Source organism: Actinokineospora auranticolor, assembly GCF_002934265.1.
In the GTDB taxonomy this organism is placed as follows: Bacteria; Actinomycetota; Actinomycetes; order Mycobacteriales; family Pseudonocardiaceae; genus Actinokineospora; species Actinokineospora auranticolor.
The window spans coordinates 115,343-230,685 of the sequence record NZ_PTIX01000004.1; the positions used below are offsets into that span (position 1 = coordinate 115,343).

Genomic DNA, 115,343 nt, shown 5'->3' on the forward strand with positions numbered 1-115,343 from the left:
ACGCCGCCGGTGTGCGCGCCGTAGAGGCTCGGGTTGTAGGCCGCACCGGTGGCCTCGTTGGAGAAGCCCGTCGCGGTGAGGGTCGCGTCCGGGATCCAGGTGATGGCCTCGAAACCGAGGTTCGAGCCGACCGACGGCAGGCCTGCGGTCAGGTTCCACTCCTGGGTCGCCGTCAGGCTCGTGCCGGACCCGCTCACGTCGTAGCGGAGCACGGACAACCTGCTCGTACCGGACGCGTCACCGTTGCGCTCGCTGGAGATGAACACGCCACCCGTGCCGGGGACCGTGACGCCCTCGCTGTCCGGCGCGCCGGATCCGCCGGTGTAGCGCAGGGTCTTGCCCGACGTCCACCCGTTCGCGGTGTCCGCCTTCCACCCGCCGGTGCCGTTCGGCACCAGCCGCCACAACTTGCCGGAGTTCTGCGCGGCCCACAGCACGCCGCTGCTCTCCTGGTAGAGCCCGCTCACATCGGAGCCGAACGCGTTCGAGGCGTCCGCGTTGCTCACCGAACTCCCGCCGGGCCAGGAGGTGGCGGCGAGGCAGTCGTTCGGGGCGCCGAGGGTGATGGCGGCGTCGGTGAACGAGCCGGTGCCGTTGGGGCAGCGCGACCAGGACGGCGCGGAGTGGGACGTCCAGCCGAAGCTGTCGACCAGGGTGGTGCCGTTGGCGAGGTAGAGCCGCGCGTCGTCGTCGGACCCGAGCCCGAACTTGCCGTGCACGTCGAAGGCCCGCGCGGCACCGGGGTTCAGCGTCGTGCCCGCCGCGATCGTGTAGTTGGAGCTGTTGTTGTCGTCCTTCAGGACCCACCCGGAGATGTCGACGGCGCTCGTGCCCTTGTTGTAGAGCTCGATGGAGTCGTTGACGGTGCCGGTGGTCACCACCTCGTTGATCCGGATGTCGTCGGCGGGCGCCGCCTGCGCGGGAACCGCGGCGAACGCGCCGAGCATGAGCGACGCGCACACGACAACGCGGGCCCGCCGCCAGGGTGATTCGGTCACGGGAGTCCGTCCTCGGGTCGATCCGATGGGCCGACCCCCGACTTTTCCGAGCACGCCCCGAACACGGCACCCTCCGGTGCGTGAGCATCGTGTGAACGGTCGGCGAACTGGCCTACGAGGGTTCGCGGGCGGCGGACCCCAGTCGTCGGACTCGATCTGCGTCAGGGACATCTTGTCCCGCTTGTCGTCGCGCCCCACCCGCCACCCCCTGGTTCGAACGGCGATCCTAGCCGGGCGTTCGCCAGCGCGAGGGCCTCCGCCAGCGGTGTGGCGCCCGAGTGCCGGGCGGCGGCGAGGATCGTCGCGGTGCGGCACTCGATGGCGTTCACCCTGTTCAGGGCCTCCTCGTGCGGCACGCCGTCCACCTCCCGGGCCAGGGTGTGGATGATGCCGCCCGCGCTCGCGATGAAGTCGGGGATCCACGTGACGCCCGCGGCGGCCAGCCGGTCGGCCACCCCGTCGTCGCTCAGCTGGTTGTTGGCCGGGCCGACGACCAGCGGGGCGCGGAGGGCGGGGACGGTGTCCGGGGTGAGCACCCCGCCGGTGGCGGCGGGGATGAGGATGTCGCAGTCGGCGGACAGGGCGCGGTCCGGGTCGATCCAGGTGAACCCCGAGGCCCGCTCCCGGCCGTGGGGGTCCACATCGGACACGGTGACCTGAACGCCCGCCGCCGCGAGGTGCTCGGCCAGGTAGGTGCCCACCGAGCCGAACCCGATGATGACGGCGCTGAGTCCCGCCAGGTCCGGCCGGGCGGCTCGCAGCGCGGCCAGAACCCCCAGTGCGGTGGGGAAGCTGGACGAGCCGGCGCCCGTTGTGGCACAGAAGGCGTTAGGGGACAGCAGGTCCATGTCCTGGGTACCGGTGCCGATATCGGGGCCCGCGAGGTAGGTGCCGCCCAGTTCGGCGACCAGGTCGGCGTGGTCCAGCATGGCCTCGTACCTGCGTTGCGGCGTCAGGGTTTCGGGGGCGGCGATGACGCTCTTGCCGCCCCCGAAAGCCACTTCGGCGGCGGCGCATTTCAAGGTCATGGCGGACGACAGGCGGAGTACGTCCTCGATGGCGGAGTCCAGGCTGGGGTACGGCTTGAGCCTGCAGCCGCCGATGGCCGGTCCGAGGGTGGTCGAGTGGATGGCCACCGCGGTGGTGACGCCGGAGCGCCGCCCGCGGCGGACGATCAGCTGCTCGTGCGCGAACGAAGTGCTGGTCATGGCCACGAAGGTAGTCAGATGGACAGCTCGATAGCCTCGGTGCCGAACAACATTCGGCGCGCAGCGGAGGACCGGGATCGTGGATGAACTTGATTCGGCCATCGTGGCCCTGTTGCAAGCGGATGCCCGGCAATCCAACCGCGACATCGCCGGCAAGGTAGGCATCGCCCCATCAACTTGCCTGGAACGAATCCGCCTCCTCCGCCAACGCGGCGTCATCCGCGGCTACCACGCCGACATCGACCCCACCGCCCTCAACCGATCCGTCGAGGCCTTGGTCTCCGCCCAAGTCCGCCCCCTGAGCCGCGCGGTCATCGACACCTTCCAGCGGTCCCTGCTGGACCTGCCCGAGGTGCTGTCCGTCTACGTCACGGCGGGCAGCGACGACTTCCTCATCCACGTCGCGGTCCCCGACATCGACCGCCTGCACTCGTTCCTCGTCGACCGACTGGCCATCCGCAAGGAGGTGGTGGCCTTCCGCAGCTCGGTCATCTTCCGCCACCACCGCAAAACCGTCCTCGAACCCCTCCCCGCGAGCGAGTAGCGACCGAGGCGGAACGGCGGGCCGCGCTGTTCGACCAGGTCGAGCAGGGGTTGGACAGAAGTGGAGCCGGGCGGGCAGTGCCCGCCCGGCTCCGGTGCGTCAGTGCCCCTCGTGGTGCGCCTGCTGGATCTGCTTGAACGACTTGGGCTCCACGAGCGTCTTCGCCGCCAGCGTCGCGCCGTTCGGGCCGACGGCGGGCTTGCCCGCCGTGTACAGCCACGTCTGGAACAGCGCGTGCAGCGGCTTGCCCGACACCTGCTCGGCCAGCGCGATGAACTCCGTGATCCGGCCCGTGCTGCCCTTCTTCGCCGCCGTCCACCGCTGCAGGATCTGGAAGAACGCCTGGTCCCCCACCGTCTTGCGGAGGGTGTGGAGGGTGAGGGCGCCGCGGTCGTACACCGCGTTGTCGAACTGGCGGTCGGCGCCGGGGTCGCCGGGGAGGACCTGCCAGAACGGGTCGGACGCGGGGATGCGGTCGTAGGTGTACTGCGCCAGCTCGTCGGCCGTGCCCTCGCCGACGTGCTCGGACCACAGGTACTGGGCGTAGGTCGCGAAGCCCTCGTTCAGCCAGATGTCGCTCCACCGGCCGACCGCGACGCTGTCGCCGAACCACTGGTGCGCGTTCTCGTGCGCGATCAGGGACGTGTTGGCGCCGTAGATGAAGTTGCGCGCGCCGTACACCGGGCGCGTCTGGTTCTCCAGCGAGAAGGTCTGACCGTCGGTGACCACCCCGCCCTGGGCCTCGAACGGGTACGGGCCGAACTGGGTGGCCAGGAAGGCGTTGACCTCCGGGGTGCGCTCGATGCTGGCCTTGGCCGCGCCGAGGGACTCGCCGAGGTCGACGTCGTAGGCGGTGATGAACGGCTGGCCGTCCGGGGTCGTCTGGCGCAGGACCTCGAACTTGCCGACCTCCAGCGACGTCAGGTACGTGGCCTGCGGCTGGGTGCTGCGCCAGGACCAGCGGGTCCAGCCCGCGCGGTTCTTCGTCGTGCGCACGAGGGCGCCGTTGGACAGCGCCGACACGTCGTCGGGGACCTCGACCGAGACGTCGAAGGTGGCCTTGTCGGTCGGGTGGTCGTTGCCCGGGTACCACCAGGCCGAGACCTGCGGCTCGTTGACCGCCAGCGCGCCGTCGGGCGTCTTGACCCAGCCGGTCTGGCCGTCGATCTTCACGGTGGACGGCTTGTCCGCGTAGGCGACCGCGACGGTCACCTGCTTGCCCTTCGGCAACGGCCGCGCCGGGGTGACGACGAGCTCGCCGTGGCCGTCGGTGTTGGCCGCGAAGGTCGCGGGGGCGTTGTCCACCAGCACCGAATTGACCTTGAGACCGAAATCAAGGTTGAAACGGGACAATTCCTGCGTGGTCACCGCGGAGATGGTCGTGGTGCCCGAGAGCAGGTCGGTCGCGGGCTGGTACGTGAGTCTGATGTCGTAGTGCGAAACGTCATATCCGCCATTTCCGGCACCGGGGTAGTAGGGGTCGCCCGCACTGGGCGCACCCGGCGTCGGAGCGGCCGATGCCACGCTTGTGAGCAGCACGGACGCCACGCAGGCGAGTGTCAGACCGGAGCTGGCGCGAACTGTTTTTCGCATGTTTTCCCTTCCCTCGTGGGCGCCGCCGAACTTAGCGGTGGAACCGTCGGCGCCATACAGCCAAAGGAGTCCTCCTAGGGATTGGGAATATTTGCGATGACCGTTTTTTCGTGTTGGCGCGCGGCCGCGTGGGCCATTTCACCCAGATGGCTGGGCCGGGTGGGGGTGGCGTGTGCGATGCTGACCGCGTGCCCACGGACGACTTGGTCCGGTTGCGCCGGGCCCGCGACCGGATGGACCGCGACTACGCCCAGCCCCTCGACGTGCCGACCCTGGCCCGGGGCGCGCTGATGTCCACCGGCCACTTCGCCCGCGCCTTCCGGTCCGCGTTCGGCGAGACCCCGCACAGCTACCTGATGACCCGCCGCGTCGAGCGCGCCAAGGCCCTGCTGCGCCGCGGCGACCTCAGCGTCACCGAGGTGTGCTTCGCCGTCGGCTGTTCCTCGCTCGGCTCGTTCAGCTCCCGGTTCACCGAACTCGTCGGCGAGTCACCGAGCGCCTACCGCGCGCGGTCGCACGTGGACATCGCCGACATCCCCGCCTGCTACACCAAGCGGTTCACCCGACCGGTCAGGAACGGAGAAGCCCGCCGCGCGGCGGGCACGTAGCGTTCCCCGCATGACGCTCACGCTCTCGCACACGTTCATCGCCGTCGACGACCACGAGGCGGCCCTCAAGTTCTACCGCGACGCCCTCGGCCTCAAGGTCACCAAGGACATCGCCTACGAGGGCATGCGCTGGGTGTCGCTGAGCAGCGACGACCAGCCCGGGGTCGAGATCGTCCTCGAACCCCCGGCCGCCGACCCCAACACCTCCCCGGCCGACCGCAAGGTCCTCGCCGAGCTGATGGCCAAGGGCCTGCTGCGCGGCGTCGCCTTCGCCACCGACGACGTCGACGGCACCTTCGAGCGCGTCGCGGCCAGCGGCGCCGAGGTCGTCCAGGAGCCGATGGACCAGCACTACGGCACCCGCGACTGCGCCTTCCGTGACCCGTCCGGCAACTTCATCCGGATCAACCAGGCCCACTCCTGACCTGCGCGAACAGCCTCGCCCGGCGGGTGGGGAAGCCGCCGGGCGAGGCCTTGTCGTCCCACGGCCCGTGGGACACGCGTCCACGGGCCGCGGGGTTCATCAGGTGAGGTCGTAGACCGTCGAGCCGCCGACGGTGGTGGCCGTGTAGTTCGCCTGCACCCACTGCGCGATCTCGGACGCCGAGCCCGAGCCGCCCCGGCCGCCGCCACCCTGGCCGCCCGAGAGGTAGTAGTCGATCTCGCCCGCCGCGACGGCCGCCTTGAACTGCGCCAGCGTCGGCGCGTCGTCGGTGCCGCTCCAGCCGCCGATGGCGATGACGGACTTCCCGGTCGCCAGCTCCAGGCTCGCCGCCGTCTGCGACCCGGACACCGCCGCCGCCCACTTCGCGTCGCTCGCCGCCAGCAGCGCGGTCAGCTCCGACGACGCCGAGCCACCGGGCCCGCCGGACCCCATGCGGGTCGTGCTGTCCGAACCGGACCGGGTGCCACCGCCGGGACCCGTGCCGCCGCCCACGGCACTCGACGTCGGCCCCGAGGTCGGGATGGAACCCGTGTGCGCCGCACCGGCCGTGGTGACCGCCCAGGCCGCGCTGCCCAGACCCAGCGCCAGCACCGCGGCGGTGAGCACCACCGCGACGACCTTCCGGGCCCGCGGCACACCAATCACCAGCACCGTGGCCACCACCAGACCCACGGCCACGACCAGGAACCTCAGCCACGGCAGGAAGTCCGCGTCCCGGGCCAGCAGGACGTAGTCCCACGCGGCGGTGACCGCGACCATCCCGGCCAGCACCGCCCGCGGCGCGAAGGCCGCCCGGCCCCGCCACAGCTCCCGCACCCCGATCGCGACCAGCGCCGCGATCGACGGCGCCAGGGCGACCGCGTAGTACGGGTGGGTGGTGCCGCCCATGTAGCTGAAGACCAGCGCCGTCACCACGAGCCAGCCGCCCCACAGCAGCAGCGCGGCGCGGGTACGGTCGGTGCGCGGTGCCCGTCGGGTGAACCACAGGCCGCCGACCAGGGCGATCAGTGCGGCGGGCAGCAACCAGGAGATCTCGCCGCCGAACGACGCGCCGAACATGCGGCCGATGCCGGTCTCCCCGCCGAACCCCGTCGAACCGCCGCCACCGCCGCCGTTGCCCTCGCCACCGAGGACGCGGCCGAGGCCGTTGTAGCCCAGGGCCAGCTCCAGCAGGCTGTTGTCCGTCGAACCGCCGATGTACGGGCGGCTGTCGGCGGGCCACAGGTCGACCAGGACCACGTACCAGCCCGCCGCGGCGACCAGCGCGCCGAGCGCGCCGAGCAGGTGCAGCAGCCGCCGACCGAGCCCGCCCGGGCCCGCGACCACGAACACCAGCGCGAACGCGGGCAGCACCAGGAACGCCTGCATCATCTTGGTCAGGAACGCGAACCCGATCACCGCACCGGCCAGCAGCAGCCACTTCGGCTTCTCCAGCGCCCGCACCACGCAGTACGCGGCGGCCACGAGCAGCAGCACCAGCAGCGCGTCCGGGTTGTTGAAGCGGAACATCAGCACCGCGACGGGAGTCACGGCCAGCGCCGCCGCCGCGCCGAGCGCGGCCACGGGACCGTTGGTGCGCTTGACAGTCGCGTACAGCAAGGCGACCGCGCCCACACCCATCAACGCCTGCGGCGCGAGCACGGTGAAGCTGGAGAAACCGAAGAGCCGCGCGAACGCGGTCGTCACCCACAAAGCGGCGGGCGGCTTGTCGACGGTGATCACGTTGCCCGCGTCCAGCGAGCCGAACAGCCACGCCTTCCAGCTCTGCGTGCCCGCCTGCACGGCGGCGGCGTAGAAACCGTTGCCGTAGCCGGAAGCGGTGAGGTCCCAGAAGTAGAGCACCGCGGTGGCCACGAGCAGGCCGAGGAACGCGGGTCGCACGAACGCGGGCTGGTCCAGCGGTCCCCGCAGGAACCGTCGTCGGGTGGCGGGCGGCTGGTCCGCCGCCGGGGCCGGGGCGTCGAGCAGGGCGGTCATGGTCATCTCTCCAGGCTCAGGCGGGGGTGAGTGCGCGGGCGGCGGCGGTCGCGCGGGACCGGGTGCGCCACATCCGGGCCACACCCCTGAGGTCCGCGATGGCGGTGGCCACGATGTCCACAGTGGAATCTAGGTCGTCGATCCAGTCCACGGGGACCTCGTAGATCCGCATCCCGTTGCGCTGGGCCAGGATCAGCAGCTCGGTGTCGAAGAACCAGCCGGTGTCCTCGACCAGCGGCAGCAAGGCCCGCGCGGTGTCGCGGTGGACGGCTTTGAAGCCGCACTGCGCGTCGGAGAACCTCGCCCGCAGGACCGTGCGGAGAATCCTGTTGTAGCAGCGGGAAATGACCTCTCGTTTCACCCCGCGCACCACACGCGCACCACGGGCCAGCCGTGACCCGATGGCCACATCGGAGTGACCGGAGAGCGGGGGCGCGACCAGCACGCCGAGCGCGGCCAGGTCGGTGGAGAGGTCGACGTCCAGGTAGGCGAGAACGGTGGCGTCGGAAGCCGACCAGACCGCCTTCAGCGCGCGACCGCGCCCCTTCTCCTCCAGCCGGAAGACCTCCACCTCGGCGAACTCGGCGGCCAGCGCCCGCGCCACCCCGGGGGTGGCGTCGGTGCTCGCGTTGTCCGCGATGGTGATCCGGAACCGGTAGGGCACCGAGACCGCCAGGTACGCCCGGAGTGTCCGAACGCACCTCTCGAGGTCGTCTTCCTCGTTGTACACCGGGACGACCACGTCGAGCACGACTGTGCCGCGCCGGTCGTCCAGCCGTCCGCCCGCCCGGGGCTCATCCGCGATCGCCGTCATGCCCACAACGATCGGCACCGGCGCTTTGCCGGGCTTGTGCCCGACCTATGCGGAGCCTGTGCTTCGCGCTGTGCGCCCGACCACAGTGGACCGGACCAGTGGACCGGACCAGCGGATGGGCCTGGTGGCTGGGCCTAGCGGATGGGCGGTTCCCACTGCAGGCCGTAGCTCAGGCCCTGCTGCAGGTCGTGGAACTCCAGGGCGATGTCGCCGACCCGGTCGATGTGCAGCCGGTCCTCACCGGGCGCGAAGTCCTCGAACGCCTTGCTGGGCAGGCCGTTGATCCGCCACACCCGCGACGGCGGGTTGGCCGGGTCGAACCGCACCCGCACCGAGAACCCCTCGCACCGGCGCAGCGGCGTGAACACGTAGTACGGGCGCATCCAGGACCTCGGGTACGAGGTGAACTTGATGCTGTAGTCGTGCCGCTGGCCCAGGCTCAGCGGGCTGGGCAGCCGCACGACGAACCTGGTGTGGCCCGACGACACCCGCTGCTCCTCCACGATCTCGCCGCCGTAGGCGATCTCGGCGCGGATCTCCGGGCCCTCCTCCGGCATCGCCTGGTCGCGCGGCGCGCTCAGCGACAGCACCAGCTCGTCGAGCTCGTCGACCGCGGCCACGATCTGCCGCTGCTCGGTCAGCGTCGGCACGTCCAGGTCCAGCCGCAGCGCCGCGCGCAGCGACTCCACGTACCAGCCGTCGGGGGAGTACGAACCCGACTTGCGGTCGCGCATGCCCACGTCGTAGAGCAGCTCGGCGAGCAGTTGGAACGCGCTGTCCACCCGCCTGCGGGCGGTGCGCGGGTCCCGGTCGAAGCGGGTCGCCAGCCAGTCGATGCGCTGGTCGAGGAACCCGCCGTCGGCCTCCTTGTGCAGGCCGAGCGCCACCGATGCGGCCAGGTCGAGGTCGGACGGCAGCCGCGCGCTCAGGTGGGTCAGCTGGAGCACCAGCTTGCGGCGCACCAGCGCCGGGTCATCGATGCCGGTGATGCCGCACGCCATGCGCAGCGCCCGGCCGACCCGGTTGTGCAGATCGTCGGACCGCACCCCGCGGCCGCGCCGGATCTCCTTCAACTCGGTGACCACGTCGGCGATCTGCACCCCAACCACCTGTTCATCCACCACCCTCGACCGCACGGCTATTCCCCTCCGATTCCCAGCATCGCAGAGCCGTATGTCCCGTTACCAGCGCCCCCGTGGTGAACGAATGCCCACCGTGGGCACATCGGGGCCACTCGAACGGGTGAGTATGGCCGGTGACCCGCGATTCCCGCGGGCCACCGGCTGACCCTCCCCCCGGCCTTTCCCCTCGTCCCCCGCGACGACCCCCCGGTCGTCCGCCCCTGGAGTGGACGGGAGCGGCAGGCCCCCGGCCCGCGCCCCCGCCCGTTGTCCCGCAACGGCTTGCCTCACACCAGCAGGAGTACCCATGCCGTGATTGAGTGGCTTTCCATCTCGTCACCTCCTTTTCCGGGTCCGGGCAGCCTCGAGCCAGGACCCGTGTTCGTGTTAGGCCCCCGATATGGGTGAAAGTCATTCGGATCGCGGTCGGGTCGGCGCTACAGGCCGGACACCAGCAGCATCCCGGCGCCCAGGCCCGCGAGGAACAGCCAGAACCCCAAGCGCGCCATCGAACCCACCGTCGTCAGCATTCTCATCTCGTCCCCTCCAAGAGATTCACCGTCCCGCACAAACAACCTTGCCCCGGGGAGGAGAGGGGCACGATGACACGTGGCGCGTGCCGAACGTGCCATTTGGCATATTCGCCGGTGGAAACCGGTTCACGCGGGGGAGTTGGGGTCGCGGGCGGAAAGGCCCAGCGGTTCGACGGCTCGACGCCTCGACGGCGGAGGGGTCGGGCCGGGAACGGCACGGCGCGACCGGGGTTCGGGGGTGTGCTCCGGGGGCCCGGCACGTGGTCGGTCGAGTCCGACGGACCGCTGGCGCCCGCGCCCCGCGGCGGACGTCACGGCGGATCTCGGGCCCGACCACGTGCGTCCTCAGCGGGGCCTGGTCGGCCGCGCGCGAGGCACGTGGGCCACCCGTCACCGGCGGCGGGGCGCGGCTCCGGCCGGACCGCCGACGGGGACCACCACCAGGGGTGGGGTCAGCGCGGTGAGGGGTGGCGGGGTAGCTCGGTCTCCATGGTGGAACTCCTCTCTGCGCGCCGCGACATCACACCGACGGTAGTCGGCGGCGCGGCGCGCGGGAGACCCGCGGCGCGGGTTGACAAGGTTCTGTCCAGGCTGGTCAGGAACTTTCCCCGAACAGTCCACCTCGGACAGCGCAGAGGGGTATGACCCGATCGGGCCATACCCCTGCGTAGCCGTCACGCACTGCTGATCAAGATCAGCTGACCGGTTGGGCGAACTCGGTGAACCGGGCCACCACCGCACCCGGCGCGGGCATCGCGGAGATCTCCTTGGCGACCGCGGCGGTCGCGTCGGCCGCCGCGTCGTCGGCCAGCAGGTCCAGCGCGGTCGACGTGATGGCGTCGGCGGTGACGTCGTCGCCGAGCAACTGCCTGCTCGCCCCGGCCTCGGTGAAGGTGGTGGCGTTGAGGAACTGGTCGGCGCCCTGCGGGACGAACAGCTGCCGCACCCCGGCCGCCGCCGCGCCGAGCGTGGTGCCCGAGCCGCCGTGGTGGACGACGAGGTCGAGGTGCGGGAGCAGCTCGGCCTGCGGCACCCAGGACTGCACGGTCACGTTGGCGGGCGGGGTGCCCAGCACCGCCGGGTCGACCGTCGGACCGGCCGAGACCAGCACCCGGTGACCGGTCGCGGCCAACCCGTCGATGGCCGCCCGCAGCACCGCCGGGTTGCCGAACGCGGTGCCCAGCGTCAGGTAGATCAGCTTCTCCCGGTGCTCCGGGACCCAGGAGGGCAGCTCGCCCGGCTCGGAGAACGCGACCGGCCGCACCGGCACCCGGTTCGGGGCAGCGGCGACCTCCTCGTCCTGCAAGGAAGTCGGGTAGATGTCGAGGTACCGGTCGCGCCCCTCGTGCCCGGCGTCCAGGTCGATCTCGGTCCCGTTCGCGGCCGCGATCTCCCGCAACCCCTCCAGGAACCCGGGCAGCGTCTGGATGACCCCGCCGCGGCTGACGGCGTGCGACACCGCGGGCAAGCCCTCCGCGCGCGCCGCGATACCGGCACCGACGTTGGCCGCCTCGTACACGACGAGGTCGAACCGCCGCTCGACCATGAGCGGACGGAGGTCCGCGATGAAGTTCTCCGGCATCCGCCTGCCGAACACGGCCGCCGCGGTCCGCCGGATCAGCTGCGGGTCGAGCCCGGCGGGGGAGTCGAACTCCGCGACCCCGAACCCGGCCATCACCTCGCGGAACAGCGCTTGCATGTCGCCGCCCGCCCGGAAGAACTCGAACCCGAGCCGGGCCAGCGGCTCCTCGAAGGACTCCCAGGTGGCGTAGGTGACCCGGTGCCCGGCGTCGCGGGCGGCGATGGCCAGGGGCAGCAGTGGATAGGTGTGCCCGTGGGCAGGAAGACTTGTGAAGAGGATTTCCACAAGGCCCAAGGTAGGCAGTTCGGTAGCGGTGGGTAGCGGGATTTGTCGGTATCCACTGGATTGTCGGAAAAATTGCCACCCGACTGTCGGTCTGCGGACCAGTGGTTTCACCCATGCCTTTACCGGCCGGAGCGCAGATCACGCGATGGCTCGCACCGCCTGCTCGACATCCTCCAGCCTGGCTCGTGCCATCTCCGCGAAGTCGTTCCGGCGTGCGGCGTCCGGGAATGGTTGCCTCATCGGCAACTCCGGCCGGTTCGGGCAGGCGGGTGCAGCGACAGCGCTTCCTACCCGCCACGAACGAGGAGGCCGACTGGGACGTGGTGTCCCAGTCGGCTTCGCGGTGGTCTTGGTGTCAGAGGTCGATGTGCAACCGGTCGGCGAGCTGCTGCACCGGCGCCTGCCGCCGCTTGGCCCGTTCCGCCAGCTCACGCACCGTCTACCTGCCCAGTGTGTGGTAGCGCAGCCACTCGGGCGCGGTGCGTTCCGCGGTCAGCAGCTGATCCACCGCGGCTTCGTCGTGGTCGAGTTCGCTGTGCGCGATGGCCAGGTCGAGCAGGTACCGCGCCCGCCAGGTCGGCGGCACCCACCCGGTTTAGGGCACACGTCCCCAAGGCCACCGCCCGATCGAACTGTTCGGTCTCCACCGCCGCGTTGACCGCCGCGATGCCCGCGTTGGTCGGCCCGAACGGTGTGGCGTAGAGGTTGTAGTCGAGCGCGCTCAACTCGTCGCGGATGGCCAGCACGCCGACCGCTTCCTCATCCACTGTGGCCTGGATGGTGTCCGCCTGCCCGAGCAGCTGCGCGAGTTCGATGTCCAGCGCCCGCGCCCTGCGGGTCAGGGAACTCGTGCTGGAGGTGTGCCGCACCTCCTGCTCCAGCTTGCGCACCGGGTCCACGCTGACTTCGGCTTGCTCGGCCAACTGTTTCCTGGGTGAACAGCCCGCGGTTGCGCGCGCGCCTGACGCGCGCACCGAGGCTGAGGTCGTCGCTGGTTACGGCGGAGTCACCTCCGGTCGCCGTCGGGCCGATGGCCTTGCGGTACGTGCCCCGGCGACTCCAGGGGAGGAGCTACCAGCGCCGCAACGGCCTGGACACGCCGGTGCTCAACGCAGCGCCGGGGGTAGGTGGGTCTCGTCGCCCAGGGGCCAGGTGAGGGGGTCTGGGCCGAGGGTAGTCAGTTCGGTCACCTGCAAGACGCACCAAGGCGACACCTCGCGGCGGTCGGACAGGACCGCGTCGACGAAGTCCAGCCACGGTACCCACTCGGTGGCGTCCACCTCGTCCGGGTTCGGGGCCGCCTCCGCACTCCCCGCGAGCACCACCCGGTACACCGGGCACATCTCGTTCTCCACCGTGCCGTCCGGCATCTCCGCGCGGTACCGGAAGCGCGGGAGGAGCAGTTCCACGGTGTGCGGGCCCGGCAGGCCCAGTTCGTCGACCAGCCTGCGTTCGACCGACGCCGCCGGGGGCTCGCCCGGGGCCGGGTGGCCGCAGCACGAGTTGGTCCAGATCCCCGGCCAGGTCTTCTTGGTGGCGGCCCGCCGGGTGAGCAGGAAGCGGCCCTCCGAGTCGAAGACGTAGCTGGAGAAGGCCAGGTGCAGCGGCGTGTCGCCGTGGTGCACGGTGGCCTTGTCCGCCACCCCCACGGCCGCGCCCGCCTCGTCGAGGAGCACTACCTGTTCGGCGATCTTCACGCCGCACACTGTGCCTGGCCCCACCGAGGCGGGCAAGCCGGCTGTCTTAGAGCTCGTGCGGGGCGGCGATGCCCAGCAGGTCCAGCCCCAGGGTCAGCACGTCCGAGGTGACCTTGGTGAGCACCAGCCGGGACGCGCGGTCGTCGGGGTCGACGTCCGAGCGCAGGATCGGGCAGTTGTCGTAGAACGTGGTGAACGTCGCCGCCAGCTCGTAGAGGTAGCCGGTGAGCTTGTGCGGCGCGTACGCCTCGATCGTCGCCGCCACCGCGGCGGGCAGCTGCAGCAGCTTGAGCACCAGCGCCCGCTCGGCCGGGTCGGTGATCCGGACCCCACCCCCGGGCTCCTGCTCAGCCTTGCGCAGGATCGAGTGGCAGCGGGCGTTGGCGTACTGCAGGTACACCGACGTGTTGCCCTCCTTGGCCAGCATCCGGGCCCAGGTGAAGACGTAGTCCTTCTCCCGGTCGCTGGACAGGTCGGCGTACTTCACCGCGCCGATGCCCACCGCCCGCGCGACCTCCGCCTGGCGCGCGGCGTCCAGCGAGGAGCGCTCGGCGACGGTCTTCTCCGCCTGCTCCACCGCTTCCGCCAGCAGCTCGACCAGTTTCACCGAACCGCCCGCGCGCGTCCGGATGGTCTTGCCGTCCTCGCCGAGGATCGTGCCGAATCCGATGTGGACGGACGTGTGCCCCTCGGTGAGGTACCCCGCCTGCCGGGACGCGGCGAACACCATGGCGAAGTGCTGCGCCTGCGGGTTCCCGACCACGTACAGCAGGTCGGTCATGTCGCGCTCTTCGGCCCAGTAGCGCGCGGTCGCGAGGTCGGTGGCGGCGTAGCCGTAGCCGCCGTCGCTCTTGCGCACGATCAGCGGCAGCGGGTTGCCCTCGCGGTTGCTGAACCCGGGCGGGAACACGCACACCGCGCCGTCGCTGATCTCGGTGAGGCCCTTGGCCTCCAGGTCCGCGGTGACCGCGTCGAGGTACGGGTTGTAGAAGCTCTCGCCGTAGATGTCGGCGTCGGTGAGCCGCACGCCGAGCAGGTCGTAGACCTTCTGGAAGTGCCGGGTCGACTCGGCGACCAGCGCCCGCCACAGCACCAGCGTCTCCTCGTCGCCGCCCTGCAGCGCCACGACGCGCGCGCGGGCCCGGTCGGCGAACGCGGGGTCGGCGTCGAACTTGGTCCGCGCCTGCTGGTAGAAGCGGTTGAGGTCGCTGATGCCGCGCTCGGCCACCTCCACGCCGGCGCCCTCGTCGAGCAGGTGCTCGATGAGCATGCCGAACGGGGTGCCCCAGTCGCCGAGGTGGTTGTGCGGGGTGACCTGGTGGCCCGCGAAGCGCAGCAGCCGCAGGATGGCGTCGCCGATGATCGACGACCGTAGATGCCCGATGTGCATCTCCTTGGCCACGTTCGGGCTGCCGTAGTCCAGCGCGTACCGGCGCGGCTCGTCGGCGGTCGGCACCCCGAGGCGCTCGTCGCCGAGCAGCGCGGCGGCCCGATCCGCCAGCCACCCGTCGCGCAGCCGCAGGTTGATGAACCCCGGGCCCGCCACCTCGGGCTCGTCGACCAGGTCGGCCGAGTCCAGGTGCGCCACGATGGCCTGGGCCACCTCCCGCGGCGGCTTGCCCAGCCGCTTGGCCAGGCTCATGGCCGCGTTGCACTGGTAGTCGACGCCATCGCGGGTGGACGGACGGACGACGGCATCGACCGCGGTGATCTCCACGTCGAGCCCGCGGCGCAGCGCCCCGGCCACCCGCGCACCCAGTTCGAGTCCGACATCTCCGTGCGCCACCCTGGCACCTCCCTAACCTGTTCCACCCAGTATCCCAGCCCCCGCCGAGCGAGTTTCCCCAGCGCCCGGGCGGGCACGGACCCGCAGGTCCAGGGCACCTCGCGGGGCTGCCTACTCGGGAGTCAAGCGATGGCCGAAACGATCAGCGCGGCGGTCGTGCCCACCGGGAACGGCGACGGGGCCGCCGCCCGTGCGGTGGGCGGCGGCCCCACGCCCTTCGGAGCCGTACAGCGGGACAGGCTCCGGCGGGGAGGTCTCCGGGTCGACCTGGCGTGTCTCGGGTCACGGCAGTCGGAACGTGACTGTGGTGGGTGGACCGGTCCGGGAGGGCGCGGCGGTGGCGACTCCTCGCCGACACCGCCGCTGCCACGTGTTCCCCGATCCCCCGGGGAACTCCACCCGCGCCGTCGAGCACCCCTCGCGGGTGCAGGGTCCCGGGACTTCAGCCCTCGATGAAGTTTCCCGGACCGTTGAGCGGTGTTCGCGTCGCGTGGCCGTCGTCGTCATTTTGTTGCTGCCAGTATTTGTTAACCGCCGTGAACCTCGCAAGGTACCGGTCCGGTGGGGTTTTTCCCGGTTCCCATTTCTACGCCGAACGCAGGTCACGCTCGACCGCGGCCAACTCTTCCGCGCTCCCTTGGACTTTCGGCCCGGTGAACCAATGCCGCGCGGACACCACCCACCACAGTGCCGCGCCGCCGAGCACGACCGCGAACGCGACCGGCGTGTAGTTGAAACTCTCCCACGTAACCGGATGCACCTGCGGCAACATGAACAGCACGAAGATGAAGCCGACCCAGATCACCGCAACCGTCCCAAGTGGACGTCCCAAGCGGCCGAGGTGCCACGGTCCGGGTTCGAACGCGGCACCCGCGCGCACCCGCAGGTAGATCGGCGCCACGTAGGCGGTGTAGAGGCCGACCACGGCGATCGAGGTCACGGCCGCGTAGGCCGTGTAGCTCCACAGGTACGGCACGGCGAGCAGGAACGCTCCCACCGCCGCCAGCCACACCGAGTTGGTCGGCGTCCGCGTGCGCTTGTTGATCCGGTGCCACAGCCCCGATCCCGGGATCGCGCCGTCCCGGGCGAACGCGTAGATCATCCGCGAGTTGCCGGTGACCGCGGCCATCCCGCAGAACAACTGCGCGCCGATGCACACGAGCAGCAGGAACTTGCCCGTGGTCGCGCCCGCGGCGTCGAGGAACACCTGCGCGGGCGGCACGCCGGTGGGGGACTCCAGTGCGCCGCGGTAGTCCTGGATGGCGAACGTGAGCCCGATCAGCAGCACCCAGCCCGCCACCAGCGACACCAGGATCGAGTGCACGATCCCGCGCGGCCCGGCCGTGGCCGCGTTCCGCGTCTCCTCGGTCATGTGCGCGGACGCGTCGTAGCCGGTCAACGTGTACTGCGCGAGCAGCAGGCCGATGAGGAACACGTAGACGGGGGAGCCCCAGCCCGTGCCGTTGACGAACTCGCCGAACACGAACGACGCGTCCTGGTGGTGGTCGGGCACCACGACGAGCACGCCGACGATGAGCGAGACCCCGATCAGGTGCCACCACACGCTGACCCCGTTGAGGACCGCCACGACCCGTACACCGAACGTGTTGAGCGCGCCGTGCGCCAGCAGGATGAGCGCCAGCAGCAGGATCGTGTGCGGTGGTGTGGCGGCGAAGCCGAACTGCAGGTCGAGGAAGGCGTTGAGGAACAGCGCCGCGCCGAAGTCGATGCCCGCGGTCACCGCGACCTGCCCGACCAGGTTGAACCAGCCGGTGAACCACGCCCACGCGGGCCCGGACAGCCCGCTGTGCGGCGCCAGCTTGGCCGCCCAGTAGTACAGGCCGCCCGCGGTCGGGTAGCTGGAGCAGATCTCGGCCATGCCCAGCCCGACCAGCACGACGAACACGCCGACCAGCGGCCAGCCCCAGATCATCGCCGCCGGTCCGCCGGTCTTCATGCCGAAGCCGTACAGCGTCAGGCACCCGGACAGCACCGAGATGATCGTGAAGGACACCGCGAAGTTCGTGAACCCGGACATCGACCGGCGCAGTTCCTGCGCGTAGCCCAGCGCGTGCAGCCGGGCCTCGTCCGCGTCCGCCCCCGGTTCCGCCACCGTCGCCTCCCCGTCGGACAACCGCCCGCATTGGATCGCGCACAGACCATTAACAGACCAATTGCTGTGATGTGGATCATAGCAGCGGGTGGCGCTGTCCGGCCACGACGAGTTTCGAGGTGTCACTGTTTGTTCCACGTCCGGCGGTTGCACTTGTGGGTCGGCACTGCCAGCATGCTGTGGGCACCCTCTCCAATGGGGTACGTGCTGAACCTTTGCGGAGGAGGTCGGCCTATGCGCGAGCGCGTGGCGCTGCCGCTCCCCCGACTGCGCGACCTGGTCGCCGACGGCGCGGTCGACACCGTGCTGGTCGCCATGGTCGACATGCAGGGCCGGTTGCAGGGCAAGCGGCTCTCCGCCAGGTACTTCCTCGACGAGGTCGTCGAGTCGGGCACCGAGACGTGCGACTACCTGCTGGCCGTCGACGTCGAGATGAACACCGTCGACGGGTACCGCGCCTCGTCCTGGGACACCGGCTACGGCGACTTCGTGCTCCGCCCCGACCTCGCCACGCTCTGCCCGCTGCCCTGGCACGAGGGCACGGCCCTGGTGCTGGCCGACGTCGAGCAGGTCTCCGGCGGCCCGGTCGCGGTCTCGCCCCGGCAGGTCCTGCGCCGCCAGCTCGACCGGCTCGCCGAACTCGGGCTGACCGCGTTCGTCGGTACGGAACTGGAGTTCCTGCTCTTCACCGACACCTACGAGCAGGCGTGGAACTCCGGCTACCGCGGCTTGACCCCGGCGAACCAGTACAACGTGGACTATTCGCTGCTCGGCACCGGCCGGGTCGAACCCGTGCTGCGGGCGATCCGCAACGGCATGGCGGGCGCGGGCATGTACGTGGAGTCGGCCAAGGGCGAGTGCAACCCCGGCCAGCACGAGATCGCCTTCCGCTACACCGACGCGCTCGCCACCTGCGACAACCACGCCGTCTACAAGACCGGCGCCAAGGAGATCGCGGCCGCGCACGGCACCAGCCTCACCTTCATGGCCAAGTACGACCAGCGCGAGGGCAACTCCTGCCACATCCACCTGAGCCTGCGCGACGCCGACGGCACCCCGGTGTTCGCGGGTGACGGCGAGCACGGCTTCTCCCCGCTGATGCGGCACTTCGTCGCGGGCCAACTCGCCTGCCTGCCCGAGCTGACCTACTTCCTCGCCCCGAACATCAACTCCTACAAGCGCTTCGCGGACGGTTCCTTCGCCCCGACCGCGCTGGCCTGGGGCCTGGACAACCGCACCTGCGCGGTGCGCGTGGTCGGCCACGGCCCGTCGCTGCGGCTGGAGAACCGGGTGCCCGGCGGCGACGTGAACCCCTACCTCGCGGTCGCCGCGATGATCGCCGCCGGCTTGTACGGCGTACAACACGAACTGCCGCTCGACGAGCCGTGCACCGGGAACGCCTACGCGGGCGGGTACCCGCGCGTCCCGGGCACGCTGCGCGACGCCGCCGAGCGGCTGGCGTCGAGCGCGGTGGCCCGGGCGGCGTTCGGCGCCGACGTGGTCGACCACTACCGCAACGCCGCGCGGGTCGAGCAGGTGGCCTTCGACGCGGCCGTCACCGACTGGGAGCGCCTGCGTGGCTTCGAACGTCTCTGACCGACCACCGGTCATCGGGCTCACCACCTACCTGGAGCCCGCCACGTTCGGCATCTGGGAGACCGAGGCCGCCGTGCTGCACCGCGAGTACCTCGACGCGGTCCGCGCGGCGGGCGGCAACCCGGTGCTGCTGCCGCCGATCGGCGACTGGCGCGCGGCCACCGTCGGCTGGCTCGACGGGCTGGTGCTCTCCGGCGGCGCCGACATCGAGCCGCGCCGCTACGGCCAGCGCCCGCACCCGACCACCGGCACCCCGCAGCCGCAGCGCGACGCCGCCGAGTTCGCCCTGCTCGACGCCGCGCTCGCGCTCGACCTGCCGGTGCTCGCGGTGTGCCGCGGCATGCAGGTGCTCAACGTCGCCCTCGGCGGCACCCTGCACCAGCACACCCCCGAGGTCATCGGCACCACCGACCACCAGCCGCAGGTCGCCACCTTCGGCAAGACCGCGCTGAGCCTGGTGCCCGGCTCGGTGCTGGCGGGTGTGCTCGGCGAGTCCGTGTCCACGCTGTGCCACCACCACCAGTCGCTGGACCGGGTCGCCGACGGCCTGCGGGTGGTCGGCACCGCGGAGGACGGCACGGTCGAGGCGGTGGAGCTGGCGGGCCCGGGGTTCTGCGTCGGCCTCCAGTCGCACCCCGAGCAGAACACCGACGACGTGCGGGTCTTCGCCGCCCTGGTGCGCGCGGCCCGCGACCGGAGGGAGACCAGGTGACCGCGCACGCGGTGCTCAACCCGGCCACCGGCCAGACGGTCGTGGAGATCGACCTGGTCGGCGTCGAGGAGACCGACGCGGCCATCGCCCGCGCGCACGCCGCCGGACCGGACTGGCGCGCGGTGGCCCCCGCCGACCGCGCCCGGCTGCTGCGCCGCTTCGCCGACGCCGTCGACGCCGACCTGGAGAACCTGGCCCGGCTGGAGGTCGCCAACGCCGGGCACACCATCGGCAACGCCCGCTGGGAGGCGGGCAACGTGCGCGACGTGCTGCACTACTACTCCGCCGCGCCCGAGCGGCTCTTCGGCAGGCAGATCCCGGTGCCGGGCGGGGTGAACGTCACCTTCGCCGAGCCGCTGGGCGTGGTCGGGGTGATCGTGCCGTGGAACTTCCCGCTGCCCATCGCGGGCTGGGGCCTGGCGCCCGCGCTGGCCACCGGCAACACCGTGGTGCTCAAACCCTCCGAGCTGACCCCGCTCACCGCGCTGCGGCTGGTCGAGCTGGCCCGCGAGGCGGGGATCCCGGAGGACGTCTTCCAGGTGCTGCCCGGCACCGGCCCGGTGGTGGGGGAGCGGTTCGTCACCCACCCGCTGGTCCGCAAGGTCGTGTTCACCGGGTCCACCGAGGTCGGCAAGCGGATCATGGCGGGCTGCGCGGACCAGGTGAAGCGGGTGACCCTGGAGCTGGGCGGCAACAACGCCAACCTCGTCTTCGCCGACGCTGACCTGGCCAAGGCCGCCGCCCAGGCGCCCTACGCGGTGTTCGACAACGCGGGCCAGGACTGCTGCGCGCGGTCCCGGATCCTGGTCGAGCGCTCCGCGTACGACGAGTTCATGGGCCTGTTCGAGCGGGCCGTGGCCGGGGTGGTCGTCGGTGACCCCGGTGCCGAGGACACCGGGATGGGTCCGCTGATCTCCGCCGCGCACCGCGACCGGGTGGCGGGCTACGTCGCGGACGCCCCGGTCGCGTTCCGGGGCGCGGCGCCGAGCGGGCCGGGCTTCTGGTTCCCGCCGACCGTGCTCGCCCCCATCACCCCCGACCACCGCGCGGTGACCGACGAGGTGTTCGGGCCGGTCGTGGCGGTGCTGCCGTTCGACGACGAGGCCGACGCCGTGCGCCTGGCCAACGACACCGAGTACGGTCTGTCCGGCTCCATCTGGACCCGCGACGTCGGCCGTGCCCTGCGCGTGGCGCGCGGGGTGGAGGCGGGCAACCTCTCGGTCAACTCGCACTCGTCGGTCCGCTACTGGACGCCGTTCGGCGGGTTCAAGCAGTCCGGCCTCGGCCGCGAACTCGGGCCGGACGCGGTCGCGGGCTTCACCGAGACCAAGAACGTCTTCATCGATACTCGGGAGTGAGCATGGGTCAGGGCCGCTTGGACGGGCGGGTCGCGGTGATCACCGGCGGGGCAGGCGGCATCGGGCTGGCCTCGGTCCGCAGGCTGGCCGCGGAGGGCGCCCGGGTGGTCGTGGCCGACGTGGACACCGTCGGCGGCCCGGCGGCGGCCGACGAGGTCGACGGGCTGTTCGTGCGGGTCGACGTGACCAGCGAGGCCGAGGTCGAGGCGCTGTTCCAGACCACCGTCGACACCTACGGGTCGGTCGACGTGGCGTTCAACAACGCGGGCATCTCACCGCCGGAGGACGACTCGATCCTGGAGACGGGCATCGAGGCGTGGGAGCGGGTGCAGAAGGTCAACCTCACGTCGGTGTACCTGTGCAGCAAGTACGCGATCGGGCACATGCGCGCGCGGGGGCGCGGGTCGGTCATCAACACGGCGTCGTTCGTCGCGGTCATGGGCGCGGCGACGTCGCAGATCTCCTACACCGCGTCCAAGGGCGGGGTGCTGGCGATGAGCCGCGAGCTGGGCGTCCAGTTCGCCCGCGAGGGCATCCGGGTCAACGCGCTGTGCCCGGGGCCGGTGAACACGCCCCTGCTCCAGGAGCTGTTCGCCAAGGACCCCGAGCGCGCCGCCCGGCGGCTCGTGCACATCCCGCTGGGGCGCTTCGCCGAGCCCGAGGAGATCGCGGGCGCGGTCGCCTTCCTGGCCAGTGACGACTCGTCGTTCATCACCGCGTCGTCGTTCCTGGTCGACGGCGGCATCTCCGGTGCCTACGTGACACCGCTGTAGCAGTGCACCCCGAGCAAGTCCCGCCGGTCCTCGCCGACGCGCTGTTCCGCCCGGTCCGCACGGGCAACGCGTTCGAGGAGACGATGGAGCGGATGTTGCAGGCCATCCGCCTCGGCGCCATCCCGCCGGGCGGTCGCCTGCCACCGGAGCGCGAGCTGTCCGCCCGCCTGGGCATCAGCCGGGTCACCCTGCGGGAGGCGCTGCGGGCGCTGCAGGAGTCCGGCCACGTCGAATCCCGCCGGGGCCGCTACGGCGGCACGTTCGTCCGCCCCGTGCCGACCCACCGCGCGGTCGCCGGGCCACCGCCGTCGCCCGAGGCCGTCGAAGACACCCTGACCTTGCGCTTCGTGCTGGAGACCGGGGCCGCGGAGACCGCCGCGGCCCGGGCGCTGGGCCCCCAGGTCCGCCGCCACCTCAGGGCGTGCCTGCAGGACTGCGCCTCCGCCCCGCCCACCGACTACCGCCGCACGGACTCGCGGCTGCACCTGGCCATCGCCGAGGCCACCGGCGCCCCTTCGCTGACGGGGGCGGTCGCCGACGTCCGCAGCAGGCTCAACGCCCTGCTCGCCGCCATCCCCCGCATCCCGGCCAACATCGAGCACTCGGACGCCCAGCACCGGGACATCGTCAACGCCATCCTGGACGGCGACCCGCCCGCCGCCCGCACCGCCATGGCCGAACACCTGGCGGGCACCGCCTCCCTGCTCCGCGGCTTCCTCGCCTGACCCGGACATGAGGTGACCCCGGCGGCCACGCTCCGTGTCACCAACTGTGGCCTGGACCCGATTCACACCCCTCGAACGCCGCTCTCGCCTAACCTCTTGACATCAGAGCGTCACCAGACCGCACGAGGGGGTGGACAGATGCGCGACCAGGACCGGCCACGCGACCAAGACCGACGCCGTGAGCAGCCCCGCGACCGCCGCCTGCCCCCGCCGCCCGGCACCCCCACCCGCCTGCCCGACCGCGCCGCCCCACCCCGCCCCGCGCGCAACCCCGCGGACGCCAAGACGGAGTTCATCCGCCCGGTCCGCCGCCCCGTCGACGGGCCCACCGAGCGGATCCGGCCGAACCGCGGCTCACTCCACGGCAGCCTCAACGGGTCCCTGAACGGCAGCCTCGACGCCCCGCGCCCCGCCCCGCCGCGGCGCGCCCCCGAACCCCCGACCGAGATCATCAAGCCGGTCGCCCCGCCCGTGGTCGACCCCGTGGACGAGCGCGACGAACCCCGCGACCCGTTCGACGACGAAATCGCGGAATCGCCCGCCAAACCGCCCCGGAAGAAACTCGGCACCGGTGCGAAGATCGTTCTCGGCGCGGGTGAACTGCTCGTCTCCGCCGGTCTCGTCGTCCTGCTATTCGTCGTCTACGAAGTGTGGATCACCGACCTGATCTCCGCGGGCAAACAGGACGACGTGACCGTCGCGCTCGACGACCAATGGAACCAGGGCGATCCCGAGCGGCAGCAGAAGATCGAATTCGCCGACGGCCAGGGGATGGCCAAGCTCTACATCCCCGCGCTCGGCGAGGACTACCACTTCACCGTCGTCGAGGGCACCTCCACGGCCGATCTGGAAATCGGCCCCGGGCACTACAAGAAGTCCGCGCTGCCGGGGGAGCCGGGCAACTTCGCCGTGGCCGGGCACCGGGTCGGCAAGGGCGCGCCGTTCAACGACCTCGACCTGCTCCAGGCCTGCGACGCCATCGTCGTCGAGACCAAGACCGGCTGGTTCGTCTACCGCATGCTGCCGACCACCGACGAGGCCGCGAACTGGGCGAACCGCGGCGCCGACCCGCTCTGCGCGGGCACCCCGGGCTCGGCGAAGGTCGAGCCGCTGACCGGTGACTACGCCGCCGCGGTCGGCCGCCAGATCGTCACCCCCGACCACAGCGAGGTCGTCGCGGCGATCCCGGGAAACCCGGCCGCCCGAATCCCGGTGGACCAGCGGCGGAAACTGATCACCCTCACCACCTGCCACCCGAAGTTCTCGAATAGGCAGCGGATGATCCTGCACGGCGTCCTCGTGCGGGAACAGCCCAAGAACGCCGCCGATCGGGCGGCGGTGCCCGTGGAGTTGCGCGAGACCCGCTGAAAGATCGCCTTCAAACACCCGGTTCCGCATCGTTACCCACCTTTACCCATAACGGTGAACATCGCAGCGCCGGCGGGCGCTGTGGCATGACCCACGGCAGATTCCGATTCGTCGGAAACTGCATGTTGTGGGGAGTGGTCATGTCCAAATCGAGAGCGGCACGCCGTGCGCTGGCCGCCACGTTGGCAGCCTTGGCGGCGGCCGCCGGGGTGGTCGTGGTGAGTACCACTCCCGCGGAAGCCAGTACCGCGCGCCCGTTCATCGCGCAGTACGACGAGGAGATCTACGGGGACTTCGTCCAGGCGGGCAACGGCAACATGCGGTGCCCGGACGTCACCGACCCCATCGATCCCTTCGGTGAGCCGCGCACGACGTGTCCGACGGCGCGATCCCGCGCCACGACCGCCGCCACGGCGAACAACGACTCGTACTACATGCGGTGGGCCGACGTCGACGGCGAGCCCGGCACGATCAACTCCTCGAAGTCCAGCTTCACCTTCCCGCCGGGCGCCAAGGTCGCCTACGCGGGGCTGAGCTGGGCGGGCAACAACGGCCGGGTCCGCCTGCTCGACGGCACCATGGCCACCGCCCCCGGGTGCAGCACCAGCCAGTACCTCGCCGACGCGGGCAACGCGAACGCGCCCGCAGGCGACCCGACGAGCCAGCAGGTGTGGTTCACCGTCGGCGGCTCGACCACCACCTACTTCCCGCAGGTGATCAACGCCGACTCGGACAGCGACCTCGGCGACACCCAGGTGGGCTTCTACAGCGCGCACGTGGACGTCACCAACCAGGTGGCCCAGAACGTCACCACCGGCACGGTGAACACCGGCGTCGGCAACATCTGGACCCCGGAGGGCTTCGGCTGCTTCGCGGGCTGGTCGCTGACCGTCGTGTACGCCTACGACGAGCCGACCGCCACCTACGCGGAGCAGAAGAAGCACGTCACGGTCTTCGACGGCCACGCGCACCAGACCGCGAGCGACTCGCCCACCACCATCACCGCCAACGGCTTCCGCGCCTCCGGCGGCGACACGCGCGTCGGGGTGACCGCCTACGAGGGCGACTTCAACATCAACGGCGACACGTTCAAGGTCAACGGCAGCGCGTTCGACGACCCGCTCGCCCTGGGCACACTGGACAACTTCTTCGTGTCCAACGCGCCGGACGCGGTGGACCCGGACGTGGACAACAACATGAGCGTCGACAGCAAGACGCTCACCACGAGCGAGATAGCGCCCGGTGACACCACCGCCACGTTCGCCGCCGCCACCACCAACGACGCCTTCCTGTTCCAGGGGCTCGCGGTCTCCGTCCCGGTGACCTCGCTGTTCGTGACGAAGAAGTTGAACCCGGGCAACCCCGGTCCGTTCCGCGCGAACGCCGCCATCACCTACGACATCGTGGTGAAGGCGATCGGCGACACCGTGGAGAACGTGACGATCAACGACCCGAACGGCCCGGCGTGCAACAAGACCACGCCGACCAACGTCACAACGGTGGCACCGTGGACTTATTCGTGCACGGACACGACGAAGACGACCAGCTACACGAACACGATCACGGCATCGGGCCTGACCACCAACGGCGACGAGGTCGTCGGTCAGGGCAAGCTCGACGTGGTGGTGATCAACCCGTCGATCGATATCGCCAAGACGACGGACAAGGCCAACTACGCCCTCGGCGAGACGATCACCTTCACCATCGCCGTGCACAACGACGGCAACGCGGCGCTGACCGGCGTCCAGGTGACCGACACGACGGTGCCCGCGTGCAACAACGCCACCATCGGCAACCTCGGCGTCGGGGCGAACACCTCGTACACCTGCACCGCCACGGCGCCGATCACCGGTGACAGCAACACCGCATCGGTGACGGCGACCGACCCGCTCGGCGGCACGGTCACCGACAGCTCCACCGTCTCGGTGCCGACCGTCGGCACGATCTCCGGAAAGGTCTTCGCCGACCGCAACAACAACGGCATCTACGAGCCGGCCAACTCGGAGACCACCATCGCGGGCGTGACCGTCAACCTGAGCGGCACCCCGATCAGCGGCGGGCCGGTCAGCATCGGCGGCACCACGAACTCCCTCGGTGAGTTCGAGTTCCCGAACATGCAGGGCGGCACCTACACGCTGACCGAGACCACTCCGGCCGCCTTCGACGACGGCATCGACACCCCGGGCGCCAACTCCTCGGCGGGCGGCAACGACTCGTTCACGATCGTCATCTCGTCGGGCCAGTCGAGCACGCTCAACTACTTCGCCGAGCAGCCCGCGGCCAGCCTCGCCGGTTACGTCTACACCGACGCGAACAACAACGGCGTCAAGGACATCGGTGAGGCGGGCATCGCCAACGCCGTGGTCCAGCTGACCGGTACGGACAGCGAGAGCCACCCCATCACGTTGCCCACGAGCACCAACGCGGGCGGCGCCTACAGCTTCCCGGCGCTGCGGCAGGGCACCTACACCATCACGGAGACCACCCCGCCGGGCCTGACCGACGGCAAGGACACCGTGGGCGACGCCACCGGCACGCTCCAGGACCCGGACTCGATCATCAACATCGGTCTCGGCGCGCGCGTGGCGGGCACCGGGTACCTGTTCGGCGAGTTCACCCCGGTGTCGATCTCCGGTCGGGTGCACCACGACGGCAACCCGCCGAACAACGGCATCCAGGGCGTGCAGCTGACGCTGGCCCTGCCGGGTGGTGGCACGACCCAGACCAACACGCTGTCCGACGGCTCGTACTCCTTCACCAACCTGGCGCCGGGCACCTACTCGGTGGCCGAGCTGCAGCCCGCGGGCTACGCCGACGGCCCCGAGTCCGCCGGTAGCCCGGCGGGCAACACCTCGGTGAACGACGTCATCAGCGGGATCACCCTGGCTTCCGGCCAGGCCGGTTCCGAGTACGACTTCGCCGAGGACCGCGGTTCGCTGGTCGGTGTGGTCTTCCACGACCGCAACAACAACGGCACCAAGGACTCGGGCGAAGAGGGCCTCTCGACGACGGTCACCCTGACGGGCAACACGCCGGGCGGCCCGGTGAACACCTCGGTGACCTCGGCGTCGCTGACCGGCGCCTTCGAGTTCCAGGGCCTGCTCGGCGGTCTGTACACGCTGACCGAGACCCAGGTGCCGGGCTACAGCAGCGGCATCAACACCGCGGGTACCGCCAACGGCATCGCGGTGGGCGGTGACGCCATCCTCGGCATCACGCTGAACAACGGCCAGGACGCCACCGGCTACACCTTCGGCGAGTTCACCGGCGGCTCCATCACGGGCCGGGTCGTGCACGACGGCGCCGGGCCCAACAACGGCATCTCGGGCGTGTCGATCGCCCTGTCCGGCGCGGCGACCGACAGCACGACCACCGCGTCGGACGGCACGTTCATCTTCGAGAACCTGGCGCCGGGCACCTACACCATCACCGAGACCCAGCCCATCGGCTACGGCGACGGTGAGGACTCCGGGCCGACCGGCACCGGCACCGGATCGGTCGGCAACGACGTCATCACCGGCATCGTGGTGGCCTCCGGGCAGACCCGCTCGGAATACGAGTTCGCCGAGGAGCGCGCGTCGATCTCGTCGGTGGTCTACGAGGACCTGAACGACAACGGCATCAAGGACTCGGGTGAGGACGGCGTTGCCGGTGTCGACGTCAAGCTCACGGGTACCGACGCCAACAGCGCCCCGGTCGACATCACCGTCACCACGAACTCCGACGGTGTCGCCAAGTTCGTCGACCTGATCAGCGGCGAGTACGCGCTTGAGGAGCTGGACCAGCCCGCTCCCTGGCTCGACGGCGACGACACCGCCGGTACCGCGGGCGGCACCCCGGTGCCCAACGGTGACAAGATCAACGGTATCGCGCTGACCCCGGGCCAGATCGCGACCGGCTACCGGTTCGGCGAGATCCCGGGCGCGGCGATCAGCGGTTCCGTGGTGGACGACAACACCACCGGGCCCAAGGGCATCCAGAGCGTGCTGATCACGCTGTCGGGTACCGATGACCGCAACCAGGCGGTCAACGACACGGGCTACACCGACGAGGACGGTGTGTTCGCGTTCACCGACCTCCGCCCGGGCACCTACAAGATCGTCGAGACCCAGCCGACCGAGTACGGCGACGGCCCCGACATCCCGGGCACGATCATCACCAACACGCCGGTGCCGACCAACGACGAGTTCAACACCATCATCCTCGGTGCCGGGGACAAGGCGGTGGACTACAAGTTCACCGAGACCCTCGGCTCGCTCGCCGGTGTCGTGTTCCGCGACAAGAACAACAACAACGTCCAGGACCCGGGTGAGGCCGGTATCCCGGGCGTCACGATCAACCTGACCAGGCTCGGCCTGGGCCGGGCGGCCGCCGCCCCGGAACCCGCGGGCAGCGTGGTGACCGGACCGAACGGCGCGTACGTCTTCGAGAACCTGGTCGGCAACGCCTACGCCATCACCGAGGTCCAGCCCGCCAACTTCGGCAACGGCCAGATCGGCCTCGGCAACCCGGCGGGCACGCTCCAACCGCCGAACACGATCACCGGGATCTTGCTCGAAGGCGGTCAGGACGGCACCGGCTACACCTTCGGTGAACTGGCGCAGACGGTCACCGGCACGGTCTGGCGCGACGACAACGGCAACGGCCAGATCGACGTCGACGAGACGGTCCGCTACGAGGGCGTCACGGTCGAGCTGTTCGACCTCGACGGCAACCTCGTGGACACCGCGGTGACCGCGGCGGTGACCGGCATGTACAGCTTCGGCTACGTGCCCGCGGGCTCCTACACGATCAAGGAGACCCAGCCCGCCGGGGTCGGGTCCACCACACCGGACGCCATCCAGATCAGCGTCACCACGGAGACCGGCGCCTCGCAGAACTTCGGCGAGCAGCTGGGTCTGATCGGTGACTACGTCTGGAACGACAGCAACGCCAACGGTGTGCAGGACGCCGGTGAGCCCGCCGCGGCCAACATCGCGGTGACGCTCTACCAGGCCGACGGCACCACGGTGGTCAAGTCGACCACGACCGGCAGCGACGGCAAGTACTGGTTCCGCAACCTGGCCGTCGGCGACTACAAGGTCGGCATCGAGCTGCCGACCGGCAAGGTGCTGACCAGGCCGCACGCGGGCACCAACGGTGACCTCGACTCCGACATCGACTGGGTCACCGGGCGGACGGCGACGCTGGGCATCGCGGTGGTCGACAACCTGATCCCGCAGCTGACCAACGTCGACGCCGGCCTGGTCAACAAGCTGGTCGACCTCGCGGCGGCGGTCACCACCGCCTCCCCGACCGCGGCCATCGGCGACACCGTGGTGTTCAACTCGACGATCACCAACGCGGGGACCGTGCCTGTCCGGGGTGCGCGGGTCGTGATCACCATCCCGGCCGGTCTGCGGATCGTGTCGGCGGGCGGTGACGCCATCGCCGCCCAGGCCGCGCAGGAGGGCGGCTTCGGGGCCGACGCCTTCGAGGCCACCGCGGCGGTGCCGTGGACCTGCACGATCAGCGGTCAGCAGGTGACCTGCGTGACGGACGCGACGATCCTGCCGGGCCAGACGACCGGGCCGGTGCTGGTGAACACCACCGCGCTGACGACGATCACCGACACCACGGCGACCGCAGCGGTGACGCTGGCCGACGGCACGCCGGACGACAACGCGGCCAACGACAACGCGGTCGCGGCGATCGCGGTGCCCGCGAGCACCACGACCACCTCGCCGAGCACGTCGACCGACGACGGCACGCTGGCTTCCACCGGTGCCAACGTCCGCTGGCTGTTCCTCGGCGGTGTGCTGCTCGTGGCGATCGGCTGCGCGGCGCTGTTCATCGTCCGCAGGCGGCGGGGGAGTGGTACCGAGTAGCGAGTGAGCGGTCCCGATCAGACTGATCGGAGCAGCGGGCCCCGCCAGGACTTCCTGGCGGGGCCCGCTGCCGTTGGTCCTTAACGGACACCTCGTTCGACCACACGGGACAACTGGTCACAAACCGTTAGCCGCATCACTCAACTGTGGGGATGGTTTTGTTATCTAACTTCACCTGATTAGCCCAAATAGGGGTGTCAGGTCTTGTTTCTGTAGCGATTGCGCCGTAAACCAACACCCGATCAGGGCTATTGGGTGGAGGAGAGATGACGCAACCGGTGAACACCAACTGGCAGGGCTTCTGGTCCGACCTGCCGCACGAACGCGGGCTGGCGGTGTGGGACAGCGCGCCCGGTGTCACCGCCACCGCCCACCTGCCGCTCTTCGAGCAGCACTTCGCCATCGACCTGCCGCTGCTCGACGTCGGCTGCGGCAACGGCACCCAGTCCGCAGCGCTGGCCGAGCCGTACCCCCGGGTCATCGGCCTGGACTTCGCCCCCGCCGCCATCGAGCACGCCCGCTCGCTCTACGGCAACGCGGGCGTGGAGTTCCGCGTCTTCGACCTCGCGGACGTCGAGGCGGCCCGCGCGCTGCACGCCGAGATCGGCGACAGCAACATCTACATGCGTGGCGTCCTGCACCAGATGCCGGACGAGCGCCGAGCCGACGCGGCGGCGTCCCTGGCGGCGCTGCTGGGCGCGACGGGCCACCTGTTCGCGGTCGAACTGGCCCCCGCGGCCGGTGGCGTGATCAAGGAGGCCATGGGCCAGTCCGACACCTCGGTCCCCAAGATGCGCCTGGTCTTCAAGCACAACCTCACCCCGGCGGCGTGGGAAGAGGGCAAGCTGGAAGTGGTCCTGCGCGGAGCCGACCTGGACATCGTCGACGCGGGTGCGGTGACCTTGCAGAGCACGGACACCCTGCCGGACGGCAGCAGGCTCGACTTCCCGATGAACTACGTCGTGGCCCGCACGGCGAGGTAGTGGCGGTGGTGGGGCCGGGCAACCGGCCCCACCGACCGGGGTGGATGCCGAAGTGATGTGGAAACGCCGTTACGGCCGCAGAACCCGCAGGTCGGAAAGGGTGCTCCCCGCGCACGCGGGGATGGTCCCTGGCGTGACCTGCTCCGCAGGACCGACTTCCGGTGGTCCCCGCGCACGCGGGGATGGTCCGTAGCAGAGTTCGACAAGACGATGCGGGAGGAGATGGTCCCCGCGCACGCGGGGATGGCCCCGGCGCGAACTCCGTCTGGTCGATCTGCCCCAGGTGGTCCCCGCGCAAGCGGGGATGGTCCCGACGCGATGATCGACCCCGCTCCCGGGGCGCCGTGGTCCCCGCGCACGCGGGGATGGTCCCGCCTACTCCGAAGAGGCGGCTGACCTTGCCCGGTGGTCCCCGCGCAGGCGGGGGTGGTCCTCACACCGACTTGCGGGCCAGGTCCGCGCCTGGGTGGTCCCCGCGTATGCGGGGATGAGTTGGGTTTCGTCTGATCCGCCTTCAGGCAGCCCCCGGCATGATCCAGCCCACGGTGGATGCAATGGCCGTAGTGGGGCCGATAAGGTCGCGGGGGTCCTGGTGTGCTGATGGGGGTGCAGCGTGATCGAGCGGATCCTGCCGTCCGCCGTGGTGGCGGTCGAAGCGTACGACGACCCACCCGAGGCCGTCCTGCTCCCCGACGAAGAGCCCGTCATCGCCAGGGCCGTCGACAAGCGCAGGCGTGAGTTCACCACCGTCCGGTACTGCGCCCGCCAAGCCCTCGCCAAGCTGGGCCGCCCACCCGCCGCGATCATCCCCGGTGAGCGGGGCGCTCCCCAGTGGCCCGACGGCGTCGTCGGCAGCATGACCCACTGCGCGGGCTACCGGGCCGCCGTCCTGGCCGAGGCCACCGAGATCACCACGGTGGGCATCGACGCCGAGCCGCACGTCGAACTCCCCGACGGTGTCCTCGACGCCGTCAGCCTCCCCGACGAGCGGGTCCACCTCGCCGAACTCGCCGCCGCGCACCCCGAGGTGCACTGGGACAAGCTCCTCTTCGCCGCCAAGGAGAGCGTCTACAAGTCCTGGTTCCCGCTGGCCCGCAAGTGGCTCGGCTTCTCCGACGCCCGCCTCCGCTTGGCCCCCGACCACACCTTCACCGCCGAGCTGCTGGTCCCGGGCCCCACGGTCAACGGCGTCGAACTCACCGGCTTCACCGGTCGCTGGACCACCGACAACGGGCTCGTCGTCGCCGCGATCGCGCTGGTCTAGTCGAAGAGCGAAGGCTGGCCGTTCGGTGCCGCGCCCTCGATCCCGAGGATGCGCAGCTTCGTCACGGCCCCCTCACCCGCCGAGAAGCCGCCCACCTTGCCGTTGGCGCCCAGGATCCGGTGGCACGGGATGATGATCGGGTACGGGTTGCGCCCCAGCGCCTGGCCGACCGCCTGCGCCGAACCCGGCAGCCCCAGGCGGTTCGCGACCTCGCCGTAGGTCAGGGTCTCGCCCGGCGGGATGGCGCGGGCCACCTCGTGCACGCGCCGGTCGAACTCGGGAACCTCACTGGGATCCACCGCGATGTCGACCAGGTCGTCGACCGCCCCGCCCAGGTGCGCGACCATCCGCGTGATCGCCGACCGCACCTCCTCCGGCGGTTCGGCCTCCTCGCCGAACCGGCGGAGCCGGGCGACCGTGGCCGCCGGGTTCCGCTCCGGCAGCTGCACCGCCACGATCCCCCGAGGACCCCAGGCCACCCCGCAGCGGCCGATGGCGGTGTCGAACAACGCGTACCCGGATTCCCACACCCCACCAGCATGCCTGAGCCCCGCACCGGGCGGTGCGGGGCTCAGGGGTTCCTCAACTCAGGTGTGCAGGAGCTGGTTGAAGAACGAGCGGTACCGGCGCAGGGCCTGCCGCAGTTCCTCGGTCTGGGCGTCCGAACCGGACTGCCAGGCCTCTTCCAGGCCCCGCTTGTGCTCGGTGAAGGTGGCGGCCAGGGCCTGCATCACCTCGGCCACCAAGTGGTCGGCGTTGCGCACCGCGTCCTGCGGGTCGTCGACGAACGTGGTCTGGATCGACTGCCACTGCTCGCGGAAGCGGCCCACCTCGTCGTCGCCGAACAGCGGGGCGCCGGGCTCCTCGCCCTCGGTGGCGACCGGAACGCCGGACTCGCGCACCTCCTGCTGCTCCGGGATCGCCTCGGTCGGTGCCGCGTCCTGGTACGGCGGCTCGGTGGTGCCGTGCAGACCCGGCTCGGTGTGCCAGTCCGCCGCGCCGGCGGACGGGTCCGTCGCGTCGGTGCCGTAGTCGTCCGCGGCGCGGGTGCCGTGCGCCTGCGTGGCGGACGCGTCAGTGGTGTACGCGCCGTCCGAGTGGGCTGTCGTACCGTCCGGTTCGACGGGGGAGTGACCGGTGTCGGCGGCGTCGGTGTCGGTCCGGCGGTCGTCGGCCAGCAGGTCCTCGGTCTGCAACTGGCGGTCGCTCTCGTGCTGTGGCAAGGGAAGTCCCTTTCCGTGTGGGGGTGCCGGGGGAGCGGGTCAGCGGTGTTCGACGTTGTCCGTGGTGCGGGTGGCGTGCCCGTTGTTCAGCGCGCGCTCGCGGTCGGCCCGGGCCTCGGCGTCGCGCACGTCGGCGCCGCGCACGTCCACGCCGTCGCCGAGCAGGTCCTGGAACAGCGAGCGGTACCGCACGATCGCCTCGCGCAGGTCCTCAGTGGACACTGAGCCGTCCTTGCCCGCCAAGCGGGTGGACACGCCGTGCGCCTGCCGGTAGTGCTCCACAGTGGACGAGTGGCGCACCGACAGGTCGGCGAAGCGCTGCTCGTGGTCGCCGTCGACCGGGTAGCCGCGCTCGGCCATCAGCTCGGTCACCAGCCGGTCGGCCTCGGCGACCGCCTCGGCGGGCCGGTCGACGAACCGCTCCTGCACGCCCGCCCACGCCTTGGTGTAGCGCTCGCGCGCGGCGGGGTCCAGCGGGCGGATGTCCAGCGACGCGTGCCGCTTCTCCCGCGCGGCCAGCTCGCGCTCGACCTCCCGCTTCGGCCGCTCGCGCAGCGCCCGGTCGTACTCGTCGCCGAAGCGCGCGCGCAGGTGACGACTGCGCGACTGCGCCACGACGACGAGCGCGACCAGGGCCACCACGATGACCACCGCGACTATGACGCCGATGATCGCGCCTGTTGACATCGGGGTTTCTCCTTCCGCACCGCGAAGTCCACGGCTAAGATCCGTGACCCGGTTGCGCTGGACGTACCCCTGCCCCCCGGTGGTGAAACGGATTCGGCGCCCGTTGGGCCATTAGGCGCAGCACGGCGCCGAACCCGGTTGTACACAATGGACCAATCCGGCGGGATTCCGCCTCAGCAGGCGCAGCCCGCCCCGACCACGGTGGTCAGCGGGTCGGCCGCGCGCTCCGCGCCGACCAGCGGCAGCCCCTCGCGCGCCCAGTACTCGAACCCGCCGATCATCTCCCGCACCCGGTAGCCCAGGCGCGCGAACTCCAACGCCGCCCGGGTGCCCCCGTTGCAGCCCGGGCCCCAGCAGTAGGTCACCACGTCCGCGTCGGCGGGCACCAGGTCGCGGGCCCGCGCGGCGATCTCCCGGGTGGGCAGGTGCAGCGCGCCCGCGACGTGGCCCTGCGCCCACGACTCGGCGGAGCGGGAGTCGACCAGCACCAGCGGCGTCCCCGCGACCTGCGCGGCCCGCACGTCGGAGGGGTCGGTCTCGAAGGTGAGGCGGGCGGTGAAGTGCGCTACGGCTTCGGTGTTCATGCGGCAATCCTGCGGTCGCGCCGCTCACGGGGACAGTGGCGTGAACGACGCGGTGCGCTAACATCTCGCCATCCGCACAGTCAGCGTCCTCACCTACGACGGCATGTCCGCGTTCGAACTCGGCATCGTGACCGAGGTCTTCGGCCTGCCCCGCCCCGAACTCGACGTCGAGTGGTACCGGCTCACCATCCACGCCCACGGCCCCGTCCGGGTCGTCGGCGGCGCCACCCTCACCGCCGACGCGCCGCTCGACGCCATCGCCGCGGCCCACACCGTGATCGTCCCCGGCGTCTCCGACGTGCGGGCACCCGTCGACCCGGCGGTGGTGGCGGCGCTGCGGGCCGCGCACGCCAACGGCGCCCGCCTGGTCTCCATCTGCTCCGGCGCGTTCGCCATCGCCGCCACCGGGCTGCTCGACGGCAGGCGCGCGGCCACCCACTGGCGCTACGCCGCGCGGCTGGCCGCGCGCCACCCCGAGGTCGAGGTGGACGCGGGTGTCCTCTACGTCGACGACGGCGACGTGCTGACCAGCGCGGGCTCGGCCGCGGGCATCGACCTGTGCCTGCACCTGGTCCGCCGCGACCACGGCGCCACCACCGCCAACGCGGTGGCCCGCCGCCTCGTCGTGCCGCCGCACCGCGACGGCGGGCAGGCCCAGTTCATCGAGACCCCGATGCCCGCCCCCGAGGACGACGCGGTCACCGCCAGCATGGCGTGGGCGCTGGCCAACCTCGCCGCGCCGATCACCGTCGACCTGCTGGCCCGCCGCGCCCACCTGTCCACCCGCACGTACCTGCGCCGGTTCAAGCAGGGCAGCGGGACCAGCCCGATCCGCTGGCTCATCGAGCAGCGGGTGCAGGCCAGCCTGCCGCTGCTGGAGTCCGGCGACCGGTCCATCGACGAGGTCGCCGCCGCGGTCGGGTTCGAGAGCGCGGTGACCTTCCGCCACCACTTCACCCGCGCGCTGCGCACCTCGCCGTCGGCCTACCGGCGCGCGTTCAAGGACCGCTGACTACTTGCCCCGCTCGACCGCGACCAGCGCCGGGTCGGCCAGCTGGTAGCCGACGCCGCGCACCGTGCGGATCAGCTCGGCGCTGGACCCGATCTTGCCGCGCAGCCTGCGGACGTGCACGTCCACCGTGCGCTCGCTGACGTAGACCGTGCGCCACACCTGGCTCATCAGCGCCCGTCTGCGGTGCACCCGGTTGGGGTGCGTGGCCAGGTAGAGCAGCAGGTCGAACTCCAGCCGGGTCAGCTCGACCTCCCGGTCCCGCCACAGCACCCGGCGCGCGTCGGCGTGCAGCACCAGCGGCGCGGGGGCGCGCACCGGCAGCGGGACCACGGTCGGCCGGGGCGCGGGCTCCGGCAGCTCGGTGAGGGTGACGGCGAGGTCGTCACCGAGCGCGGTGATCGCCTCGACCAGCCCGGCGGCGAGCGCGGGCACGCGGTCGGGCGCGGCGGTGAGGTGCACGGTCAGCGTGACGCGCGCGGCGTCACCACCGGCCGTGGTGCGGAGGTCGGCAGCGGCGGAGGTCATGGCGGTCCCCGGGAGGTCGAGTGGTCGGTGGCTGGTGGACCGAGCCGCGACATCGACCGCCGGTGATCGGAGCGGGACGCACCGCACAAGTCGACCAGCCCCCGGAGGGGCCGGTCAACGACGTCCGGAGGGTGGAACCACCCGCCCGGCGGTGTCCCCCGAGCGGTGTTCCCCACCGGACCTACTCGGCGGAATTCTCCAGGTAGGTCTCGATGTAGTGCTCCGAGGACAGGTACGGGTGCAGCACGTCGGTGCCGCGCGGCAGGAACCACTCGTCGAAGTCCAGGCCCGGGGTGCCCAGCAGGTCGATCTCGTCCTCGCCGGACTCGGAGTCCAGGTCGTAGATGCGCTCGTGGTCGGAGTCGGTCAGCACGTGCTCGTCGAAGGCCGCCCAGATCTCCTTGAGCGGCAGCTCGTCGAGCAGGCCCGCGAGGTCGAGCTGCACCCCGGTCTCGGCCTTGAGCACGTGCAGCGCCAGCGCCTCGGCGGTGCACAGCGGCGGGGTCCAGCCCGGCTGCGACAGCCGGTAGCCCAGGATCGCGGTGACCACCAGGAACTGCTTGGCGAACAGCGCGCCGTAGTGCTCGGCGTAGCGCATCGGCAGCTGGTTGAGCACGCTGAGCGCCTCCACCTCGGCCGCCGAGCCCTCCGCGTCCTCCAGCTCCTGCACGTCGGCGAACAGCTCGTCGGTGAGGATCTCCATGGCCTGCACGACCGCGCCCGCGACCAGCCGCGCGGCGTCCTCGGAGACCGGGGAGTCCGGGTCGTCGGCGCGGTGGCCGAACGCCTCGAGGCCGAAGGCGCGCAGCGAGTCGGCGGAGCCGCGCAGCTCGTCGCGCAGCGCGGCGATCTCCTCGTCGGTCAGCTCGCGGTCCTGCTCGTCGTCATCGTCGTCGAGCAGGTCGGTCTCGCCGAGCGCGGCGGCCAGGTCGTCGTCGGAGGCGATGACCTCGCACCGGCCGACGTTCCAGCCCTCCAACAGCTCGGTCTGCGCGAGCAGCTCGGTGAGCACGTGCCGGGCCGACTCCTCGGCGTAGGACAGCGCGGGCGCGTCCAGCAGCCAGGTCACGATCGCGCCCGCCGGGTGCACCGCGATCCGGTGGTCCAGCGGTTCCACCTCGACCCCGTCCGGGCCCTCGATCCCGGCGAGCAGGTCCAGTTGCTCGTCGAGCAGGGCGGCGACACCGTGGCGCTGCAACGGGTCGAGCTCCGGGGTGTCGGCTGGCGGGGCGACCTCGGCGGTGAGCTGGTATTCCACGTTCGGGAGTCTAGGAGCGGTCGCGGAGTTCGGCGCTGGCGGGCACCCCGTGGGGTCAGCGCGGGTGGGCCGCCGTCAGGGGCACGGTCGGCAGCGGTCGCAGCCGCGGACCGTCCGGTCCGGCGTCGGCGCACTCGATGACCAGGTCCGACGCGCGTCCGCGCACCCGCAGCGTGGCCACCGCGTTGCCGAAGAACGGGCCGGACACCTTCCGCCAGTCCACCGGCAGCGGCTCGATCTCCGGCGACCGGTACATCCACCACCGCAGCACCCGGGCCAGCGGCTGCCACCAGCCCAGCCGGAACAGCGGCCGCATGTACCGCTCGACCGCGTTGTGCACGGGTGAGCAGGTCAGCTGGTAGACGCGGGCGTTGACCGGCCGGTCGAAGGTGGCCTCGGCGGCGTACACGTGGTGCACGTCCCCGGACAGCACGCACACCGTGGCCGCCGAGCCCTCGGCGATGCGCCGCACCAGCCGGGTCAGCCGGTCCGACGACTGCCGGAACGACGGCCAGTGCTCCAGGTCGGCGGCCTGCCGCAGCTTCTCCGCCAGCCGCCCGCGCCAGTCGGTCCGCCTGCACGCGACCTCGTTCATCGACTGCACGTGGCTGATCACGTGCGGCATCAGCCACGGCAGCGACGAGCCGATCAGCAGGTGGTCGTAGTGGCCAGCCACTTCGTCATTAGCCGCGTTGGCCTCGATCCACTCGAACTCGCCGTCGCCGACCATCGACCGCTGCCCGTCCTTGAGGATGCGGCCGGAGCGGGTGTCGATGACCAGCAGCCGGACGTTGCCGAAGTCGCGCCGGTAGCTCCACCGCACGCCCTTGCGGCCGTTGTACTCGCGGGTGGCCACGTCGGCGAACGCGCCGAGCACGTCGGCCGCGTCGCCGTCGGCCGAGGTGACCTTGCGGTAGGTCTCGTCCTCGGCCAGCTCGTCCGGCGACAGGTTGCCGATGTGCTGGTAGATCCAGTACGAGACCAGCGCGCCGCGCTCGCGCGCGGCCCACCACGACGTCTGCTCGATGGTGTCGCGCCAGGTCTGGGAGGTGTTCCAGTCGTCGCGCACGTCGTGGTCGTCGAACACCATGGACACCGGGACCGTGGCGAACAGCCAGCGGACCAGGTCGGTCGACCAGGCCTCGTGGTAGAGCCGGACGTACTCGGTGAAGTCGGCGACCTCGGTGCCGGGCGGTTTGTCCGGGTCCCGGCGGTCGGCGATCCACGCCTGCGTGGCCTTGCTGGTCTCGTCGGCGTAGACCTGGTCACCGAGCAGGACCAGCGAGTCCGGCCAGTCGACCTCCTCCTCCGACGCCATCCGCACGGCGTAGGCGGCGAGCGCGTCGGTGCCCCAGAGGCGGTGCTCGGTGGGGTCGTCGCTCTCCGGCTTGCGGCACGAGCCGAACAGCAGCAGGAAGTCATCGTCACCGCCGTCGGGCAGCGTCCGGATGCGGCTGGGCGGGAAGTCGGAGCCCGGCTGCGGCCAGTGGGTCTTGCCGTCGAGGCGCACGTCGTACTCGGTGACCGAGGCGGGCGCGAGCCCGGTGAGCACGACGAGCGCGTAGTGGTGGCCGGTGACCTCGAAGGTGTGGGCGGTGCGGCCCGCGATGGTGACCTCGCAGGCCGCGTCCGTCTCCACCCAGATCGTGGCCGACGTCGAGTCGACGTGGCGCAGGATCGGGCCCAGCAGCAGTTCGGGCATGGCTCCCCTCCTCCGTGGTGACCGGCGGGGCTGAGCCTGCACCGAAGCCCGCTCCGCTAGGTACCACGAATCGGTGAACCGAACCCCTTTCGGGTTGGACGGTCGCTAAACGGACCGCACGCCCTTGATCTCGCCGCCGCGGAAGGCGTCGACGAACAGGGCGTGGTCGCGCCGGGTCTGCTCGGCGTAGCGGCCCGCGAACTCCACGACCCAGGCCACGAAGTCGTCCTCGCGGTCGCCGATGGCCGCCGAGATGGCCTCCTCCACCTGGAAGTCGACCAGGGTCTGCTCGGAGTCGGAGTCCGACACGCAGTGCGCCTTGGCGGTCGCCCGACCCAGGTACTCCAGCACGGGGAGCATGTCCTCGGGCTCGGTCAGGTCCGACCAGTCCAGGTCGGCGACGTACGGGGACAGCTCCGCGACCACGAACCCGACGCCGTCGACCTCGGTGTGGCCCAGCCACGGGTCGGCGTGCGCCTGCAGCGCCCGCTGCGAGACCGCGGTCCGGTGGCCGTGGTGGTGGAAGTAGCCGCGGATCTTCTCGTCGTCCACGATCCGGCTCGGCGCGGCCACGTTCGCCTGCTTCATGGACAGCACGACGTCGTTCTCCAGGGCCTGCGACCGGCCCTCGACCAGCACGTTGTACGCGGGCAGCCCGGCCGAGCCGATGCCGAAGCCGCTGCGGCCGACCACGTCCTTGACCGCGTAGCTCAGGCTGCTGCTGGCCCGCTTGCCGCTGGGGATGGTGTCGAGGTACGCCTCGAACGCGGCCTCCACCTTCGCCCGCTCGTCGGCGTCGAGCGCCCGCACGCCGGGGCCGGGCCGGAACACGCGGTCGAAGTCGCGGATCGAGGTGACCTCGGTCAGCAGCCCCACCCGGGTGGCCAGCCGGGCCTTGAGCAGCACCTCGTTGATCGCGCCCTGGGTGTTGTCGATGCGCAGGCTGAACAGCTCGTCACCGGGCTTGTCCGCGAACTCGCGGACCTGCCGCACGTACGCGCGGGTGTAGGTCTGCACCAGCCGGGTGATCTCGTCGTCCGGCAGCGCCTTGCGCCAGCCCAGCAGCGCCATGCTGGCCGCGAACCGGCGCACGTCCCAGGTGAAGCAGCCCAGGTAGGCCTCGTCGAAGTCGTTGACGTCGAAGACCAGCGTGCCCTCGGCGTCCATGTAGGTGCCGAAGTTCTCCGCGTGCAGGTCGCCCTGGATCCACACCCGGCTGGTGCGCTCGTCGGCCCACTCGTCCGGCTCGTCGACCATGTCGGCGTAGAACAGGCAGGCGCTGCCCCGGTAGAACGCGAACGGCTCGGCGGCCATCTTGCGGAACTTGCTGCGGAAGGCCACCGGGTCGGCGGCCATCAGGTCGGCGAAGGCGGTGTGCAGGACGGACACGATGCGGCGGCGACGGTCGTCGCTCATCAAGGGGCTCCTCGGGGGGACGGCGCGGGTGCCGAGTTCACTCGCGCAGACCCTCCCACCACCCGGTCGGTGGATCAAGGTCGGATAAGCCAGGTCACGCGGCGCCCCGTGCCGCACGCCCGGGTGAACCGGGTCGAACCAGCGATACCGGACGTATAGCACGGTTCCCCGGTCGCGGCCCGGGGGCCGGTGCGGCGCCCATTACCTTCCGATCTCAACCGGACGGTGAACTCACGATGGCAGGTAATCCGATCGAGTAGTTCAGTCACTCTCGACGCGCACCCGGCACCGTCCTTCCGGCACAGTTGCCCCAGCGCGCGGCACGGGGGTGCCGCGCGCCCACCGGGAATTCGCCCGCGGTCGCCGGGAAAGGCATTGGCGCAATGAACATCTACCTGTCCGGTCTCATCTGGGTGCTGGGCGCGGCGCTGGTCACCGCGGCCGTGGCGTACCTGATCCGGCGGATCGGCGAGACCACGGGCACGGTCGAGAACAACGAGGCCGCCGGTCAGGTGTTCACCATCGTCGGCGGCCTGCACGCGGTGCTGCTGGCGTTCGTGCTGATCTCGCTGTTCGACGCGACCAGCGCCGCCGAGGACGACTCCTACCGGGAGACCGAGAACCTGGTCGCGGCCCGCTGGGCCGCCGACTCCCTCGGCGAGCCCACCCGGACCGAGGTCCGCGACCTGGTCGACCAGTACCTCGACGCGGTGATCAACCACGAGTGGCCGGACCTGCGGCAGGGCAATGACGACGTCTCCGGTGAGGGTTGGTCCGCGCTGGAGAAGATGCGCCAGGCCGTCGCGCAGGCGCAGGCGGGCGACGACTGGGAGAACGCGCAGAAGACCGACGCGGCCAACAAGCTGTGGGACGTCTACCAGGCCAGGCAGGACCGGCTCAACGCCGCGGGCAACGGCATCAGCGACGTGCTCTGGTTCGCGCTCGTCGCGGGCAGCGTGATGTCGGTGGCGCTGCCGCTGCTGTTCGGCGGCCCGCGCCCGGTGACCCACATCGTGATCGTCTCCATCCTGGCGGGCACCCTGTCGCTGCTGCTGTTCGCCACCCAGCAGCTGCAGAACCCCTACAGCGGCGGGGCCCAGGTCGAGCCGACCGCCTTCGAGAGCGCCCAGGCGCGGCTGCGGTGAACCGGCGGGCGACCCTGGCGGGCACCGCCGCGCTGGCGGTGGTGCTCGCGGGCGGCGCCGTGCTGACCGGTGTCACCGGCGGCGAGAGCCGGGCCGCGCAGCCGGGCGGGCCGGACTGCGTGTTCTACCGCGTGCACAGCACCGACTACGGGCTCTCCGTGCTCAGCAGCGTCGACCTGGCGGACAACACGATCACCCGGGTGGGGACGCTGGGCTACCGGGTCAACGCGCTCGGCTACTCGGCGCGGCGGAACACGTTGTGGGGCTTGGCGAGCCGGAACGCGGACGGCGTGTTCGCCGACGGCGCGCACGTGGTCGCGATCGGTGGCGACGGGTCGGTCGCCGACCTCGGGCCGGTGCGGCGCCTCAACCCCGGACAGGTCCCGGACCTGTTGCGGGGCGCCACCGCGGGCGCGGTCGTCGGCGACCGCCTGGTGGTGCGCGACGGCGTCGCGCTGTTCCAGATCGACATCGACCCCGACAGCTCGACGTACCTGTCGCTGGTGGGCGTGCGCACGCTCTCGCCCGCGCCGCTGGCCAACGCGGTCGACGACTTCGACGTGCGCGACGGCGAGGCGTATGGGGTGAGCAACGCCGACCCGACCGTCGGGCAGGTGGTGCGCATCGACCTGGACTCGGGTCAGGTGTCGCGTGTGGACGCTCCGGGACTGCCCGGTGGCACGTCCTACGGCATGGTCGTCCTGGGCACCGATGGCGCGCTCTACGCCGCGTCCAACCGCCAGCTGGAGCAGAGCGTGCTCTACCGCGTCGGCCTGGCCCCCGGCGCGCCCGTGACGACGCTGACCGCGTGGCCCGCGGTGTCCTCCTCGGACGCGACGAGCTGCCTGCCCGGCATGGCGCCCGCGACGACCCCGCCGCCGACCCCGCCCCCGTCACCGCAACCACCCGCGCCCGCCCCCACGACCCGCGCGCCCGCGATCTCCACCACCCGGCCCCCGATCAGCCCGACGCCGATCCCGATCGTCCCGCCGCCACCGCCCACTCCGGACGCCCAACTGGCCACCACGGCCGCACCCCAGGCACCGCCGCCGATCCCGCCCGCGCCGTCGGCCCGGCGGTTCCGCGCGGTGGCCACGACCACACCGCCGCACGCCACGCGCCGCGCGCGGACCGCCACGCAGGAGAAACGCCGCTGGGGCGTGACCGTGCTCGTGCTGGTGCTCGGCGGCGCGGCCGCCGCCGGGGCGAGCCGGGCGCGGCGCAGGTAGGGCTAGCCCCACCCCCAACCCGCCTGCCAGCGCCATGGGTCGGCGCTGGTCACGCCCATAACGTCATCCCCGAACACGAACGACGGAGTCGACACTCTTCGGGGAGCAGCGGTGAGCGACGCGGTACGCCTGACCCAGGTGCGCAAGACCTACGGCAAGGGGAGCGGGGCGGTCACCGCCCTGGACGGGGTGAGCATCCGGTTCCAGCGCGGCACTTTCACGGCCGTCATGGGGCCTTCGGGGTCGGGCAAGAGCACCTTCCTGCACTGCGCGGCCGGTCTGGACCGGCCGACCGAGGGCTCGGTCGAACTCGACGGCACCGAGCTGACGCAGCTGGGGGAGAAGAAGCTGACGACGCTGCGCCGCGACCGGATCGGGTTCATCTTCCAGGCGTTCAACCTGCTGCCCGCGCTGACCGTCGCGCAGAACATCACGCTGCCGCTGCGGCTGGCCGGGCGCAGGCCCGACCGGGCGCTGGTGGACCAGGTCGTGCGGGGCGTCGGCCTCGCGCAGCGCCTCGGGCACCGGCCCGCGCAGCTCTCCGGCGGCCAGCAGCAGCGCGTGGCCATCGCCCGCGCCCTGGTCACCCGGCCCGCGGTGATCTTCGCCGACGAGCCGACCGGCGCGCTGGACACCCGCACCGCCCGCGAGGTCCTCGGCCTGCTGCGGCAGTCGGTCACCGAGGCCGGGCAGACGATCGTGATGGTCACCCACGACCCGGTGGCCGCGTCCTTCGCCGACCGTGTGGTGTTCCTGGCGGACGGCCGGTTCGTCGGCGAACTCGCGCAGCCCACGGCGGACACCGTGGCCGAGCGGATGACCAACCTCGGCGCCTGGGCGGGGGTCGCCTGATGTTCGGCCTCGCCATGCGCACCCTGCGCTTCCGCAAGGGCGGCTTCCTCGGCACCTTCATCGCGGTGTTCTTCGGCGCGATGCTCGTCGCCGCGTGCGGCGGCCTCATGGAGACCGGGATCCGCACCGCGCTCCCGCCGGAGCGGATGACCGGCGCGGACCTGCAGGTCATCGCCGCGCACAGCTTCGAGCTGATCCACCGGCCCGCCCGGCCGGAGCACGACGACGGCCCCGACTACGAGACGGCGACCCTGCCCGAGCGGGTCCGCCTCGACCGCGACCTGGCCGACGGGATCCGCGCGGTCCAGGGGGTGCGCGCGGCGACCCCGTCGGTCAACTTCCCCGTTGTGGTGGGGAAGAACAGCACCTCCGGCCACAACTGGGAGTCGACCGGGCTGGGCGACTACCGGCTCGACGGCGCCGCGCCGCGCGCCGGTCAGGTCGTGGTGGCACCGGCCACAGGTGTGGGGATCGGTGACCGGGTCACGGTCCTGGCCCGTGGCACGGCGGTCGACTACACCGTCAGCGGCGTTGCCGACATGGCAGGAGCGCCACCCGCGGTCTTCTTCGCCGACGCGGACGTCCCCCGGCTGGCCGGTCGTTCCACTGTGGACAGCTTTGGCGTGGTGGCGGAACCGGGCACCGACCTGGAAGCGTTGAGCGGGAAACTGGCCGCGCTGCAAGGGGTCGAGGTGCTGTCCGGCGACGAGCGCGGTCTCGCCGAGCACCCGGAGGCCGAGTTCAAGGCGAACGACCTGATCGTGCTCGCCGCGGTCACCGGCGGACTGGCCACGATGGTCGCCATGTTCGTGGTCTCCTCCACGCTGGGCCTGTCCATCCAGCAGCGCGGCAAGGAGTTGGCGCTGCTGCGGGCCGTCGGCACGACACCGCGGCAACTGCGGCGCATGGTGCTGCTGGAGGCGTTCACCGTGGCGCTGCTGGCGACCGCGTTGGGCTGCTGGCCGGGACGATGGGTGGGGCAGTTCCTCTTCGACCGGTTGGCCAGTCGCGGTGTGGTGCCGGACGAGCTGCGGTTCCACCTCGGCTGGATCCCGGTGGTCGTGGCCATCGGCGCGAGCCTGCTCACGACCCTGGTCGGTGCGGCCGTCACCGCGCGCCGCGCCGCCCGCACCCGGCCGACCGAGGCGCTGGCCGAGACCGCGATGGAACGCCGCTGGCTCAGCGTGCCCCGCGCGCTGCTGGCCGCGCTGGCCTTCGGTGGCGGTACGGCCCTGGTGATCGTGACGGTGACGGTCATGAGCGGTCCGGTCGCGGCGAGCACGGCGGGCCCGTCGGTCATGCTGTGGGCGGTGGCCGTCGCGCTGGTCTGCCCTGGGCTGACCAAGCTGGTGCTCGGCGTCATCCGGCTGCCGCTGCGCGCCGTGTCGGGGATCCCCGGGGAACTGGGGCTGCTCAACTCGCGGGCCCGCACGGTCCGCGTGGCCGCCGCGGTCATGCCGATCATGCTGGCCACCGGGGTCACGGTCGCGAACATCTACCTCCAGACCACCCAGACCGCGATCGCCCGCGAGGCCTACGCGCAGACCTTGCGCGCGGACGCCGTGATCGGCTCCGCGACCGGCGGCCTGCCCCGCGACCTGCTGGCCAAGGTGCGCGCCACACCTGGCGTGACAGCCGCTGCGGAACTGGCCGCCACCAGGATGTTCGTCATCGAGCCCTTCGACGACTCGCAGAACGACGACGGCTACGACGTGCAGGCGGTCGGCGGGGACATCGCGGAAACCACTGCGGTGACGGTGAAATCCGGTTCGCTCGACGGCCTGACCGGTGCCACCGTGGCCCTTCCGGAGTCCATGGAGCACAAGGTCGGCGACCGCATGAAGGTCCGCTTGGGCGATGGTGCCTTCGTGGACGTCACGGTGGTGGCGACCTTCACCGGCGTCAAGGGCTTCGAGAACGTGCTGATGCCCGCGGACCTGGTGGTGCCGCACGTGACCGAGGGCCTGCCGGACCAGATCTTGGTGCGCGGGGACGTCAGCGCGGTGGCCGCCGTGGCGGCGGCGGTACCGGGCGCGTACGTCGGCGACCGGGCCATGCTGACCGCGGCTTTCGAGGAGGGGCAGCAGATCGGCGCCTGGGTCAACTACCTGATCGTCGGCATGATCATGGCCTACACGGTGATCTCGGTGGTGAACACGCTGGTGATGGCGACGGTGAAGCGCAAGCGGGAGTTCGGCCTGCAACGCCTGACCGGCTCCAGCCGGGCCCAGGTCATGCGGATGATGGGCGTCGAGGCCACCGCCGTGGCGCTCATCGGGCTCGTCCTCGGCACCCTCGTCGCCGCGCTGACCCTGGTCCCGTACAGCCTGGCCGCCCAGGATTCCCTGCTCCCCAGCGGATCCCCGTGGGTCTACCTGACGGTCCTGATCGGCATGGCGGTCCTGGTCCTGGCGGCCACCCTGTTCCCGGCCTGGACCGCGACCCGCGCCCGACCGGTCGACGCCGCCGCGCTCCCGGACTGACCGAACTGATCGGACTGGCAGGCGAGACCACCTGAATACGGCTCGGGCCGTGGCGGATCGAGGGGTTCCGCCACGGCCCGAGCCGCGGGTCAGTTCCGGATGCTCTGCGCGTGCCGCGCCGCCGCGACGCGGGTGCGGATCGGGGCGTAGTGCGCGACCACCGCGTCCGCGAACGCGAGCGAATCCCCGGCGCGGGCGGCGTGCACGATCGCCTTGTGCAGCCGCACCGGGTCCTGGTCGCTCGGGGTCAGGCCCAGCCGCGGCGCCACCGCCGTGAAAACGTCCCAGAAGGCGTCGGTCAGCTGGCTCACGAGTTCGTTGCCCAGGGGATTCACCAACAGGGCGTGGAATCGGCGGTCGGCGACGACGCGGTCGGCGTCGACCGCCGTGCCCATGCTGCTCGCCAGGTCGTCGAGGGTGTCCAGGTGCGGTCCGTCCAACGCGGAGATGATCGCCGCGGCGTTGCCGCGCTCGAACAGCTCCCGCACGTCGACCAGTTCCGACAGGACGGCGAAGTCGTCGTTCGGGCTGAGCAGGCCGCGGAAGGTCAGGCCCTCGACCAACGCCGACAGGCTCAGCCCGCCGACGTACGTGCCGTGCCCGTGCCGCACCTCGACGATGTCCAGCGCGTCCAGGGTTTTGATCGCCTCGCGTACGCTCGACCGGGACGCCCCCAGCGCGGCACACAGTTCGTTCTCCGTGGGCAGGGGGCTGCCGGGGCGGAGCCGGTTGTCGAGGATGTAGCGCTTGATCCGCTCGCTCACCTCCTGCCGCAGCAGTGACCGTCCGACACGCTCGTTGGACACCACGGTTGGCAACCCCTCTCTCGCTGGCCACACCCTCTCACGGCGGTGGGGCCTTGGGGTGTCGGACAGCGGCGGCGGTGTGTTTTCTTCACCGGGCGCGCGGGAATCGGTCGCCCGGCAACCGAGCCGGATCGTTGGATTGTTTGACAATCGTTCCGCTGGTGGTGGGTGCGCTCTGAGCTGGGCATATGTACAGTGCGCAGCGACAGAGTTGTCTAGACCATAGACCGCCGCACTCCGAAGAGCGGGCGCTGAATCGATTTTGACAGCCCGCGCGGGGGATCGGTACGGTCGGTGGTGTCACGGCTGGGACCGCCGTCGGAGTCGGTTCCGACTCCCGTCAGTTCCCCCACTCGCCCGTTCCCCACTCGCAGACGAGGCCGGAGACCTTCCCATGAGCGTGTCCCTGAACCCGGTGGTCGCCGCGGTCACCGAGCGGATCACCGCGCGCAGCGCGCGGACCCGGTCCGCGTACCTGGCGCGGATGGCCGCCGCCGAGACCCCGCGACCGATGCGCGGCGGCCTCGGGTGCAGCAATCTGGCGCACGGCTTCGCCGCCTGCGCCGGGCCCGACCGCCTCGCCGTCAAGGCCGGGGTGGTGCCCGGGGTGGCGATCGTGTCCGCCTACAACGACATGCTCTCCGCCCACCAGCCGCTGCACGAGTACCCGGACTGGATCAAGGCCGCGGTGCGCGAGGCCGGTGGCGTCGCCCAGTTCGCGGGTGGCGTGCCCGCCATGTGCGACGGCATCACCCAGGGCCGCGCGGGCATGGAGCTGTCGCTGTTCAGCCGCGAGGTCATCGCCATGGCCACCGGCGTCGCGCTCTCGCACGACATGTTCGACGCGACGCTGCTGCTCGGCGTCTGCGACAAGATCGTGCCGGGCCTGCTCATCGGCGCACTCGCCTTCGGCCACCTACCGGCCATCCTGGTGCCCGCGGGCCCGATGGCCTCCGGCCTGCCCAACGGTGAGAAGGCCCGCGTGCGCCAGGCGTACGCGGAGGGCAAGGCCAACCGCGACGACCTGCTGGCCGCCGAGTCCGCGTCCTACCACTCGCCCGGCACCTGCACCTTCTACGGCACCGCGAACTCCAACCAGCTCGTCGTCGAGGTCATGGGCCTGCACCTGCCCGGCGCCAGCTTCGTCCCGCCCGGCACCCCGCTGCGCCGCGCGCTCACCGAGGCCGCGGGCCGCCGCGCCGTGGAGATCACCGCGCAGGGCGAGCAGTACACCCCGGTGTCGCAGGTGGTCGACGAGAAGGCCGTGGTCAACGGGGTCATCGCGCTGCTGGCCACCGGCGGCTCCACCAACCACACGCTGCACCTGGTCGCCATCGCCGCCGCCGCGGGCATCCAGCTGACCTGGGACGACTTCTCCGACCTGTCCGCGGTCATCCCGCTGCTGTGCCGGATCTACCCCAACGGCACCGCCGACATCAACCACTTCTCGGCCGCGGGCGGCGTGCAGTTCCTCATCGGCGAACTCCTCGACGCGGGTCTGCTGCACAACGACGTCACCACCGTCGCGGGTCCCGGCCTCGACCGCTACCGCCAGGAACCCGAGCTCGACGACGGCGTCCTCACCTGGCGCGACGGCCTGCGCACCTCCGCCGACCTCGAGGTGCTCCGGCCGGTCGCCGAGCCGTTCGCCGCCGACGGCGGCCTGCGCATGCTGGCGGGCAACCTGGGCCGCGCGGTGATCAAGGTGTCCGCGGTGGCAGAGGCCAACCGGGTCGTCGAGGCCCCCGCGCGGGTGTTCACCACCCAGGAAGCGGTCTCCGCCGCGTTCCAGGCGGGCGAGCTGGACCGCGACGTCGTGATCGTGCTGCGCCAGCAGGGGCCGCGCGCCAACGGCATGCCCGAGCTGCACGGCCTCACCCCGGCGATGAGCGCGATCATGAGCCGCGGCCACAAGATCGCCCTGGTCACCGACGGCCGGATGTCCGGCGCGTCCGGCAAGATCCCGGCCGCCATCCACTGCACCCCGGAGGCCGCGGCCGGTGGCCCGATCGCGCTCATCCGCGACGGCGACCTGGTCCGGCTGGACGCGGACGCGGGCCGGGTCGAGGTGCTCGTCGAGTCCGACGTGCTCGCCGCGCGCACCCCGGTCGACGCCCCCGCCGACGACCTGGCGTGGCACGGCACCGGCCGGGAGCTGTTCACCGCCCTGCGCCGCGCCGTCGGCCCCGCCGACCACGGCGCCAGCGTGTTCGGCCCGGCGTTCGACGCGTTCGACGACCGGGGCGCCGAGGAGCTCGAGTACTCGGCGTGAGCCGGGAGAGGAATCTTGCGATGAGCCTGTTGGACGTCTCGCCGGTCGTGCCGGTGGTGGTCATCGACGACGCCGAGAAGGCCGTGCCGCTGGCCGCGGCCCTGCTGCGCGGCGGGGTCGGGATCGTGGAGGTCACGCTGCGCACCCCGGCCGCGCTGGAAGCCATCCGGCGGATCGCCGCCGAGGTGCCGGACACCGTGGTCGGCGCGGGCACGGTCACCGCGTCCGAGCACGCCGCCGCCGCGCTGGCGGCGGGCGCGCGCTTCCTGGTCACCCCGGGCAGCACCGACCGGGTGCTCGACGCCGCCGCGGACACCGGGCTGCCGGTGCTGCCCGGGGCGGCCACGGTCACCGAGGCGATGCGGCTGGCCGAGCGCGGGTACACCGAGCTGAAGTTCTTCCCGGCCGCGGCGGCGGGCGGCGTCCCGTTCCTCAAGTCGATCGCGGGTCCGCTGCCGGACCTGCGGTTCTGCCCGACGGGCGGCATCTCCGCCAACACCGCGGCCGACTACCTCGCGCTGCCCAACGTGGGCTGCGTCGGCGGGAGCTGGCTGACCCCGGCCGCCGCCTTGGCCGCCGACGACTACGCCGAGCTGGAGCGACTGGCCGGGGAGGCCGCCGCGCTGCGCTGAGCGACCGCACGGGAGAAGAGCGGGTAGCCCCCTGGGGCTGCCCGCTCTTTCGCTGTTCACCAGAACTTCGCCCGACCCCGGTGGGCACCCCGGTCGGCCCGCGCCGGACAATGGTTTAGACCAGAGGCCGATTGGGGGAGGATGGTCGGGCATCTGCTGGGCGGATGCGCGGCACCTTGCCGGTGACTGCACACAACTGCATGATGAACGCGTCAAACGTGCATGAATGAGCAGAGGAGCGGTCATGTCCTTCGTCGAGAGCGAGATCGCGAGCCAGCCGGACTGCTGGGCCCGCGCCGTGGACCTCGACCTGCGCGTGACCCAGCCGGGGGAACGCGTCGCCGTGGTGGGCTGCGGCACCTCGTGGTTCATGGGCATGGCCTACGCCGCGCTGCGCGAGGCCGCCGGGCACGGCGCCACGGACGCGTTCCCCGCGTCGGAGGCGCTGCTCGGCCGCGACTACGACCACGTCGTCGCGATCACCCGCTCCGGCACGACCACCGAGGTCATCGACCTGCTGCGCGACACGAAGACGCCCAGCACCGTGCTCACCGCCGTGCCCGGGTCGCCCGCCACCGGGTTCGCCGACCGGACCATCGCGCTCGACTTCGCCGACGAGCGCTCCGTCGTGCAGACCCGCTTCGCCACCACCGCGCTCGCCGCGCTGCGGGTGTCCCTCGGGGAGCGGCTGGACGGCGCGATCGCCGACGTGCGCGCCGTCCTCGCCGACGAGAACCCACCGGAGGGCGGCCAGTTCACCTTCCTCGGTCGGGGGTGGACCGTGGGGCTGGCGCACGAGGCCGCGCTCAAGCTGCGCGAGGCCGCGGGCGCGTGGACCGAGTCCTACCCGGCCATGGAGTACCGGCACGGGCCGATCAGCGTCGCCGAGCCCGGTCGCGTGACCTGGGTGTTCGGCCCGACGCCTGCCGGGCTCGCCGCCGACGTGGCCGCGACCGGCGCGACCCTCGTCGAGAGCGGACACCGGGACCCCATGGCGCACCTGGCGTTAGCCCAGCGCGTGGCCGTCGCGGCCGCCCGCCGCGGCGGGCTCGACCCGGACCGGCCCCGCAACCTGACCCGCTCGGTCATCCTCCCGGGCGCCTGACGTGCCTCTGGTCCCCACCACCGACATCCTCACCGCGGCCGCCGCGCGCGGCCGCGGTGTCGGCGCGTTCAACGTCGTGCAGCTCGAGCACGCGCACGCCATCGTCGAGGGCGCCGAGCGCGCGGGCGCGGCCGTCGTGCTGCAGATCAGCGAGAACTGCGTGCGCTACCACGGTTCCCTGCGCCCGCTGGCGGTCGCGACCCTGGCGGTGGCCGCCGCGGCGGGCGTGCCGGTCGCGGTGCACCTCGACCACGTCGAGTCCGCGGACCTGGTCCGCGAGGGCGTCGACCTCGGCGTCGGCTCGGTCATGTTCGACGCGTCCCGGCTGCCGTACGCGGACAACGTCGCGGCCACCCGGGACGTGGTGCTGGCCTGCCACGCGGCGGGGGTGGGCGTCGAGGCGGAGCTGGGCGAGATCGGTGGCAAGGACGGCGCGCACGCGCCCTGGGTGCGCACCGACCCGGCCGAGGCGGCCGAGTTCGCCGCCGCGACCGGGGTGGACGCGCTCGCGGTCGCCGTCGGCTCGTCGCACGCCATGCTCAGCCGCGACGCGGAGCTGGACCTGGACCTGGTGCGCGCGCTGCGCGCGGCCGTCGTCGTCCCGCTCGTGCTGCACGGCTCCTCCGGCGTGCCCGACGCGGACCTGACCGCGGCCGTGCGCGCGGGAATGACCAAGGTGAACGTCGCCACCCGGCTGAACGCGGTGTTCACCGCCCGGGTGCGCGCCGCGCTCGCCACCGAAGAGTCCCTGGTGGACACCAGGAAGTACCTCGGCCCGGCCCGCACCGCGGTCGCCGCAGAGGTCGCCACGCTGCTGGGTGTGCTGCACGCGCTCCCGGCCGAGATGATCGGGACACCGGCATGATCCTCACCGTCACCGCCAACCCCGCGCTGGACGTCAGCTACCGCGTCGACGAGCTGCGCCCCGGCCAGACCCACCGCATCCGCGCCGTGCACGAACGGGCGGGCGGCAAGGGCTTCAACGTCAGCCGGGTCCTGTACGACCAGGGCGTGCCGACCCTGGCGCTGGGCCCGGTCGGCGGCATCCTCGGCGACTCGCTGCGCGCGGACCTGGTGGACTCGGGCGTCCCGCACGACCTGCTGCCCGTGGCGGCGGCCACCCGCATGACGATCGCCGTCGTGGCGACCGAGGCCACCATGTTCAACGAGCCCGGCGGCCCCCTCTCCACCGCCGACTGGCTGCGGCTGGCAGGCCTGGTCGGCGAGTACCTGCCGACGACGGATGTGCTGGTGTGCTCGGGAAGCCTGCCGCTGGACGCCCCGGACGAGACCTACGCGGACCTGGTCGGGCTGGCCCGCGAGGCGGGGGTCCCGACGGTCGTCGACGCGGGCGGCCCCGTCCTGCGGGCGGCGGCCGAAGCGGGCGCGGCCGTCCTCAAGCCCAACGCGGAGGAACTGGCGGCCGCCGTCGGCTTCGACGACCCCCTCCGCGGCGCGCGACTGCTGAAGGAAGCGGGCGCGGGCGCGGTCCTGGTCTCCCTCGGCGCCGACGGCACCCTCCTGGTCACGGACGAAGGCGAGTGGCGCGCGGCCCCGCCGTACCCGATCGCGGGCAACCCCACCGGCGCGGGCGACGCCGCCGTCGCCGCCCTCGCCGACGGCCTCCGCCGCGGCCTCCCCTGGCCCGACCGCCTGGCGCTGGCCGTGACCTGGTCCGCCGCCGCCGTGGCCGCCCCCCTGGCCGGGATGATGGACGCCGACACCCTGGCGGAGATCGAGGGCAAGGTCGCCGTAGTCCCCCTCTGACCCACACCCCACCGCGAGTTGTCCACAGGCATGATCGCTACCACCCGGTACCGTCGGTGCGCGCCGGTAGAATTAATTCCGGGGGCCGGGGGCATCTCCACCGACCATTCCGCATTTCCAGCCCATTTCGTCCTCATGGCGCAGCGCCGATCAGCCACCGTCCTGCGATCATGTCCCGAGGTGGCACGCGGGCGGCAATCGCGCGAACACGCGGAGTACCGCGCCAACCGCGAAGCCGCAGTTGCCTACGATGAAGGCCGGGACGAAGGCCGGGAGGTGGCGCCGTGGCGGAACCGGAAGGCGAGGAGCCGGATTACCGGTTCACCCTCGCCAATGAACGCACTTTCCTCGCCTGGGTGCGCACCGCCCTGGCATTGGTCGCCGGTGGTGTCGCCGTCTGGCAATACCTGCCCGATCTCGGCGTCCCCGCGCTCCGCGGCGGGATCGGTATCGCGCTGGTCGTCCTCGGCACCGTCCTCGCCGGACTGAGCCACCACCGCTGGCGGGCCACCCAACGCGCCATCCGCAGGTCGGAGCCGCTGCCCACCGGGATCGGCGTGCCGCTGCTCGCCGCCGGGGTCACCGCCGTCGCGCTGGGGGTGCTGGTGCTGGTGGTCGTCGGCCGGTGAGCGGACTCCAAGCCGAGCGCACCCGCCTCGCCTGGTCGCGGACCGGGTTGTCGGCGGCGGCGGTCGGCGCGCTGCTGCTGCACGGCGCCGAGGCCCCGGTCGACGTGGTGTGCGGACTGGTCGTGCTGCTGTGCGCGGTCGGAATGGTCCTCTGTGGAGAGGTCCGGTTCCGGGCGGGACCGTCCACCCTGCCCGCCTGGGTCGGCCTGTTCGCGATCACCCCGGGCGCGGCCGCCGTCGCGGCGCTGCTGGTCCGGTAGAGACCCGGGGCCGGCGCGGCACCACCGGCCCCGGGCACGCACTCGTCTCGGTCCCGCCCCGTCGAAGGAGGGTGCCGACGGGCCTCGATGCGGGGTCCGTGAGCCTGGTGCCCAGGCAGTATCGGGGCGCACCACCCCGGTGGTCCAGTCCCTACCGATCGGTAATCGAACGCACCGCCCGGAATCTACCCAGCGTGTCCGTCACCCGGTACGGCCTCACTCGATGGTGGAACAGTCCGCACGTGCCGGGTGCGCCGAAAGCAAATGTGCGTAACGTGACACCAGGCGGGGAAATCGCAGGTCAACGCGCTGTCACGGACAGAGCCTCCAGACTGGGACGGGGGAGCGACATGGACGGTGTGGCTTACCAGCGCGCTCTCGGGCGCGAATTGCAGCAACTGCGCATGCGGCGCCGGTGGACCCGCGCGCAGCTCGTGCAGCGGCTGCCCAACGAGCTGTCCGCGCAGGCGCTGGCGTCCTACGAGACCGGCACGCGGTCGTGCACCGTGGTCCGGTTCGTGCAGCTGTGCACCGCGCTGGAGGCGTCCCCGCACGACCTGCTGGAGCGCGTGCACGACCAGGTCAGCCACGAGGAGTACCCGGCCTCGCTCAAGGTCGACCTCGTCGAGCTGGCCGACGACGAGCGCCCCGAGCTGGCCCCGGCCCGCCGCTGGGCGGCCACCGAGGTGGCCCGGCACGCCCCCGGCACCCGCGACCTGGACCTGGCCGCCCTCGAGTCGCTCGCCGCTCTGTGTGGACTGTCCACCGTCGAGCTGGTCCGCATGCTGCGCTCCGGCCCGAACGCCGACGAGCCGACCGCCGATGAGCCGGAAAACCACGGCTGATCCATTTCCCGAGCGCAATTCCGCCGGTTGGCCGAATTGTCACACCTGCCACACCGGTCCCGAATAGCACGAAAACGGACCTGGACGGCGTACGGGGCAGTGGTGACTGATCCGCCACGCTGAGTTCGCTGTGGACAGTCCGCTATTCGGTCGAGGTGGTAATTTTCCGGCGCCATTGTGTCCTCCAGCGACCGGCGCCTCACCCGTTGTTTCGGAATCGAGTCAAGCGCGGTCGCGTCGTTCCCTGTGAGGACGATGGCAACCTCGCGGACCCTCCGGATTTTTCTCCCGTCCACTCGTGAACCAGACGATTCGACCACGTCGGGGTTGGTACCACTTGGGGATGGGAGAAACCCGATGGCTGTCGCCCGCTTTCAGATCTACAGATCCGCCGACGCGGGAGTGACGTGGCGATTCCTGTCTGCGAACAACCGCAGCCTGGGACAGGCCGCCAGGTTGTTCGTCGACGCCGAGGCCTGCGCCCGCGCGCTGGTCGAACTCCGCGCCCGCGTCGCGGACGCCTCCGCCACCACCGCTCGGGAGACCACCTCCCAGCTCTGGTCGTGGCGGGTCCGGCTGGAGGGCGCCGACCTGGCCGTGTCCAGCCGCCGCTACCACCGCCGCGTCCAGGCCCAGTACGCCTGCCGCTCCTTCCTCGGTCTCGTGGCCGACGCCGCGCTCGCCGACCTGCCGAGGGCGGTGCGCTTCTGATGGCCCGCCGCACCGTCCACTCCGCACACGCCGACCGCGAACCCGGTTCGCGTTCGTCCGTTGTTCACGGTCGCATCGGAACCCGGCAAGCTGCGCGGGTTTGGCTCACCGGGTTCACCGAACACCAGACCCGGAGCGGCCGAAGATGACCACACTCGAAGCGCGCAGGCGCCCGACCCTGTCCGGCGGGATCGACGGGGTCTTCCGCATCGCCTTGCGCACGGCGGGTTTCCTCGTCCTCGGTCTCATGGTGACGGTGGGCGGGTTCCTGCTCTTCCGCGGCCTCACCGCGTTCGCCGCGGCGGGACCGGCCTTCCTCACCACCCAGACCTGGGAGCCCGACTCCCGCAACTTCGGCATCGCCGCGGTGCTGGTCGGCACGCTGCTCATCGCCTCGGTCGCGCTGGTGGTGGCCTTCCCGATCGCGCTGGGCATGGCGCTCTACATCTCCGAGTACGCCCCCCGCTGGTTCAAGCGGTTCCTCACCTCCGCGATCGACCTGATGGCCGCGGTGCCCAGCGTCGTCTACGGGCTCTTCGGCGCCACGATGCTGCAGTGGAACGGGCTCGACGTCCCGCGCTGGCTGTCCATCCAGTTCGGCTGGATCCCGTTCCTCGACGTGCCGGAGGCCGACCCGGACAACCCGCTGTCGCCGCTGAACGTCTACACCGCCTCCTCCTTCTGGGCGGGCCTGGTGGTCGGCTTCATGATCATGCCGTTCATCTGCTCGGTGATGCGCGAGTCGTTCACCCAGGCACCGCCCGGCGAGCGCGAGGGCGCCTACGCGCTCGGGTCCACCCGCTGGGGCATGATCCGCAGCGTGGTGCTGCCCTTCGGGCGCAGCGGCATGATCGGCGGCACCATGCTCGGCCTCGGCCGCGCGCTCGGCGAGACCATCGCCGTCGCGATGATCATCTCGCCGATCTTCGTGATCCAGCCGCACATCCTCGGCGCGGGCGCCAACTCGGTCTCCGCGCTCATCGCCCAGCAGTGGGGCGCGGCCAGCCCCTTCGGGCTCAGCGCGCTGATGGCCGCGGGCCTGGCGCTGTTCACCCTGACGCTGATCGTCAACTTCGCCGCCTCCGCGGTGATCGCGCGCAGCCGCTCCGGTCAAGGGAGCGATGCCTGATGTCCACGATGGAGCAGGGTGCGGTGGGACAGGAAGTCACGCAGCCGGTAGCGGCGCTGCCGGGGAGCACGCAGCCGGTGGCCGTCCGGCAGGAAACCGTCGCGACGGTCACCGTGCCGGTGCCGCACCAGACCGAGCAGCAACGGCCCAGGGGCCCGGAGGCGCGCCGCGACACGCGGTCGTTGCGGCCCGCCGACGTCGTCACCGTCATCGGCGCGCTGTGCGCGGCGGCGGCGATGACCGGGCTGCTGTTCGACCAGATCGCCCCGTTCTCCGGCGTGGTCGGCTTCGTCGCCATCGCCTTCCCCTTGTTCCTGGCCGTCTACGCGCTGCTGGTGTCGCTGGAGAACGACGCGCTCGCCATCCGCGACAAGCTGGTCTCCGCGCTGCTGCACGGCATCATGGTGATGACCATCGGCGCGCTCTTCTGGATCATCCTGTACCCGGTCCTCAAGGGCTGGGGCGTGATCTGGAACGGCAACTTCTACACCGAGGACATGTCCAACGCGGGCACCCTGGACCCGTTGGAGCTCGGCGGGATCCTGCACGCGATGGTCGGCACGCTCGAGCAGATCACCATCGCGCTGGTCATCACCGTGCCGCTTGGCCTGACCACCGCGGTGTTCCTCAACGAGACCCGCGGCGTGTTCACCCGGGTGGTGCGGACCGTGGTCGAGGCGATGACCGCGCTGCCCTCGATCATCGCGGGCCTGTTCGTCTACGCCTCGCTGATCCTGCTGCTCGGCTTCACCCGGTCCGGCTTCGCCGCGGCCTGCGCGATCAGCATCATGATGCTGCCCATCATGATCCGGGCCGCGGACGTGGTGATCCGCCTGGTGCCCAGCTCGCTGCGCGAGGCGTCGCTGGCCATGGGCGCCGGGCAGCTGCGCACCGCGTGGCACGTGGTGCTGCCGACCGCCCGCTCCGGCCTGACCACCAGCGTGCTGCTGGCCACCGCGCGCGGTGTGGGGGAGACCTCGCCGGTGCTCATCGCCGCCGGGTTCACCCCGTACCTGAACTTCGACCCGTTCAACGACGCGCAGGTCTCGCTGCCCCTGGCCACCTACCAGATGGTGTCCTCGTCCGAGGACACCATGAAGACCCGCGCCTTCGGCGCCGCCGTCGTGCTGCTGGTGCTGGTGCTGGTGCTGTTCGTGCTCGCCCGGCTGCTCGGCGGCCGCGAGGCGGGCAACCTCTCCGCCGGTCAGCTGCGCCGCCGCAAGCGCGCGTCGGCGCACGACCGCGAACGCTTCATCGAGGCGGCCACCCGCCGCGCCGCCCGCCCGCAGCCCACGCCGCCGCCGTGGTCGCCGCCCCAGCAGCCCCAAGGAGAGTCAGCATGACCCGCCAGGTACGCGTCAGGAGCCGGGTGCTCGCCCTGCTCTCGGCGCTCACCGTGCTCGTCACCGTGACGGTCGGGTTCGCCCCGGCCGCCGCGGCCCAGGGCTACGTCGCCATCAGCGGTGCCGGGTCGACGTGGAGCTTCAACGCCATCGACCAGTGGCGCAAGAACGTGCAGCAGTTCGGCATGCGGGTCAACTTCTCCGGCACCGGCTCCACCGACGGCCGCAACCAGTTCAAGGCGGGCCAGATCGACTTCGCCGTCTCGGAGATCCCCTACGGGCTCACCGACGGCGGCGTGAAGGACTACCCGCCCGCCGACGGCAACTTCGCCTACATGCCGATCGTGGCCGGTGGCACGTCGCTGATGTACAACCTCAAGATCGGCGGCAAGCGGGTGACGAACCTGCGGCTCTCCGGCGAGGTGGTCACCAAGATCTTCACCCGCCGGATCACCATGTGGAACGACCCGGCGATCCACGCCGACAACCCGTCGCTGACGCTGCCCGCCCGGCAGATCATCCCGGTGGTGCGCTCGGACGGCTCCGGCTCGACCGCGCAGTTCACCGCGTGGATGGCCGCCCAGCACGGCGCCATCTGGGACGACTTCTGCCGCGAGGCCAAGCGAGCCACCCCGTGCGGGTTCACCTCGAACTACCCGTCGCTCAAGGGGATCATCGCCCAGGACAAGTCGATCGGCGTCGCGAACTACGTCCGGCAGAACCAGAGCGAGGGCGCGATCACCTACGTCGAGTACTCCTACGCGAAGAACGCGGGCTTCCCGGTGGCGAAGCTGCTCAACGCGAAGGGCTACTACGTCGGGCCGACCGCGCAGGCGGTGGCGGTGGCGCTGCTGCGGGCCCGGATCAACGACGACCTGACCCAGGACCTCACCCAGGTCTACACCGACCAGGACGCCCGCACGTACCCGATGTCCAGCTACAGCTACATGATCATGCCGACGGCGGTGAACCAGAAGTTCAACGACCAGAAGGGCCGCACGCTCTCGGACTTCGCCTACTACTTCCTGTGCGAGGGCCAGCAGTCCGCGGACCGGCTCGGCTTCTCCCCGCTGCCGATCAACCTGGTGCAGGCCGGGCTCCGGCAGGTCGCCCGGATCCCCGGGTCGACCAGGCAGACGCCGGACCTGTCCCGCTGCAACAACCCGACCTTCTCCACCGACGGCACCAACACCCTCGCCAAGACCGCGCCGCAGCCCCCGGAGTGCGACCGCAAGGGCGCGACAGCGCAGTGCGACGACGCGGGCAAGCCCGCGACCAACACCGGCGGGAGCGGCGGCAGCAGTGGGGGCGGCTCCAAGACCGGCGGCTCCGGTGGGACCGGTGGGTCCTCGGGCGGTGGCACCTCCACCGGCGGCACCGGTGCGGGTGGTGACGGCGCCGCGGGCGGTGGCGGCGCGGCGGGCGGCACCGGTGACGGCGCGGCAGGCGGTGATGGCGCGGCCGGTGGCGGCGACGGCGCGGGCGGAGGTGACGGCGCCGAGGGCGGCGACGGTGGCGACGGCGGTTCGTCGGGCAACACCGCGACGGCCCAGCCGGTGTCGGTCGACCTGCCCCAGCGGGACGGCACGCTGCTGGTCATCGCGGCGGCCGTGCTGATGGTCGCCCTGGTCGCCGGACCACCGCTGGTGGCGCGGCTGATGCGCCGGACCGGGGGCCGGTCGTGAACCGCCGACCCCGCGGCACCGAGCGGCTGGGCCGCCTGGTGCTCGCCGTGCTGATGATCGTCGCCGGGGTGGCCGTCGCGCTGCCCGCCAGCTCGGTCGCGGAGGGGCCCGCCTCGACCCCCTCCGCCGTCACCGTGCGCGGCACGGGCAAGTTCGCCTCGCTGGCGTTCACCGCGTCCCAGACCCGGGACCTGATCAACCAGACGGTCCACCTGTCGTGGACCGGCGCCGCGCCGACCGACGCCAACCGCGGCTACAACTACCTGCAGATCATGCAGTGCTGGGGCGACGACCCGACCGGCCCGCGGCGCGAGCAGTGCCAGTACGGCGTGCCGCAGGGCTCCTACGACTCGTCGGCCATGTTCTCCCGCGGGCTGATCTACAGCGACCTGCTCAAGGACCCGCTGGAGACCCAGCCGCAGCAGACCGAGAAGCCCGGCATGGGCACCTACGTGCCGTTCACCCCGGCCAGCCCCACCGACCCGGCCACCAAGCCGTGGGAACCGGGCTACGGCCTGTACTTCGACGCCTCCTCCACCAACGAGGTGCAGCAGGCGGTCACCCGCGAGGACGGCACCGGCGAGATCGACTTCGAGGTGCAGACCATGCTGGAGGCCTCCGGCCTGGAGTGCGGCCGGGTCCGCACCACCGGGGCCGACACCGGCAAGCCGCGGCACTGCTGGCTCGTCGTCGTGCCGCGCGGGGACACCGAGGTCAACGGCGCCAAGGTCGGCACGCCCGGTGCGGGCGGCCACTACCACAACTACCTCGACACCTCCCCGCTCAGCGCGACCAACTGGGCCAACCGCATGGTGGTCCGGCTGGACTTCCTGCCGGTCGGCGAGTCGTGCGCGATCGGCCGGGCCGAGCGCCCGCTCAACGGCCACGAGTTCATCGCCGACGCCGTGCAGCGCTGGCAGCCCGCCCTGTGCGCGGGCAACGGGCCGGTGTTCGGGTTCGTGCAGATGGGCGACCGGGCGGCGCGCGCGCAGCTGGCCTCCGGCGAGCCCGGCATGGTGTTCCTGTCCAAACCGGCCACCGAGCAGCCCGCGACCGAACCCGCGGTCTACGCGCCGGTGGGGATCTCGGCCTACACCATCGCCTTCGTGATGGAGAAGCAGCCGTCGATCGCGGCCCCGCCCGACGACTACAAGAACAGCGGGCAGCTCATCCGCGAGCTCAACCTCACCCCCCGGCTGGTCGCCAAGCTGCTCACCCAGTCCTATTCGGACGCGGTGCCCGGTGCCCAGGAGTACCTTGCGGGCAACCCGGTCCGGCTGGTGCGGGACAAGGAGTTCCTCCAGCTCAACCCCGAGTTCGACGTCAACGGGTTCAGCATGCTGACCATCGACGCGCTGGCCTCGTCGGTCGACTCCGACGCCACCGCGGACCTGTGGGCGTGGATCGGCGCCGATCCCGAGGCCCGCGACTTCCTCAACGGCAAGCCGGACCCGTGGGGTATGAAGGTAAACAAGAACTACCTCAACCTCGAACTGCCGCTGGAGAACTTCCCCAAGGCCGACACGACCTGCATCGACGTCAAGTTCGGTGACCTGGTCGCGCCGATCTGCGCCACCACCCGGCACCCGCTGGTCGCCGACATGCACGAGGCGGGCCGCTCGGCCAACCGCGGCGACAGCATGGGCCGCGAGCCCAACGGCCAGCGCGACCCGCTCGACCTCACCCGCCCCGCGTTCGGCCGGATCGGCAGGCAGCCGATCGGTCGGCGCGCGATGCTGGCCGTGGTCGACAAGGCGACCGCGGACCGCTACGGCCTGTTCACCGCGAAGCTGCGCAACGCCTCGGGCAAGTTCGTCGCGCCGAGCGCGGAGAACATCCTGGCCGGTGTCGCCGAGATGACGCCGACCAAGACCGACGGCGTCAAGGGCGTCAACGTCACCCCCAAGGCCGCCAACGCCTACCCGCTGCCCATGGTCACCTACGCGGTCACCGCGCCCGCCGCTATCACCGCCGACGCGGGCAAGGACTACGCGACGCTGCTGCGCTTCGTCACCGGTAAGGGGCAGACCCCCGGTGAGGGCACCGGGCAGCTGCCCTCCGGTTACGTCCCGCTGCCGCAGGCTATGCGCGAGCAGGCGCTGGCCACCGCGACCACCGTCGAGAAGACCGCGGGCAAGAAGATCACCGTCCCCACCGAGGGCGTCGACCCGGACCCGGCCCCCGACGCGGGCGATGGTGGCGGCACGGACTCCGGTGCCGGTGGTGGTGACGGTGGCGACTCGGGCACCGGCGGCGGCGGTACCGGGACCGGCGGACAGGGGGGCGGCGACACCGCCCCCGCGGCGGGCCAGACCCCGCAGACCGCGGCGCCCCCCGCGGCCGAGAAGCCCACCGACGACACCAGCAAGCCCGTCGCGGACACCAGGACCACCCCGGCCAGCCCGGTCGGCTGGTTCCTCAAGTACCTGCTGGTGCTGCTGCTGGTCGCGGGTGGACTGGCCGCGGGCGGCGGGCCGGTGCTGAGCATTCTCGGCAGCAGGCGGCGCAAACCGTGAGCGGGCCGGACCTGAGTCCACAAGGGACTGTCCATTGCAAACTTCTTGTTGGCCGCCCGGACACCAGTACGAGCCGGGAACGCAAACTTCGCCGCGATACCCACGATGGACCGGGAAGTCCGGGCCGCGCACGGCGGAGGAGGGGGTGATGCGCCGACCGGCCTGTGCGGGGAGTTAGCCGCTCCCGACACAGACCAGCCGGACACCTTGCGTGAGCAACCCGGTGCGGAACCACCGGGAACGTGCTCGGACACCAGTCCGCGCACCACTTGCGGAGAAAAGGATACATGTAGTGCGCAAGAAGCAGCGTTTGATCTTCGTGGCCGCCGCCGCGATCACCGCCCTCGGGCTCGCCGCCAACGCCGCCCAGGCGGACCCGGCGGGTGCCCCCACCTACCGCGAGCTGGTGGGTGTCGGCTCCGACACCACCCAGACCGTGCTCAACGGCCTCGCCGACGCCGTGACCGTCAACGGCGTCAAGGTGCTGGGCTCCTACGACGCCCGCGGCACCGCGCAGATCACCACCAAGGACGCGGCCACCAACCCGGCCTGCACCATCGCCCGCCCGGAGAACTCCGGCGGCGGCGTGACCGCGCTGAAGAACGACGTCGCCGCGGGCACCGGCTGCGTGCAGTTCGCCCGCTCCTCGTCGAACTCGGCCGCGGCCAACCCCGACCTGAAGTTCATCCCGTTCGCGGTCGACGCCCTGACCTACGCGGTCCGCAGCGACAGCACCGTGCCGAAGAAGCTCACCAAGGCGCAGCTGACCTCGATCTACACCTGCGCCAACACCACCTTCAAGCCGCTGGCGCCGCAGTTCGGCTCCGGCACCCGCAGCTTCTTCATCCGCTCCATCATGCCCACCGGCACCACCGACTCGGCCACGCTGTTCGGCCCCGGCGGCACCTACCCGTGCGTCACCGACAAGGACGCCACCGGTGAGGGCATCCAGGAGCACGTCGGCACCTACCTGACCGACACCAAGCACCTGCTGCCGTACTCGATCGCCGTGTACAACTCGCAGGTCTACGGCAACGCCCCGGCCGCGCAGGGCAAGGCCGTGCTGGGCACCATCGACAACGTCCAGCCGACCAACCTGAACACCACCTCGGTGCTCAAGCGCGACGTCTACAACGTCATCCCGGCGAACAAGGTCACCGTGGCCCCGTACAGCACCGTCTTCGTCGGCGGCGACTCGCTGATCTGCGCCCGCCAGGACGTCATCACCCGCTACGGCTTCGGCGTCGCGCCCAACTGCGGTCAGCCCGTCTCCTGAGCGCCTACACCCCCTTCTCCCCTTCCTGAAAGGTTTGCACAACCGTGCGAAACACCATCGCTCGTAGGCTCGTCGGCGGCGCAGTCGTGTTCGCCGCCGCCACCGCGGCCACCCTCGGCGCCGTCGGCGTCGCGTCCGCCGACAACCCCGTCGGCAACCTCGGCACCGTGACCGGCAACAAGCTGACCGGTCTCGACACCGACGCCCCCACCTGGACCACCGCCGCGGGCTGCTCCCCCGACTCCGACGGCTACAACCTCTACATCCACGGTCCGGGCGGCTTCAACGGCGGCCTCGTCGCCACCCCCGTCACGGACGTGGGCTTCTCCACCGCCGCAGGCTTCGGCGTCGTGCAGGGCCAGACCTTCAAGGACATCGCGCTCGACAACAGCACCACGATCGTGCCGGGCAAGTACACGATCAAGGTCAACTGCGTCGACCAGTTCGCGGCGGAGACCAAGGGCTCCTTCACCCGCGACATCTACTTCACCTCGGCCACCGCGTGGCAGAGCAACAACCCGGCCGACCCGGTGCCGACCACGACCGCGCTGTCGGTCGCCCCGGCCTCCCCGGTCACCCAGGGCGCCAACGTCACCCTGACCGCCACCGTGTCCCCGGCCTCCGCCACCGGCACCGTGCAGTTCAAGGACGGCGCGGGCAACCTCGGCTCCCCGGTGACCGTGGTCAACGGTGTCGCCACCTTGTCCACCACCGCGCTGGCGGCGGGCAACCGCTCGCTGACCGCGGCGTTCACCGGCTCGTCCGCCCTGGTCGGCAACTCGACCTCGGCTGCGGTCAACTACCAGGTCAACGCCCCGGTCGTGACCCAGACCAGCACCGCCCTCGCGGTCACCCCGAGCGGCTCGGTCCAGGCGTTCACCCCGGTCACCCTGAGCGCCACCGTGGCCCCGGCCTCGGCGGCGGGCACCGTCCAGTTCTACGACGGCGCCAACACCCTGGGCAACCCGGTCGCCGTCGCGGGCGGCTCGGCCACCCTGAACACCTCGACCCTCGCGGTCGGCGCGCACAACTTCACCGCGCGCTTCACCCCGGCCAACGCCGCGCTCTTCGCGCCCTCGGCCTCGGTCGCCGTCGCCCTGGACGTCACCCCGTTCGCGGGCGTGTCGGCCTCGGAGAACATCACCACCACCGTCGTCGCCGGTGAGCTGCTGATCAGCGTCGCGAACCAGAACGTGGTCCTGCCCTCCCCGGTCATGGCCGCCGACGGTTCGCTGCTGACCACCGCGGGCTCGCTGAACCCGATCAAGGTCGTCGACACCCGCGCGGGCAACCCGGGCTGGAACGTCTCCGGCCAGGTGTCCGACTTCTCCAACGGTGCCGCCAGCATCAACGGCGCGAACCTGGGCTGGACCCCCAAGCTGGTCGACAAGGCCGCGGTCCAGAACATCACCGTCGGCGCGCAGGTGAACCCGGCCAACGCCATCGCCCCGGGTGCCTCGGCCCCCGCGGGCCTCGGCCTGGCCTCCTCGCGGACCCTCGCCACCGCTTCCGCCCTGGGCGGCAACGGCACCGCGAACCTGTCCGCGGACCTGGCCCTGAACGTCCCCACCTCCACCGTGGCGGGCACCTACTCGGCGCTGCTGACCCTCACCGCCATCTGAGGCAGCACACCGGGAATTCGGCTGAATCCAGCTAGTTGACGCAGCCGGTGGGGCGGATCGGGCCAGGCCCCCGGTCCGCCCCACACCCCCGACCGACACGACGAAGGACCTCCCCATGACGCGGATCTGGCGCCTACCGGTGCTGTTGGGTCTGTTGACCGCCCTGGTGCTGGGTATCGCACCCGCGCCCGCCGCCGCGGCGCCCGCGACGTTCGGCGTGCGGCCCGCGACCGCGGCCGCGCCGGACAACCGCCCCAACTTCAGCTACAGCGCCACCCCGGGCGCGGTGATCGTCGACTACCTGGCCGTGGCCAACGTGTCCAACGACCCGTTGAAGCTCAAGCTCTACGCCAACGACGCCTTCAACACCCCCGACGGCGGGTTCGACCTGCTGGCGTCGGGGAACCGGTCGGTCGACGTCGGCTCGTGGGCCGCGCTGGAGACCGGCGACGTGGAGGTCCCCGGCCGCACCACCCGCATCGTGCCGTTCCGCGTGGTCATCCCGCAGAACGCCACCCCCGGCGACCACGTCGGCGGCATCGTGGCCGCGCTGGTGACCGAGGCGACCAACGCCGAGGGGCAGCGCGTGGCCGTCGAGCAGCGCGTCGGCGCCCGCATCTACCTCCGGGTGTCGGGCGAACTGCGGCCCCACCTGTCCATCGAGGACTTGACCGCCGACTACGTCGGCTCGTACTTCGGCACCGGTGAGACCGTCGTCGAGTACACCGTGCGCAACACCGGCAACGTGCGGCTGGGCGGCAAGCAGAAGGTCACCGTCGAGACCCCCTGGGGCTCCGGGACCGCCGCGCCGGACCTGAAGGACGTGCCGGAACTGCTGCCCGGCAACGCGCACCGCGTGCGCACCACCGTCCCGGGCGTGCTGCCCGCCGGTTGGCTGGACACCCTCGTGCACATCGACCCGGTCGCGCCGCCCGGACCGCAGCCCGCCGCCGAGGCGGTCGACGCGAGCGTCACGGTCGTCGCGGTGCCGTGGCTGGTGCTCTCCATCCTGCTGCTCGTGGTCGCGCTGACCGTGTTCCTGCTGTGGCGCAGGCGGAAGCGCCGCGCCACCGGCAAGTCCGCACCGGAACCGCTGCCGGAGGTCGAACGTGCTTCTGCGTAACCTCGCCGTGGTCGCCGCCGCCGCGGGCGCGCTCGCGATCACCCTGCCCGGCACGGCGTCGGCCGACCGCGTCGGCGGGTTGCTCATCACGCCGGGGGAGAGCGTCGACCAGGTCCCGGTGCGGCTCAAGACCGAGAAGGGCTGCCCGGCGGGCACCACCGGCTACTTCGCCACGATGACCGGGCACGGCCTCGACAACGTCGTCGTGGTGCCCGCCAGCGACGTGTCGATGTCGCTCACCGACGGGTTCGTGGTGCCGGTCGCCTACACCTTCCGCGACTACGCCCAGGACAACAAGACCACGCTCAGCGGGCGCTACCAGGTGGCCCTGCACTGCGTGGACGCCTTCACCCAGCAGGAGTTCGGCACCTTCACCGCCGAGGTCGACTTCCCGGAGCCCAGCCGGTACGCCGCCGTGGGTCCCGCCAAGGGGCCCGCGCGCAACACCGAGCCGATCATGCCGCCGGAGTTGGGCCTGGCGGAGCAGCCGGGGGTCGCGCCGCCCGTCGAGGGCGGCACCGGGGCGGGGCAGCCGCAGCCCGCGCGGCAACCGCCCGCTGGGCAGCCGTCGACACCGAACGACCCGTCCAATTCGTCCGATGTGGACACTTCGACGCAGGCCGCGCCGGAGTCCTCGTCGAAGCTCTTCTACTACGTGGCGGGCGGTGTGGCTGTTGTCGTGCTCGGCGCGGGGATCGCCGTGGCTCGCAGCCGGGGCACGAGAACCGAGTCCGACTCCGAGTGACGCGCTCGGACCTACTGGAGGAATACCGTTCATGCGCAAGCGCCAACTGATCGCGGCCGGTGCCGCGGTCCTCACCCTGTCCTCGGCGGGCGTCATCCTCGCCGCGGCGGGCAGCGAGGCCGAGGTCCCGGCGGCCACGCTGGGCACGCTGACCCCGTCGAAGACCTCCGGTCTGGACACCGACGCGCCCAGCTACACCACCCAGGGCCCCTGCCCGACCAACTCCGACGGGTTCAAGGTCGACGTCTACGGCCCCGGCGGCTTCGCGAGCGGCTTACCGGCGACCACCGTGTCCGACGCGGGTTTCTCCACGGACGCGGCGTTCACCGTGCCGCAGACCTACGTGTTCCGCGACATCGCGCAGGACGCCTCCACCACGATCGTGCCGGGGAAGTACACGGTCGTGCTGAGCTGCATGGACCAGTTCGAGTCCCAGGTCCGCGGCACGTTCACCCGTGAGCTGTTCTTCACCACGCCGACCAAGTGGCAGCTGACGGACCCGACCGCGCCGACGACCACGACCCCGCAGCCGACCACGACGACTCCGGTGCCGACGACCACGACTCCTGAGCCGACGACGACTACGCCGGAGCCGACGACCACCACGCCGGAACCGACGACTACGACTCCGGAGCCCACTACTACGACTCCCGAGCCGACCACCACCACTCCGGAACCCACTACGACCACCCCGGAGCCCACCACGACGACTCCTGAGCCGACCACTACGACTCCTGAGCCGACGACGACTACGCCGGAGCCGACGACCACCACGCCGGAACCGACGACTACGACTCCGGAGCCCACCACGACGACTCCCGAGCCCACCACCACTCCGGAGCCGACCACCACCGTCGAGCCGACCACCACGGTCGCCCCGACCACGTCGACGGACCCCGACACCCCGCCGCTGCTCGGTCTGCTCACCCCCAACAAGACCAGCGGCCTCGACGTCGACGCGCCGACCTGGACCACCGCCGGGCCCTGCCCCACCGGGACGGACGGCTACCAGCTCGACATCGTCGGCCCCGGCGACAAGTTCAAGAACGGCCTCAACATGACCGCGGTCGGTGACGTGGGCCTCTCCACCACCGCGCCCTTCCCCGCGACCCAGACGCTGACCTTCAAGGACGTCGCCAACGACGCGGGCACCACCATCGAACCCGGCCGCTACGCCGTCATCCTCAGCTGCGTGGTCCAGATCGAGGCCCGCGCCGTCGCCTTCTACGGTGTGGCCATCGACTTCACCAGCCCCACCGAGTGGAACCTGGTCAAGGGCAACCCCACCACGCCACCGAAGACCACCCCGCCGACCACTACGACCACCACCGGTGCCACCACCACTACGGGCGCGACGACCACCACCGGTGAGACCACGACCAGTGGCGAGACCACCAGTGGCACCACCGACCCGGCCCCCCAGGGCGGCGTCGGCGGTGGCACCGACGGCGGTAGCGGCTCCGGTTCGGGCTCCGGCACCGGCAACCTGGCCAGCACCGGCGCGTCGATCGGCTTCACCGTCCTCTCGGGCGTGGCCCTGATCGGCTTCGGCGCTGTCGCCATCGCGGCGACCCGCCGCCGCCGGGCCACCCCCGCCCCGACGCCGTGGCCGACCGACAGCTGACCCACCAACCCGTGTGCGCCGGGGTGCGACCCACCCCGGCGCACACGGCCGCTCCGGCGTGAGGGGGCCGGTGCCGTGCCCGCACGACACCGGTCCGCTCCGCCCGCACCGAGAAAGGACGCCGGGTGACCGCGCTCGACACACCACCGCCGCTGGAGCCGTCGCCCGCCGCTCCCATGCCGGGGCTCGACGACCCGCCGCGGCCGCCGCGCGGCGTGCTCCAGCTCATCGGGCAGATGCTGGCCATCCTCGGCACCGTGCTGCTGTGCTTCGTCGTGCAGCTCAGCCTCGTCGGCACCGCCCAGCACGACCGCGACCAGAGCACCGCCTACGACGACTTCCGCCGCGAACTCGCCAACGGCACCGCCCCGGTCGGCGCGCTCGTCGACGGCAGGCTGCTCGACAGCGGCACCTCCGTGGCCATCCTGGAGATCCCGCGCATCGGCGTGCGCGAGGTCGTCGCCGAGGGCACCTCGGCCCGCACGCTCAAGTCCGGCCCCGGCCACCTGCGCAACACCCCCATGCCCGGCCAGGCGGGCACCAGCGTCATCTACGGCCGCCGCGCCACCTACGGCGGCCCGTTCGCGCTGCTCGACAAGCTGCGCTCCGGCGACGAGATCATCGTGACCACCGGCCAGGGCGAGAGCCGCTACGTCGTGCAGGGCGTCCGCCGCGCCAACGACAAGGAGCGCCCCGCCCTCCAGTCCGGCCAGGGCAGGCTCACCCTGGTCACCGCCGACGGCAGCTACTACGTGCCCAGCGACATCCTGCGCGTCGACGCCCGCCTGTCCTCCGAGGCCTTCGACGGCAACCGGCGGCTCCCCGCCTTCGCCGTCCCCGACGACGAGAAGGCCATGGTCGGCGACGCTTCCGCGCTGACGCCCCTCGCGCTGTGGATCCTCGTGCTCGCCGCCGCCGCGGTCGCCGTGGTGCTCATCCGCCACCGGCTCGGCCGCTGGCACGCCTGGGTCATCGGCGCGCCCGTGCTCGGCGTCGTCGGACTCACCCTGGCCGACGCGACCGCGGGCCTGCTGCCCAACCTGATGTGACCGACGAGGAGAACCCAGTGACCACGATCCCCGTAGACCTGACGCGGCCCATGGTGCCGCCCCTCGACGGTCAGGCCACCATCGACGCCCGCGCGGTCTCCGCCTGGTTCGGCGAGCGCAAGGTCCTCGACCGCGTGTCGCTGGTGATGCCCGCGGGCACCGTCACCGCGCTCATCGGCCCCTCCGGCTGCGGCAAGTCCACCTTCCTGCGCACCCTGAACCGCATGCACGAGCTCATCCCCGGCGCCAGCCTGGCGGGCGAGGTCTTCCTCGGCGACAAGGACATCTACGACCCGGCCCGCAAGCTCACCGACGCGCGCAAGCAGATCGGGATGGTGTTCCAGAAGCCCAACCCGTTCCCGGCCATGTCGATCTACGACAACGTGCTCGCCGGCCTCAAGCTGACCGGCGTCAAGGCGAGCCGGGCCGAGCGCGACGACCTCGTCGAGCAGTGCCTGGCCAAGGCGGGCCTGTGGCTCGAGGTCCGCGACCGCCTGCGCTCGCCGGGCGGCGCGCTCTCCGGTGGCCAGCAGCAGCGGCTCTGCATCGCGCGCTCGCTGGCCGTGCGGCCCAAGGTCCTGCTGATGGACGAGCCGTGTTCGGCGCTGGACCCCACCTCGACCCGGCGCATCGAGCAGACGATCGGCGAGCTGGCGCACGAGGTGACCATCGTGATCGTCACCCACAACATGCAGCAGGCCGCCCGCGTCTCCCAGCAGTGCGCGTTCTTCCTCGCCGAACAGGGCACCCCGGGCGCCATCGTCGAGGCGGGCCCCACCGAGAAGATCTTCTCCGCCCCCGTGGACCCCCGGACCTCCGACTACGTCCACGGCCGCTTCGGCTGATCCGCGACACGCCACACCCCGGCGATCCGGTATCGCTCCCAGTCAGCGGGCTAGCGGCCGATTTCCGCTGGTCCGCAAACCGGCGAACACCCGATCGAGGGGTCGTCCGGTACCGGCCACCGCGGGTAGCGTGGGTGGCCGGTACCGGTCGCTGGGGGTGTGGTGGATCTTCGGTTGGACCCCGCGCCCGCGCCGGGGGTGGTGCTGGTGGCCATCGGGGGTGAGGTCGACCTGGTGGCGGCGGGCATCCTGGAGCGGTTCCTGCTCGGCGCGGTCGCCGAACAGCGCAGCCCGCGCCCCGGACTGATCATCGACCTGTCCGACGCCGAGTTCTTCGGCTGCGCAGGCCTCAACGCGCTGCTCGCCACCCAGCGCAGGCTCGAGCGCTCCGGCGGCTGGCTGCGGCTGGTCGACGTCTCCGCCGCGGTCTCCCGCGTGCTCGACGCCAACGGCATGAACACCGACCTGCGGGTCACCTCGTCCAAACCCTGACCGCCTAGGCGTAGCCGAAGGCCTGCGTCCAGTAGATCCGGTAGCTGCCGCCCCGGTACACGCCGACGCCCAACTCGCCGAACGAGCAGTTGAGGATGTTCGCGCGGTGCCCGGAGCTGTTCATCCACCCGGTCATCACCGCGTCGGGCGTGGCCTGACCGGCGGCGATGTTCTCCCCGCCGCCCTTGGTGTACCCCTCGGCGCGCATCCGGTCCCACGGCGTGCGGCCGTCGGGGCTGGTGTGGTCGAAGTACCCGCGCACCGCCATGTCCTGGCTGTGCTTGCGCGCGGCGGTGGCGAGCTTGTCGTTCCACCGCAGCGGTCCGCAGCCCGCCTCGGCGCGGCGGGCGTTGACGATGTCGAGTACCTGCTGCTCCTCGGGCTGACCACCGGGGACCGTGGTGGTGGGTTGAGGTTTCGTGGTGGTGGGGCGCGGTTTTGTAGTCGTGGTGGTGGTCGTTGTCGGTTGGGTCGTAGTGGTAGTCGTCGGTGCGGATGTCGTCGTCGTGGTGGTCGTGGGTATCGGCGGGGTGGTCGTGGGCGTGGTGGGGCGATGGGGACGGGGCTTGGTGGACGCGGGCACCGCGAAGCCCACCAGGGTGTCGCTGTCCGGTCTCGCCTCCGTCTGACCCGGTGCGGCCAGCGTCAGCGCGGTGGCGGTCAGGACCGACCCCGTGGCGGCGGCGACCAGAACGGCCAGGCGGCGTCGAGCTTTCACGATCAGGAATCCCTTCGGACGGCGGACTGCTACGCCGGTTGGACGGTGGGGTTGCGCCAGGGATTACGGTCTGAGGCCCAACGAACGCGAAATTTCTCCGCGGAGGCCGCCGTGCAGCCAAGCGATCCGAGCGACACCTCCCTCGCCGCGCGCGCCCGTGCGGGGGACTCCGAGGCGTTCGCGCTGCTCTACGACCGCTACCGCGAGTCCGTCGCCAGGTTCCTGACCAGGCTCACCGGCGACCCGCACCTGGCCGAGGACCTGACCCAGGAGGCCTTCGTCAGCGCCATGCGGAACCTGCGGTCGCTGCGCAGACCCGGGCGGTTCCGGCCGTGGCTGTTCACCATCGCCCACCGGGGTGCGCTGGATCACATACGCCGCGGCGGGCCGGTGCTGCTGCCCGACCTGCCGGAGCTGGCGGCGGGCGACGCGAGCCCGGAGGACGCCGCCGACGCGAACGAGGCCACCCGCCTGGTCTGGGACGCCGCCGCCAGCCTCGAACCCCGCCAGCTGGCCGTCCTCGAACTGACCTTGCGCGACGAGGTGACGACCGCGGAGCTGGCAGGCGCGCTGGAGGTGCGCACGGCGCACGCGGCGGTCCTGGCGCACCGGGCCCGCAGCGCCCTCGGCCACGCCGTCCGGCTGTTGCTGCTGGCCCGCAACCCCCGCCACTGCGAGCGGTTGGCCAACCTGGTCCCCGCGCGGCCGCAGCGGCTCTCGCGCGCGCAACGGGCCTCCGTCGACCGCCACCTCCGCCGCTGCCCGAACTGCCGGGCGCTGGCGAGCAGGCTCACCGCGCCCACGGCGGTCCTGTCCGCGCTGCTGGTCGCCCCGAGCCCGCGCGTGGACGACCCGGCCTGGGCGGCCATGGACACGAGTCGTCACCTCGTCCGCAAGACGGCGGTCACCCTGACCCTCACCGTCCTGTTGACGGCCCTGGTCTCCGTAGCCCCACCCGACGCGCTCCCGCCCGAGGCCGAGTTCCCCTCGCCGACCCCGGACCTGCCCGCGGTCAGCACCTCGCGCCCGTCGACACCTACGTCCACAGTGGACTCAACCACGTCGGTCGCACCGCAACCACCCTCGTCCACCCGGGTTTCGTCCGCTTCGCCGACGACCACATCCCGCCCGGCCGTCCAGGCCGAACCGGTCCGCCTCGTGACCTCCCTCAACGCCCGCCGAACGACGTCGGGCTGCCCACCCCTGCGCGTCGACCCCCGCCTGACCGAGGCGGCCCGCTCCCACAGCGCGGCGATGATGCGCGCGGACCAGGTCACTCTCGCCCCCGAGAACGCCCCAACCCTCCAACAACGCCTGGCCGATACCGGCTACCACACCGCCGCGGGCTACTTCGTCGCCGCCACCCAAAAAACCGCCGACGAGTTGGCCCCACTCCTCCCCGAAACCCCCTACGACTGCACCACGACATCCATCGGCACAGCCCAAACCCGGGGCGGCCCCTGCGGCTACTACTGGACCGTGATCTACGCCGTCGACTGACCCTCTCGGGCTCGGGCCACCCGACAGCGCCACGATCCCCGTTCCGCTCGCGGAAGTGGATGACCTCGCCCTGGCCGCGGTCGTCCGCGCCAAGCACGCATCGGCCGCGTTCGCGATCAAGCCGAGGCACTTAGGCCGTGTCCGGTAAGCGATTCACCTGGTGATTTGATCTTGGTGTGGTGGGTCGTGGTGAGGTGGCGGATAGGGTATGGGCGGTGATCGAGCGGCGGCCTGGAGAGCAGGCGAGCCCCTGTTCGCGCTCACTCCCGCGAGGAGTCACCCGAGGTCCGTTCTCCTGCGGCGAATCCCGGGTAGTGGGTGCGGGTGAGAGCGCGGAGGTCGCGACTTCCGCCACTCGCGCCCATCGGCAGGCGCCTACCTCGCCGCCATGGACACCAACCTGAAATCCAACCCCGCGGTCCCATCGCCCGCGGTCGCGCGGCGAGCCGGGAACCGGCGGGGCTTCACCCACCTCAACGGCTCATCAGGCACCTGCTGTTGCCACAACGCATCAGTCGCGTTGCCGGTCGACCCAAAACAAGATCAATCGCTGGCGATCGGGACGTGGTTCTCCTCGGCGTGGGTGGTCCCTTGGTCAATCCTGGTGGGCAGGCGGGAATTGGTGGCTGACGGGGGAATGGAATCGGGCTGGGCTCCGAAAGGTCGGCGGCGCCAGCCCGATTCGCGGTGACGAGCGGTGCGGTTAGTTGTTCTTGTAGCCCGCGCGGCGGAGGGCGTCGGCCAGGGAGCCGGATGGGGGTGGGGTGTTGTTGGCGCGGTTTCGCTGGTTGTTGTTGCGATTGGGGGCGGGGCGCTGGGCGCGGTTGGGTTTGCCGCCGCCGCCCTGCCCCTGGGGGGACTGGGTCGGGAGCTCGTCGTCGAGGCGCAGGGTCAGGGAGATCCGCTTGCGGGGGATGTCGACGTCGAGGACCTTGACGCGGACCACGTCGCCGGACTTCACCACGTCGCGCGGGTCCTTGACGAAGTTCTTCGACAGGGCGGAAACGTGGACGAGGCCGTCCTGGTGGACACCGATGTCGACGAAGGCACCGAAGGCGGCGACGTTGGTGACGACACCCTCCAACGTCATGCCCGGCTTGAGGTCGGCGAGCTTCTCCACCCCGTCGGCGAACGTCGCCGTCTTGAACGCGGGCCGCGGGTCGCGGCCCGGCTTCTCCAGCTCGGCCAGGATGTCGGTGACCGTGGGCAACCCGAAGGTCTCGTCGACGAAGTCCGCGGGCCGGATGCCCCGCAGCGCGCGGCTGTTCCCGATCAGCGACGGCAGGTCGCCGCCGGTGTTCGCCAGGATGCGCCGGACGACGGGGTACGCCTCCGGGTGCACGCTGGACGAGTCCAGCGGGTCGTCGCCCGCCGGGATGCGGAGGAAGCCCGCGCACTGCTCGAACGCCTTCGCCCCCAGCCGGGGGACGTCCTTGAGGCCCTTGCGGGTCCGGAACGGGCCGTTCGCGTCGCGGTGCGCCACGATGTTCTCCGCCAGCCCGGCCCCGATGCCGGACACCCTGGTCAGCAGCGGTGCCGACGCGGTGTTCACGTCCACCCCGACGCCGTTCACGCAGTCCTCGACCACCGCGTCCAACGACCGCGACAGCTTCACCTCGGACAGGTCGTGCTGGTACTGCCCGACGCCGATGGACTTCGGGTCGATCTTGACCAGCTCCGCCAGCGGGTCCTGCAGCCGCCGGGCGATGGACACCGCGCCGCGCAGGGACACGTCGAGCCCCGGCAGTTCCTGCGAAGCGTACGCCGACGCCGAGTACACCGACGCCCCCGCCTCCGACACCACGACCTTGGTGAGCTTCAGGTCGGCGAACGCGCGCACCAGCTCACCGGCGAGCTTGTCGGTCTCCCGGGACGCCGTGCCGTTGCCGATCGCGATCAGCTCGACCCCGTGCTCGGCCGCCAACCGCCCCAGCTTCGCCAGCGACTCGTCCCACCGCTGCTGCGGCACGTGCGGGTAGATCGTGTCGGTGGCCACGACCTTGCCCGTAGCGTCCACCACCGCGACCTTCACGCCCGTGCGGAAACCCGGGTCGAGGCCCATCGTGGTCCGCGACCCGGCGGGCGCGGCGAGCAGCAGGTCGCGCAGGTTCATCGCGAACACCCGCACCGCCTCGTCCTCGGCCGCCTGCCGCAGCCGGGACCGCAGGTCGATCCCGAGGTGGACCAGGATGCGCGTGCGCCACGCCCACCGCACCGTGTCCGACAGCCACTTGTCGCCCGGCCGCCCCTGGTCGGCCACGCCGAAGCGCTGCGCGATCGACACCTCGTACTCGCTGCGCACCGGCGGCACGGCCGCCGGGTCGGCGCCCGGGTCCGGGTCGAGGGTGAGTTCGAGGACCTCCTCCTTCTCGCCGCGCAGCATCGCGAGCACGCGGTGCGACGGCAGCTTGCCGAACGGCTCGGAGAAGTCGAAGTAGTCGGCGAACTTGGCGCCGTCCTCCTCCTTGCCCTCCCGCACCTTCGACGCCAGCACGCCCCGGTTCCACATCCGCTCGCGCAGTTCACCGATCAGGTCGGCGTCCTCGGCGAAGCGCTCGACCAGGATCGAGCGGGCGCCGTCGAGCGCGGCCGTGGCGTCCGCGACGCCCTTCTCCGCGTCGACGAACCCGGCGGCGGTCTCGCGCGGGTCCAGGCCCGGGTCGCCGATCAGCAGGTCGGCCAGCGGCGCCAGGCCCGCCTCGCGCGCGATCTGCGCCTTGGTGCGCCGCTTCGGCTTGTACGGCAGGTAGATGTCCTCCAGCCGGGCCTTCGAGTCCGCGGCCATGATCTGCGCGGTGAGCGCGTCGTCGAGCTTGCCCTGCTCGCGGATGGAGTCGAGCACCGCCGCGCGCCGCTCCTCCAGCTCGCGCAGGTAGCGCAGCCGCTCCTCCAGCGCGCGCAGCTGCGCGTCGTCGAGGGTGCCGGTGACCTCCTTGCGGTAGCGCGCGATGAACGGCACCGTCGCGCCGCCGTCCAGCAGCTCGACGGCGGCGGTCACCTGTCGCTCCCGCACCCCGAGTTCCTCGGCGATGCGCTGGTGGATGCCCTGGGCGGGCGCCACCCGCGGCGGCGTCCCCTGAGTCGGCGCAGTCATCAAATCCCGCTTCCGCGTGGTCGGTCACTTTCCGCATCCCATTCTGGCGGACTCCGGCAAGGGGCGGGTGGCAGGGGCGGCAACCTGTGGACAACTTCGAAACATGTGGACAACTCCGCCTGTGGACAACTTTCCGCACCAGTTGCCGAGTCGTGCGATAAAGGACGGGACCACGGACGACCAAGATCAGCGAGAGGAGGCCCGATGCGCGTCGGCCTGTTCGTCACCTGCCTCATCGACACCCTGTTCCCGGGCGCGGCGCGCGGCGTCGTGCGGGTATTGGAGCGGCTCGGGCACGAGGTCGTGTTCCCGCTCGCGCAGACGTGCTGCGGCCAGCTGCACTTCAACACGGGGTACCAGCGCGAATGCGTGCCGCTCGCGCGCAAGTTCGCGGCGGACTTCGCCGGGCTCGACCACGTGGTCTCGCCGTCGGCGTCGTGCGTGGCGATGGTGCGCGAGTTCCACCCGGTGGTGGCCGCCCTCGGCGGCGGCGACTTGCCCCGGGCCGTCACGGCCACGGTCCCGCGCGTGCGCGAGTTCACCGAGTTCCTGGTGGACGTGCTCGGCGTGACCGATGTCGGCGCGGTCTTCCCGCACCGGGTGACCTACCACCCGACCTGCCACGGCCTGCGGCTGCTCGGGCTCGGCGACCGGCCGACGGCGTTGCTGCGGTCCGTGCGCGGCCTCACCCTGCTCGACCTCCCCGACGCCGAGCAGTGCTGCGGTTTCGGCGGCACGTTCGCGCTCAAGAACGCCGACACGTCGGTGGCGATGGGTGCGGACAAGGCGCGGGCCGTGGTGGCCACCGGGGCCGAGGTGCTGGTCGCGGTCGACAGCTCGTGCCTCATGCACGTGGGCGGGTTGTTGTCGCGGCAGCGCAGCGGGGTCCGGGTCATGCACCTGGCCGAGGTCCTGGCGAGTGAGGAGGCGCGATGAGCGTGTGGATGGGGATGCCCGCTTTCCCCGACGCGGCGCGGAAAGCGCTTGCCGACTCGCAACTGCGGGCCAACCTGCGCGCGGCCACGGGCACCATCCGGGCGAAGCGGGCCGCCGTGGTGGCCGAGCGCGCCGACTGGCCGGAGCTGCGCGCGGCGGGTCGGGCGATCAAGGACCGCGCCCTCCGCGATCTGGACAACCACCTGTCGCTGCTCGCCGAACGCGTCACCGCCGCCGGGGGCGTGGTGCACTGGGCGCGCGACGCGGCCGAGGCGAACCGGACCGTGGTGGGGCTCGTGCGGGCGGCGGGCGCGGCCGAGGTCGTCAAGGTGAAGTCCATGGCGACGCAGGAGATCGAGCTCAACGAGGCGCTGGCCGCGGCCGGGATCGCCGCGTACGAGACCGACCTCGCCGAGCTGATCGTCCAATTGGGACACGACCGGCCGTCGCACATCCTGGTGCCCGCGATCCACCGCAACCGGACCCAGATCCGCGACCTGTTCCGCCGGACCATGCCGGAGGCGCCCCCGGACCTGACCGACGACCCGGAGGCGCTGGCCGCCGCCGCGCGGGAGCACCTGCGGCGGAAGTTCCTCGCGGCGCGGGTGGCCGTGTCGGGGGCGAACTTCGCGGTGGCCGAGACGGGGGCGCTGGTCGTCGTCGAGTCCGAGGGCAACGGGCGGATGTGCCTGACACTGCCGGAGGTGCTGATCAGCGTGGTCGGGATCGAGAAGGTGATCCCGACGTGGACCGACCTGGAGGTGATGCTGCAACTGCTGCCGCGTTCGTCGACGGGGGAGCGGATGAACCCGTACACGTCGGTGTGGCGCGGCGTGCGCCCGGGCGACGGGCCGCGCGAGTTCCACCTGGTGCTGCTGGACAACGGCCGCACCGACGCGCTGGCCGACGAGGTGGGGCGGGACGCGCTGCGGTGCATCCGCTGCTCGGCGTGCCTGAACGTGTGCCCGGTCTACGAGCGCGCGGGCGGCCACGCGTACGGGTCGGTGTACCCGGGCCCCATCGGCGCGATCCTGACACCGCAACTGCGGGGCGTCGACGCGGACCCGGTGAGCCGGACCCTGCCGTACGCGTCGACGCTGTGCGGCGCGTGCTACGAGGTCTGCCCCGTGCTGATCGACATCCCGAGGTCGCTGGTCCACCTCCGCGCCAAGGTCGTCGACGTGCACCGCGGAACCCCCTCCGCCGAACGCGCGGCCATGACCCTCGCGGCGAAGACCTTCGCGAGCCCACGCCGATTCGCCCTGGCCCAGCGGCTGGTGCGGTTCGGCGCCCGACTGCTGCGCCGGACCCGCCTGCCCGGCCCGCACTCGGGCTGGACCGACGCAAGGGACATCCCACCCCCACCGGACCACACCTTCCGCGAGTGGTGGGCAACGCGGACGGACACCCCGGTGGTCGACCACGCCACCCGCGAGCGGGCCCGGTTGGACAGTGGAACAGGTGCCCCTGAGAGAGACGGCCCCCGCGAGGACCATGCCCGTGGTGCTGGAGGTGAACTCGGAGCAGGCAACGACGTCGTGTTGGGGCCTGGTGGGGCCGAGGTGTTGGCGCGGGTCCGGTCGGCATTGGGGAGTGCGCGGGAGGACGTCGAGGTCCCCCGGGAGTACGCCCACGCGGTCGAGGACGACGTCGACGTCGTGGCCTTGTTCGCTGAGCGCGCCGCGGACTACCGGGCCGTCGTCCGGCGTGTGGCAGGAGATGGTGGCGGAACGGCCGCTGCCGCCGCGGTCGGCCAGGCGCTGCGCGAGTTGGGTGCGGCGTCCGTCGTAGTCCCGGACGACCTTCCCGCCGAGCTTCTCTCCCAGGTGGACGGTGTCGTCCTCCGCGACCGCGGCGACCTGACCGTCGACGCGCTGGACCGCGTCGACGCCGTGCTCACCGGGTGCGCCGTCGCCGTGGCGGAGACCGGCACCATCGTGCTCGACGCCGGGACCGGCCAGGGTCGGCGGGCGTTGAGCCTCGTGCCGGACGCGCACGTCTGCGTCGTCCGCGCCGGGCAGGTCGTCGGCACCGTGCCCGAGGCCGTGGCCGCCACCGCCGGGGCCGACGTGCTGACCTGGGTCAGCGGCCCCTCCGCGACCAGCGACATCGAACTGCACCGGGTCGAGGGGGTGCACGGCCCACGCACGCTGGTCATCGTCTTGGTCGACTGACGGACGCCTCGCGACCCGGTCCAAGGGTTGCGGGACGCGGTCGATCGGGTGGATCCCCGGAGTGGATAGCGCAGTTCCCGGATTGAAGCCTGGCGGTTCCGCGACTGCCCGGGTGGTGGCCGCGCGGCGTGGCGAGATGATCGCCGGTGGACCTGGGCAGGCAGCGGCGGTTGACCTTGCCGGATCGGGTGCTGCCGGTCGCGGTCCGCCGGCGCGCGAAACCGACGATGCGTGGGATCGAGCCTGTCGCGCACCGCGGCGCACCGGCTGGTCGACCCCTCGGCCCATTGTCCGGTGTCGGCGCCACCGGCGAACCGATCTCGGTGACCGCGACCACCGCACCGTCTACTTTTGCCGGTGGCAAGCAGTGCCACCGGCGGGGCGTCCGGTCATGGCTGACGGCGGCCACCTCGGCACCCCGGTGCGATCATGTCCGGCCGGGCACTCCGCGACGGGCAGGAAACCACACCGCCGCGCCATCTGCGCCCCGGGCTGAACATGCCCCTCGTCCGCGTGAAGAACTGGAAGACCCCGCGCGACTGCCGTCGCGCACGACACTCCACCGCCACCGCCGCAGCGGGCATCGCCGTCCGCCACGACCCCGCCGGACCGACCGGACCACACCATCGGACCGCGATCACGAGTCAGTCACGAGACATCTCCCACGCGCTGTCCACAGCGGACTCGGCGCTGCTCGATCGGGTGGGTTTGGTTGCACCGCCTTGCATCGGGCCGACACCCGGTTGGCAGAGCTGGAACGGGTGAGGCATCAACGGTCCGTGGGGGATTCGCCCGTTGGCCGTCCTCCTAACGTATTCGAAGTGCCACCTGGATTGGTGGTCCGCGGTCGCGCCCATTGTCCGGGGCCGGTTCGCCCGCTAACGATCGACCGGCCGGCCATCAAGCCGGGCACCCCACCCGAATCGGAGGGATCTGTGCGTACACCGCGAAAGTCGCTAGTGTCCGCCGTTGTCGTCGTGGCACTGGCGGGCGCGGGGCTGGCCGTCACGCCCGCGGGGGCGGCACCACCCGGGGTCCTGCCTTCCACTGTGGACGCGACGCTCATCCCGGGCGGCACCACCACGGTCACCAAGTCGGTGACGACCCCGGCCATCCCCTACAACCCGGACATCGTCTTCCTGGCCGACACCACCGGCAGCATGTCCGCGGTGATCGCCAACGTGCGCTCCAACATCGGCACGCTCACCGGCAACATCCTGACCGCCCAGCCCAGCGCCCAGTTCGCGGTGGCCGAGTTCAAGGACATCAAGGACACCATCCCGTTCCGGGTCAACCAGCAGCCCACCGCGAACATCTCGGCCGTGCAGGCCGGGACCACCCAGTGGGTGGCCGCGGGCGGCGGTGACTTCCCCGAGGACTTCATCAACGGCCTCTACCGCGTCGCCTCCGGCGACATCACCTTCCGGCCCGACAGCAGCCGGATCGTCGCCCTGTTCGGCGACGCCCCGTCGCACGACCCCAGCAACGGCCGCACCCTGGCCGACGCCGTCACCGCGTTGCAGGGCATCAACGCCCGGGTCATCGCGGTCAACTCCTCCGGCCTCGACGCCAAGGGGCAGGCCGCGGCGCTGGTGAGCGCGACCGGCGGCGTCCAGCTCAACAACGTGCCGTCCAGCGCCGTGCCGCAGGCGATCCTCGACGGCATCAAGGGCACCAAGGTCAGCGTCGCGCCCCGGGTGAAGACCTGCGCCCCCGAGCTGACGGTCAGCAACTCGCCCACGTCGGTGTCGGTCACCAGCGGCAGCGTCGCGACCTTCACCGAGACACTGACGGTCAGCCCGTCGGCCGCCCCCGGCGTCTACAGCTGCCAGGTCGACTACCTGGTCGACGGCGTCTCGCAGGGCTTCGTGGAGACCACCACCGTCCGCGTCCTGGGCCTGTCGGTCGGCGACATCACCTTCGCCGAGCCCACCTCGGGCACCGCCGGGGCCGTCTTCACCGTGACGCTCAACGCCGCTGCCAACGCGCCGGTGACGGTCAACTACGCCACCGCCAACGGCACCGCGACCGCGCCCGCCGACTACACCGCCGCCTCCGGCACCCTGACCTTCGCGCCAGGGGAGACCAGCAAGACGGTCACGGTCCAAGTCGCCGCGGACACGATCGACGAACCGTCGGAGACGTTCACCCTGACGCTGTCCGGCGCCTCCGGGGCCACGATCCTGCGGGCCACCGGCACCGCGACGATCACCGACAGTGACCGCGACGGCACCTGGACCTGCTCGGCGGGCGCCGCCCGGCTCGCGCTGCTGCAGACCACGCTGGCCAGCGCCGCCCAGGCCAACTCGCCCAACGACCCGTGCGTCGAGGAGACCCCGACGCTGATCAACGCCAACCTGTCCTCGGGCATCCTGAGCGTGCTCACCGGCGACGTGGACGCGACCACCGACCTGATCCCGAACGACCAACAGACCGCGGTCGCCAACGGGGACGGCGTGCGGTCGTCGTCGAACATCGCGGGCGCCACGATCAGCCTGCTCGGCCTGGCCAACATCTCGGTCGGCGCCGTCACCGCGTCCGCGGGCTTCACCTGCTCGAACGGCACGCCGGTGTACAGCGCCAGCTCGAACGTGGCCTCGCTCAAGGTCAACGGCCTGACCGTCGCGGTCGGCAACGGGCCGCTGACCATCCCGCTGGTGGTCGGCACGCTGAAGATCAACACCGACACGATCGTGAACGGCCAGTACGTGCGCCAGGCGTTCGCCCTGGACACCTCGGTCGCCACGGTCATCCTCGGTGAGGCCAAGGTCGGCTACAAGGGCACGTCCCTGCACCCGTCCGGCAACCCCTGCTCGATGTAGGAAACCCGGCGGGAAGAGAGAAGGGCCCCGCTCCGGAATCCCGGAGCGGGGCCCTTCCCCACGGTCTCAGTGCGGTCAGACCACGCTCACGCCGGTCGCCTGCGGACCCTTGGCGCCCTGTCCGACCTCGTAACGCACCTTCTGGTTCTCCTCCAGCGTGCGAAAGCCGTTTGTCTGGATCTCCGAGTAGTGCACGAACACGTCCGCGCCACCGTCGTCAGGGGCGATGAAGCCGTACCCCTTCTCCGAGTTGAACCACTTGACGGTGCCCTGGGCCATGCTTGTCTCCTAGCCGTCCTACTGGAGGGTTGACCGCTGGTGCGGACGCCCCAGTCACCGGTCCCGGCGGGTCGGGGGCCCGACTACCGCTGCGATCCGTGTGACCACAGCCAGTCAACCACAACCCCACGACAGGCGGCGAGAATCCCGGCACGCCCGCGTGGTCGGACTCACCTGCCCGAAGCCAGGGCCGAAAGGGCGCACAGCCCGGCCCACGCGCCCGCCACGGCAGCCGACTTGCCGCGCGCCGACGCGTCCGGCAGCCCGGTCCCGAAACCCACGGCGTCCACCACGTCGGCCACGACCCGCACCGCGATGGCCGTGCGCAGCGGCGCCCCGGCGGGCGCGACCGCCATGGCCAGGCCGGTGGCCAGGTCGCGCGCGCCGATGCTCCTGGTCAGCACGGCGACGCCGCGCGCGGGTTCGCCGGAGGAGGTCACCAGCCCGGTCGGCCGCGCCATCAGGGCGGGCCGGGCCAGGATCGCGGCCCCGTACGCGGCGGTGGCGAGCCCGAGGGCCCGCGGGATCCAGATCAGCTTCGCCATGGCCGCAGGCTACCCAGCCCGCACCCGGTCCGCCGCGCGCCCGGTTGTCGCGGCAACCGAGAAATTCACGGTGTGCCCGCGAGCATCCCGTGCAGGGCCTCGGCGAACGACCGGTGGAGGTCCGCGCCAGTGAGCCGTTCGCGGTTGGCGCCCGCGATCCGGTCGAAGATGGCGCCGTCGAGGAACGCGACGAGGGCGCGGCCCTGCCGCCCCGGGTCGGTGGCGCCCGCGGCGACCAGCAGGTCCGCGGCGAGCCGCCGGTAGCGCTCGCCGACGGACACGAGCACCTCCCGCAGCTCCGGCCTGCGGACCGCCTCCAGCGACAGCTCGTAGCGGGCCAGCGCCCGGTCCCGGTGGACGGTCGCCGCGCGCTCGGCCATGCCCGCCATCATCCCGGCCAGCACGTCCACCTCGATCCGCCCCGGCACCGGGGTGACCGGCGCCAGCTCGTCGGCGTCCAGCTCGGCCAGCCGCTCGACGGTGGCGGCCAGCAGGGCGTGGCGGGTGCGGAAGTAGTACGAGGTCGAGCCCTCCGACAGCCCCGCCGCCTTGTCGACCGCGCGGTGGGTCAGGCCGCGCAGGCCCTCGGCGGCGAGTGTGGCGATGGCCGCGTCGGTGATCGCGCTCCTCCGGGAAGTCACTCTACGAGTGTAGAGTCCTCTACAGGTGTAGAGAACCGAGGAGGAAGCCATGGGAACAGCGGCAGTGGTCGGTGGCGGGATCGCCGGGCTGACGACCGCAATCGGCCTGGTCAGGCGGGGCTGGGACGTCGAGGTGCACGAGCGCGCCGCCGAGTTCACCGAGGTCGGCGCGGGGATCTCGCTGTGGGCGAACGCCCTGCGCGCGCTCGACGTGCTCGGTCTCGGCGACCAGGTGCGGGCGCGCGGCGCGTACTCCGGCCAAGGCGGCTTCCGCGACCGCAAGGGCCGCTGGCTGGCCCGTGGCGCGGGCGGACCGGACGAACTCGTCATGCTGCACCGCGCCGAGCTGCTCGACGTCCTCCTCGCCGCCGTCCCCGACGGTGTCCTGCGCCCCGGCTCACCGGCCGCCGACGTCCGCGTGGTCGACGGCAAACCCGTCCTCAACGGTCGCGAGTACGACCTCCTGGTCGGCGCCGACGGCCTCCGCAGCACCGTCCGCGCCGCCCTCTGGCCCGACGCCCCGAGCCCCCGCTACTCCGGCCACACCGCGTGGCGCACGATCGTCCCCGCCGCGGGCCTCCCCGCCGTTGCCGGCAGCGAGACCTGGGGAGACCGCCAGGTCTTCGGCGTCTTCCCGATGAGCGACGACCGCGTCTACGTCTACGCCGCCGCCGTCCTCCCGGCGGACACCCGCTTCCCGCACAGCGAACTCGACGAACTCCGCCGCCGCTTCGCCGACTGGCCCGACCCCGTCCCCGCTGTCCTCGCGGCGGCGACCGCGGCGGTCCGCCACGACCTGTACTACCTGCCCGACCTGCCCACCTACGCGCGCGGCCCGGTCGCGCTCGTCGGCGACGCCGCGCACGCCATGACCCCCAACCTCGGCCAAGGCGGCTGCCAGGCCATCGAGGACGCCGTCACCCTCGCCGCCACCGCCGACCTCCGGCGCTACGACGCGCTCCGCCGACCCCGCAGCCAGTCCATCGCCCGCCGTTCCCGGACCGCGGGCCGCCTGGCGCACGCCGGTGCCGCCGCGCCGCTGCGCGACGCGGCCCTGCGCCTGCTCCCACCTGCGCTGTTCCGCCGCCAACTCGCCAGTGTGCTCGACTGGCCTCCGACCACCCCCCGACCTGGGGAAAGATGGGGGAGTGCAGTCTGATTTCCTTCGCGACCTCTTCGGCGACCAGTGGCAGCCGCCCCCGACCATGGTCCTGGTGACCGCGGGCATCGCCCTGGCCGTCGTCATCGTCAACGCCTTCTGGCGCCCGGCCCGCAACGTGATCACCATCGTGCACGAGGCGGGCCACGCGCTGATCGCGCTGCTCGCGGGCCGCCGGGTCACCGGCATCCGCCTGCACGCCGACACCTCCGGCGTCATGCTCTCGCGCGGCAAGCCCGAGGGGCCGGGCATGGTCTGCACCGCGCTCGCGGGCTACGTCGCCCCGTCCCTGCTCGGGCTCGGCTTCGCGGCCCTGCTCGGCGCCGACCGGGTCAGCGCCGTGCTCATCACCTGCGCGGTCCTGCTCTTCGCCGTGCTGGTCATGATCCGCAACCTCTACGGTGTGCTGCCGGTCGTGGCCACCGGCGCCGTGCTCTTCGGCGTATCCTTCTTCGCCCCCGACCAGGTGCAGGCCGCCTTCGCCTACCTCATCGCCTGGTTCCTGCTGCTCGGCGGCCTGCGCCCGGTGGTGGAGCTGCAGGCCAAGCGCAGGCGCGGGCACGCCCGCGACTCCGACGCCGACCAGCTCGCCCGGCTCACCGGCGCCCCCGGCTTCTTCTGGGTCGGGTCGTTCGCGCTCATCAACGCCGGTGCCGTTTTCCTGGCGTGCGGGTGGCTCTTGCTTTAACCCGAAGGTTCCGCGTGTCCTCACCCGTTTTCGCGCGTTGTGCTCGGCGAGATACCCGGTGAGCGACCCACGGAAAGGCCCGCCCATGAGCGACCCCGCCACCGAACCCACCGATCCCGCGGAGCCGAGGCCGACGCGGCGCCGAACCCAGCGGGAGCGCCGGGAGGCCACGGTGGCCAAGCTCGTCGACGCCACCATCGCGGCGATCTCCGAGGTCGGCTACGCGCGCGCCTCCGTGCAGGAGATCTGCCGCCGCGCGGGCGTGTCGCACGGCGGGCTGTTCCGGCACTTCGACACCCGGCTCGACCTCGTCGTCACCGTCGCGGAGGAGGTCGGCAGGCGGCAGTCCGCGGACTTCCTGGCCCGCGTCGGCCCGTACCTGGGCCCCGAGGCGGACCCGGACCCGCGCGGCGCGCTGCGGGCGGTGCGGGAGGCGGCCCGCGCGCCGCTGAACATCGTCTGGTTCGAGCTGCTGCTCGCCGCCCGCACCGACGCCGACCTGCGCGCCCGGCTCCAGCCGACCATCACCGGCCGGGCCGGGGAGATCGACCGGATCGGGCTGCGGGTCCCCGCGATCGCCGCGCAACCCGAGCAGGCCCGGCTCGCCGCGCTGTCGACCGGGCTGCGCGCCTTCGACGGCGAGGCGCTGCTCGACGCCGTGCACCCGCGGCCCGACCTCGACGAGCAACGCGTCGAACAACTCGCCCGGTTCTACGCCGGACCACCGGGAAGTCCACAGTAGAGGGTCGTGGGGCGGCGCCGGGGCGGGCGCGCGCGTGCGGCATGATTCGGGGTCCCAGCAGGTGAGGGAAGGGATCCGACCGTGTCCGACCAGGCCGCGTCCGACCAGGCTGTGTCCGAGCAGACCACCGGCGACCTCGTGTCCGCGTGCGCGGCCAAGGCGTACGCGGCGGCGCCGTCGCTGGCCGGGGCGAGCGACGAGACCATCGACAACGCGATCGGCGAGATGGCCGCGCGGCTGTCGTCCGCGCGCGCCAAGGTGTTGGCCGCCAACGCCGAGGACGTCGCCGCGGCGGAGGCGGCCGGGATGAGCAGCGGTCTGCTCGACCGGCTGCGGATCACCGAGGCGCGGCTGGAGGAGATGGCCGAGCAGTTGCGGCTGCTCGCCTCGGTCGCGCACCCGCCGCGCTCCCGTGAGGTCGGCACGCTCGACGGCGGCTACCGGCTCATCGAGCTGAGCAGGCCGGTCGGCGTCATCGGCGCCAACTACGAGGCCCGGCCGAACGTGACGGTCGACGTGGCGTCGCAGCTGGTCAAGTCCCGCAACGCGGGCGTGCTGCGCACCGGGTCGGCCGCGCTGCGCTCGGCCACGGCGCTGGTCAAGCACGTCATCGCGCCCGCGCTGGAGGACGCCGACCTCGACGCCGACGCGATCCAACTGGTGCCCAGCCCCGACCGCGAAGCCGCGGGCGCGCTGGTCGACCTGCCCGACCTGGTGCCGCTGGTCATCCTGCGCGGCAGCGGCGAGAGCACCCGCGAACTCGGCCGCCGCGCCGCCGCGTCCGGCGTGCGGACGCTCGCGCACGCCGACGGCGGCGGCGTCCTCTACTACGACGCCAAGGCCGATCCCGGGTTCGCGGCGGACCTGATCACCCGCAGCCTCGACCGCCTCGGCGTCTGCAACCGCCTGAACCTCCTGCTGGTGCACCGCGACGTCTACGACACCGCTCTGCCCACCATCCAGGCCGCCCTCGACGCGGCGGGCGTGCGCGCCTCGCTGCCGCCGCACACTCACCCGATCGGGTACGAGTGGGCGCTGGACTCCGACCGCGAGGCCACCGTGACCGTGGCCCCCGTCGACGACCTGCGACACGCCGCGCGGATCGCGAACACCGAGACCTCCGGACTCGCCGCGGGCATCGTCACCACCGACGCCGCCGCGGCGGCGGACTTCTTCGCCGCCTACACCGGTACCGGCGTGTTCTGGAACGCCCCGACCCGCCTGCTCGACGGGTTCAAGCTGCTCGGCGTGCCGGAGACCGGGATCAACATCGATCGCGTCCCCGGACCCCGCGGCCCGGTCACCTTCACCGACCTGACCCTGCGCCAGTACGCCGTCCGCCCGGTGTGACCTGGGCAACTGCTGATCGGGAGTCGCCCACAGCACACCGAGCCCTCGCGCGCCCGCGAGGGCACCCGGGACTACCATCCCAACCGAACCACCCCGGTGGTTCGGCTCGCACGTCCGACACCAGCAGTTGCAGGAGGCAGGAGTGACGGCAGTAGCCCCGCAGCCGATCGCCACGCGGCCGTATCCGGCCCGCGAGACGGCCAAGGGTTCGTACCTGCTGCGGCTGTTCCGCACCACGGACCACAAGCAAATCGGCATCATGTACCTGGTCACGTCGTTCGCCTTCTTCATGGTGGGCGGCGCGATGGCGATGCTGATCCGCTCCGAACTGGCGGTGCCGGGGCAGCAGTTCCTGTCCCAGGAGCAGTACAACCAGCTGTTCACCATGCACGGCACGGTGATGCTGCTGCTGTACGCGACGCCGATCCTATTCGGGTTCGCGAACTTCATCCTGCCGCTGCAGATCGGCTCGCCCGACGTGGCGTTCCCCAGGCTGAACGCGTTCTCCTACTGGCTGTACCTGTTCGGCGGCATCATCGTCATGTTCGGGTTCCTCACCCCGGGCGGCGCCGCGGACTTCGGCTGGTTCGCCTACACCCCGCTGTCGGACAAGATCCACTCCCCGGGCATCGGCGCGGACCTGTGGATCACCGGTCTGGCGGTCGGTGGTCTCGGCACCATCCTGGGCGCGGTCAACATGCTCACCACCGTGGTCTGCCTGCGCGCGCCCGGTATGACCATGTTCCGGATGCCGATCTTCACCTGGAACATCCTGATCACCAGCGTGCTGGTGCTGCTGGCGTTCCCGATCCTCACCGCGGCGCTGTTCGGCCTGCTCGCCGACCGGCAACTCGGGGCGCACGTGTTCGACCCGGCCAACGGTGGCGTCATCCTCTGGCAACACCTGTTCTGGTTCTTCGGCCATCCAGAGGTCTATATCGTCGCTCTACCCTTCTTCGGCATCGTCTCGGAGATCTTCCCGGTCTTCAGCCGCAAGCCGCTGTTCGGCTACCGCGGCTTGGTGTACGCGACCCTGGGCATCGCCGCCCTGTCGGTCACCGTGTGGGCGCACCACATGTACGCCACCGGCGCCGTGCTGCTGCCGTTCTTCTCCTTCATGACCTTCCTCATCGCGGTGCCGACCGGTGTGAAGTTCTTCAACTGGATCGGCACGATGTGGAAGGGGCAGCTGACCTTCGAGACCCCGATGCTGTTCAGCGTCGGCTTCCTGGTCACGTTCCTCTTCGGCGGTCTCACCGGCGTGCTGCTGGCCGCGCCCGCCATCGACTTCCACGTGTCCGACTCGTACTTCGTCGTCGCGCACTTCCACTACGTGCTCTACGGCACGATCGTGTTCGCGACCTTCGCGGGCATCTACTTCTGGTTCCCGAAGATCACCGGCCGGTTCCTCGACGAGCCGCTGGGCAAGCTGCACTTCTGGACCACGTTCATCGGCTTCCACGGCACGTTCCTGGTCCAGCACTGGCTGGGCAACGAGGGCATGCCCCGGCGCTACGCCGACTACCTGCCGACGGACGGCTTCACCACGCTGAACATGATCTCCACGATCGGCGCCTACATCCTCGGCGCGTCGACGCTTCCGTTCATCTACAACGTGTTCAAGAGCTACCGGTACGGCGAGATCGTCACCGCCGACGACCCGTGGGGCTACGGCAACTCCCTGGAGTGGGCCACCAGCTCCCCGCCGCCGCGGCACAACTTCACCGAGCTGCCCCGGATCCGCTCCGAGCGGCCCGCGTTCGACCTGCACTACCCGCACATGCGGGAGGCGACCGAGGCGGACAAGTACGTGGGTCTGCTCGGTGGTCACGGCCACAAGCCCGCCCCGTCGGAGATGGTGGCCGCCACGATGAACCCGAACGAGATCTCCAAGGGCGACCCCACGTTGCCCAATTGAGCGCACCGACACCGTGACCGGCGCTGAGCGGGTCACGGGGGTGTCGGTCCGCCGAAGCGCGGAAGGGATCTGCGGGTGGAGCTGAGGAACGCACTGCGTCCTTCGCCCCACCCGCTTCTCCTTTTCCGCAAGATCCACAGACCTGGTTCGGCGGCAGTCGACGGCGCCTGCCACGCACGCCACCGGGTCCGCCCCGCACACCGCCACACGGCAGCCGACGACGCCTGCCGGGGACGCACCCGTCCCGAGCGGAGGTCACCGCCGCGGCGGCGACCGACGGGCACCCCGCACCACCGCGCGGACGGCCGCGACCCGGCCCGTCGCGGCGGCACCGCGCGCACCGCCAGCCCAGTCGCCGAGCCGGTGTCCCCGAGCGGGACCGGCAGGCCAGTCGTCACGGGAGCCTCCGGATCGTGTCCACTTCACCTGGTCCCCTCCAGACCCCAGTCCTGATCACCGTCACCGGGCCGGACAAGCCGGGTGTGTCCTCGGTGCTGTTCGCCGCGCTGACCCGGCACGGCGTCGACATCCTCGACGTCGAGCAGGTCGTCATCCGCGGCCAGCTCGTGCTCGGCGCGCTCGTGGCCACCGACCACGACGCCGAGGGCCTGCAGGAGTCCGTCGAGCAGGCCATGGCGTCGGTGGAGATGCGGGTGGAGGTGCAGGTCGGCGCCGAGCAGCGCCCGGTCAAGCCGTCCACGCACGTGCTGGTCGTGCTCGGCCACCCGGTGTCCGCCCGCGGCTTCGGCGAGGTGGCCCGCAGGCTGGCCGCGCTGGAGATCAACATCGACGCGATCCGCCGGGTGGCCGACTACCCGGTCACCGGCCTGGAGCTGCGCGTCTCGGTCTCCCAGGACACCGACGCCGCCGACGCGGAGCTGCGCTCGGCGCTGGCCGAGCTGTCCGTGCGGGTGGGCCTGGACATCGCCGTCGAGCGCGACCTGCTGTCCCGCCGCGCCAAGCGCCTCATCGTCTTCGACGTCGACTCGACGCTGATCCAGGGCGAGGTCATCGAGATGCTGGCGGCCAAGGCGGGCCGCGAGGACGAGGTCCGGGAGATCACCGAGGCCGCCATGCGCGGCGAACTGGACTTCACCGAGTCGCTGCACCAGCGGGTGAAGACCCTCGCAGGCCTGCCCGCCTCGGTGCTCGACGAGGTCGCCGCCGCGATGGAGCTGACCCCGGGCGCCCGCACCACCATCCGCACGTTGAAGCGCCTCGGCTACCGCTGCGGCGTCGTCTCCGGTGGTTTCACCGCGACCATCGCCCGCCTGGTGGACGACCTGGGCCTGGACTTCTCGGCGGCCAACGAGCTGGAGGTCGTCGACGGCCACCTGACCGGCCGCGTCTTGGGCGACGTCGTCGACCGCGCGGGCAAGTCCGTCGCCCTGCGCCGCTTCGCCGAGAGCTACGACATCCCCCTCGCCCAGTGCGTAGCGGTCGGCGACGGCGCCAACGACATCGACATGCTGTCCACGGCGGGCCTCGGGATCGCGTTCAACGCCAAACCCGCCCTGCGCGAGGTGGCCGACACCGCGCTGTCGCACCCGTACCTGGACGTCGTGCTGTTCGTCCTAGGCGTCACCCGCAGCGAGATCGAGGCGGCGGACCTGGCCGACGGGCTGGACCCGGAGCGGATCTGAGGTAGGCCTGGGTGGCGGTCGGGTAGGTTTCCCCGACCGCACCCCGGTCTCTTGGGAGGTACCAGGTGGAACCGACCACGGACGACGTCGCCGAGTTCGTCGCCGCCGTGCCCGACCCCCAGCGCCGCGCCGACGCCGAACTCCTGGTCGCCATGATGGCCGAGGTGACAGGTGAGCCCGCGGTCTTGTGGGGCACGTCCATCATCGGTTTCGGCTCCCGCCACTACCGCTACGACTCGGGCCGCGAGGGCGACACCCCAGCCGTCGCCTTCGCCCCGCGCAAGCCGCACACGGTCCTGTACCTGACCGGCCCACTCACGGACTACCCGCTGACCACCCTCGGAAAGCACACGACCAGCAAAGGCTGCGTCTACCTCAAACACGTCAACCAAACCGACCAAGACGTGTTGCGCGCCCTCATCACCCAATCCTTCGACGCGGCCTCGGAGCAGCCTTGACCATCCTCGACCCACTGGCCGCCCGCTACGTCACGTGGATGAGCCTCCCCGCGCACACGACCAACGACACGGCAGACGAAGACCCGACCGAGGTCCGAGCCATGCCCATAGTCCTGCGCGTCGAGCGGGATCCGGCGCCGTTGCGCACCCCGCTGCTGGAAGCCGCTGCGGCAGCTTCCTTGGCGGTGTGCCTGGATCCGCGTGCCGAGCCGGAAGGCCCGTGGCACTCGGAGGTGGATGCCTGGGTGCGCGGCCGGATCCGCAAGGTGTCCCGGCGGGCGCGGGGGGCGCACTGGGCGGCTGTACAGGAACTCCCCGGGATCACGGTGACGGTCGATGGTGCCGAGGCCCGCGCTTTCGTACCGGGCAAGGTCGTCGAGGCCCCGAAGGTCCTGTCCCGCCTGCAGATCTCCGGCAGCGAACTCCCGGACGACACCCCGGGCCCGATCCCGACCGACACCCCGGTCCTGTGGCTCAACCCGACCGTCCCCATGACAGTCGGCAAGGCGGCAGCCCAAGTGGGCCACGCCACCATGCTCCTAGCCGCCCAGCTGCACGCGTCGGGGGAGCAGGACCGCATCAAGCAGTGGACCGAAACAGACCTCCGCTGCGCCGTCCGGACGCCTTCTGCGGACCAGTGGACCAAGGTCCACCCCGGCACGGATCCCAAATCGGCCTGGGAAACTCATCGAGCTGTTGCGGTGCGGGATGCGGGTTTCACCGAGGTCGCCCCGGGCACGGTCACCGTCATCGCGCAGTGGGCCTGAGTTATCCACAGGCTTGATCATCTTTGCCGGGAATCGTCGGTGCCCGCCGGTAGAATTGATACCGGGGGCCGGAGGCATAGGGGCAGCCCCAGCCCCGCACTGGTGCGGCGCAGCCGCTCAGGTCAACCGCCGCCCGAATCCCGCTCCCGCCCCAATGCGGCGTGGCTACACCGGACTCACCCCGAATCACCGCAGAAGCCCAGCCCGCCCAATGCTCTTCTCCCGCCAGCCACCTTCACAACCGCCGCAGGATTTCAGCCCCCTGCCTAACGCGTTTCTCCCTGGCCATCTCCATGACTGCTGCGGGATCCCAGCCTCCACCCCACACATTTCTCCCCAGCCACCCCCACGACCGCCGCTTGAGCCCAGCCCCCACAGAACGCAACGCGCCCCCGCTATACGCCTTGATTGGGTGGACTTGCTTTGCGTGGGGGGACGGACCTGCCAAGCTCGCCTGCGGGTGGGGTGGGCTTGCCCCTCCCACCGCTTTGCCCCACCGCAGGTCCGTAGGGGCCCCGCGCAAAGCAAGTTCGCCCGATCGAGGCCGCCCTTGTTTTTCGCGTGGGGCTGGACTGATGGACCCGGCCCGGCGGGTGTCTGGTCCGCGGCGTGAGGTGAGTATCGATCGACCCGGCGGGGACCTGTTCTCCCGTGGTCTGAACGCGAGAATCGAGCTGTGCTCGATGGGGTGAAACGTCTTTGTGCGGGGCCCCTACGGACCTGCGGTGGGGCAAAGCGGTGGGAGGGGCAAGCCCACCCCACCCGCAGGCGAGCTTGGCAGGTCCGTCCCCCCACACAAAGACGTTCCACCCCATCGAGCAGTGAGCAGGAGCGCGACGAGTTCGGTGGGGGTCGGGCTGGCACACGTCGGCGGGTGGCGGGCTCGGCCTGGCGGGGCGGGGCGGGGAAGGGTTGCGAGGCGGCCTGGACTGGGTGGGCGAGTGCGGCTCGAGCGGTTGAAGGTCGAGCTGGCACATGTCGGCGGCTAGTGGATTCGGCTCGGCGGGGAGGGGGTGCGAAGCGGCCTGGGCGGGAGGGCGAGTGTGGCTCGGGCGGGTGGGGGATCATTGCGGTGGTCGCACCGCGTTCTCGTTCCGCACCGCAGTCAGCATCTGCCCGTCCCGCGAGTACCGCACCTCCGCCCACCACAGCCCGTCCTCACGACGCGCGGCTTCCCACGACAGGTGACCGTCGTACCAGAGCTCGCCGTCGAGGACCTCGCACGGTTTCCAGGCCGAGGCGGGAGCAACAGCGGGATTGTGGCGCGCCACCCAGGCCGTGGTGCAGCAGTGCTCGCACGGCTCCAACGTCCCCGGCCGGACGTTCGCCCAGTGGATCGGCACCACCGCACGGGTGTCCTGCCCACGCGCAGCCGCGTAGCGCTGGCCTCGGGCGAGCCAGTCGCACGACGGATCGTTGTGGTACGCCGAGCCGCCACGAGTGCGGTACCCGTGGGCGCGGACACCGGGTGGTGGTGGCTTGCAGTCGGCGCACTGTCCCCGCAGCAGATCGTGCCTGCACCGCTCGTCCACGAAAGATCAAGCTAGATCACTCAGCGCTCGCCGTGGTGCGGATGACCGAAGTACCGCTCAGCGCTGCCAGATGACGAAGAGGCCGTCCTCCGTGGTCGTCATGGCCTCGATGAACGCGTCGTTGTCGAAGTTGGGGAGGGACTGGAGCCTGCCCATCAGGTCGTCCGCCGACGGGTCTCCCGCGGGCACCGCGCACCCCCCGCCCCCCTCCCGCATCAGCAGGAAGAACACGTCCTCCTTCCACGGGCCCTCCGGGGTCGTGCGGATGGCGACCTCGGTCAGGTCGGTCCACGACACCGACTCCTCGGTGCCGTCGGCCAGTTGCCTGCGCACGCCCTGGTCGTCGACCGTGGTGCCGGGGTTGGGTGACACTCGTCCTCCGCGAAGCTAGGTGGCGACCACAAGTGTTGCAGCCGCGGTTGTGCTCAGTCCGCCGATGCCGCCAAGCGCCGCAGGGCGGCGCGGACCACGTCCGGGTCGGTGGTCGGCCAGAACGGGGGTAGGGACGCGCGCAGGAAGCCGCCGTACCTGGCGGTGGCCAGGCGGGGGTCCAGGATCGCGACGACGCCGCGGTCGTCCATCGAGCGCAGCAACCGGCCCGCGCCCTGGGCGAGGAGCAGGGCGGCGTGGGTGGCCGCGACGGTAAGGAAGCCGTTGCCGCCGCGGGCCTCGACCGCGCGCTGCCTGGCCGAGGCCAGCGGGTCGTCGGGGCGGGGGAACGGGATGCGGTCCATCACCACCAGCGACAGCGACGACCCCGGCACGTCCACCCCCTGCCACAGCGACAGCGTGCCGAACAGGCAGGTGCTGGGGTTCTCGGCGAACTTCTTCACCAGCAGCGACGTCGAGTCCTCGCCCTGGCAGAGGATGTCGACGCCCACCTTGTCCCGCAGCTCCGCCGTCGCCTGCTTGGCCGCGCGCATCGAGGAGAACAGGCCCAGCGTCCGCCCGCCCGCCGCGGTGACCAGTTCGCGCAGCTCCTCCAGGTACGCGGGCGGCAGCCCGTCGCGGCCCGGGGTGGGCAGGTGGCGGGCGGTGTAGAGGATGCCCGCCCGGGCGTGGTCGAACGGCGAACCGACGTCCATCCCCGTCCAGCGCACCTCGTCGCCGGGCTCCTTGTCCGACGCCGCCCCCTCGGCCTTCACGCCGTGCCGCTGCGACCCGGGCAGGCCCCACTGCCGGGCCAGCGCGTCGAACGTGCCGCCCAGGGTGAGGGTCGCGGAGGTGAGGACGGTGGTGTTCTCGCCGAACAGCTTCTCCCGCAGCAGACCCGCCACGGTCAGCGGCGCGACGCGGATCGTCGGCGGGCGCGGCGCGTTCGACCCGAAGTCGCCGGTCACCCAGACCACGTCGTACCGGTTGGCCAGGTCGTCGCCGAAGGCCTCCAGCACGCGCACCGCGGTGTCGTGGACCTCGTCCAGCGCGGAGAGCGCCAGCTTGCGGGCGGTCGCGGCGTCGGTGTCGTCCTTGCGCTCCGGCCCGATCGCGGTGATGCACTTGTGCGCCGCGTCGCGGACCCCCTGGATGGTCACCGCGAGCGGTTCCGGCAGCACGTCCATGCGGCCGGTCTGCTCCTCCGACAGCAGCATGGCCAGGCCCTCGCCCGCCTCGATGAGCCGGTCGGCCACCTCGTCGGTGACCAGCTTGCCCGCCCGCCGCGCGGCGACGGTCACGGCGGTGGCCGACAGCTCGCCGGTCGCCACGGAGGTGACCCGGTCGACCAGGTCGTGCGCCTCGTCGATGATCACGACGTCGTGCTCGGGCAGCACCTGGGCGGTGCCGAGCGCGTCGATGGCCAGCAGCGCGTGGTTGGTGACCACGACGTCGGCCTTGCCCGCCTCGGCGCGGGCCCGCTCGGCGAAGCAGTCGGTGCCGATCGGGCAGCGCGACACCCCCAGGCACTCGCGCGCCGTCACCGAGACCTGCCGCCACGACTGGTCGGACACCCCCGGCACCAGCTCGTCGCGGTCGCCGGTCTCGGTGTCGCTGGCCCACTCCCGCAGGCGGGTGATCTCGCGGCCGAGGCGGGAGACGGCGAACGGGTCGAACAGGACCTGGTCGTCCGGCTCCTCGGCGGGCCCGTCGAGCCGGTGCAGGCACAGGTAGTTGCGCCGCCCCTTGAGGATCGCGAACGTCGGCTTGCGACCGAGCGTCGTGCCCAGCGCCTTCGCGAGGCGGGGCAGGTCGCGGTCGACGAGCTGGCGCTGCAACGCGATGGTGGCCGTCGAGACGACCACCGACTTGCCCTTCACGACCGCGTGCCGGATCGCGGGCACCAGGTAGGCCAGCGACTTGCCGGTCCCGGTCCCGGCTTGGACGGCCAGGTGGTCCCCGGTCCGGATGCTCGCCGCGACGGCCTCGGCCATCTCGACCTGCCCGGCCCGCTCCGCCCCACCCACCGCTGACACCGCGACGTCCAACAACTCACGCACGGGTGGTGGGGACTGAGACATGGCGGAGACGGTACCCGTAGCCCCCGTCAGTCCTCGCCCGCGGCCGAACCGGATCGCCCGCACCGGCTCGCGGCACGTCACCCGGGCTGGTGGACCCCGGGCGCGCCCGACCACTCCGCAGCGCTCCGACCAGCGGATCCACTCCGGCCACCACGACCTCCTCGCCGGGTGCGGCGGCACTCGACGCGGGTTGTCCCGGTCTGGACGCGGGGGCGGAGCCGCCTCGGGGAGCGCGGTGGCGCGGCATTGCCTTAAGCGGGAACGGGGTGCGCCGGCCTGGTTGCGCTGCGAATTCGGGTGAGTGGACGTGTCCCCTGGTCGGGTGGCCGTCGGGTTCTCGCGAGTGGTTGGGGCTGTCCGGTTGGCAGTGGGGGGTTGGGGCGCGATCCACTCGGGAGGCAGGTAGGCGCGAACTGGAGGGAATCGGGCATGTCTTTCTCGATCGGGCTGGGCCGTGGCCGGGTTGTGCTGGCGACCGCGGTGGGGGTTTTGGGGTTGGCGGTGGCGCCCGCGCACGCGGCGGTGCCCGCGGACAGCAGCGGTAGCGTCGGTGGGGGGATGGCGATGTTCGGCGGGATCGCCGTCGACATCGGGCCGTTGGGCCAGTGCGCGGCCGGGGGACCGCTGGTCGGCACCACCCCGGGCACCTCCGACCAGGTCGAGGCGTCCGACGCGGGGCTGCTCGGCTTCGGGCCGGGCAACAGCACCTGCGGCTTCGACCCGGCCACCGGCACGGCGTCGGCGTCGGCGAGCGGGCGCCAGTTCGAGGTGAACCAGCGCAGGCTCGGCGGCGTCCCGGTCATCAAGGTGGCCACGTTCTCGGTCAGCTGCGGCACCACCGACAAGGGCGGCGTGAAGTCCTCGGTCTCCCTCGCGGGCGTCACCGGCATCGACGTCCCCGACGACATCCCGGCCAACTACGTCATCGTGGTCCCGGGCGCCACCCCGGACGACCCGCCGCTGGCCAACGTCGTGCTCAACGACACCGTCGAGGCCGATCCGCCGGACGGGTCGCTGAGCGTGCACGCGATCAAGATCTGGTTCAACCCGACCAACTCACCGGCGGTGCCGACCAGCGGGTCGATCACCGCGGGCTCGGTGACGTGCAACCCGGCGCACTAGCGATCCAAGGCGACCACGCCGGCGTTCAGCTCGGTGTTCCGCCTGGTCTTGGACCAGCCGTTGCGGCGTCTGGCCAGGCGGAACACCGCGCGCCACGAGGTGATGTAGAAGGTGTAGATGTACACCGCGTACGCGAAGCCCCAGCCGATCGCGCGCAGCAGGCCCTTGCCGGGTTCGCACCGGCTGCGGTAGATCGGGCCCCAGATCACGAACGGCAGCAACCCGAACGCGCCGTAGACGGTGAACAGGATCCAGGCGCCGCCGGTGAACCAGTCCCACACCGCGCCCGGGTCGCCCGCCGCGCGGAAGGCCAGCAGCAGGAACGGGATCGGGTAGATCAGCGTGCCGAGCAGCTGCATCCACGGCTGGGCCAGGTAGTACAGCATCTCCGCGGCGCCCAGTGTGGACAGGTGGCGCGAGTCGAAGATCCGCCGCACGTACTTGCCGCACTGCATCGTGCCCTGGCCCCAGCGGGTGCGCTGCGCCAGGAAGCGGCGCAGGCTGTAGAGCGCTTCCTGGTCGACGTGCGTGTCCAGGGTGAAGCCGGTCTTCCAGCCGCGCGTGAGCAGGTGCACGCCGAGTTCGAAGTCCTCCAGCAGCGCGCCGCGCCACGGGCCGAGGCCGTGCGTGATCGAGTCCAGCGCGGACAACCGGGTGAACTGGCCGTTGCCGCCCATGGAGATCGTGCCGGTGCGGCCGCGCGAGAGCTGGATCGCGGCGATCGCGCTGCGGAACTCCAGGTCCTGCATGCGCACCATGGCCAGCCCGAACTTCCGCCGCCACCACCCTGTTCCGCGCGGCGGCGTGCCCCGGTTGCGCATCCGCACGTCGACCTGCACCGCGCCGACGCGGGGGTCGCCGAACAGGTGGTCGGCCGCGCACACCGCGAGGCAGTCCGGCGCTGGCCGCCCGTCGGCGTCGACCACGACGATGATCGCCCGGTCGGTGTCGGCGTGCCTGCCCAGCCAGCCCTTCAGCGCCCGGTACGCGGCGTTGAGCGCGGCGCCCTTGCCGGTGCGCGCGTTCGGCCGCCGCCTGCGCACCAGGTGCAGGTTCCGGTCGCCGCCGTGGCGCGGGCCCTGCATGGCGGTGACGACGTCGGCCGTCCCGTCGTCGGAGTCGTCGTCGATGACCCAGACGTGCGCGTGCGGGAAGGTGCCGCGCAGGTAGCGCACGGTGTCGCCGACGACCGCGCGCTCGTCGCGGCACGGCACGAAGAAGTGCCACTCCAGCCGGTGCGGGTCGCCGGGCGCGGCGCGGCGGTGGCGCAGGTACGGGACCACGATCAGGGCCACGTAGGTCATGAACGCCACGCTCATGGTCAGCGCGAGCGCCTGGGTGAAACCCAGCAGCAGAGCCAGGTTCACCGCTCGTCCCGCGGCGCGCGCGTGCCCAGCCAGACGAACAGCACCAGGGCCGCCGCGCCGCCGAGCACGCTCACCAGGGAACCCAGCAGCGTGTGGCCCCAGTAGTAGCCGCGATCGGTGCCCAGCCACTGGATCAGGCCGACCAGCGTCATGATCCGGACCTGGTTCACCGCGATGACGGCGACCGACGCGGCGAGCAGCGCGACGAGCACCCGCCGGGCGACGAACGGCCGCAGCGCGATCACCACCGCCGCCAAGACCAGCAGCGGCAGCACCAGGAACGCCGACGTGCACTCCGGACTCATCCGCAGCCCGAACGGCGCGTCCGTGGCAAGTCCGAAGTAGACGGACTGGCGCTCCGGGGCGAGGTAGACCCCGGATGGCGTGACCAGCCGCAGGATCCCGCTCGCCAGCGCCATTTCCGCCGTCCGGTACAGCCGGTTGCCGACCACCAGCGCGACCGCCGCGACGACCAGACCGGCGACCGCGAGGCGGGTCAGCGGGGTGGCCGTGGCGGTGCGCGGGGCGGGCTGCGCGTCGGTGAACGCCACCGCCGCTCCTTCCCGATCAAGCGCGCGCCGTTCACTCGACGCGTCGAGTTTCTCATCGGCCACCCCACCTCCGGGGCTACATCCGCGATCCGGGTGATGTCCCGACCGTCGAGATACACCCTCTGTTAGTGGTTTCCCGCTATCGCGGGTGACCGAACGCGTGATCCACACGATCGGGTTGCAGATCCGCGGAGCTGTCACTTTTTCCGGTGCCCGCCGCGATACGCCGTTCGCCACCCGGTCCCCACCGAGCGCCCCGGTCCCCATCGGCCGCCCGGGCTCCGGGTCACTCCACGATCCCCACCGTCTCAAAACGCATGGAGGACATGCATGCTCGACCTGTCCGACAGACCGAAGCGCGCGCTGGCCGTGGCCGCGGCGACCGCCTGCGTCCTGCTGGCCGGGGCGACCCCGGCGTCGGCCGCCCCCGGTGACGCCTCCGCCTACGTGGCCGACGCGGGCGTGAAGCTGGCGTCCGCCTCGGTCGTGGACCTCGGTCCGCTGGCGCCCAGCGGCACCGCCGGGGCGCCCACCGCGCGGCTGGCCCGGCTCGCGCTGCCCGGTGTCGCGGGCGCCGACCTGGTCACCAGTTCCGCGAGCCGCGACGACGACACCGGGGTGGTGCGCGCGGGCGCGGACCTGGCCAACGTCACGTTGCCGCTGGCGCAACTGGGTCGCATCGGCGCCATCGACGTGGACTGCGAGGCCACCCAGGCGGGCATCACCGGCCGCACCGCGCTGACCGACGTGCGCCTCGCGGGTGTGAAGGTGCCGCTTGATCCGCCCCCGAACACGGTTGTCTCCGTGCCGACGGGACCTTCGCCGCTGGTGTCGCTGACGTTCAACGAGCAGACTCGGTCCCGCGACGGCGCGCTGACGGTCAACGGTGTCCACTTGCGACTCAACGCCGCCGTCGGCGAGGGCGACGTGGTTCTCGGGAGCGCGACCTGCGGGGCCGCCGCGGCACCCGTGCCGCTGGCCTCCGGGGTGGGCCTGTGGCTCGGTGCCGGGTTGTTGGCGATGGTGGCGGTGCCGGTCGCCGCGGTCGTGGTCCGCAGGCGCCGCGCGGTCGCGGCCTGAGCCGGGGAGGGCGGGATGTACCGAGCTCCGACCGGTGGCGCGCTCGGCGGCGGCGCGGGCCTGGCGCTGACCGGCGCCGACATCGGCTGGTGGATCGCGCTTGGCGTGCTGCTGCTGGCGGTCGGCCTGCTGTTCGTGCTCCGCGCGCGACGCCGCGGCCCGGCTGCGGAATAGTCCGAAGTGGACTCCGGGTGCCTCCCTCGCCCGGAGTCCGCTTCCGCTCTCTCCTCTAGGAGAACCGTGAACGAAGAAGTCATGCTGCTCGTCGGCACCCGGCCGGAGGCGGTGAAGGCGGCCCCGGTCGCGCTGGCGCTGGCCCGGTCCCGGGGGTTGCGGCCGTACATGGTCCACAGTGGACAGCACCCGGGGGTGGTCGAGCAGGCCGTGGCGCCGTTCGGGCTGTGCCCGGACGAGGTGCTGGTCGTCGAACGACCCCGGGGCGGCCAAGCGGAGTTGGTCTCCGCGCTGCTGCCCGCGCTGGACGGCGCGCTGCGCAGGCGCGAACCGGGAGCGCTCGTCGTGCAAGGCGACACGACAACGACACTGGCGGGCGCGCTCGCCGCGTTCTGGCGCGGTGTTCCGGTCGTGCACCTGGAAGCCGGGCTGCGCACCGGAGACCTCGCCGCGCCGTTCCCCGAGGAGGCCAACCGGCAGATGGTGGCGCGGATCGCCGCGCTGCACCTGGCCCCGACCCCCGGCGCGGCGGACGCCCTGCGCGCGGAGGGCGTGCCGGAGTCGTCGATCGAGGTCACGGGGAACACGGTGGTCGACGCCGTGCGCCACATCGCGGCCGTCGACCTACCCGCGATCAACCCCGTCCTGGCGTCCCTCGAACAGGACCTCGACCGCGGCAGCCGGTCGGTGCTGGTCACCGTCCACCGCCGCGAGTCGTGGGGCCCACCGCTGGCCGAAGTCCTGGGCGCGGTCCGAGCCCTGGCCGACGGCCACCCCGACGTCCGCGTGCTGCTGCCCGTGCACCCGAACCCGACCGTCCGGGCCCAGGTGGCCGAGGTGGCCGCCGGACACCCCCGGATAGCGCTGACCGGGCCGCTGGACTACCCCGACCTGGTCCGCGCCCTGCGCCGGGCCACCCTGGTGATCACCGACTCGGGCGGCATCCAGGAGGAGGCCCCCACCTTCGGCGTCCCCGTCCTGGTCGCGCGGGACGTGACGGAACGGGTGGAAGCCGTCCGCGCGGGCCACGCCCACGTCGTCGGCACCGACCGCGCCCGAATCCTGGCCACCGCAGAACGACTCCTGGCCACACCCCCGCACCCCACGTCCCCCAACCCCTTCGGCGACGGCCACGCGGCGACCAGAGTGGTGGCCGCCCTCGAACGCCTCCTGGTCCGCGAGCCCACGCCCGCCGCCTAGAACCGCTCGATCGCGCGTTCACACACATGCGCTGGAGTTGTCCACAGTGATCCGCGACCACTTCTGCCCGCGCACGGCCGCCAATAGAATGGGTGTGCGGAGATCATGCTCGTGGCGTGTCGTGTGGTGTTGAGTTCCGCGGTGAGCTGCGGGTCGTGGTGTACAAGGCATTGCGGTCCAGCCGCGCGAAACGTGTGTCACCATCACTGGAGCAGCCTCGACACGACCTGATCGTGGGTATGGTCAACGTCGGCGAACGCCTGGCAGAGGCCGAGGGTCGGGCCGCGATGCTGTTGCGAACAAAATGAAGACCCTGCCCGAATCCCTTCGGGAATCGATCGCCTGGGACCGGGGCGGCGAGATGGCCGACCAGGCGGTGTTCGTCATGGCGACCGGGATGCCGGTCTATTTCTGCGATCCCCATTTCCCTTGGCAACGCGGGACGAATGGGAACACCAACCGTCTACCGCGCCAGTACTCTCCCAAAGGAACGGACCCCTCGCGGGCGTTGGAGCGGAGGTTGGGCGCGGAGGCTGTGAAGGTGGCCTGAGCGGAGTCGGTCAGGCACGGAAGCGATGTGCCCGACCGACTCCGTGGGACAGGTCAGGCGACCTTCGGCGTGCCCACCAACTCGACATCCGCCGCGCGCAGTGTGTCCAGGGCCGTCTCCACCGTCGCCGCCGCGACGCCCGCGGTCAGGTCCAGCAGGACCGTCGTCGCGAAGCCCGCGCGGGCCGCGTCCAGGGCGGTGGCTCGTACGCAGTGGTCCGTCGCGATCCCCACGACGTCCACCCGCGTGACGCCGCGGGCGCGGAGCCAGGCTTCGAGGGTGTTCCCGTCGGCGGCCGAGCCCTCGAACCCCGAGTAGGCCGCCGCGTAGGCGCCCTTGGAGAACACGGCTTCGATGGGGGCCACGTCCAGGGCGGGGTGGAAGCCCGCGCCCGCGGTGTCGACCACGCAGTGGACCGGCCAGCTGTCGACGAAATCGGGGGTCTCGCTGAAGTGCGCGCCCGGGTCGACGTGGAAGTCGCGGGTGGCCACCACGTGGTCGTACCCGCCCGCGGCCACGTGGGCCGAGATGGCGGCGGCGACCTCGGCCCCGCCCGCCACCGCGAGGGAACCGCCCTCGCAGAAGTCGTTCTGCACGTCGACGATGATCAGGGCGGATAAGGCGCTCATGGCGGTCACGACTCCTGCGACAGGTGGACGGTGGGGATGGCGGGTTCCCCCGCGGAGAGCTTCAGGCCCTCCCAGGGCAGGCTGACCAGGCCCTGCCGGACCCGGGTGCGGCCGTCCTCCAGCGTGGGCAACTCCGACGGGGGTTGTCCACCGCGCATCAGGGGGATCTGCAGCGCCCGGTCGTGCTCCCCGAACTCCGGGGCCGCGCCGCCCGCCTGGTAGACGACCTCCTCCAGCGCCGTGCCGGTCGGCTTGTGCCTGCGCAGCGCCAGCTTCCGCCCGCCCTGCGACTCCTTGTGCGAGCTGCGCTTGGCCACCGGCCTGCCCTCGACCTCGACCAGCTTGTAGACCATCCCCGCGGTCGGCGCCCCCGACCCGGTGACCAGCGACGTGCCGACCCCGTAGGCGTCCACCGGCTCGGCGCGCAGCGCGGCGATGGCGTACTCGTCGAGGTCGCCGGAGACCACGATCCGGGTCTCGGTGGCGCCCAGCGCGTCGAGCTGCTCGCGGGCCTGCCTGGCCAGCACGCCGACGTCGCCGGAGTCGATCCGGATCGCGCCCAGCCCGGTGCCCGCCACCTCGATCGCGGTGTCGATGCCGCGGGTGATGTCGTAGGTGTCCACCAGCAGCGTGGTGCCCACGCCCAGCGCCGCGACCTGGGCGGCGAACGCGGCCCGCTCGTCGTCGTGCAGCAGGGTGAACGCGTGCGCGCAGGTCCCCGAGGTCGGGATGCCGTACGTGCGGCCCGCCTCCAGGTTGGACGTGGTCGCGAACCCGGCCAGGTACCCGGCCCGCGACGCCGCCACCGCCGCCCGCTCGTGGGTGCGCCGCGACCCCATCTCGATGATCGGTCGACCGTTGGCCGCGCCCGCCATCCGCGCGCCCGCCGACACGATCGCGCTGTCGTGGTTGAGGATGGACAGGACCACCGTCTCCAGCACCACCGCCTCGGCGAAGTCGCCGGTCACGGTCAGGATCGGCGACCCGGGGAAGTACAGCTCGCCCTCCGGGTAGCCGTCGACGTCACCGGCGAAGCGGTACTCGGCCAGCCACGCCAGCGTGTCCTCGTCCACCACGGACGTCTCCCGCAGGTGCCGGATCTCGTCGTCGCCGAAGCGGAACGCGCCGATCGCGTCGATGACCCGCTGCGTGCCGCCGACCACCCCGTAGCGCCGCCCGTCGGGCAGCCTGCGGGCGAACGCCTCGAACACGCACCGCCTGCGCGCGGTGCCGTCGGCCAGCGCCGCGGCCAGCATCGTCAACTCGTAGTGGTCGGTCAGCAGCGCGGTCCCCGCGCCCGTAGGCACACCCATGCCGCAGAGCCTAAGCCCGCACCCGGACTGCCCCAGACGGGCACGATCGGTTACTCGCATACTCCGAACGAATGAAGATCCGCCGGTCCCCGCGAAACCGGTCATGCCACCATTGACCCATGACCGCAGCCGTCGACATGGAGCAGACGCAGGCCACACCGGCGGGCTCCGAGGTCGTGTCCGAGGACCGACCCTGGCAGACCGTCGTCTGGAACGACCCCGTGAACCTGATGTCGTACGTGACCTACGTCTTCCAGAAGCTCTTCGGCTACAGCCGCGAGAAAGCCACGAAGCTCATGCTCGACGTGCACCACGAGGGCAAGGCCATCGTCTCCGCCGGGAGCAAGGACAAGGTGGAGGCCGACGTCGCCAGACTCCACGCCGCCGGCCTGTGGGCGACCATGGAACACACGTCGTGAAACCCTGGAAGCGCTCGGGCGAGCGCGTGCAGGCCGACATCGACCGGCAGGAGGCGGCCGTGCTGCGCGGCCTGGTCTCCCAGATCGACGACATGCTGCGCGCCCGCATCGAGGAGACCCCGCAGGACGAACTCGCCGAGCTGACGGGCATCCGCACCGGCCCGTCCACCTCGCCGGACGACCCGATCCTGTCCCGGCTGCTCCCCGACTTCCACCGCCTCGACGACGACAACCCGTCCAAGGCGGACCTCGACTCCGCGGCCGTGCTGCGCTCGCTGCACGAGCCCACCCTGCTCGACCTCAAGACCGGGGTCGCCGCCGTGGTGCTGGAGTCCTGCCCGATGTACGGCGGCGAGATCCGGTTGTCGCTGGAGCAGGCCGACGCCTGGCTCGCCGCGCTCAACGACGTCCGCCTCGCCCTCGGCACGGCCATCGAGGTCACCGAGGACATGCCGGACGAGCTGCCGGAGGAGGACCCGCGCAGCCCGCACCTGTCGGTCTACAACTGGCTCACCTGGGTGCAGGACTCCCTGGTCCAGGCGCTGTCCACCCCGTAGGTGAACGCGATCACGGACGTCCCGGGCGTACTGGTCGGCCACCACCACCGGGTCGGGGACGGCTGGGCGACGGGCACCACCGTCGTGCTGCTGCCCGAGGGCACCGTCGGCGGTGTGGACGCCCGCGGCGGCGCGCCGGGCACCCGCGAGACCGACCTGCTGGCGCCGGAGAACCTGGTCAGCCGGGTCGACGCGGTGTGCCTCTCCGGCGGCAGCGCCTACGGGCTGGCCGCCGCGGACGGCGTCATGCGGTGGCTGGGGGAGCGCGGCCGGGGCTTCCGGGTCGGACCGGCCACGCACGAGGTCGTGCCGATCGTGCCCGCCGCCGTGCTGTTCGACCTGCCGCGCGGCGCGTGGGGCAACCGGCCGGACGCGGACTTCGGCTACGCGGCCTGCGCGGCGGCCGCGGCGGGCCCGGTCGAGCAGGGCAGCGTCGGCGCGGGCGCCGGTGCCCGGGTCGGCTCGCTCAAGGGCGGCATCGGCACCGCGAGCGCCGAGGTGGGCGAGATCACCGTCGGCGCGGTCGCCGCCGTCAACGCCCGGGGTGAGGTCGTCGACCTTTCGACCGGTGGGTTCCACGCCCCCGGTGAGCCCGGTGAATTCCCGGAACCGCCCGGGTGGGCCGCGCAGGTCTCGGCGCTGCCGACCGACCTCAACACCACGATCGGCGTCGTCGCGACCGACGCCCGGCTGACCAAGGCGGAGTGCAGGCGGCTGGCCATGTCCGCCCAGGACGGCCTGGCCCGCGCGATCCGCCCGTCGCACACCCTCTTCGACGGCGACACCGTGTTCTCCGCCGCCACCGGCACCCACGCCGTGGCCGGTCCGGCGGCCCTGAACGCGCTCTACATCGCCGCCGCGGCGGTCTTCGCCCGCGCCGTCGCGCACGGCGCGCTGGCCGCCACGACCGTCGGTGACCTGCGCTCCTACCGCGACGTGTGGGCGTCCCACGGCTCGTGAACTGCGTTCTCTCACACACTGGGAGGGCCGCACTCACCCAGTAGGATGGGCGCGTGCTGACGATCCGCCGTGACCTAGTGGACGCGATGGTGGCCCATGCCCGCCGCGACCACCCGGACGAGGCCTGTGGCGTCATCGCCGGGCCGGACGGGTCCGACCGCCCCGAGCGCTTCATCCCGATGCTCAACGCGGCCCGCTCACCCACGTTCTACGAGTTCGACTCCGCCGACCTGCTCCGCCTCTACCGCGAGATGGACGCCAACGACGAGGTGCCCGTGGTCATCTACCACTCGCACACCGCCACCGAGGCGTACCCGTCGCGCACCGACGCCAAGATCGCGCAGGAGCCGTACGCGCACTACGTGCTGATCTCCACCCGCGACCCGCAGGAGCACGAGTTCCGCTCGTTCCGCATCGTCGACGGCGTGATCACCGAGGAGCCCGTCGAGGTCGTCGAGTCGTACCGGTTCGCCCACACCGGCCCGGACGACGTACCCGAGCAGTGAGATCCCGCGCGTCCCGGAATAGTCCGGGCGCGCGCACGCGTCTTTCCCTGTAAGTGGAACCAGCGCCAGCACTGGCATACCCGGAGGTTGAACCATGGCCGTCACCGTCTCGATCCCGACCATCCTGCGCACGCACACCGGCGGCGAGAAGTCCGTCAGCGCCGCGGGCAGCACCCTGGCCGAGGTCATCGACAACCTGGACGCCAACCACGGCGGCATCAAGGGCCGCCTGGTCAAGGACGGCACCCTGCACCGCTTCGTCAACATCTACGTCAACGACGAGGACGTGCGCTTCGCGGGCGGCCTGGAGGCCAAGGTCGCCGACGGCGACAACGTGACCATCCTGCCCGCCGTCGCGGGCGGCGCGCGCTAACCGGAACTCCCGGACCCGGAGGGGGACACCCGTGGCTCGGTACGACTCGCTCATCGACGCGCTCGGCGACACCCCGCTGGTCGGGTTGCCGCGGCTGTCGCCGTCGAAGGACGTGCGGCTGTGGGCGAAGCTGGAGGACCGCAACCCGACCGGCTCGATCAAGGACCGGCCCGCGCTGGCCATGATCGAGGCGGCCGAGCGCGACGGGCGGCTGCTGCCCGGGGCGACCATCCTGGAGCCGACCTCGGGCAACACCGGCATCTCGCTGGCCATGGCCGCCAAGCTCAAGGGCTACGGGCTGGTCTGCGTGATGCCGGAGAACACCTCCGAGGAGCGCAAGCAGCTGTTGCAGGCCTACGGCGCGCGGATCGTGTTCTCCCCGGCCGCGGGCGGCTCGAACGAGGCCGTGCGGCGGGCCAAGGAGCTGGCCAAGCAGAACCCGGACTGGATCATGCTCTACCAGTACGGCAACCCGGACAACGCGGCCGCGCACTACCGCGGCACCGGCCCGGAGATCCTGCGCGACCTGCCCGGCATCACCCACTTCGTGGCGGGCCTGGGCACCACCGGCACCCTCGTCGGCGTCGGCCGGTACCTGCGGGAGCAGAAGCCGGACGTGCAGGTCATCGCGGCCGAGCCGCGCTACGGCGAGTTGGTCTACGGCCTGCGCAACCTCGACGAGGGCTTCGTCCCGGAGCTGTACGACCCCGAGGTGCTGACCGGCCGCTACTCGGTCGGCTCGTACGACGCGCTGCGCCGCACCCGGCAGCTGCTGGAGACCGAGGGCGTCTTCGCGGGCATCTCCACCGGCGCCATCCTGCACGCGGCCCTGGCCGTGGCGGAGAAGGTCGCGGGCACGGGCGAGTCGGCCGACGTGGTGTTCATCGTCGCCGACGCGGGCTGGAAGTACCTGTCGACCGGCGCCTACAGCGGCACCATCGACGAGGCGGCCGAACGCCTCGACGGGCACCTCTGGGCCTAGTGTTCCGCGCGTGAGCAAGCCCAACCGACCGGCGGTAGAGGTACAGCGGTCGGGGCGCGTCCCCGCCCCGATCGAGCGGGTGTGGGCCGTCGTGTCCGACGCCGCCCGCGCGCCCGACTGGTTCAGCTTCGCCGACCGCACGGAGGTGCGGTCGGGGTCCGGGCTGGGCGAGCAGCGCACCCAGCACGGCCGGTGGGGCGCCAAGCGCTCGGAGATCGACCAGGAGGTCGTCGAGTACGACCCGCCGCGCGTCATCGCGTGGAAGCACACGGCCGAGCGCCTCAACGGCAAACCGGCCCCGAGCTACGCGGCGTCGGCGGTGTTCCGCATCGAACTGGAACCCGACGGCCCGGACGCGACCGTCGTCCGGCTCCGCACGCTGCAGCAACCCCGGAGCGCGGCCACCGGGTTCGTCATGCGCTGGGCGGGCGCCCGGGAGTTGGCCCGCCGCATGGAGGAGTCCCTCACCCGCCTGCTCGGCGCCGTCGACTGAGCGCAGCGGCACCGGCTGGTCACCGGGGGCCAACCCCGGGGCGAATCCGGGATTCACCTGATCCGGAGAGCCCGGCCGACCACGTAATCTCGTGGTGTGAGCACCCAGCCAGCCACTCGGCAAGCCGCGCGCGTCCTGCCACCGAACCCGGCGCAGGCGGCGATCGTGGTCGGGGCGATGACCCTGCTGATGTACCTGGTCGAACTGGTCGACGCGGTGCTGCCCGCGGATCTCGACCAGTACGGCGTCGTGCCGCGCGAGGCCTCCGGCCTGCTCGGCGTGCTGTGGTCCCCGCTGCTGCACCACGGCTGGGACCACCTGCTGGCGAACACCATCCCGCTGCTGGTGTTCGCCTTCCTGTCGATGGCGGGCGGACTGGCCCAGTGGGTCGCGGTCACCGCCACGATCTGGGTGGTGTCCGGGCTCGGCGTCTGGCTGACCTCGCCATCGCAGTCGGTCACCGTCGGCGCCTCCGGGCTGTGCTTCGGCTGGCTGCTGTTCCTGCTCGTGCGGGGTGTCTTCAACCGCAGCGCGCTGCAGCTGCTGGTGGCCGTCGGCCTGCTGCTCTACTGGGGCACCACGCTCCTCGGCGTGCTGCCGGGCAACCCCGGTGTCTCCTGGCAGGGCCACCTGTTCGGCGCGCTCGGCGGGGTACTCGCGGCCTGGCTGGTGGCGCTGGGGAACCGGTCCACCGCCCGCCGGGTGCCTGCTGAGCCGCGGGCCGAGCTGCCCGGTCCGACCGGGGCCCTGTGAACCCGGACGCGCCGATCGGCATCTTCGACTCCGGGGTCGGCGGGCTCACCGTGGCCCGCTCGATCATCGACCAGCTGCCGCACGAGCGGCTGCGCTACATCGGCGACACCGCCAACAACCCGTACGGCCCGCGGCCGATCGCCCAAGTCCGCGAACTGACCCTGGCGATCACCGACGAGCTCGTCGACAGCGGCGTGAAGATGCTCGTGCTGGCCTGCAACACCGCCTCCGCCGCCTGCCTGCGCGACGCCCGCGAGCGCTACCCCATCCCGGTCGTCGAGGTCGTGGTGCCCGCCGTGCGGCGGGCCGCGGCGGTCACGAAGTCCGGCCGCGTCGGTGTGATCGGCACCACGGGCACCATCCGCTCGGGGGCCTACGACGACGCGTTCGCCGCCGCGCCGGGCATCGCCGTGACGGGTGCCGCGTGCCCGCGCTTCGTCGACTTCGTGGAGCGGGGCGTCACCTCCGGTCGGCAGATCCTCGGGCTGGCGCAGACCTACCTGGAGCCGCTGCAACAGGCCGCTGTGGACACCGTGGTGCTCGGCTGCACGCACTACCCGCTGCTCACCGGGGTTCTGCAGGTCGTCATGGGGCCCGATGTCACGCTCGTGTCCAGTGCGGAGGAATGTGCCAAGGACGTCTTCCGGGTGCTGACCGAGACCGGTTCGCTGACTGAGCTGGAGGATGACCCGGTGCACGAGTTCGGTGCCACCGGGGCCGCCGAACCGTTCGACCGGCTGGCCCGCCGGTTCCTCGGTCCCGGCGTCGCGGGCTTTGCTCCATTGGCTCGATGGTGATGTCTGCGTACCCCTGGCTGTGACAGGCTGTCGGACGTGCTGCTGACCGTCCTCGGCTGTTCCGGGAGTGTGCCCGGCCCCGACGCCCCGACCTCCGGCTACCTGCTGGAAGCCGACGGCTTCCAGCTCGGAGTGGAACTGGGCAACGGGACCTTCGCCGCCCTGCAGGCCATCCGCGACCCGTTCGCCATGGACGCGTTGTTGTTCTCGCACCTGCACGCCGACCACTGCGCGGACTTCACGGCGCTGACCGTCTACCGTCGGTACCACCCGGCCCCCACCCGGGACCCCCGGGAACACCGGTTACCCGTGTACGCGCCCAAGGAGGCGCCCGCCCGGTTCGCCAACGCCTACGCCACCGACGAGGCCGACCGGGCCGCCGCGGATCTGTCCGATGTGTTCGACTTCCGCGCGTTATCCCCCGGCAAACTCCACATCGGACCGTTCGAGGTGGTCGCCGCCCCGGCCGCCCACCCGTGCGAGTCCTTCAGCTTCCGCATCAGCCACGGCGGCCGGAGCCTCGTCTACACGGGCGACACGGGCGTGTGCGCGGCGCTGGCGGAGCTGGCGCACGGCGCGGAGGTGATCCTCGCGGAGGCGTCCTGGACGCACGGCTCGGTCGACGTGCCGGACCTGCACCTGTCGGGTCTCGAGGCGGGGCAGGTCGCCTCGGCGGCGGGGACCTCCCACCTGATGCTCACCCACATCGCGCCCTGGACCGACCCGGCCGCCGTCCTGGCCGAAGCCCGCTCGGCCTACGACGGCGAGGTCACCGTCGTTGAGCGCGGCGCGCAGTACCGGCTCTGAGGTCCGGCCCGCCTGCCGCTATCCCTCCGGGAGTTCTCCCACCAGCCCGCCGCTTGATCCCATACTGTCGGTCCAGGCGACGCGCTTCTGCCTCCGCCTCCCCTTCCGCAAGTTCTTCCCACCCGCCTGTGGCCCGCTGCTCCTCCCGTGTCGTCTGTTCGCGTGGTGCGTGTCTGCCTGTGCCTGTTCTCGCTTCCGCGGGTTCTCTTCCCGCCTGCCTGTGGCCTGCTGATCGTCCCGTGTCGTCTGTTCGCGTGGCGGGTCTCTGCCTGAGCCTCTCTTCTCTGCCGCGGCTTCCTCTCCAACCCCGCCCCGCAGTCGGCTGCTTGTTCCGCGTCGCCTGCCCATGTGTCGCGCCGCTGCCTGAGTTCCCCCACCCCTTCCGCGAGTTCTCTCGCAACCCACCTGCAAACGCTCCTTGATCCCACGTTGCTCGCCAACGCAACGCGCCCTTGCCACACCCCTGATCGGGCGGATTTGCTTTGTGTGGGGGGACGAGTCTGCCAAGCTTCCCTGCGGGTGGGGTGGCTTGCCATCCCACCCGCTTTTGCCCCACCGCAGGCTCGTAGGGGCCCCGCGCAAAGCGGATTCGCTCGATCGAGGACGACCGCTTTTTCGCGAAGAGTCGGACCGCATCCACTCGCGTCGGCGGCTGCCGGTTGCCGGGTGACCCATGGCTCCACCTACGCAACCGTTCCAGCGTGGTCCCGTTCTCCCGGGCTCCAACGCGAGAAGAGTTGCGTGCACAGCGGGGCGCGGCGGCTTCGCGGGAACGCGGGTTGGCACACGTCGGCGGGTAGTGGGTTCGGCCTGGCGGGGTGGTGGGTGAGGTGGCGGGCTGGTTGGCAAGGGCTGGGTGCCTTGGCGGGGCGGGGCTGGCTGAAGTCCAAGGGTGGCGGGTCTGGCAGGTGGTGGATGAGGGGGTGGGTGTGAGGAGTGCGGAGCGGAGGTGGGGAAGTCAGGACGCGTCAGCCGGAAATGGTGCGCCGGAGCAGGTGCGGTTCGGCTCGGACCTGTCGATCGGCGTGGTTGGCATACCGGCACTGATCGGCTGCCTCTAGGCTGACCGCCGTGGTGAGAAGCGATGGCAGGAACGACGACCAGCTCCGGGACATCACGATCCAGCGCGGGTACCAGGACTGGCCCGCCGGTTCCGTGCTGGTGTCCTTCGGGCGTACCCGGGTGCTCTGCGCCGCCAGCGTGACCGAGGGCGTGCCGCGGTGGCGCAAGGGCTCCGGGCTCGGCTGGGTGACAGCCGAGTACGCGATGCTCCCGTCGGCGACCAACACCCGGGGTGAGCGGGAGTCGGTGAAGGGCCGGGTCGGTGGCCGCACGCACGAGATCAGCCGGTTGATCGGCCGCTCGCTGCGCGCCTGCATCGACCTGTCCGCGCTCGGCGAGAACACCATCCACCTCGACTGCGACGTCATCCAGGCCGACGGCGGCACCCGCACGGCCGCCATCACCGGCGCCTACGTCGCCCTCGCCGACGCCGTCACCTACCTGGGCGCGGCGGGCAAGCTCGCCGACCCCCAGCCGCTGTCCTGCGCGGTCTCCGCAGTCAGCGTCGGCGTGGTGGGCGGCCGGGTGCGGCTCGACCTGCCCTACGAGGAGGACGCGCGCGCCGAGGTCGACATGAACGTGGTCGCCACCGACGCGGGCACCCTCATCGAGGTCCAGGGCACCGGCGAGGGCGCCACCTTCGCCCGCTCCACCCTCGACGCCATGCTCGACCTCGCCATGGCGGGCTGCGCCGAGCTCAACCGCGTCCAGGCCGAGGCGCTGGCCAAGCCGTACCCCGGCACCCTGCCCGAACCCAAGGGGGGCAAGTGACCAGGGTCCTGCTCGCCAGCCGCAACGCCAAGAAGCTCGCGGAGCTGCGCCGGATCCTCGCCGCCGAGCAGGTGGACGGGGTGGAGATCATCGGCCTCGACGACGTCCCGGCGTTCCCGGACGCCCCGGAGACCGGCGCGACCTTCGAGGAGAACGCGCTGGCCAAGGCCCGGGACGCGGCCCGCGAGACCGGCCTGCCGTCGATCGCCGACGACTCGGGCATCGCCGTCGACGCGCTCAACGGCATGCCGGGGGTGCTCTCCGCCCGCTGGTCCGGCGGGCACGGCGACGACAAGGCCAACCTCGACCTGGTCCTGGCCCAGCTCAACGACGTCCCGGACGAGCGCCGCGGCGGCGGGTTCGTGTGCGCGGTGGCGCTCGTCGTCCCGGGCCGGGCGGAAACCGTCCTGCGCGCCGAGTGGCGCGGCCGGATCGTCCGCGAACCCAGCGGTGCCAACGGCTTCGGCTACGACCCGATCTTCGTCCCCGACGGCCACGACCGGACCTCGGCGGAGCTCACCCCGGACGCCAAGGACGCCATCTCCCACCGCGGCCAGGCCCTGCGCCTGCTCCTCCCGCACCTCGCGGCCCTGAGCGGCTAGGCGCCTAGGTGCGATGTCCGGGGACGTTGTCCCGATCTGAGGTGACCGGTAGTGGCCTGTCCCGTTGGCAGGTGAGGGCCTCCGGATGTGAAGTGGAGCTGTCTAGGAACCGCTTCACGCCTTCGGGGGCCGTCGTGTCCCACCCTGACCCCGCGAACCCGTCTACGACTCGCGCGCCTGGTCGTCGAGCGAGGCTGGGCCCACGTCGCGGTGGCGAAGATGTTCATGGTGGTTGACAAGACAGCCGCGAAGTGGGTCGACCGTTACCGCGCCGAAGGCGTGGCCGGGATGGCCGACCGCGGCTCGCGTCCGCACCACAGCCCGACCCGTACACCCGAACACCTGGTCCGGGCGATCGTGCGGTTGCGGTGGCGCACGCGGCTCGGGCCGGTCCGGATCGCCGGCCGGTTCGGCCTTCCCGCGTCCACGGTCCACGCGGTGCTGGTGCGCTGCCGGGCAAGCCACCGGTCACCCGGCTGACCAACTTCCCCGGACATCACACCTAGGCCAGCGGGAGCACCGCCGCCAACGCCTTCGCCCCCGCGGTCACCGAGGCGATGGCGCGGCTGAACGACACCGACGACGGGTGGTTCGTCATGAGCAGGACGACGTACCGGTCACCAGCGCCCAGGACGCCGGTGGTGTGGACGGCGACGTAGCCGTTCCCGCTGCCCCACGCCTGCTTCACCGCCCACGGCCCGGCGAACGCCGACGGGATGCCGAAGTGCTGGTCGAACCCGTCCGCCGCGACGCGCGGGGCGGCGCGCATCGGGTCGACGAGTTCCGGTGCGCTGCGCAAGAAGTACCGGTAGGTCGCCAAGATGTCGTTGGGGCTCAACAGGGTGTCGCCCCAGTAGCCCGGGACATCCGGTGCCGCCAGCCCTTCCAGCCCCAGCACGGGGCCGGTGAGCTCGGGTAGCCGGTCACCGCCGTGCAGGCCCCACAGCGCGCTGGCGGCGGCGTCGTCGCTGGCGCGCAGCATGCGCGTCACGCGGGACCCGGTGCCGGGCTCACCCGCCACGCGCACCGCGATCAGCAGCTTCACCAGCGACGCGGACCGGAGCCTCCGGTCGGCGTCAACGGAGACCAGCAGGCTGTCGGACGCGCGGTCCCACACCAGCAGCCCCACCTCCGCGCGGGCGGACTGCCGGTGCACAGCCCCGACGACCTCGGCGGCCACGGCGGCCGAGTCGAGTCCCGCGGGTGTCGCGCTCGGGGGCACCAGGGGGCGGGCGAGCGGTGTCGGCGGTGCCGCCGCGGCCGCCGAACCGGTGCACGTCATGGGCATGGCCGAGCCCGCGATCACGAACGGGAGCAACAAAACGGCCAGTCGGGGCCACCGCCAGCGCATGCCAGAAGAACGCCCGGCCGAGTGAAGAAGTTCACGAGATCAGCGGATTAAGCACTCGCGCAACCGCGGTTACCGACTGTGCGGCGGTCTTCCACCGCACTCCCAGAGGGTGTTCGGTGAGCACGATGACCGTGTACCGCCAATCCCGCCCCACCAGCCCGGTGCTGTGCACGACGATGTCGTTGGTGCTGTTCGACCACCCCTGCTTCACCGCCCACTCCGCGGTGATCCCGTCCGGGATCCCGAAGTGCTGGTCGAACCCGTCCGCCGCCGTGCGCGGCGCGGAGGCCATCGCCTCGACCACCAGCGCCCGGTCCGCGGCGGGCAACTCCGCCAGCACGTACCGGTACACCCGTGCGACGTCGCGCGCGGTGAGCAGCACGTCACCCCAGCGCCCCACGATCGCCGGTGGCCTGGTCCCGGTCAGCCCCATGGTCCGAACCATCCGGGTGACCAGGGCCGAGCCGCCCGCGCCGGTCCACAGCGCGGTGGCGATGTCGTCGTCGGAGACCTGGAGCATGACCGCGATCCGCTTGCGGGTCGCGGCGTCCGCGCCCCGGCGCAGCGCGTCGACGGCGATGAGCAGCTTCACCAGCGACGCCGACCGGAACTGCCGGTCCGCGTTCAGCGACACCACGTCCGCGCCGCTCGTCCGGTCCACCACCAGGACCCCGACCTTCGCCGACCGCTCCACCCCGCGCGCGGCGGCGACGAGCGAGTCCGGGTCGACGGCGGTCTTCGGGGGCGGCTCCGGCTGCGGCGACGGCGGCCGGGTGGTCGTGCCGACCGCCGGGGCAGTGGGCGCGGAGGTCAGCGGCGAGATCAGTTGGGGTACCTGGGATCCCCCGGCCGGGGCCCGGGCACAGCCCGCCGCGAGCACGAGGAAAAGGCCCAGCAGAGCGGGAAAGCGGTGGTGGCGCACGCCGTGAGTACGCGACCGCCACCGGGGGAGTTGACCCGTTC

At 71.8% G+C, this 115,343-nt stretch carries 99 protein-coding genes and 5 pseudogenes (1 of these 104 cut by a window edge); 70 read left to right on the plus strand and 34 right to left on the minus strand.

The features are described 5' to 3' along the window. Together CLV40_RS09030 and CLV40_RS09035 are read right to left on the minus strand one after the other, a co-directional pair. On the minus strand, window positions 1-998 hold the 5' portion of the coding sequence (locus tag CLV40_RS09030; protein WP_245931178.1) for a lamin tail domain-containing protein. Its footprint begins 379 nt before the window's first position; the window shows 998 of its 1,377 coding nt (coding positions 1-998); it begins with the start codon at window positions 996-998; the stop codon falls past the left edge of the window. 161 nt (window positions 999-1,159) lie between these two features. Further along, complete coding sequence (locus CLV40_RS09035) at window positions 1,160-2,206, minus strand: Glu/Leu/Phe/Val dehydrogenase dimerization domain-containing protein (protein ID WP_245931179.1); 1,047 nt, start codon at window positions 2,204-2,206, stop codon at window positions 1,160-1,162. 79 nt (window positions 2,207-2,285) lie between these two features. Here CLV40_RS09035 and CLV40_RS09040 point away from each other — a divergent pair, with 79 nt between their 5' ends. Then, a complete protein-coding gene (locus CLV40_RS09040; RefSeq protein ID WP_104478411.1) occupies window positions 2,286-2,750 on the plus strand; it encodes an Lrp/AsnC family transcriptional regulator in 465 nt (154 codons plus the stop codon). A gap of 99 nt (window positions 2,751-2,849) precedes the next feature. Here CLV40_RS09040 and CLV40_RS09045 read toward each other — a convergent pair whose 3' ends face one another. Next, window positions 2,850-4,343 (minus strand): M1 family metallopeptidase, encoded by a 1,494-nt coding sequence (locus CLV40_RS09045; protein ID WP_104478412.1) that lies wholly within the window; start codon window positions 4,341-4,343, stop codon window positions 2,850-2,852. 188 nt (window positions 4,344-4,531) lie between these two features. Here CLV40_RS09045 and CLV40_RS09050 point away from each other — a divergent pair, with 188 nt between their 5' ends. Next, the gene (locus tag CLV40_RS09050; RefSeq protein WP_104478413.1) at window positions 4,532-4,951 is read left to right on the plus strand and encodes a helix-turn-helix transcriptional regulator; all 420 of its coding nucleotides are present in this window, start codon (window positions 4,532-4,534) and stop codon (window positions 4,949-4,951) included. Between the two features lie 10 nt (window positions 4,952-4,961). Continuing rightward, window positions 4,962-5,375, plus strand: coding sequence for a VOC family protein (locus CLV40_RS09055; RefSeq protein WP_104478414.1), 414 nt, complete (start codon window positions 4,962-4,964; stop codon window positions 5,373-5,375). Between the two features lie 99 nt (window positions 5,376-5,474). On the opposite strand, the gene CLV40_RS09060 is transcribed toward CLV40_RS09055, so the two are convergent. The 8 genes and pseudogenes from CLV40_RS09060 to CLV40_RS09095 form a co-directional block, all read right to left on the minus strand. Beyond that, a complete protein-coding gene (locus tag CLV40_RS09060; protein WP_104478736.1) occupies window positions 5,475-7,373 on the minus strand; it encodes a glycosyltransferase family 39 protein in 1,899 nt (632 codons plus the stop codon). A 52-nt stretch (window positions 7,374-7,425) separates the two neighbouring features. Beyond that, window positions 7,426-8,187, minus strand: a pseudogene (locus CLV40_RS09065) (dolichyl-phosphate beta-glucosyltransferase); the annotation flags it as partial. A gap of 134 nt (window positions 8,188-8,321) precedes the next feature. Then, entirely contained in the window at window positions 8,322-9,287 is a 966-nt protein-coding gene (locus CLV40_RS09070; protein ID WP_245931180.1) for a hypothetical protein, read from the minus strand. Window positions 9,288-10,535: 1,248 nt separating this feature from the next. Beyond that, on the minus strand, window positions 10,536-11,708 hold the full coding sequence (locus CLV40_RS09080; protein WP_104478417.1) for a glycosyltransferase: 1,173 nt from the start codon (window positions 11,706-11,708) through the stop codon (window positions 10,536-10,538). A gap of 439 nt (window positions 11,709-12,147) precedes the next feature. After that, window positions 12,148-12,294: a hypothetical protein gene (locus CLV40_RS37830; RefSeq protein WP_181043396.1), complete on the minus strand. Its 147-nt coding sequence runs from the start codon at window positions 12,292-12,294 to the stop codon at window positions 12,148-12,150. A 520-nt stretch (window positions 12,295-12,814) separates the two neighbouring features. Next, the gene (idi, locus tag CLV40_RS09085; protein WP_342752255.1) at window positions 12,815-13,405 is read right to left on the minus strand and encodes an isopentenyl-diphosphate Delta-isomerase; all 591 of its coding nucleotides are present in this window, start codon (window positions 13,403-13,405) and stop codon (window positions 12,815-12,817) included. A gap of 46 nt (window positions 13,406-13,451) precedes the next feature. Continuing rightward, window positions 13,452-15,191 (minus strand): arginine--tRNA ligase, encoded by a 1,740-nt coding sequence (argS, locus tag CLV40_RS09090; RefSeq protein ID WP_104478419.1) that lies wholly within the window; start codon window positions 15,189-15,191, stop codon window positions 13,452-13,454. A 586-nt stretch (window positions 15,192-15,777) separates the two neighbouring features. Further along, the gene (locus tag CLV40_RS09095) at window positions 15,778-17,229 is read right to left on the minus strand and encodes an amino acid permease (RefSeq protein ID WP_104478738.1); all 1,452 of its coding nucleotides are present in this window, start codon (window positions 17,227-17,229) and stop codon (window positions 15,778-15,780) included. Window positions 17,230-17,538: 309 nt separating this feature from the next. Between CLV40_RS09095 and CLV40_RS09100 the strand changes: the two genes are divergently transcribed. From CLV40_RS09100 to CLV40_RS09145, 9 genes are all read left to right on the plus strand, one after another. Next, window positions 17,539-18,900, plus strand: a complete 1,362-nt coding sequence (locus tag CLV40_RS09100) for a glutamine synthetase family protein (protein WP_104478420.1) — start codon at window positions 17,539-17,541, stop codon at window positions 18,898-18,900. After that, window positions 18,881-19,612: a gamma-glutamyl-gamma-aminobutyrate hydrolase family protein gene (locus CLV40_RS09105; protein WP_104478421.1), complete on the plus strand. Its 732-nt coding sequence runs from the start codon at window positions 18,881-18,883 to the stop codon at window positions 19,610-19,612. The genes CLV40_RS09100 and CLV40_RS09105 overlap by 20 nt, the downstream gene beginning before the upstream one ends. Continuing rightward, a complete protein-coding gene (locus CLV40_RS09110; protein WP_104478422.1) occupies window positions 19,609-20,970 on the plus strand; it encodes an aldehyde dehydrogenase family protein in 1,362 nt (453 codons plus the stop codon). Before CLV40_RS09105 ends, CLV40_RS09110 begins: the two co-directional genes overlap by 4 nt. 2 nt (window positions 20,971-20,972) lie before the next feature. Continuing rightward, window positions 20,973-21,743 (plus strand): 3-oxoacyl-ACP reductase, encoded by a 771-nt coding sequence (locus CLV40_RS09115; protein ID WP_104478423.1) that lies wholly within the window; start codon window positions 20,973-20,975, stop codon window positions 21,741-21,743. Window positions 21,744-21,745: 2 nt separating this feature from the next. Then, window positions 21,746-22,468 (plus strand): FadR/GntR family transcriptional regulator, encoded by a 723-nt coding sequence (locus tag CLV40_RS09120; protein ID WP_374065475.1) that lies wholly within the window; start codon window positions 21,746-21,748, stop codon window positions 22,466-22,468. 138 nt (window positions 22,469-22,606) lie between these two features. Next, a complete protein-coding gene (locus CLV40_RS09125; RefSeq protein ID WP_181043397.1) occupies window positions 22,607-23,836 on the plus strand; it encodes a class E sortase in 1,230 nt (409 codons plus the stop codon). A gap of 140 nt (window positions 23,837-23,976) precedes the next feature. Next, entirely contained in the window at window positions 23,977-29,703 is a 5,727-nt protein-coding gene (locus CLV40_RS09130; protein WP_181043398.1) for an SdrD B-like domain-containing protein, read from the plus strand. Window positions 29,704-29,969: 266 nt separating this feature from the next. Further along, entirely contained in the window at window positions 29,970-30,686 is a 717-nt protein-coding gene (locus CLV40_RS09135; protein ID WP_104478425.1) for a class I SAM-dependent methyltransferase, read from the plus strand. Window positions 30,687-31,299: 613 nt separating this feature from the next. Then, entirely contained in the window at window positions 31,300-31,950 is a 651-nt protein-coding gene (locus CLV40_RS09145; protein WP_104478427.1) for a 4'-phosphopantetheinyl transferase family protein, read from the plus strand. On the opposite strand, the gene CLV40_RS09150 is transcribed toward CLV40_RS09145, so the two are convergent. The 4 genes from CLV40_RS09150 to CLV40_RS09165 form a co-directional block, all read right to left on the minus strand. Continuing rightward, the gene (locus tag CLV40_RS09150) at window positions 31,947-32,480 is read right to left on the minus strand and encodes a methylated-DNA--[protein]-cysteine S-methyltransferase (protein ID WP_104478428.1); all 534 of its coding nucleotides are present in this window, start codon (window positions 32,478-32,480) and stop codon (window positions 31,947-31,949) included. The genes CLV40_RS09145 and CLV40_RS09150 overlap by 4 nt on opposite strands. A gap of 57 nt (window positions 32,481-32,537) precedes the next feature. After that, the gene (locus CLV40_RS09155) at window positions 32,538-33,173 is read right to left on the minus strand and encodes a hypothetical protein (RefSeq protein WP_104478429.1); all 636 of its coding nucleotides are present in this window, start codon (window positions 33,171-33,173) and stop codon (window positions 32,538-32,540) included. Between the two features lie 39 nt (window positions 33,174-33,212). Next, the gene (locus CLV40_RS09160; protein WP_219823938.1) at window positions 33,213-33,860 is read right to left on the minus strand and encodes a hypothetical protein; all 648 of its coding nucleotides are present in this window, start codon (window positions 33,858-33,860) and stop codon (window positions 33,213-33,215) included. Window positions 33,861-34,033: 173 nt separating this feature from the next. Beyond that, window positions 34,034-34,444, minus strand: a complete 411-nt coding sequence (locus CLV40_RS09165) for a rhodanese-like domain-containing protein (protein ID WP_104478430.1) — start codon at window positions 34,442-34,444, stop codon at window positions 34,034-34,036. Between the two features lie 70 nt (window positions 34,445-34,514). Here CLV40_RS09165 and CLV40_RS09170 point away from each other — a divergent pair, with 70 nt between their 5' ends. Further along, the gene (locus CLV40_RS09170) at window positions 34,515-35,456 is read left to right on the plus strand and encodes a helix-turn-helix domain-containing protein (RefSeq protein ID WP_181043423.1); all 942 of its coding nucleotides are present in this window, start codon (window positions 34,515-34,517) and stop codon (window positions 35,454-35,456) included. Here the strand turns inward: CLV40_RS09170 and CLV40_RS09175 are convergent, their stop codons facing one another. The 4 genes from CLV40_RS09175 to CLV40_RS09190 all read right to left on the minus strand — a co-directional run bounded on the left by CLV40_RS09175 (window position 35,457) and on the right by CLV40_RS09190 (window position 40,357). Beyond that, window positions 35,457-35,981: a winged helix-turn-helix domain-containing protein gene (locus tag CLV40_RS09175; protein WP_104478432.1), complete on the minus strand. Its 525-nt coding sequence runs from the start codon at window positions 35,979-35,981 to the stop codon at window positions 35,457-35,459. It lies immediately after the preceding gene. Window positions 35,982-36,162: 181 nt separating this feature from the next. Then, entirely contained in the window at window positions 36,163-37,239 is a 1,077-nt protein-coding gene (locus CLV40_RS09180; RefSeq protein ID WP_104478433.1) for a hypothetical protein, read from the minus strand. A 55-nt stretch (window positions 37,240-37,294) separates the two neighbouring features. Further along, the gene (locus CLV40_RS09185) at window positions 37,295-38,941 is read right to left on the minus strand and encodes an alkaline phosphatase D family protein (protein WP_104478434.1); all 1,647 of its coding nucleotides are present in this window, start codon (window positions 38,939-38,941) and stop codon (window positions 37,295-37,297) included. 105 nt (window positions 38,942-39,046) lie between these two features. After that, a complete protein-coding gene (locus CLV40_RS09190) occupies window positions 39,047-40,357 on the minus strand; it encodes a DUF2252 domain-containing protein (RefSeq protein WP_104478435.1) in 1,311 nt (436 codons plus the stop codon). Window positions 40,358-40,740: 383 nt separating this feature from the next. Here CLV40_RS09190 and CLV40_RS09195 point away from each other — a divergent pair, with 383 nt between their 5' ends. The 4 genes from CLV40_RS09195 to CLV40_RS09210 all read left to right on the plus strand — a co-directional run bounded on the left by CLV40_RS09195 (window position 40,741) and on the right by CLV40_RS09210 (window position 46,066). Beyond that, window positions 40,741-41,502, plus strand: coding sequence for a bestrophin-like domain (locus CLV40_RS09195; RefSeq protein ID WP_104478436.1), 762 nt, complete (start codon window positions 40,741-40,743; stop codon window positions 41,500-41,502). Beyond that, window positions 41,499-42,731 carry a DUF6923 family protein gene (locus CLV40_RS09200; RefSeq protein WP_104478437.1) on the plus strand — a complete coding sequence of 411 codons (1,233 nt, stop codon included), beginning with the start codon at window positions 41,499-41,501 and terminating at the stop codon, window positions 42,729-42,731. Before CLV40_RS09195 ends, CLV40_RS09200 begins: the two co-directional genes overlap by 4 nt. A 111-nt stretch (window positions 42,732-42,842) precedes the next feature. Next, entirely contained in the window at window positions 42,843-43,583 is a 741-nt protein-coding gene (locus CLV40_RS09205; RefSeq protein ID WP_104478438.1) for an ABC transporter ATP-binding protein, read from the plus strand. Continuing rightward, window positions 43,583-46,066: an FtsX-like permease family protein gene (locus CLV40_RS09210; RefSeq protein WP_104478439.1), complete on the plus strand. Its 2,484-nt coding sequence runs from the start codon at window positions 43,583-43,585 to the stop codon at window positions 46,064-46,066. The genes CLV40_RS09205 and CLV40_RS09210 overlap by 1 nt, the downstream gene beginning before the upstream one ends. A gap of 89 nt (window positions 46,067-46,155) precedes the next feature. Here CLV40_RS09210 and CLV40_RS09215 read toward each other — a convergent pair whose 3' ends face one another. Continuing rightward, entirely contained in the window at window positions 46,156-46,872 is a 717-nt protein-coding gene (locus tag CLV40_RS09215; RefSeq protein WP_104478741.1) for a FadR/GntR family transcriptional regulator, read from the minus strand. Between the two features lie 394 nt (window positions 46,873-47,266). On the opposite strand from CLV40_RS09215, the gene edd reads away from it, so the two are divergent. The 21 genes from edd (at window position 47,267) to CLV40_RS09320 (ending at window position 70,542) form a co-directional block, all read left to right on the plus strand. Next, window positions 47,267-49,144: a phosphogluconate dehydratase gene (gene edd, locus CLV40_RS09220; RefSeq protein WP_181043399.1), complete on the plus strand. Its 1,878-nt coding sequence runs from the start codon at window positions 47,267-47,269 to the stop codon at window positions 49,142-49,144. 20 nt (window positions 49,145-49,164) lie between these two features. Further along, window positions 49,165-49,776, plus strand: coding sequence for a bifunctional 4-hydroxy-2-oxoglutarate aldolase/2-dehydro-3-deoxy-phosphogluconate aldolase (gene eda / locus CLV40_RS09225; RefSeq protein WP_104478440.1), 612 nt, complete (start codon window positions 49,165-49,167; stop codon window positions 49,774-49,776). 244 nt (window positions 49,777-50,020) lie between these two features. After that, on the plus strand, window positions 50,021-50,881 hold the full coding sequence (locus tag CLV40_RS09230) for an SIS domain-containing protein (RefSeq protein WP_104478441.1): 861 nt from the start codon (window positions 50,021-50,023) through the stop codon (window positions 50,879-50,881). Window position 50,882: 1 nt separating this feature from the next. Next, entirely contained in the window at window positions 50,883-51,746 is an 864-nt protein-coding gene (locus tag CLV40_RS09235) for a class II fructose-bisphosphate aldolase (RefSeq protein WP_104478442.1), read from the plus strand. Further along, a complete protein-coding gene (locus CLV40_RS09240; RefSeq protein WP_104478443.1) occupies window positions 51,743-52,648 on the plus strand; it encodes a 1-phosphofructokinase family hexose kinase in 906 nt (301 codons plus the stop codon). Before CLV40_RS09235 ends, CLV40_RS09240 begins: the two co-directional genes overlap by 4 nt. Before the next feature lie 284 nt (window positions 52,649-52,932). After that, the gene (locus CLV40_RS09245; RefSeq protein WP_104478444.1) at window positions 52,933-53,277 is read left to right on the plus strand and encodes a YidH family protein; all 345 of its coding nucleotides are present in this window, start codon (window positions 52,933-52,935) and stop codon (window positions 53,275-53,277) included. Continuing rightward, a complete protein-coding gene (locus CLV40_RS09250) occupies window positions 53,274-53,537 on the plus strand; it encodes a DUF202 domain-containing protein (protein WP_104478445.1) in 264 nt (87 codons plus the stop codon). Before CLV40_RS09245 ends, CLV40_RS09250 begins: the two co-directional genes overlap by 4 nt. Window positions 53,538-53,887: 350 nt before the next feature. Further along, the gene (locus CLV40_RS09255; protein ID WP_104478446.1) at window positions 53,888-54,382 is read left to right on the plus strand and encodes a helix-turn-helix domain-containing protein; all 495 of its coding nucleotides are present in this window, start codon (window positions 53,888-53,890) and stop codon (window positions 54,380-54,382) included. 357 nt (window positions 54,383-54,739) lie between these two features. Continuing rightward, a complete protein-coding gene (locus CLV40_RS09260) occupies window positions 54,740-55,093 on the plus strand; it encodes a hypothetical protein (protein WP_104478447.1) in 354 nt (117 codons plus the stop codon). A gap of 145 nt (window positions 55,094-55,238) precedes the next feature. Then, on the plus strand, window positions 55,239-56,222 hold the full coding sequence (gene pstC, locus CLV40_RS09265) for a phosphate ABC transporter permease subunit PstC (RefSeq protein WP_104478448.1): 984 nt from the start codon (window positions 55,239-55,241) through the stop codon (window positions 56,220-56,222). Beyond that, on the plus strand, window positions 56,222-57,565 hold the full coding sequence (gene pstA, locus CLV40_RS09270) for a phosphate ABC transporter permease PstA (RefSeq protein WP_104478449.1): 1,344 nt from the start codon (window positions 56,222-56,224) through the stop codon (window positions 57,563-57,565). Before pstC ends, pstA begins: the two co-directional genes overlap by 1 nt. Beyond that, window positions 57,562-59,250: a phosphate ABC transporter substrate-binding protein PstS gene (locus tag CLV40_RS09275; protein WP_104478450.1), complete on the plus strand. Its 1,689-nt coding sequence runs from the start codon at window positions 57,562-57,564 to the stop codon at window positions 59,248-59,250. The genes pstA and CLV40_RS09275 overlap by 4 nt, the downstream gene beginning before the upstream one ends. Beyond that, window positions 59,247-61,766: a hypothetical protein gene (locus tag CLV40_RS09280; protein WP_245931181.1), complete on the plus strand. Its 2,520-nt coding sequence runs from the start codon at window positions 59,247-59,249 to the stop codon at window positions 61,764-61,766. Before CLV40_RS09275 ends, CLV40_RS09280 begins: the two co-directional genes overlap by 4 nt. Before the next feature lie 292 nt (window positions 61,767-62,058). Next, window positions 62,059-63,042: a substrate-binding domain-containing protein gene (locus tag CLV40_RS09285; protein WP_104478451.1), complete on the plus strand. Its 984-nt coding sequence runs from the start codon at window positions 62,059-62,061 to the stop codon at window positions 63,040-63,042. A gap of 44 nt (window positions 63,043-63,086) precedes the next feature. Further along, window positions 63,087-64,664, plus strand: coding sequence for an Ig-like domain repeat protein (locus CLV40_RS40230; protein ID WP_181043400.1), 1,578 nt, complete (start codon window positions 63,087-63,089; stop codon window positions 64,662-64,664). A 115-nt stretch (window positions 64,665-64,779) separates the two neighbouring features. Further along, window positions 64,780-65,787, plus strand: coding sequence for a WxL protein peptidoglycan domain-containing protein (locus CLV40_RS09295; RefSeq protein WP_104478453.1), 1,008 nt, complete (start codon window positions 64,780-64,782; stop codon window positions 65,785-65,787). Continuing rightward, complete coding sequence (locus CLV40_RS09300) at window positions 65,774-66,532, plus strand: hypothetical protein (RefSeq protein WP_146107975.1); 759 nt, start codon at window positions 65,774-65,776, stop codon at window positions 66,530-66,532. The genes CLV40_RS09295 and CLV40_RS09300 overlap by 14 nt, the downstream gene beginning before the upstream one ends. 31 nt (window positions 66,533-66,563) lie before the next feature. Then, on the plus strand, window positions 66,564-68,156 hold the full coding sequence (locus tag CLV40_RS37835; RefSeq protein ID WP_181043401.1) for a hypothetical protein: 1,593 nt from the start codon (window positions 66,564-66,566) through the stop codon (window positions 68,154-68,156). Between the two features lie 125 nt (window positions 68,157-68,281). After that, on the plus strand, window positions 68,282-69,205 hold the full coding sequence (locus CLV40_RS09310; RefSeq protein ID WP_245931182.1) for a sortase: 924 nt from the start codon (window positions 68,282-68,284) through the stop codon (window positions 69,203-69,205). Between the two features lie 50 nt (window positions 69,206-69,255). After that, a complete protein-coding gene (locus tag CLV40_RS09315) occupies window positions 69,256-70,050 on the plus strand; it encodes a phosphate ABC transporter ATP-binding protein (protein ID WP_104478745.1) in 795 nt (264 codons plus the stop codon). Window positions 70,051-70,212: 162 nt separating this feature from the next. Next, on the plus strand, window positions 70,213-70,542 hold the full coding sequence (locus tag CLV40_RS09320) for an STAS domain-containing protein (RefSeq protein ID WP_181043402.1): 330 nt from the start codon (window positions 70,213-70,215) through the stop codon (window positions 70,540-70,542). 4 nt (window positions 70,543-70,546) lie between these two features. On the opposite strand, the gene CLV40_RS09325 is transcribed toward CLV40_RS09320, so the two are convergent. Next, on the minus strand, window positions 70,547-71,260 hold the full coding sequence (locus tag CLV40_RS09325) for a CAP domain-containing protein (protein WP_245931183.1): 714 nt from the start codon (window positions 71,258-71,260) through the stop codon (window positions 70,547-70,549). Window positions 71,261-71,371: 111 nt separating this feature from the next. Between CLV40_RS09325 and CLV40_RS37105 the strand changes: the two genes are divergently transcribed. Beyond that, window positions 71,372-72,760: a sigma-70 family RNA polymerase sigma factor gene (locus CLV40_RS37105; protein WP_181043403.1), complete on the plus strand. Its 1,389-nt coding sequence runs from the start codon at window positions 71,372-71,374 to the stop codon at window positions 72,758-72,760. 703 nt (window positions 72,761-73,463) lie between these two features. Here the strand turns inward: CLV40_RS37105 and CLV40_RS09340 are convergent. Then, the gene (locus CLV40_RS09340) at window positions 73,464-75,854 is read right to left on the minus strand and encodes a Tex family protein (protein WP_104478459.1); all 2,391 of its coding nucleotides are present in this window, start codon (window positions 75,852-75,854) and stop codon (window positions 73,464-73,466) included. Between the two features lie 204 nt (window positions 75,855-76,058). Between CLV40_RS09340 and CLV40_RS09345 the strand changes: the two genes are divergently transcribed. From CLV40_RS09345 to CLV40_RS09355, 5 genes and pseudogenes are all read left to right on the plus strand, one after another. Beyond that, window positions 76,059-76,790 carry a (Fe-S)-binding protein gene (locus CLV40_RS09345; protein ID WP_104478460.1) on the plus strand — a complete coding sequence of 244 codons (732 nt, stop codon included), beginning with the start codon at window positions 76,059-76,061 and terminating at the stop codon, window positions 76,788-76,790. Further along, window positions 76,787-78,181, plus strand: a pseudogene (locus CLV40_RS38775) (LutB/LldF family L-lactate oxidation iron-sulfur protein); the annotation flags it as partial. The gene CLV40_RS09345 and the pseudogene CLV40_RS38775, both read left to right, overlap by 4 nt. Before the next feature lie 435 nt (window positions 78,182-78,616). After that, window positions 78,617-78,964, plus strand: coding sequence for a LutC/YkgG family protein (locus CLV40_RS40530; protein ID WP_342752260.1), 348 nt, complete (start codon window positions 78,617-78,619; stop codon window positions 78,962-78,964). Between the two features lie 43 nt (window positions 78,965-79,007). Then, a pseudogene (locus CLV40_RS40720) lies at window positions 79,008-79,570 on the plus strand (hypothetical protein); the annotation flags it as partial. 353 nt (window positions 79,571-79,923) lie between these two features. Further along, complete coding sequence (locus CLV40_RS09355) at window positions 79,924-81,786, plus strand: Calx-beta domain-containing protein (RefSeq protein ID WP_245931184.1); 1,863 nt, start codon at window positions 79,924-79,926, stop codon at window positions 81,784-81,786. A gap of 75 nt (window positions 81,787-81,861) precedes the next feature. Here CLV40_RS09355 and CLV40_RS09360 read toward each other — a convergent pair whose 3' ends face one another. The 3 genes from CLV40_RS09360 to CLV40_RS09370 all read right to left on the minus strand — a co-directional run bounded on the left by CLV40_RS09360 (window position 81,862) and on the right by CLV40_RS09370 (window position 83,251). Next, the gene (locus tag CLV40_RS09360; protein ID WP_104478461.1) at window positions 81,862-82,065 is read right to left on the minus strand and encodes a cold-shock protein; all 204 of its coding nucleotides are present in this window, start codon (window positions 82,063-82,065) and stop codon (window positions 81,862-81,864) included. Window positions 82,066-82,235: 170 nt separating this feature from the next. Further along, complete coding sequence (locus tag CLV40_RS09365) at window positions 82,236-82,610, minus strand: hypothetical protein (protein ID WP_104478462.1); 375 nt, start codon at window positions 82,608-82,610, stop codon at window positions 82,236-82,238. A 65-nt stretch (window positions 82,611-82,675) separates the two neighbouring features. Next, window positions 82,676-83,251, minus strand: coding sequence for a TetR/AcrR family transcriptional regulator (locus CLV40_RS09370; RefSeq protein WP_245931185.1), 576 nt, complete (start codon window positions 83,249-83,251; stop codon window positions 82,676-82,678). Between the two features lie 49 nt (window positions 83,252-83,300). Between CLV40_RS09370 and CLV40_RS09375 the strand changes: the two genes are divergently transcribed. The 8 genes from CLV40_RS09375 (at window position 83,301) to CLV40_RS09410 (ending at window position 91,976) form a co-directional block, all read left to right on the plus strand. Further along, on the plus strand, window positions 83,301-84,410 hold the full coding sequence (locus CLV40_RS09375; RefSeq protein ID WP_104478464.1) for an FAD-dependent monooxygenase: 1,110 nt from the start codon (window positions 83,301-83,303) through the stop codon (window positions 84,408-84,410). A 46-nt stretch (window positions 84,411-84,456) separates the two neighbouring features. Next, window positions 84,457-85,098, plus strand: coding sequence for a M50 family metallopeptidase (locus CLV40_RS09380; RefSeq protein ID WP_104478747.1), 642 nt, complete (start codon window positions 84,457-84,459; stop codon window positions 85,096-85,098). Between the two features lie 85 nt (window positions 85,099-85,183). Then, window positions 85,184-85,840 (plus strand): TetR/AcrR family transcriptional regulator, encoded by a 657-nt coding sequence (locus CLV40_RS09385; RefSeq protein WP_104478465.1) that lies wholly within the window; start codon window positions 85,184-85,186, stop codon window positions 85,838-85,840. Window positions 85,841-85,921: 81 nt separating this feature from the next. Further along, window positions 85,922-87,190 (plus strand): aldehyde dehydrogenase family protein, encoded by a 1,269-nt coding sequence (locus tag CLV40_RS09390; protein ID WP_374065493.1) that lies wholly within the window; start codon window positions 85,922-85,924, stop codon window positions 87,188-87,190. Window positions 87,191-87,332: 142 nt separating this feature from the next. Next, on the plus strand, window positions 87,333-89,108 hold the full coding sequence (ctaD, locus tag CLV40_RS09395) for an aa3-type cytochrome oxidase subunit I (protein WP_104478466.1): 1,776 nt from the start codon (window positions 87,333-87,335) through the stop codon (window positions 89,106-89,108). Window positions 89,109-89,521: 413 nt separating this feature from the next. Further along, entirely contained in the window at window positions 89,522-90,751 is a 1,230-nt protein-coding gene (gene serB / locus CLV40_RS09400) for a phosphoserine phosphatase SerB (RefSeq protein WP_104478467.1), read from the plus strand. A 65-nt stretch (window positions 90,752-90,816) separates the two neighbouring features. Continuing rightward, on the plus strand, window positions 90,817-91,209 hold the full coding sequence (locus CLV40_RS09405; protein ID WP_104478468.1) for a DUF1801 domain-containing protein: 393 nt from the start codon (window positions 90,817-90,819) through the stop codon (window positions 91,207-91,209). After that, complete coding sequence (locus tag CLV40_RS09410; protein ID WP_181043405.1) at window positions 91,206-91,976, plus strand: peptidyl-tRNA hydrolase; 771 nt, start codon at window positions 91,206-91,208, stop codon at window positions 91,974-91,976. Before CLV40_RS09405 ends, CLV40_RS09410 begins: the two co-directional genes overlap by 4 nt. Before the next feature lie 1,064 nt (window positions 91,977-93,040). Here CLV40_RS09410 and CLV40_RS37110 read toward each other — a convergent pair. The 3 genes from CLV40_RS37110 to CLV40_RS09425 are packed head-to-tail and all read right to left on the minus strand — an operon-like array spanning window position 93,041 to window position 95,961. After that, entirely contained in the window at window positions 93,041-93,508 is a 468-nt protein-coding gene (locus tag CLV40_RS37110; protein ID WP_146107977.1) for a hypothetical protein, read from the minus strand. Window positions 93,509-93,565: 57 nt separating this feature from the next. Next, entirely contained in the window at window positions 93,566-93,880 is a 315-nt protein-coding gene (locus tag CLV40_RS09420; protein ID WP_104478470.1) for a hypothetical protein, read from the minus strand. 53 nt (window positions 93,881-93,933) lie between these two features. After that, window positions 93,934-95,961, minus strand: a complete 2,028-nt coding sequence (locus CLV40_RS09425) for an ATP-dependent DNA helicase (RefSeq protein ID WP_104478471.1) — start codon at window positions 95,959-95,961, stop codon at window positions 93,934-93,936. Window positions 95,962-96,390: 429 nt separating this feature from the next. On the opposite strand from CLV40_RS09425, the gene CLV40_RS37115 reads away from it, so the two are divergent. Beyond that, entirely contained in the window at window positions 96,391-97,083 is a 693-nt protein-coding gene (locus tag CLV40_RS37115; RefSeq protein WP_146107978.1) for a hypothetical protein, read from the plus strand. On the opposite strand, the gene CLV40_RS09440 is transcribed toward CLV40_RS37115, so the two are convergent. Both CLV40_RS09440 and xrtP read right to left on the minus strand, forming a co-directional pair. Continuing rightward, window positions 97,080-98,450 carry a glycosyltransferase family protein gene (locus CLV40_RS09440; protein WP_483860557.1) on the minus strand — a complete coding sequence of 457 codons (1,371 nt, stop codon included), beginning with the start codon at window positions 98,448-98,450 and terminating at the stop codon, window positions 97,080-97,082. The two genes, CLV40_RS37115 and CLV40_RS09440, sit on opposite strands and share 4 nt — an antisense overlap. Beyond that, a complete protein-coding gene (xrtP, locus tag CLV40_RS09445; RefSeq protein ID WP_245931186.1) occupies window positions 98,447-99,001 on the minus strand; it encodes an exosortase P in 555 nt (184 codons plus the stop codon). Before xrtP ends, CLV40_RS09440 begins: the two co-directional genes overlap by 4 nt. A 330-nt stretch (window positions 99,002-99,331) precedes the next feature. On the opposite strand from xrtP, the gene CLV40_RS09450 reads away from it, so the two are divergent. The 4 genes and pseudogenes from CLV40_RS09450 to CLV40_RS09465 all read left to right on the plus strand — a co-directional run. Further along, window positions 99,332-100,081: a choice-of-anchor protein CoaP gene (locus tag CLV40_RS09450; protein ID WP_104478475.1), complete on the plus strand. Its 750-nt coding sequence runs from the start codon at window positions 99,332-99,334 to the stop codon at window positions 100,079-100,081. A 15-nt stretch (window positions 100,082-100,096) separates the two neighbouring features. Beyond that, window positions 100,097-100,255 carry an LPXTG cell wall anchor domain-containing protein gene (locus CLV40_RS09455; RefSeq protein ID WP_104478476.1) on the plus strand — a complete coding sequence of 53 codons (159 nt, stop codon included), beginning with the start codon at window positions 100,097-100,099 and terminating at the stop codon, window positions 100,253-100,255. An 81-nt stretch (window positions 100,256-100,336) separates the two neighbouring features. Next, window positions 100,337-101,455, plus strand: a complete 1,119-nt coding sequence (gene wecB, locus CLV40_RS09460; protein WP_104478477.1) for a non-hydrolyzing UDP-N-acetylglucosamine 2-epimerase — start codon at window positions 100,337-100,339, stop codon at window positions 101,453-101,455. A gap of 277 nt (window positions 101,456-101,732) precedes the next feature. Further along, a pseudogene (locus CLV40_RS09465) lies at window positions 101,733-102,005 on the plus strand (IS30 family transposase); the annotation flags it as partial. Between the two features lie 53 nt (window positions 102,006-102,058). On the opposite strand, the gene CLV40_RS09470 reads toward CLV40_RS09465, so the two are convergent. After that, window positions 102,059-102,634, minus strand: coding sequence for an isochorismatase family protein (locus CLV40_RS09470; RefSeq protein WP_104478751.1), 576 nt, complete (start codon window positions 102,632-102,634; stop codon window positions 102,059-102,061). Window positions 102,635-102,639: 5 nt separating this feature from the next. Continuing rightward, complete coding sequence (locus CLV40_RS09475; protein ID WP_104478479.1) at window positions 102,640-103,947, minus strand: nicotinate phosphoribosyltransferase; 1,308 nt, start codon at window positions 103,945-103,947, stop codon at window positions 102,640-102,642. A gap of 119 nt (window positions 103,948-104,066) precedes the next feature. On the opposite strand from CLV40_RS09475, the gene clpS reads away from it, so the two are divergent. From clpS to CLV40_RS09540, 13 genes and pseudogenes are all read left to right on the plus strand, one after another. Then, the gene (gene clpS / locus CLV40_RS09480) at window positions 104,067-104,366 is read left to right on the plus strand and encodes an ATP-dependent Clp protease adapter ClpS (protein ID WP_104478480.1); all 300 of its coding nucleotides are present in this window, start codon (window positions 104,067-104,069) and stop codon (window positions 104,364-104,366) included. Further along, the gene (locus CLV40_RS09485) at window positions 104,363-104,923 is read left to right on the plus strand and encodes a DUF2017 domain-containing protein (RefSeq protein WP_104478481.1); all 561 of its coding nucleotides are present in this window, start codon (window positions 104,363-104,365) and stop codon (window positions 104,921-104,923) included. The genes clpS and CLV40_RS09485 overlap by 4 nt, the downstream gene beginning before the upstream one ends. Continuing rightward, window positions 104,924-105,883 (plus strand): P1 family peptidase, encoded by a 960-nt coding sequence (locus CLV40_RS09490; RefSeq protein WP_181043406.1) that lies wholly within the window; start codon window positions 104,924-104,926, stop codon window positions 105,881-105,883. A gap of 53 nt (window positions 105,884-105,936) precedes the next feature. Beyond that, window positions 105,937-106,389: a M67 family metallopeptidase gene (locus CLV40_RS09495; RefSeq protein ID WP_281261650.1), complete on the plus strand. Its 453-nt coding sequence runs from the start codon at window positions 105,937-105,939 to the stop codon at window positions 106,387-106,389. 94 nt (window positions 106,390-106,483) lie between these two features. Beyond that, complete coding sequence (locus tag CLV40_RS09500; protein WP_104478482.1) at window positions 106,484-106,762, plus strand: MoaD/ThiS family protein; 279 nt, start codon at window positions 106,484-106,486, stop codon at window positions 106,760-106,762. A gap of 31 nt (window positions 106,763-106,793) precedes the next feature. After that, on the plus strand, window positions 106,794-107,744 hold the full coding sequence (locus CLV40_RS09505; protein ID WP_104478483.1) for a PLP-dependent cysteine synthase family protein: 951 nt from the start codon (window positions 106,794-106,796) through the stop codon (window positions 107,742-107,744). Window positions 107,745-107,754: 10 nt separating this feature from the next. After that, window positions 107,755-108,237 (plus strand): SRPBCC family protein, encoded by a 483-nt coding sequence (locus CLV40_RS09510; RefSeq protein WP_104478484.1) that lies wholly within the window; start codon window positions 107,755-107,757, stop codon window positions 108,235-108,237. Between the two features lie 96 nt (window positions 108,238-108,333). Next, on the plus strand, window positions 108,334-108,990 hold the full coding sequence (locus tag CLV40_RS09515) for a rhomboid family intramembrane serine protease (RefSeq protein WP_374065503.1): 657 nt from the start codon (window positions 108,334-108,336) through the stop codon (window positions 108,988-108,990). After that, on the plus strand, window positions 108,987-109,787 hold the full coding sequence (gene murI, locus CLV40_RS09520; protein WP_104478485.1) for a glutamate racemase: 801 nt from the start codon (window positions 108,987-108,989) through the stop codon (window positions 109,785-109,787). Before CLV40_RS09515 ends, murI begins: the two co-directional genes overlap by 4 nt. A 36-nt stretch (window positions 109,788-109,823) precedes the next feature. Next, on the plus strand, window positions 109,824-110,594 hold the full coding sequence (locus tag CLV40_RS09525) for an MBL fold metallo-hydrolase (RefSeq protein ID WP_104478486.1): 771 nt from the start codon (window positions 109,824-109,826) through the stop codon (window positions 110,592-110,594). A 1,071-nt stretch (window positions 110,595-111,665) separates the two neighbouring features. Beyond that, entirely contained in the window at window positions 111,666-112,427 is a 762-nt protein-coding gene (gene rph / locus CLV40_RS09530; RefSeq protein ID WP_104478487.1) for a ribonuclease PH, read from the plus strand. Further along, the gene (rdgB, locus tag CLV40_RS09535; protein ID WP_104478488.1) at window positions 112,424-113,029 is read left to right on the plus strand and encodes an RdgB/HAM1 family non-canonical purine NTP pyrophosphatase; all 606 of its coding nucleotides are present in this window, start codon (window positions 112,424-112,426) and stop codon (window positions 113,027-113,029) included. The genes rph and rdgB overlap by 4 nt, the downstream gene beginning before the upstream one ends. A 144-nt stretch (window positions 113,030-113,173) precedes the next feature. Next, a pseudogene (locus CLV40_RS09540) lies at window positions 113,174-113,500 on the plus strand (helix-turn-helix domain-containing protein); the annotation flags it as partial. A 31-nt stretch (window positions 113,501-113,531) separates the two neighbouring features. Here CLV40_RS09540 and CLV40_RS09545 read toward each other — a convergent pair. Then, on the minus strand, window positions 113,532-114,380 hold the full coding sequence (locus tag CLV40_RS09545) for a hypothetical protein (protein ID WP_104478489.1): 849 nt from the start codon (window positions 114,378-114,380) through the stop codon (window positions 113,532-113,534). Between the two features lie 31 nt (window positions 114,381-114,411). Next, the gene (locus CLV40_RS09550) at window positions 114,412-115,302 is read right to left on the minus strand and encodes a serine hydrolase family protein (RefSeq protein ID WP_104478490.1); all 891 of its coding nucleotides are present in this window, start codon (window positions 115,300-115,302) and stop codon (window positions 114,412-114,414) included. Window positions 115,303-115,343 lie beyond the last annotated feature (41 nt).

What these genes read in the sequence shown, in the direction of transcription:
- CLV40_RS09035 (WP_245931179.1), bottom strand. Translation starts at nt 2,206, where the DNA reads ATGACCAGCACTTCGTTCGCGCACGAGCAGCTGATCGTCCGCCGCGGG.
- CLV40_RS09295 (WP_104478453.1), top strand. Translation starts at nt 64,780, where the DNA reads ATGACGCGGATCTGGCGCCTACCGGTGCTGTTGGGTCTGTTGACCGCC.
- CLV40_RS09210 (WP_104478439.1), top strand. Translation starts at nt 43,583, where the DNA reads ATGTTCGGCCTCGCCATGCGCACCCTGCGCTTCCGCAAGGGCGGCTTC.
- CLV40_RS09475 (WP_104478479.1), bottom strand. Translation starts at nt 103,947, where the DNA reads ATGGGTGTGCCTACGGGCGCGGGGACCGCGCTGCTGACCGACCACTAC.
- CLV40_RS09095 (WP_104478738.1), bottom strand. Translation starts at nt 17,229, where the DNA reads ATGTCCGGGTTCACGAACTTCGCGGTGTCCTTCACGATCATCTCGGTG.
- CLV40_RS09385 (WP_104478465.1), top strand. Translation starts at nt 85,184, where the DNA reads ATGAGCGACCCCGCCACCGAACCCACCGATCCCGCGGAGCCGAGGCCG.
- CLV40_RS09240 (WP_104478443.1), top strand. Translation starts at nt 51,743, where the DNA reads ATGATCCTCACCGTCACCGCCAACCCCGCGCTGGACGTCAGCTACCGC.
- wecB (WP_104478477.1), top strand. Translation starts at nt 100,337, where the DNA reads ATGCTGCTCGTCGGCACCCGGCCGGAGGCGGTGAAGGCGGCCCCGGTC.
- CLV40_RS09255 (WP_104478446.1), top strand. Translation starts at nt 53,888, where the DNA reads ATGGACGGTGTGGCTTACCAGCGCGCTCTCGGGCGCGAATTGCAGCAA.
- pstA (WP_104478449.1), top strand. Translation starts at nt 56,222, where the DNA reads ATGTCCACGATGGAGCAGGGTGCGGTGGGACAGGAAGTCACGCAGCCG.
- CLV40_RS09380 (WP_104478747.1), top strand. Translation starts at nt 84,457, where the DNA reads ATGGTCCTGGTGACCGCGGGCATCGCCCTGGCCGTCGTCATCGTCAAC.
- CLV40_RS09360 (WP_104478461.1), bottom strand. Translation starts at nt 82,065, where the DNA reads ATGGCCCAGGGCACCGTCAAGTGGTTCAACTCGGAGAAGGGGTACGGC.
- edd (WP_181043399.1), top strand. Translation starts at nt 47,267, where the DNA reads ATGAGCGTGTCCCTGAACCCGGTGGTCGCCGCGGTCACCGAGCGGATC.
- eda (WP_104478440.1), top strand. Translation starts at nt 49,165, where the DNA reads ATGAGCCTGTTGGACGTCTCGCCGGTCGTGCCGGTGGTGGTCATCGAC.
- CLV40_RS37835 (WP_181043401.1), top strand. Translation starts at nt 66,564, where the DNA reads ATGCGCAAGCGCCAACTGATCGCGGCCGGTGCCGCGGTCCTCACCCTG.
- CLV40_RS09365 (WP_104478462.1), bottom strand. Translation starts at nt 82,610, where the DNA reads ATGGCGAAGCTGATCTGGATCCCGCGGGCCCTCGGGCTCGCCACCGCC.
- pstC (WP_104478448.1), top strand. Translation starts at nt 55,239, where the DNA reads ATGACCACACTCGAAGCGCGCAGGCGCCCGACCCTGTCCGGCGGGATC.
- CLV40_RS09115 (WP_104478423.1), top strand. Translation starts at nt 20,973, where the DNA reads ATGGGTCAGGGCCGCTTGGACGGGCGGGTCGCGGTGATCACCGGCGGG.
- CLV40_RS09190 (WP_104478435.1), bottom strand. Translation starts at nt 40,357, where the DNA reads ATGAGCGACGACCGTCGCCGCCGCATCGTGTCCGTCCTGCACACCGCC.
- CLV40_RS09345 (WP_104478460.1), top strand. Translation starts at nt 76,059, where the DNA reads ATGCGCGTCGGCCTGTTCGTCACCTGCCTCATCGACACCCTGTTCCCG.
- CLV40_RS09455 (WP_104478476.1), top strand. Translation starts at nt 100,097, where the DNA reads ATGTACCGAGCTCCGACCGGTGGCGCGCTCGGCGGCGGCGCGGGCCTG.
- CLV40_RS09340 (WP_104478459.1), bottom strand. Translation starts at nt 75,854, where the DNA reads ATGACTGCGCCGACTCAGGGGACGCCGCCGCGGGTGGCGCCCGCCCAG.
- CLV40_RS09425 (WP_104478471.1), bottom strand. Translation starts at nt 95,961, where the DNA reads ATGTCTCAGTCCCCACCACCCGTGCGTGAGTTGTTGGACGTCGCGGTG.
- CLV40_RS09100 (WP_104478420.1), top strand. Translation starts at nt 17,539, where the DNA reads ATGCGCGAGCGCGTGGCGCTGCCGCTCCCCCGACTGCGCGACCTGGTC.
- CLV40_RS37115 (WP_146107978.1), top strand. Translation starts at nt 96,391, where the DNA reads ATGTCTTTCTCGATCGGGCTGGGCCGTGGCCGGGTTGTGCTGGCGACC.
- clpS (WP_104478480.1), top strand. Translation starts at nt 104,067, where the DNA reads ATGACCGCAGCCGTCGACATGGAGCAGACGCAGGCCACACCGGCGGGC.
- CLV40_RS09125 (WP_181043397.1), top strand. Translation starts at nt 22,607, where the DNA reads ATGCGCGACCAGGACCGGCCACGCGACCAAGACCGACGCCGTGAGCAG.
- CLV40_RS09185 (WP_104478434.1), bottom strand. Translation starts at nt 38,941, where the DNA reads ATGCCCGAACTGCTGCTGGGCCCGATCCTGCGCCACGTCGACTCGACG.
- CLV40_RS09450 (WP_104478475.1), top strand. Translation starts at nt 99,332, where the DNA reads ATGCTCGACCTGTCCGACAGACCGAAGCGCGCGCTGGCCGTGGCCGCG.
- CLV40_RS09195 (WP_104478436.1), top strand. Translation starts at nt 40,741, where the DNA reads ATGAACATCTACCTGTCCGGTCTCATCTGGGTGCTGGGCGCGGCGCTG.
- CLV40_RS09160 (WP_219823938.1), bottom strand. Translation starts at nt 33,860, where the DNA reads ATGTCAACAGGCGCGATCATCGGCGTCATAGTCGCGGTGGTCATCGTG.
- CLV40_RS09055 (WP_104478414.1), top strand. Translation starts at nt 4,962, where the DNA reads ATGACGCTCACGCTCTCGCACACGTTCATCGCCGTCGACGACCACGAG.
- CLV40_RS09315 (WP_104478745.1), top strand. Translation starts at nt 69,256, where the DNA reads ATGGTGCCGCCCCTCGACGGTCAGGCCACCATCGACGCCCGCGCGGTC.
- CLV40_RS09135 (WP_104478425.1), top strand. Translation starts at nt 29,970, where the DNA reads ATGACGCAACCGGTGAACACCAACTGGCAGGGCTTCTGGTCCGACCTG.
- CLV40_RS09230 (WP_104478441.1), top strand. Translation starts at nt 50,021, where the DNA reads ATGTCCTTCGTCGAGAGCGAGATCGCGAGCCAGCCGGACTGCTGGGCC.
- CLV40_RS09175 (WP_104478432.1), bottom strand. Translation starts at nt 35,981, where the DNA reads ATGACCTCCGCCGCTGCCGACCTCCGCACCACGGCCGGTGGTGACGCC.
- CLV40_RS09045 (WP_104478412.1), bottom strand. Translation starts at nt 4,343, where the DNA reads ATGCGAAAAACAGTTCGCGCCAGCTCCGGTCTGACACTCGCCTGCGTG.
- CLV40_RS09375 (WP_104478464.1), top strand. Translation starts at nt 83,301, where the DNA reads ATGGGAACAGCGGCAGTGGTCGGTGGCGGGATCGCCGGGCTGACGACC.
- CLV40_RS09130 (WP_181043398.1), top strand. Translation starts at nt 23,977, where the DNA reads ATGTCCAAATCGAGAGCGGCACGCCGTGCGCTGGCCGCCACGTTGGCA.
- CLV40_RS09470 (WP_104478751.1), bottom strand. Translation starts at nt 102,634, where the DNA reads ATGAGCGCCTTATCCGCCCTGATCATCGTCGACGTGCAGAACGACTTC.
- CLV40_RS09060 (WP_104478736.1), bottom strand. Translation starts at nt 7,373, where the DNA reads ATGACCGCCCTGCTCGACGCCCCGGCCCCGGCGGCGGACCAGCCGCCC.
- CLV40_RS09275 (WP_104478450.1), top strand. Translation starts at nt 57,562, where the DNA reads ATGACCCGCCAGGTACGCGTCAGGAGCCGGGTGCTCGCCCTGCTCTCG.
- CLV40_RS09500 (WP_104478482.1), top strand. Translation starts at nt 106,484, where the DNA reads ATGGCCGTCACCGTCTCGATCCCGACCATCCTGCGCACGCACACCGGC.
- CLV40_RS09260 (WP_104478447.1), top strand. Translation starts at nt 54,740, where the DNA reads ATGGCTGTCGCCCGCTTTCAGATCTACAGATCCGCCGACGCGGGAGTG.
- CLV40_RS09545 (WP_104478489.1), bottom strand. Translation starts at nt 114,380, where the DNA reads ATGCGCTGGCGGTGGCCCCGACTGGCCGTTTTGTTGCTCCCGTTCGTG.
- CLV40_RS09165 (WP_104478430.1), bottom strand. Translation starts at nt 34,444, where the DNA reads ATGAACACCGAAGCCGTAGCGCACTTCACCGCCCGCCTCACCTTCGAG.